Consider the following 112,074-nt stretch of genomic DNA (forward strand, 5'->3'; position numbering starts at 1 on the left):
GGCTGTCGCATAACCCCGACATCGGCGGCAACGCCGACGAGACCTGGCGCTTCGCCCTGCAGTGGCTGGGCCCGCCCAACCGCGACCAGGTGTCGCTGTTCGAGCAATACCTGCAGGCCCACCCCCAGGACGACGAGATTCGCGCGCTGATGGCCAAGGGCATCGCCCAGGGCCGCAGCGGCAGTGGCTGGCAGCGCGACCCGCACGTGGCTCGCGGCCTCAAGGCGTTGGACGCCGACGACATGGCCAGCGCCGAAGCGGAATTCCAGGCGCGCCTGAAAGAAAAGCCCACTGACTTCGACGCCCTGGGCGGCATGGGCATCGTGCGCCAGCACCAGAAACGCCTGGGCGAGGCGGAAAGCTACCTGGTGCAGGCCAGCCGCGCGCCGGGCGGCCGCCAGTGGCAGGCCGCGCTGGAAGACGTGCGCTACTGGCTGCTGCTGGACCAGGGCAGCGCCGCGCAGAAAGCCGGGCGCTACAACCAGGCCAGCGAGTTCATCGAGCAGGCCATCGCCAAGAAGCCCGGCGAACCGGCCGGCTCTACCGCGCGGGCCGGGTTGCTGATGCAGGCCGGGCAACTGGACGCCGCCGAGCTGGGCTACCGCCAGGTGCTGGCGCGCAGCCCCGACTACCCCGACGCGCTCAACGGCCTGATCGGCGTGCTGGCGCGCGAAGGCAAGTCCGACGAGGCCCTGCGCCTGATCGACGGCCTGACGCCGGCACAGCAGGCACGCCTGTCGCCCACCATCCACCTGCGCGCCCTGCGTGCCACGCAACAGGCCAGACTGGCCGAGCGCCGTGGCGACTGGGCCGGCGCGCAGAAGGCCTACCAGGCTGCCCTCGCCGACGACCCGCGTGACCCATGGGCGCGCTTTGCCCTGGCGCGGGTGTACCTGCGCAACGGCCAGGTGCAGGTGGCACGCGACCTGATCGATGAGCTGCTCAAACAGCAACCCGACCAGGCCGACGCGCTCTACACCAGCACCCTGCTGTCCGCCGAACTGGGCGAATGGAGCAAGGCCCAGGCCACCCTGGCGCGCATTCCGGCGGCCAGGCGCAACGCCGACATGAACGAGATGGACATCGATGTGCGCCTGCACGTGCAGACCGAGATGGCCGTGGACATCGCCCGCCGTGGCCAGCGCCAGGACGCCTGGGCGCTGCTGGCACGCAGCGAGCCGCTGACCCGCGGCAAACCCGAGCGCCTGGCGGTGCTGGCCAGCGCCTACGCCGAGGCTGGCAACCCGGACCAGGCAGTGAGCCTGATGGCCGCGCTGATGGACCGCTCCACCGCCACCCCGGACCTGCAATTGCTGCACGCCGGCGTGCTGCTCAAGGCAGACCACGACCGCGAGGCCAGCGACATTCTGCGCCAGCTGCAAGGCACGCCCATGAGCGACGCCACCAGCAAACGCTACGACGACCTGGCCTACCTGTACCGGGTCAAGCAGGCCGACGAGCTGCGTGAGAAGAACGACCTGGTGGCGGCCTACGACATGCTCGCCCCGGCGCTCAAGCAGCGCCCCCACGACAGCCTGGCGGTGTCGTCGCTGGCCCGCATGTACGCCGCCAGCGGCAATATCGACAAGGCCCGCCAGCTTTACCAGCCGTTGATCGACGCCGACCCGCACAACGCCAAGCTGCAACTGGGCCTGGCCGACGTGGCCCTGCAAGGTCACGAGTTTGGCCTGGCGGAAAGCTCGGCGAAAAAGGCCCTGGACATGGAACCCGGCGTGCCGTCGACCCTCACCGCTGCGGCACGCGTGTACCGTGGCATCGGCCAGAGCGGCGAAGCGGCGCGGCTGCTGCGCAAGGCCGTGGACATCGAGAACAGCCAGCGCGTGACCACCTACGCCAGCGCTGCCCCGGCCGCCGCCACTACCGCCAGCGCCTCGGCCAACCCTTTCGTCGGCCTGGCCGGCCAACGTCGGCAGGCCACCGCGCTGGCCAGCACCAGCTTGATCCCGCCGCCAGTAGACGGCGCCGACAGCAGCGCGGGCAGCGACAGGGTACCGGCAGCGGTCGGCCGCAAGACGGCTGCGTTGCCAGCGAACCAAGGCGCTGGCAACCCGTTCGACAACGTCTACGCGCGGGAAAGCGACGATGCCCCGCGCACTGACCTGAGCCCGGCCCAACTCGCCTTGAACGACATCCTGCGCGAGCGCTCGCCCACCGTGACCCAGGGCGTGACCGTGCGCAGCAACAATGGCGAGAAGGGCCTGAGCAAGCTCACCGACGTCGAAACGCCGTTGCAGGCGACTATGCCGGTGGGCGACGGCACCGACACTGTGGCCGTGCGGGTTACCCCGGTAGCCCTCAGCGCCGGCACCCCCGGCAGCAACGCAGTGGCGCGCTTCGGCGCCAGCGGCACCGACAGCGTCGGCTCGCAGAAAGCCAACGGCGTGGGCGTTGCCGTGGCCTACAACAACAAGGACCAGGGCATCAAGGCCGATGCCGGCGTCAGCCCCCTGGGCTTCATCTACAGCACGCCGGTGGGCGGGGTCAGCGTCAACCGGCCGTTCGCCAGCGACAGCGACTACCGCTACGGCGTCAGCGTGTCGCGGCGCATGGTCACCGACAGCGTCACCTCGTTCGCCGGCTCGCGGGATTCACGCACGGGCGACAAATGGGGCGGCGTGACCGCCAACGGCGTGCGCGCCGAGCTCAGCCACGACGACCAGCACGTGGGCGTGTACGGCTACGGTTCGGCCTACAAGCTGCTGGGCAACAACGTCGACTCCAACAACCGCTTCGAGCTGGGCAGCGGCGTGTACTGGTACCTGCGCAACGCGCCGGACAGCACCCTCACCGTGGGCCTCAGCGGTTCGGCGCTGACCTACTCCAACAACCAGGACTTCTACACCTACGGCAACGGCGGCTACTTCAGCCCGCAGCAGTTCCTGGCCCTGGGCGTGCCGGTCAGCTGGGCGCAGCGCGGCGAACGCTTCACCTACCGCATCAAGGGTTCGGTGGGTGTGCAGCACATCGGCCAGGACAGCGCCGACGTGTTCCCCGGCCACAGCAAGCTGCAATCGCGGGCCACCGCCGCCAACCTGACGGGCTACGACAGCCAGAGCAGCACCGGCATCGGCTACAGCCTCAGCGCCGCCGGCGAGTACCGCCTGACGTCGAACTTCGTGCTGGGCGGCTCGCTGGCCGCCGACAACGCCAGTGACTACCGCGAGATCACCGCCGGGCTGTACCTGCGCTACAGCCTCGAAGACCTGAGCGGCCCCATGGAGCTGCCGGTCAGCCCCTTCGCATCCCCCTATTCGAATTGATTGAACGAGGTATTTGACATGGCTGCTTCTGTTTTGGCTGGTTTGACCCTGCTGGTGATTGGTGAAAGCCACATGAGCTTCCCCGACTCGCTGATGAACCCGCTGTACGACAACCTCACCCAGCAAGGTGCCCAGGTGCACGCCATCGGCGCGTGCGGCGCCAACCCGGCCGACTGGGTCACGCCCAAGCTCAAGCTGGACTGCGGCGCCACCCGCGAGCCAGGCGAAAAAATCAAGGTGATGAGCCGTGGCACCATGGACACCCAGCCCATCAAGGACGTGATCGCCAAGGACAAGCCTGACCTGGTGGTGCTGATCATGGGCGACACCATGGCCTCGTATAAAACCACGCCGTTCCCCAAAGTCTGGGCCTACCAGAGCGTGACCGCGCTGACCAGGCAGATCGCCGACAGCGGCGCCAAGTGCGTGTGGGTAGGGCCGGCCTGGGGCAAGGCCAACGGCAGCAACATCTACGAAAACACTTACGGCAAGAACCAGGTGCGCACCCAACTGGTGGCTGGCACCCTGGCCAACATGGTCGCGCCATGCACCTACATTGACTCCACCAAGTTCTCCAAGCCCGGTGAGTGGATTACCTCCGACGGCCAGCACTTCACCATTGCCGGCTACAAGTCCTGGGCGGCCGCCATCGGCAAGTCGATCAGCGAGCTGCCGGCCAGCGCCGTGGGGGCGAAATGATCAAGCACCTGCCCCTGCTCGTCGGCGGCCTGGCGCTGAGCGCCAGCGCCTTCAGCGGCGAAATCGCCCTGTACCCCACCGGCCCCGCCCAGGACTCGGCCTACCTGCGCTTCGTCAACGTCTCGGCCAGCCCCCTGGAACTGGCGCCCGAAGGCTCGAAGGCAACCTTGAAGCTTGAGGCCGGCAAGGTGGTCACCGACTTCATCGCCGTGCCCGGCGGCAAGGCGGTCAACGGCACCCTGAGCCGTGACGGCCATCGCGTGCCGCTGGCGGTGACCGTGGCCCCGGGCGACTTCGCCACGGTGTTCGCGCTGCCGGCGGCCGGCGGCGGCATCCAACAGCAGGTCGTGACCGAAGCGTTCGACCTGCCCAACCAGCTCAAGGCCTCGCTGGCGTTCTTCAACGCCGACGGCAGTTGCACCGATGCCCGCGTCAACGTCGCCGGCAAGGACCTCGACCTGTTCCAGAAGGCCCCGGCCGGCAACCCGCGCCGCCAGGAGCTGAACCCACGCGCGCAATTGGCGGTGCAGCTGGTGTGCGCCGGCGCCAACGTCGGCCCGGCCGTGGAGCTGGGTGCGCTGGAAGCCAACAAGCGCTACAGCCTGTTGCTGGTGCCGTCGCCGGCCGGCCCTCACCTGGTGGCCGCCACCGACAGCGTCGCCAACTAAAGGGAACCCCGCGCCACCATGGTCTTCGCCTCGCTAGAGTTCCTGACGCTGTTCCTGCCAGCTTTCCTGCTGGTGTATACCCTGGCGAGGCCGGCGTGGCGCAACGTCATCCTGTTGGTTGGCAGCTGGTTGTTCTACGGCTGGCTGAGCCCGCTGTTCCTGTTGCTGCACATGGCCCTGACCGTGCTGGCGTGGGTGGGCGGCCTGCTGGTGGACCGTTCGCGCGACGGTAGCCGCGGCCGCGTGCGGCTGCTGGTCAGCCTGATCGTGGTGAATACCGCCGTGCTGTGCTGGTACAAGTACGCAAACATTCTGGCCGGCACCTGGAACCAGCTCATCACCTATTACGGCGCCATGCCCATGGCCTGGCAACGGGTGGCGCTGCCAGCGGGGCTGTCGTTCATCGTGCTGCAGGCCATCTCCTACCTGGTGGACGTGCACCGCCACGTGGTGCCGGTGGAGCGCAGCTTCGTCAACTACGCTACCTACATCTCGATGTTCGGCCACTCCATTGCCGGGCCCATCATTCGCTATGACTGGGTGCGCCGCGAGCTGAACCAGCGGTACTTCAACTGGCCGAACTTCGCCCTGGGCGCGCGGCGCTTCATGATTGGCCTGAGCATGAAAGTGCTGGTGGCCGACACCCTGTCGCCGCTGGTGGACGTGGCGTTTCACCTGCACCAGCCGTCGCTGGTGGACGCCTGGACCGGCTGCCTGGCCTACTCGCTGCAGCTGTTCTTCGACTTCGCCGGCTACAGCGCCATGGCCATCGGCCTGGGCCTGATGCTGGGCTTCCACTTCCCGGAAAACTTCAACCGGCCGTACCTGGCCAGCAGCATCCAGGATTTCTGGCGGCGCTGGCACCTGTCGCTGTCGAGCTGGCTGCGCGACTACCTGTACATTGCCCTGGGCGGCAACCGCAAAGGGGCGTGGAAGACCTACCGCAACCTGTTCCTGACCATGGCCATCGCTGGCCTGTGGCACGGCGGCGACAGCTGGAACTACCTGCTGTGGGGCTCGGCCCACGGCGTGGCGCTGTGCGTCGACCGCGCATGGTCGCGATCCAGCCTGCCGCGCATCCCCGCCTGGGCGGCGCACACCGGCACACTGCTGTTCGTGTGCCTGGCCTGGACGCTGTTCCGCGCCCCGGACTTCGCCACCGCGCTGGACATGTACGCCGGCCAGTTCGGCCTGCACGGCGTGGCCCTGGGCGAAGCGCTGGCCGTGACCCTGCGCCCGGTGCACGGGCTGGCGGCGCTGCTGGGCGTGGTATGCATCCTGGCGCCGCTGCTGCAGGGCCGCTGTGAACGTCGACTGGCAGGCAACGCGATGTTCGCGCTGGCTGCCGCCCTTTGGCCCGTGTGCGGGTTCGTGCTGTCGTTCTGCTTGATCGCCAGCCGCGAAGCCGTGCCCTTCCTGTACTTCCAATTCTGATGACCCAGCCCACGCACTCCCCGTCCACCGCCCCCACGCCGCCCACCGCCGTGGCGTTGCGCGCCAGCCCGCTGGCGGGTGTCGTCCTGGTGCTGTTCTTTGCCGTGGCGGCGGCATCGTGCGCCTGGTTGCTGGTTACCGGCTCGGTGCGCTTGCTGCCTGACAGCGTGACTGCCGACCAGTTGCTGCATGGCGACATTACCCACCGTTTCGCCAAGACCCTGGCCGATGCCCCCGTGCCCCGCACGGCGGCCAGCCTGGAGCGCGCCGGCAGCTGGCTGCTGCTGGGCGACCTGGGGCCACGGGTGCGCCAAGGCTGCCCGGGCTGGCTGTTCCTTGCCGATGAGCTGCGCCTGAACCCGGCCGCCGCGGCCAACGCCCAGACCAAGGCAGCTGCGGTGATCGGCCTGCAACAGGCACTGGCGCGTCGCGGCATCAAGCTGGTGGTGGCCGTGGTGCCGGATAAAAGCCGCATTGCCGCCGAGCAGCTCTGTGGCCTGGTTCGCCCGGCGTCGCTGGCGCCGCGTATCGTCGATTGGCTGGGGTTGTTGAACGCTGCGGGCGTGGCCACGGTGAACCTGACGCCGACGCTGGCGCCACTGGGCAACAGCGCTTTCCTACGCACCGACACCCACTGGAGCGAGGCCGGCGCCCGCGCTGCCGCCGAGCGTGTGGCGCAGGCGGTACGCAGCCTGCCCTTCCAGCCTACCCCGGCCCAGGCGTTCGACCTGCAGCAACACGCCAGCGCCTTGCGCCCGGGCGACCTGGTGCACCTGGCCGGTATCGACGGCCTGCCGCTGGCCTTGCAGCCCACGCCCGAAAGCATCGCCGCCACCCAGGCCAAGGCCGCCGCGCCCGCCCAGGCCGATGGCGACAGCGTCGACGACCTGTTCGGCGACGACAACCTGCCCAACACCGCGTTGATCGGCACCTCGTTCTCGCGTAATTCCAACTTCCTCGGTTTCCTCCAGCACGCGCTGAGCACCCCGGTGGGCAGCTTCGCCAAGGACGGCGGCGAGTTCTCCGGCGCCGCCAAGGCCTACTTCGAGAGCCCGGCCTTCACCCAGACCCCGCCGGCGCTGGTCATTTGGGAAATACCCGAGCGCGACCTGCAGACCGCGTACGACGGCGGCGTAAGCCTGCCCTGACGCGGCCTGGCGGCCGCTGCCAGGTTGTGGAACATCGCGTGCAGGCGCGGGTCTATACTGGGGTTGCTTCCCCCGTATGGCCGACCGGGCAGGACACGTGAAATCACCGAAACTCATCACTGCATTGTTCTGTCTGTTGCTAGGCCCCCTCGGCACCGCGGCCGGCGCCGAACCGTACAGGGTGGTCACCGAAGAGTGGGCCCCCTACAACTACCTGGAAAACAACCAGCTCACCGGCATGACCACGGACATCGTCCGGGCCATCATGGCGCTGACCGGGGATGACTTCCAGGTACAGCTGCTGCCCAGCATGCGCAGCACCCATGCCCTGCAGAAGCGCCCCAGGACCATCATGTTTTCGCTGTTCCGCACTGCCGAACGCGACCCGTTGTACAAATGGGTGGGGCCCATCGTCGAAGAGTCGATCTACCCCTACCAACTGGCCAGCGCGCCCCAGCAGCTCGATTCCCGCGAGCAACTGCTGCGCGCCCCGCAGATCACCACCCGGCAGGCCGGGCTGGTGCCCGAACAGCTGGAGGCGCAAGGCTTCGGCAACCTCGACAAGAGCGCCACCAGCAACCTGCAGCTGTACCGCATGCTGCTGGCCGGGCGTACGGCCATCATCATCGGCGACACCGCGTCGGGGGTGGCGTATTACAGCAACGTGTTGCACATCGCCCCCGGCACTTTGCGCAAGATACCCGTGGAGCTGTACCGGTCATCACTGTACATCGCCTTCAGCCGCGACTCGGACGACAAACTCGTGGCCGCCTGGAGCCGCGCCCTGGAGCAGTTGCGCCACTCCGGCGAGCTTGCGCAGATCCAGCGCCGCTACACCCCCACCCTCGAACGCTGACGCAGCAGGTCCGTAGCAGCAACTGTCTTGTGGGAGCTGGCGTGCCCGCGAGCCTTTATGGCCCCAACAGCTCGCTGGCAAGCCAGCTCCCACTGGATCTAGCGGCCACAGGCCGCGTCCAAGGTGCCGCGCTATTCTCGGCACACCGCAGCGAACACGGACGCCGCCTGCGGCAGCTGCTACGGGGATGCGCGCAACCCGCTGATCGCGTCGCTTGCATCGTGGTTTCTGTAGCCGCAACTGCCTTGGCGGAGATTCTGCGGCCGTCCCCTGTAGCAGCGGCCACAGGCCGCGTCCGAACGCACCGCCTATCCCCAGGTATTCCGCGTTGTGACCGGACGCAGCCTGCGGCAGCTGCTACGGAAGTCGAGGCGGCGCTGTGTATACAACTTCTGTGCACTGTGTTTGGGCGGGGGTGCACTTATGGGTGGCATTTTAGGGGGGGCTGGAACCCTGCAGCCCGCAAACTAGAGCCATCAGCAGCTTTGGCACACATTCTGCCTACAACCTCGTATACAAAAAATCAAAACGAGGGAGACAAGCCATGTCTGACACACGCCCCGCTCATTACAGCCCAAAGCTCTACAACCATGACCTGGGCCCCACGCAGCAAACCTGGAGCTGGTACAACATCTTCGCGTTCTGGATGAGTGACGTGCACAGCGTCGGCGGCTATGTGTTCGCCGCCAGCCTGTTCGCCCTCGGGCTGGCCAGCTGGCAGGTGTTGATCGCGCTGCTGGCGGGCATTTGCATTGTGCAGGTGATCGCCAACCTGGTGGCGCGGCCCAGCCAGCAAGCTGCAGTGCCTTACCCGGTCATTTGCCGCCTGGCCTTCGGGGTGTTCGGCGCCAACATTCCCGCCGTGATCCGCGGGCTGATCGCCGTGGCCTGGTACGGGGTGCAGACGTACCTGGCGTCCAGCGCGCTGGTCATCGTGGTGCTGCGGTTTTTCCCCGAGCTTGCCGCCTACCAGCAAGTGACCTTCGCCGGCCTGTCGTACCTGGGCTGGTTCGGCTTCCTGACCCTGTGGGTGGTGCAGGCTTTCGTGTTCTGGACCGGCATGGAATCCATCCGCCGCTTCATCGACTGGGCCGGCCCCGCCGTCTACGCGGTAATGTTTGCCCTGGCGGGCTGGATCGTCTGGCGCGCGGGCTGGAGCAACATCAGCTTCACCCTCGCCGAAAAACACCTGGCCGGCTGGGAAGCGGTGGGCCAGGTGATCATGGCCACGGCCCTGGTGGTCTCGTATTTCTCCGGCCCGACATTGAATTTCGGTGATTTCAGCCGCTACTGCCGCAGCATGGCCGACGTGCGACGCGGCAACTTCTGGGGCCTGCCGATCAACTTCCTGGCCTTCTCGCTGGTGACCGTGGTGATTGTCTCGGGCACCCTGCCCATCTTCGGCGAAATGATCCATGACCCCATCGCCACCGTGGCGCGCATCGACAACACCACCGCCGTGCTGCTGGGTGCCTTTACCTTCGTCACCGCCACGGTGGGCATCAACATCGTCGCCAACTTCGTCTCGCCGGCCTTCGACTTCGCCAACGTCTCGCCCAGCCGCATCAGCTGGCGCATGGGCGGCATGATCGCCGCGGTGCTGTCGGTGTTCATCACCCCCTGGAACCTGTTCAACAACCCCCAGGTCATCCACTACACCCTGGACGTGCTGGCCGCCTGCATCGGCCCGCTGTTCGGCATCCTGCTGGTGGACTACTACCTGATCAAGCGCCAGCAGATCGACGTCGACGCGCTGTTCAACGACGGCCCCAGTGGCCGCTACTGGTACAGCAACGGCGTCAATTGGGTAGCGGTGAAAGCCCTGGCGCTGGCGGCAGGCGCGGGCCTGTGCATTACCTTCGTGCCGTGGCTGCAGCCGATGGCCAACTTCGCCTGGTTCACCGGCTGCGCGCTGGGCGGCGGGTTGTTCTACGTGCTGAGCCTGGCGGCCCGCCGCACGCTGGCCGGCGCTGCCCAGCCCGCGCCGCTGTAAGGCACACCCGGCTCAGCGAAAATCGCGGCTGCGAATGTCCAGTCCCGCCAGCATTGGGGTGAGGTCGGTGAGTTTGCCGGCGATCAGGTGGCGCACGCCGCTTTCGGACTCCAGCCGCCCATGCACCTGCAGCAGCCGCGCGCTCACCAGCGGCTTGCGCTGGCGCTCGGCCAGGTCGTTCCAGACCACCACGTTGATCATGCCGAACTCGTCTTCCAGGGTGACGAAGATCACCCCACTGGCGGTCTGCGGACGCTGGCGACCGGTGACCAGGCCGGCGACGCTGATGTGCCGGCCGTGGTCGATGCCGGCCAGCTCCCGCGAGCTGCGGCAACGCAGGCGCTGCAAGCCGGGGCGCAGCAGGGTCAGGGGGTGCGGGCCCAGAGTGGTGCCGACGGTGGCGTAGTCGGCCACCAGGTTTTCGCCAACGCTGGGCACCGGCAACGCCACCGGCGTGTCGCGGCGGCTGGGCAAGTCGGCGAACAGCGGCAGTTGCGCCTCGACGCTGGCCACTTCCCAGCGCGCGCGGAAGCGGTCACCCGCCAGCCCCTGCAAGGCGTCGGCGTCGGCCAGCAGCGCGCGGGCGCGGTTGTCGAGGCCGGCGCGCAGGCATAGGTCGCTGACGTCGGCGAAGGGCTGCCGGGCGCGCACCTGTTCAATGCGCAGGGCGTCTTCCTGGCGAAAGCCGCGAATCATCCGCAGGCCCAGGCGAATGGCCGGCTGCCCTGCCCCGCACGGCTCCAGGGTGCAGTCCCAGTCGCTGTGGCGCACGTCCACCGCGCGGGTCTGCAGTTGGTGCCGGCGGGCGTCCTGCAGCAGCTGGTCGGGGCTGTAGAAGCCCATGGGCCAGCTGTTGATCAGCGCGCAGGTGAAGGCCGCCGGTTCATGGCACTTGAGCCAGCAGCTGGCGTAGGTCAGCAGCGCGAAGCTGGCCGCGTGGGACTCGGGGAAACCGTAGCTGCCAAAGCCCTTGATCTGCTCGAAGATCTTCTGCGCGAACTCCAGGCTGTAGCCGTTGCGCAGCATGCCTTCGGTGAGGCGCAGCTGGTGCGGCTCCAGGCCGCCGTGGCGCTTCCAGGCGGCCATGGAACGGCGCAGCTGGTCGGCCTCGCCGGGGCTGTAGTCGGCGGCGACGATGGCCAGTTCCATCACCTGTTCCTGGAACAGCGGCACGCCCAGTGTGCGTTCGAACACCTTCTTCAGCGCCTCGGAGGGGTACACCACCGGCTCCTCCTTGTTGCGCCGGCGCAGGTAGGGGTGAACCATGTCGCCCTGGATGGGCCCCGGGCGCACGATGGCCACCTGGATGACCAGGTCGTAGAACTTCGTCGGCCGCAGCCGCGGCAGCATGGCCATTTGCGCACGCGATTCGATCTGGAACACGCCCACGGTGTCGGCGCGGCTGATCATTTCATAGGTGCGCACGCACTCCGCCGGAATGCTCGCCAGGGTCAGCTCGCGGCCCTTGTAGCGGCGCAGCAGGTCGAAGCTGCGGCGCAAGGCGCTGAGCATGCCCAGGGCCAGCACGTCGACCTTCAGCAGGCCCACCGCGTCGAGGTCGTCCTTGTCCCACTGGATGATGGTGCGCTCGGCCATGGCCGCGTTTTCCACCGGCACCAGGGTGTCCAGCGGGTGCTCGCTGATGACGAAGCCGCCGGGGTGCTGGGACAGGTGCCGGGGGAAGCCCATCAGTTCGGCGGTGAGCGTCAGCACCCGGCGCAGCACCGGGCTGTCGACGTCGAAACCGGCCTCGCCCAGGCGCCCCACCGGCGGCACGCGGTCGCTGTAGCGGCCCACGCAGTCGGCCAGGCTGTTGACCTGGTCCGGGGGCAGGCCCAGGGCCTTGGCCACGTCGCGTATGGCGCCGGCGCCACGGTAGCTGCTGGCCACGGCGGTGAGCGCGGCGCGGCGGCGGCCGTAACGGTTGAACACGTATTGCAGCACTTCTTCGCGGCGGTCGTGCTCGAAGTCGACGTCGATGTCGGGCGGCTCGTTGCGCTCCTTGGAAATGAAGCGTTCGAACAGCATGTTCATGCGCCCCGGGTCCAGCTCGGTGATGCCCAGGGCGAAACACACGGCGGAGTTGGCTGCCGAACCGCGGCCCTGGCACAAAATACCCTGGCCACGGGCGAAGCGGACGATGTCGTGCACGGTGAGGAAATAGCTTTCGTAGCCCAGCTCGCTGATCAGCGCCAGTTCCTTGTCGATCTGCGCCTGCGCCGCTGGCGTGGCGCCCTGGGGCCAGCGCCAGTGCATGCCCTGCTCGGTGAGCGTGCGCAGCCACTGGCTGGCCGTGTGGCCCTCGGGCACCAGCTCGCGGGGGTACTGGTATTGCAGCTGGTCGAGGCTGAAGGTGCAGCGCCGGGCAATATAGACCGTCTCGTCCAGAAGCGCCTGGGGGTAGAGTTCGGCCAGCATTGGCAGGGGCCGAAGGTGCCGCTCGCCGTTGGCGAACAGGTGGTGCCCGGCGTCGGCCACGGTGGTGTGGTGGCGGATGGCGGTCATGGTGTCCTGCAGCGCCCGGCGCCCACGGGCGTGCATGTGCACGTCGCCGCTGGCCACGGCGCGCAGGCCCAGTTGCGCGGCCAGGGCCTGCAGCTGCGCCAGGCGCGCGTGGTCGTCGGCGCCCCGGTGCAGTTGCACCGCCAGCCACAGCTGCTGGCTGCCGAACACCCCGCGCAGCCAGTGGCCGGGGGCCAGGTCGTGGGTGTTGTCGGGCACCCACAGGGCCACCAGGCCGTGCAGCGGCACCTGGGCGAAGTCCTCGCGCAGCACCTGGTACTGGCCCTTGGCGGCCCGGCGCCGGGCCAGGGTAATCAGCTGGCAGAGGCTCTGGTAGCCGGCCAGGTTCTCTACCAGCAGCACCACCTTGGGGCCGTCATGGATGCGCATCTCGCTGCCGACGATCAGCGGCAACTCGCAGGCCTTGGCGGCCTGCCAGGCGCGGACGATGCCGGCCAGGGTGCATTCGTCGGTGATCGCCAGGGCCTGGTAGCCATGGCGCCTGGCGCGCTCGAACAGTTCCTGGGCGCTGGAGGCGCCACGCTGGAAGCTGAAGTTGGACAGGCAGTGCAGCTCGGCGTAGCCGTTCATGCGAACCAGCCCTGCAGCCACAGCCGCCCCTGCTCGCCGACTGTTTCATAGGCCCAGGCGCGCTGGCCGCTGGTGGTTTCCACCAGGTAATAGTCGCGGCGGATGTCACCGCCGTCCCACCAGCCCGACTCGATGCGCTCGGGGCCGGCCAGCACGCGCAGGTCGCAGTCGGTCCAGGCCTGGGGCTCGGCCAGCAGCCAGCCGGGGCGCGGCGCCGAGCCAGGCGCCAGCAGCGCCTTGGGCACGCTGGCCGCCAGCCAGGCGCGCTCGGGGCGGTGGTCGGCGCGAGCGGCGATGCCGCTGATGGCGTCGTCGCCCAGGCGCGCACGCAGGCGTTCGCGCAGCTGCTCCCAGGGCTGGGACTGCTGCGGGCGCTGGTCGAACAATGTCTGGTGGGTGGGCACGAAGCGCGGCAGGTCGCGTGCCACCAGGCGCACGTTGCGCACCGGGCGCTTGACCTGCACCGGTTCCAGGCGCCCGCGGGCCAACTCGAAAAGCATGCCGGCGTCGCGCTCGGCGCCCAGCAGGCCCACCGGCACCAAGGTGTCCTCGCCTTCGGCATGTTCCAGGTGCAGGGTGAAACGCTGCACGCCGCTGTCGCGCCCGCCCAGGTAGGCGGCCAGGTCGTTGATCAGCCGGCGCAGGGGGAACAGCAGGGCCTGGTGCGACTCGACGTCGAAGTTCAGCTCGATGCGCTGCTCGAAGAAGTCCGGCGGCAGGTAGAACGACAGGGCCAGGGGGCGCAGGCCGCCGAGGGTGTCCAGGTGCTGCAGGTCGCTGGCGGCAAAGCGCCGGGCCACGGTGTCGCGCGGCAGCGCCTGCACCTGGCCCAGCTGGCGCAGGCCCATGCGCGCAAACGCGGTGGCGGTTTCCCGTGGCAGGCCCACGCGCTCGATGGACAGCGGCGCCAGGGCCGCCGGCAGCTGCGCAGGCGCCAGCACCGCCAGGCCGTCATGGGCGTTGGCGAGCATGCGTGCGGCCGCCGGGTTGGGCGCCAGGGTGATGCGGTGGCTGAAGCCCAGGCCTTGCAGTTCGGCGCGCAGCCGCGCTTCGAACTGCGGCCAGGGGCCGAACAGGCCCAGGCTCGATTGCACCTCCAGCAGCAGCGCGCGGGGGTAATGCAGGCTGACCTGGGAGCTGAAGCGGTAGGCCCAGGCCGCCAGGAATTGCTGGCATTGCTCGATGTCGGCCGGGTCGTGCTCCTGGGTGGCGAAGTCGCGCGTCAGGGCATGGGCGGCGGTCAGGGTTTGCCCGGGGCGCAGGCCCAGGGCCCGGGCAGCCGGGTTGACGGCCTGCAGCACGCGGCGCTGGGTGGGGCCGCTGATCAGCGCCAGCGGCGCGTCGGGGTCTTCGCGGCGACGGCGGGCGCTGTCCAGCGCCAGTTGCGGGAAAAGAATGCAGGCCCAGAGCATGGCAACCTCAGGCGCTCTCGCTGAAGGCCAGCGGCGCGGCCGGGGCCAGCCCGCCGCGGCACTTGAGCACGCGCACCTGGGCTGGGCGCAGGTCGATGGCCAGGCGCAGGGCCGCCGGCGACGGGTTGTGCGCGGCCTGTTGCGGGCGGCAGGCGAACGCCAGGGTCTGGCCGGTTTCGGCGGCCACCTGCAGGCGCCGCAGGGCACGGTCATCGGCGCTCTGCGGCCAGCACAGCACCGCCGCGCAACTGCCCGAGCGCAGGCACTGTTCGGCAGCCCACAGGGCTTCGGTGCCCTGGGCGTCGACCAGCGCCAGCTGGCGCAGGTCGACGCCTGCCGCTTCCCACGCTGCCGGGTACGGAATGAACGGCGGCGCCACCAGCACCACGCGCTCGCCGGCCTGGGTCAGGCGTGCCAGGGTGGGCCACAGCAGGCGCAGCTCGCCACTGCCGGCGCAGGGAATGAGGATTTCGCTGAGCGCCGACGGCGGCCAGCCGCCAGTGGGCAACGCACGGTCGAGCCAACCATGGCCAGTAGGCTGGGCGGCCACGGGCTGGGCCTGGGCACGGCCCTTCCACACCCGTCGCTCGTCGAGCAGGCCTTCAAGGCTGACCACCGCGCCCATCAGCGGCGTACCAGGCCGCAGAAGATGCCTTCGATCACCAGCTCCTGCTCGGCGTCCACCACGATGGGCTCGTAGTCGGGGTTGCGCGGCATCAGGCGCACGCTGTCGCTCTTGAGCTCCAGGCGCTTGATGGTGACCTCGCCGTCCAGGCGCGCCACCACGATCTGGCCGTTGCGCGCGTCGTGCTGGCGCTTCACGCCCACCAGGTCGCCGTCGAGGATGCCGTCGCCGATCATCGAGTCACCGGCCACCTGCAGCAGGAAGTCCGGCGTGCGGGCGAACATGCGCGCGTCGAACACCATGTGGTCGTGCACGCCCACGTCGGGGTCGATGGGCCGCCCCGCCGCCACCCGGCCCAGCACCGGTATTTCCAGCAGCTCGGGCCGGCGCTGGCTGCGCGCCAGGCGAATGCCCCGCGCCTGGTTGGGCGTGACTTCGATGAAACCGGCCTCGGTCAAGGCGACGATATGCTTGCGCGCCACGCTGCGCGAAGCAAACCCGAAGGCCTCGCTGATTTCCGCCAGGCTCGGCGGCTGGCCGTGATCGGCAATGCGATCGCGGATAAAGGTGAGGATGGCGCTGCGTTTGGGAGATAGAGTAGTCATGGAGTACATTTGTACTCTATGCGCAGGATGGCTGCAAGCGTGGGCCGGCGAATGGTGGGGGGGGGACGACGCCTATCCATCAGGCCAACGCACAAAGGCTGGCAACGCCTATCCATCAGGCCAACCACAAAGGCTGGCAACGCCTATCCATCAGGCCAACCACAAAGGCTGGCAACGCCTATCCATCAGGCCATGGCACGGTGCAACAGATGTAGCACCGGCCGTCAGGCCGGGTCGCGCCGCGCGGGCGGCGCTCGATTTCGGAAACGCTGCAAGGCTCCAGACATGCACCTGCAAGCCACACTGAAGATCTTCAGTGAACGTTCGGGCCAGCGCAGCCTAGCGGCAGCGGCTACGCGGGTTGCGGGTTGCGGGTTACGGGTTACGGGTTACGGGTTACGGGTTACGGGTTACGGGTTGCAGGTTGCAGGTTGCAGGTTGCGAGTTGGATTCGATGAGTTCGTCGGGAGATTGCGTCACGGCGTGCAAGTGCATGTCGGGAGAGGTGTGGCGCTCTTGAGATCGAGCGCCGTCCGCACGGCGCGACCCGGCCTCACGGCCGGTGCTACATTTGTTGCACCGTGCCATGGCCTGATGGAGAGGCGTTGACAGCCTTTGTGCCATGGCCTTATGGATTCGCGTTGCCAGCCTTTGTGCCATGGCCTGATGGATTGGGGTTGCCAGCCTTGGTGGTATGGCACAACACCGTAGCCCTCATTCCTAACCCCCCACGCACACCCTGTTCCGCCCTTCCCGCTTCGCCCGGTACATCGCCTGGTCCGCGCGCTGGTACAGCTCGTCCGGGTCGCAGCCGGGGATACCCAGGGCCACGCCGACGCTGACGGTCAGCGGCGTGCCGTCGGGGTCGACGGCAATGCTCAGGTCCTGGACCGCGGTGCGGACCTCGTCGCCGATGCGCCCGGCGAAGTCGCGATCGACGTCGGCGAACAGCAGCACGAACTCCTCGCCGCCCAGGCGTGCGGCCAGGTCCAGCGGCCGGCGCGGGAAGCGCCCCAGGCGGGTGGCGATTGCCTGCAGCGCGCGGTCGCCGGCCGGGTGGCCGTGCAGGTCGTTGTAGCGTTTGAAGTGGTCGACATCCACCAGCATCAGCGCGCACAGGTGCGCCTCGCGGGTAGCCTGGGCCAGGGCGCGGCGGCCGAGCATCTCGAAGGCGCGGCGGTTGTAGAGGCCGGTCAGGGCATCGGTGCTGGCCATGGCGTGCAGCGAGCCGCGCAGCAGGAACAGCGTGCGAAACGAGCGTTCGTGGTAGTAGCGCAACGCCAATAGCGCCACCAGCGACGACACCTGGAACGGCATGAACGCGGCGAACTGCTGGTCCAGCAACTCACCCGCCACCCAGGGCGTCAGGCTCCAGCTGGCCAGGGCAATCAGCAGCGCCATGGCAATGGCCACATGCACGCTGAGCCCTACCGGAAACAGCACGGTGATGAACAGCAGAATCACTGCATCCAGCAGCAACGGCAGCTGGAATTCGCTGTGGTAGCGGGCGTAGAGCAGCATCATGGTGATGGAACTGACACAGGTGACGCCCAGCACCGCCACCACCCAGCGCTGCCCCGCCGCCACCTGTGACTGCTGGCGCACCTTGCGGTAGCCCACGCAGGCGAACAGCACCGTGAACAGCCGCGCGCCAATGGCGAAGAATGACGCGGGAGGGAAATGCGCCTTGTAGCCGTACCACACGTCCAGGGCCAGGAAGCCCAGCAGCGCCACCATCAGCAACAGCGCCGAGCCATTGCGGGTGCGCTGGAAACCCTGGTAGTTGAGTTCGCGGTATTCCTGTTCAAGCGCCGGCTCGAACCGCAACCAGGGAAACCCCCGCAGCCGTTGCCGGGTGTAGACGTTGTCGTTGTTGTCGACTAACTGGGTCAAGCTTTCAAACCGGTTCACACGTACCTCGATGGAGATCCCTCACCGACAGATAGCAAGAAGCCATCACTCTTGCAAGCACTTAGCTAACTGTAGCCGCTGCCGCCAGGCTGCGCTGGCCGGTGTGAACCCTGAAGATCTTCAGTCCAGCGCAGCCTGGCGGCAGCGGCTACACCGCAGGATCAGGCAAAAGCGCAGGAGTTTTGGCGCTACGCAGGCCGCCCGCGCGGGGCTAGGCTGTGACAACCCCCTGAAGGAGCCTTGCCATGAGCCATAAAACCTTTCTGATTACCGGCGTCAGTTCCGGCTTCGGCCGTGCGTTCGCCCAGGCTGCGCTGGCGGCCGGGCATACCGTGATCGGCACCTTGCGCCGTGCCGACGCGGTAGCCGATTTCGAGCGCCTGCATGCCCACAACGCCCACGGTGTAGTGCTGGACGTGAGCGACTTCGCCGCCATCGAGCCTACTGTCAGCGGCCTGCTGGCCCGCCACGGCGCCATCGACGTGCTGGTCAACAACGCCGGCTACGGCCACGAAGGCACGCTGGAGGAGTCGCCGCTGAGCGAGCTGCAACGCCAGTTCGACGTCAACGTGTACGGTGCGGTGGCGATGATCAAGGCGGTGTTGCCGGGCATGCGCGAGCGGCGCAGCGGGCACATCATCAACGTCACCTCCATGGGCGGCATGATGACCCTGCCGGGCATCTCCTATTACCACGGCAGCAAGTTCGCCCTGGAAGGCATTTCCGAATCGCTGGCGCAGGAGGTTGAGCCGCTGGGCGTGAAGGTGACGGCCGTGGCGCCGGGCTCGTTCCGCACCGACTGGGCAGGCCGTTCAATGGTGCGCACGCACCGCAGCATCAAAGACTACGACACCCTGTTCGACCCTATTCGCCAGACCCGCGAGGCGCGCAGCGGCCACCAGCCGGGCGACCCGGACAAGGCCGCGCAGGCGCTGCTGGCCCTGGTGAACGCCGACAAGCCGCCCCGCCACCTGCTGCTGGGCGCGGACGCGCTGCAACTGGTGCGCGCCAAGCTCAAGGCGTTGCAGGCAGAAATTGACGAGTGGGAAAGCCTGTCGGCCAGCACCGGTTATTGAGGCAACTGCTGGAAGGCCTTGACCGCCTGCGCCACCACCGGCAGGCGGTCGCGTTCGGCCAGCCAGGCCAGCACCAGGCGTTCTTCGCTGGCAAGACCACTGACGCGGCGCTGGCGCAGCCCTTCCAGCGCCTGGTCGCCCGGCCACACCGGCAGCAGCGCCACCCCTGCCCCGGCCTTGGCCAAGGCCAGGGCTGCGGAAATATCGGAGCATTCGAAGGCCACCTCGGGCCGCAGTTTTGCTTCGCTGAACGCCTGTTGCACGCGCTCGTAGAAGCCGTGGCCCTGGCGCCGGCGCACCACGATCAGCGGCACCGTGGCAAGGTCGGCCAAGGTGCAGGCGTCGGTGTCCGGCAGCACCCCAGGCGTGGCTTCCACGGCGGCCAGGGTCAGCGCCTGCAAGGGTTCGGTGTGCAACAGCGGGTTGGTCACTGGCCACTGGCTGAGGGCAAAGTCCAGTTGGCGGGTTTGTAGCATGTCTTCCAGCGCCGCCGGTTCGGCGTGGTAAATCGAGAACAGCACCCCCGGCAGTTGCACCCGCAACTGGCCCACCACCCGCGCCAGGAAGGCGGCGCCCGAGGTCACCGTGCCGATGCTGACCTTGCCGCTGACGCCCTGGGCCAGGCCACGCATTTCGCCATCGATTTCATCCGCCAGGTTCAGCAGCTCGCAGGCCCGCCGGTACAGGTGCTGCCCGGCTTCGGTCACCAGCAACCCACGCCCCTGGCGCTCGAACAGTTGCAGGCCGTAGTCGGCCTCAAGGGCCTTGAGGTGTTGGCTGAGCGGCGGCTGGGCGATGTGCAGCGCCTCGGAGGCGGCGGCAATGGATTTACGCTCGACGATGGTCTTGAAATACAGCAGGTGGCGTAAATTCATGCAGGGCTCGGCGCAGGGGAAATGCGCCAAGGATAGCGGAAGCGCTGGCTTAGTTGGAGCAGCCTTTGCCCATCACGCGGTACACCAAGGAGTGGCGTTGGCCCTGGCTGTCTTCGTAGGTCATGGTCACGGGAACCACGGCACACACATCGGGAATGTCACCGGCATCGATGACCTTGGCGATGTCCAGTGGCTGGCCATAGCGGTAGGTTTGCGCGGGGTCGGCGTGGGCAGCCGTGGCGGCGAGGCCCAGGGTCAATGCGGCGAGGGTCAGCAGCTTGTTCATGATTGTTCTCCAAGTGTTTTTTCCTTGGAGACAGAGTAAGCAGCGAGCCGGGCTGCGAATATGACCGAAAAAGTCATGACCCATACACAAACCCCGTAGCAGCAACTTTGCTGTGTGGGAGCTGGCTTGCCAGCGAGCTTTTCGGGCCTCAACAGCTCGCTGGCAAGCCAGCTCCCACAGGACAGTTGTTGCTACGGGATGGTGGGTTACTTCGGCAGCGCGTACGCCATCACGTAGTCACCCTGTTTGGTGCCCAGCGAACCATGGCCGCCGGCGACCACCAGCACGTACTGGCGGCCGTCCTTGCCGGTGTAGGTCATGGGCGTGGTCTGGGCGCCGGCAGGCAGGCGCGCTTCCCACAGCTGCTTGCCGTTGCGCACGTCATAGGCGCGCAGGTACTGGTCCAGGGTGGCGCTCAGGAACGCCACGCCGCCCTTGGTCATGAAGGTGCCGCCCAGCGCGGGCACGCCCATGGTCAGTGGCAGCGGCACTGGCGAGTTGTCACGCACGGTGCCGTTCTTGTGTTTCCAGATCACTTGGTGGGTGGTCATGTCCACTGCCGCCACGTAACCCCAGGCGGGTGCCTGGCACGGCAGGTCCATGGGTGACAGGAAAGCGTTCATGATCACGCCATACGGCGCGCCCTTGTTGGCCTGGATGCCTTCGGTCTCGCTCTTGCGGGCCGGGCCACCTTCAACGTCCGACGCCGGTACCAGCTTGTCGACGAAGGCCATGTAGTTGGGGTTGACGAACATGATCTGGCGCTCGGGGTCCACCGACACACCGCCCCAGTCGAACACGCCGAAGTTGCCCGGGTACACCAGCGAGCCCTGCAGCGACGGCGGCGTGAACGGGCCGTCGTAGCGCAGTTTCTTGAAGTCGATGCGGCACAGCATCTGGTCGAACGGCGTCACGCCCCACATGTCGCGCTCGGTCATCACCGGCGGCATGAAGTTGAGCTGCGACTTGGGCTGGGTAGGCGCGGTGTGGTCACCCGGCACGGCGCCGCCCGGTACCGGCAGTTCGTCGATGGGCACGATGGGCTGGCCGTTGGTGCGGTCCAGCACGTAGACGCTGCCCTGCTTGGTGGACGCGATTACCGCAGGCTTGAGGCCGTCGGCGGTCTTGATGTCCATCAGGCTAGGCTGGCCGCCCACGTCCATGTCCCACAGGTCGTGGTGGGTGAACTGGTAAGTCCAGCGCACGTGGCCGGTGGCGATGTCCAGCGCGGTGACGCCGGCGCTGTATTTCTCTGCGGCCGCGCTGCGGTTGCCGCCCCACTGGTCAGGCATCTGGTTGCCCATGGGCAGGTACATCAGGCCCAGCTTCTCATCGACGCTGATCAGCGACCACATGTTTGGCGAGTTGCGCGTGTAGGTCTTGCCCGGGGCGATGGGCGTGGTGTCGTCGGGGTTGCCACTGTCCCAGTTCCACACCAGGTGGCCGTCGTGCACGTCGTAGGCACGCACTACGCCCGAGGGCTCGTCGGTGGAGACGTTGTCGGTAACGTGGCCGCCGATCACCACCAGGTCCTTGGTGACCGCAGGTGGCGAGGTGGAGTAGTAACCACCGGCGGTGAAGCTGCCGATGTTGGCGCGCAGGTCGACCTGGCCTTTGTCGCCAAAGCCTTCGCAGACCTTGCCGGTGTCGGCGTTCAGGGCGATCAGGCGGGTGTCGGCGGTGGGCAGGAACAGCCGGCGCGGGCAGGCGTTCGGCGCGGCGGCCGGGCTTTGCTCGCTGGCGGCGTAGGCGGCGTCATCGTGGTACGACACGCCACGGCAGGTCATGTGCGCCCAGCCCTTGAAGTTGGCGGCGTTCTGGGTGCTGATCTGCGGGTCGTAGCGCCAGATTTCCTTGCCGGTGTCCGGGTCCAGGGCAATGACCTTGCTGTGCGGCGTGCACACGTAGAGCATGCCGTTGACCTTCAGCGGGGTGTTCTCCGCAGTGGTTTCGCCCGGGTCGTTCGGGCCGGGGATGTCACCGGTGCGGTAGCTCCAGGCCGGCTGCAGCTTGTCGACGTTGGCCGGGGTGATCTGCGCCAAGGGCGAATAGCGGTCGCCGAAGGCGGTGCGGCCATAGGCCTGCCAGTCGCCGTCAGGCATGGCCGGAGCGGCGCTGGTGGTGCCGGCGGTTTCGCGGTTCAGTTCGCCCTTGATCTCGCCAGGGTTGGTGAACTGGCTGGCCACGGCGGCAGCGCCGGCCAGCACCACGGCCACGGTCAACGTGCCGTTGCCCAGCGCATACGGCACACCTTGCAGCAACGGGCGACGGAACCAGGGCAGCAACAGCACCAGGCCCAGCACGAACCACAGGGCCAGGCGCGGCACCAGTTGCCACCAGTCCAGGCCCACTTCCCACAGCGACCAGACGGTGCTGGCGAACAGTACCAACGCATACAACGGCAGCGCCGCACGGCGCCCGGCCAGCAGCAACACGCCGGTGAGCGCGATGCCGACGCCGCTCAACAGGTAATACAACGACCCACCCAGGCTGGCCAGCTTGACGCCGCCCGCCAGCAGGGCCAGGCCCATCAGCAGCATCACCACGCCGAGCAGGCTCGGCAGCAGGCGCTGCGTAGTGGAAGCACGTGCAGTGCTCATAATGCGTTTTCTCCAGAATGATGATGGCCCGCGACCACGCCCACGGGGGCGCCGCGACGACCTGATATTTTTATCGGAACGGTGTCAGCGCAGGGGCTGACCGAGAGATGACGCAAGGGGTGCAGCGGTATCAACGCTCATACGATGTCATACATTGGTGCGACATTGCATCGCACCAAAGTCTAATAAATTACCGGCAAGGCTTCTGGAATGGGGGTTATGGACGGTCGAGCGAGGTCACTGTCACTTCTAACAGGTTCGGTGTTGGGTCGAAAGGTAGACAGTTATGGCTCTACTCTCAGAGGCATAACTCCATGAACACTTCGACCTTAAACACACGCGGCAACGCCACGCTTGACCCGTCGTTTGCTGGCGGCATTGTTGATTTGCAGAGCTTGATGCCGGCTGATATAGAAATTACGGGTGCCGGCCCTTGCCTGGTATTGAAGGACCGCGGAATTCTTATCGCCGCGTCGATGAACGCAGCCAATCCCGACGCAGGGACCACGTTACTGATAAAGCTAACGCCCAATGGTGAGTTGGACATCTCATTCGGCGACGGCAAGGGGTACGTGATTGAACAGCATGCCCCTCCTCAAGCCCAGCTAATTCACTCGATGCAGCAGCTCGAAGATGACAAGATTGTGGTTGCGACAGTATTTTTCAATGACAAGACTGGCGAGGGAATCCCTTCGCTAGCCAGGTATTTCGCAGATGGCCGCGTGGATACTTCATTCAACGGTGGACGGTTGTTGATCACAGAGCTGCCAAGTTTCGACGCGGCAGGCACGTCGACACCAGAGGTTGCCCCATCGCCGAACGTTACTGCCCGGGGCGCCGAAACGGGGGGCACGCGTATTACCGTCCAAGAGACCGTCAACGGCGCCATTCTGGTTGCCTTTCGCCACGAGGACTATAAGCCCCCTTACATCGACCGCGACTATCTGATTCAGATTACCGCAGACGGCGCACTGGATCGTGAGTTCCAGCAGACCGGCTATACCCGAGTTACCTATGCACCTGATGTCTACATGCAGATAAATGGCTGCAAACAACTTGGGGATGGGAAAATCCTGGTCGCCGGCACAGTGAACAGTCGCGGTGCTTTGGCCAGGCTAACGGCTTACGGTGCCCTCGACACTACCTTCAACACCACGGGTTTCAAATTGGTCGAGGACGGTGCCACATCCGAGCTGACTGGGCTGTTCGTAACGGCGGGCGAGAAAATCAGGGTGTTTGGCAGGCGCCGACTGAGTGGTAAGCAGCGCCGAGACCAATTCGTGAGGGGGTACAACGCCGACGCCACTGACGATACGCAGTTTGAAACCACCTACCGTCTTTACGACGGTGATTTTGACGCCGGAGCTGGCGCCATTGACTCAACCCCGACCGATAACTACCTCTGGTGCTTATCCAGCGTCATTCGTTTCTCCGGAGGTAGCTTCACCGCACAAAGCCTGGTTTCACGCCTGCTGCCAAACGGCCAGCCCGACAGCACTTTTGGCGAGGATGGCTATTGGTTGATTCCAGATTCCTATATGGATCGGGGGCTTGCCGTGCAGAACGATCTGAAATGTATCGTGGTCACTCAGCAGCGGGACGGCAGCGATTCTCGTTTCAATGTGTACCGCTACCTGGTGTGATAAACACGAAATAGGCAACACCTGAAACCCGTAGCAGCAACTGTCTTGAAATGGCGTCGCCTGCATCGCGACTAAAGTCGGCTCCTACCCCGTTCGTGGTAGGAGCCGGCCTTGGCCGCGATGCAGGCGACGCGATTTATGCGGTATACGCATTCGCGTAGGAGCTGCCAAAGGCGGCGTCTGCCGTCAACCGCGCCCCAACGCCCACACCCGCGCGATATCGCGCGCGCGGTCGCGCAGCAGCGCGGCGGCGTGGCGGCAGGCGTGGTCCAGGGTCATGGGGCCGCTGGTGACGGCGAAGGCGGCGGTGACGCCGCAGGCGTACAGCTGCTCGTAGCCTTCGCCCAGGGTGCCGGCGATCACCAGCACCGGCACCTGGTGCGCCGCCGCAACGCGGGCGACGCCGAAGGGGGTCTTGCCGCGCAGGGTCTGGGCATCGAAGCGCCCTTCCCCGGTGATCACCAGGTCAGCGCCAATCACCGCCTGCTCAAGGCCGGTCAATTCGGCCACCACTTCCACGCCCGGGCGGAAGGTGGCGCCCAGGAACGCCTTGGCGGCAAAGCCCATGCCGCCGGCCGCACCCGCGCCAGGGGACTCACGCAGGTCGTGCCCGAGCGCTGCGGCGCTGTAGTCGGCAAAGTGGCCCAGCGCCGCGTCCAATTGCAGTACCTGCGCGGGGCTGGCGCCCTTCTGCGGGCCGAAGATGTGTGAAGCACCGTGGGGCCCGCACAACGGGTTGTCGACGTCGGCCGCCACCTCGAAGCGCACCTGGGCCAGGCGCGGGTCGAGACCGTGCAACGACAGCCGCGCCAACTGCGCCAGGGCCAGGCCGCCCTTGGCCAGCGGTTGTTCAGCCTCGCCGAACAGCTGCAGGCCCAGGGCGCGCAGCATGCCGGTGCCGGCGTCGTTGGTGGCGCTGCCGCCGATGGCCAGAATTACCCGCCGGGCACCAGCGTCCAGCGCCGCGCCAATCAGCTGGCCGGTGCCGTAGGTGCTGCTGGTGCAGGCGTCGCGCTGGTCGACCGGCACCAACTGCAGGCCGCTGGCCTCGGCCATTTCGATGATGGCCGTGGCGCTGTCGGCCAGCCAGCCCCAACGGGCCTGCACCGGGCTGCCCAGCGGGCCTTCCACGGTGAGGCTGCGCAACTCGCCGGCGCAGGCTGCCAAAATCGCCTCCATGGTGCCCTCGCCGCCATCAGCCATGGGGCACTGCACCAGTTCGGCCTGGGGCAAGGCCTGGGCCAGGCCTTCGGCGATGGCGGCGGCGACGCCAGCGGCGCTGAGGCTGTCCTTGAACGAGTCGGGGGCGATGACGATTTTCATGGGGGCTACTCCGGTTTTCTTGTAAGGCCCATGCTGCCAGTTGCCCGACGCGTCTGCGCCGGGCCTTTGCACAAGCGCAGGCGACCGTTGTTGTTCAAATGGACAAATCGCCGGGCAACAGCTGCACCCCCAGGTACAGGGTGAGCATGCCTTCCAGGCGGTTGGGGTCGATGCCGCTCAGCTCGGCGATGCGTTCCATGCGGTAGCGCAGGCTGTTGCGATGGATGCCCAGGGCGTCAGCGCAGGCCTGGCTCTGGCCGTCGTGTTCGCACCAGGCGCGCAGGGTCGCCAACAGTTGGCCGCTGGCGTCCTTGGCGATGACCTTGTGCAGCGGCCCCAGCCATTCGTCCAGGCTGTCGTCACTGCGGTGGCGCCACAGCATCGCCGGCAGGCGGTAGCGCGCCAGCGGCAGGCTGCGGCGCTGGGGCACGATGTCACGGCCGTAAGCCAGCAGGTCGCGCACCCAACGGTAGCCACGCCGCAGGCCGGCCAGGTCGTCGGCCGGCTCGCCCAGCGCCAGGCGCTGCACCGGCCAGCCCTGGGCTTCAAGCTTGTCCAGCAGCCGCGCCTCATCTAGGCTGACGCTGGCCGGGCGGCACCACAGCAGCGAGCCGGCCGCGGGGCTCACGCACCAGCTGTCCGGGTAGCGGCTCAGCAGCCAGGCCGCCAGCGCCTCGGTGCTTTGCGCCGCCTTGAGTTCGAACAGGCAGGGGGTGCGCGGCAGCTGCGGCTTGAGGCCCATCTGCCGGGCCTCGTCCAGCAGCCGCGGCGACTCACCGCTGCCGCCCAGCAGCAAGGCCAGCAGATCGTCGCAACGCTGGCGGCGCCAATGCTGCTCCACCTGCAGGCGGCGCTGGCCCAGCAGCATTTCGGCGGTCATGCGCACCAGTTCGCCGTAGGTGCGCAACTGCGCCGGGTCGCCGGTCAGGCCCAGCACGCCGATCAGCCGGCCGTCCAGCAGCAGCGGCAGGTTCACCCCCGGCTGCACGCCCTTCAAGCACTGCGCTGCCTGGGCGTCCAGTTCCACCACGCGGCCGTTGGCCAACACCAGTTGGGCGCCTTCGTGGCGGGTATTGATGCGCTCCGGCTCGCCACTGCCCAGAATCAGGCCCTGGCTGTCCATGACGTTGACGTTGCACGGCAGAATGGCCATGGCGCGGTCGACAATGTCTTGCGCCAGGTCATGATCGAGTTCGAACATAGCGGGAATAGTCCTGTTCACATCTGTAGAGTCGCACAGCCTGGGCGGCGCGTTGCTGTGCAAACGCACAAAGACACTGCCACGCGCCTCGCCGACACTCAAGGGTGGCTCACGATAGCCGCAAATAACATAAAAACAGAGAGAAACCCCATGTCTACAACCACCGCCCTTGACCACGGCACCCCAGGCGTCAGGGACGCTGTGTACCGGCGCATCACCCTGCGGCTGATCCCCTTCATCTTCATCTGCTACCTGTTCAACTACCTGGACCGGGTGAACGTCGGCTTCGCCAAGCTGCAGATGCTCGATGCCCTGAAGTTCAGCGAAACCATCTACGGCCTTGGCGCCGGGATCTTTTTCATCGGCTACGTATTGTGCGGCCTGCCGAGCAACCTGGCGCTCACCCGCTTCGGCCCGCGGCGCTGGATCGCGCTGATGATGCTGGCCTGGGGCGGCCTGTCGACCTGCCTGCTGTTCGTCACCACGCCGATGGAATTCTACGTGCTGCGGCTGTTCACCGGTGCTGCCGAGGCCGGGTTCTTCCCGGGTATCGTGCTGTACCTTTCGCAGTGGTTCCCCGATGCGCGCCGGGGGCGGATCATGGCGCTGTTCATGTCCGCCATCCCGGCGTCGGGCCTGCTGGGCAGCCCGTTCTCGGGCTGGATTCTCAACCACTTCGCCGTCGGCCAGCACGGCCTGGCTGCCTGGCAGTGGATGTTCCTGATCCAGGGCATCCCGACCATGGTGCTGGGCGTCATGGCCTACTTCCTGCTCAGCGACAGCTTCGCCAAGGCCACCTGGCTCACGCCGCAACAGCGCGCGGTGGTGGAAGCCGACCTCGCCGAAGACGCACGCAGCAAGCCGGCGCAACAGCGTGAATCGCTGGGCGCAGTGTTCGCCACACCGTTGATCTGGGTGCTGGGCTTCATCTACTTCTGCATCCAGAGCGGCGTCTACGCCATCAACTTCTGGCTGCCGTCGATCATCAAGAACCTGGGCTTCAGCGACGCCCTGGTGATTGGCTGGCTGAGCGCCATTCCGTACCTGCTGGCGGGCATTTTCATGCTGCTGGTGGGCCGCTCGGCCGACCTGCGCAACGAGCGCCGCTGGCATTTGGTGGTACCGATGCTGATGGGGGCCATCGGCCTGGTCATCGCCGTGAACTTCGCCGCCACCCCGGCCATCGCCATCGTCGGCCTGAGCATCGCCACCATGGGCGCCCTCACCGGCCTGCCGATGTTCTGGCCGCTGCCCACCGCCTTCCTCAGCGCCGGCGTGGCCGCCGGGGGCCTGGCGATCATCAACTCCGTGGGCCAGATGGCTGGCTTCCTCAGCCCCTACATCGTCGGTTTCATCAAGGACCAGACCGGTTCGACCGATGCCGCGCTGTATGCGCTGGCGGGGTTGATCGTGGTGGGTAGCGTGGTGGCGTGGAAGGTGGCGGGCAAGCGCTGAGACGAACCCGTTCCTGACACCATCACGCTGGGCGGCGTTCGACCTCACGGGCGCCGCTGCTGTTCGTAGCGCAACAATGATCAAGATTGACGATTTACAGAATAAGTATTAAATTAAAACGTCAACAAGGCAGGATCATCTCCATGAAGCTTGCGAGCCCGCTGCAGCAAATCACCGAAGAACTGGAGAGCACGGCGGCAGCCTTCTCCGGTGCGACGGGCATATCCGTTCGCCTCCTGAAACTGGTCAAGAATGTGCTCGACCAATGGGCCGAGAACAAGACGCTAGACGACGTCGGCTCACTCACCGATAACGAACTGCTGTGCCGCTTCGCCGTCAGTGGTGCCATTACCGGCGCACAGGAATCGCGCGAAGCACGCAAGCTCGCTAGAAGAGCTGCCGCTAAAATCGAGTTCCTTGATGGCTTGGAACAGCACGGCGGCATTTTGAAGACCCAGGCGGTGGCGAAGCTTCTCCAGGTCAGCAGGCAGACGGTGAACAACCATGTGCAGAAAGGGAAACTGCTGGTCATTCAGGAGGGCAACGACTACTGCTACCCCGCATTTCAATTCACCGAGGCAGGGAAACTGCCTTGCCTTGAAGAAGTGCTGGCAGCCTTGGGCGACAAAAGTGCCGAGAGCATCTGCACGTTTTTCCTGAATCCCATTGCCGTGGGTGATGGTAAGCAGGGGCTACCTTACACCCTGCTGAAACAAGGGGCGTCCGAGTCGGTTGTTCGAGACATCTTGCGCGAGGCTCGTTTGTTCATGAGCGGCACGCCGAGTTGATGAGCCCTGCGGCTAAGGATGCTTTGGTCAAATGACTCGGTATCCCAGTATTTCGGTGAGCATTTCCTCCACGTCCATCACTGAATCCGAACCTTCGTCCCTTGACTCAAACTCCGCACAGTTGGTCATCTTCAAGGTTTTCACCACCGCTGCGCCCTCCGGCATAAGCCACAATGCATAGCACGCCCCCTGGGGGTGGTGGCGCGATTCATAGGCTATTCCGTCATAGCGGCCCCGGTTCAAGCGACATAAAACGCGAACTATTTCCTGCGTGAGTGCGTAATCAGGCCCGGTCACTTCATCCACGGTCCGCCCCAACTTCGAAAGACACGCCTTGAGATCCAGCAATCGCGTATTTCTTGTCGTTGCCACCAGGCACATAAGGCTATAGTGTCGGCGGCAATTTCCAAGAGGCACAGCTTGCCTTCGCAATCGAGTCTGACGAGGATTTCTTCGATAGTTTCATTGCTCATGGGCAGGACAGGATTCGAGAGGTGGCAAGAGGGTAAGCGCGCCGGTCAGGCATCACAAGACACCGGAGGCCTTACCCTGGCAAATCAGAAATGTCCTACATCTGGATCGTTGGAAGACGTCGTTGTAGCAGCGGCCGCAAGGCCGCGTCAGGGCCCCCACACAGGTTTCAGGTGCGCACCCTGCCCCCTTGCAGTACCTTTGCCCCCACACCATCGCAAAGGGATGCCACCGATGATTTACCGCGCACTGGGCCACAGTGGCCTGAAAGTCTCCGCCCTGACCCTGGGCACCATGATGTTCGGCGAGCAGACGGCCACCGAGGACGCCCTGCATATCATCGACAAGGCCTGGGGCCAGGGCATCAACTTCATCGACAGCGCCGACGTCTACAACAGCGGCCGCAGCGAAGAAATCGTCGGCGAGGCAATTGCCCGCAACCGTCATGACTGGGTGTTGGCCACCAAGGTCGGCTTCGGCCCGGCCGATGGCGTGCCTAACCGCAGCGGCCTGAGCCGCAAGCATATCTTCAACGGCGTGGAAGCCAGCCTGACCCGCCTGGGCACCGACTACATCGACCTCTACTACCTGCACCGCGATGACCTGAATACGCCGCTGGAGGTGACCGTCAGCGCCATCGGCGACCTGTTGCGCCAGGGCAAGATCCGCCACTGGGGCGTGTCCAATTTCCGTGGCTGGCGCCTGGCCGAGATCGTCAACGTGGCCCAGCGCCTGGGCGTGGACAAACCGGTGGCCAGCCAGCCGCTGTACAACATCGTCAACCGCCAGGTGGAAACCGAGCAGCTCACCGCCGCAGCCTACCATGGCCTGGGCGTGGTGCCCTTCAGCCCGCTGGCCCGTGGCGTGCTCAGCGGCAAGTACGCCCCAGGCAAGGCGCCCGAGGCCGGCAGCCGCGCCGCGCGCCAGGACAAGCGCATCCTGGAGACCGAATGGCGCGACGAGTCGCTGCACATTGCCCGCAAGATTCAGGAATATACGGCCGCCAAGGGCGTGGGGATTGTCGAGTTTGCGATTGCCTGGGTGCTGAACAACCAGCTGGTCAGCTCGGCCATCGTCGGGCCGCGCACCGAGGCGCAATGGGATACCTACAGCGGCGCGCTGGAGGTGAAGATCACGGCGGAAGATGAAGCGTTCATCGACAGCCTGGTAACGCCGGGGCATCCGTCGACGCCGGGTTACAACGACCCCGGCCATTTCGTCACCGGCCGGGTCACCGCGTAACCCCGTAGCAGCGGCCGCCCGGCCGCGTCCGGCGCCAGCGCGAAGTTGGCCCCGGACGCGGCCTGGTGGCCGCTGCTACGGGTCTACATCAGGCCTTGACGATCCAGCCCGCTGGCGCTTCAACGTCGCCGTGCTGGATGCCGGTCAGCTCGTTGTAGAGCTTCACGGTCACCGGGCCCACGCTTTCCAGGCTGTGGAACACGTGCAGCTTGTCGTTGTACTGGATGCCGCCGATGGGCGAGATGACCGCGGCGGTACCGCAGGCGCCGGCTTCCTTGAACTGGCCCAACTGGTCGACGAACACGTCGCCTTCCACCACTTTCAGGCCCAGGCGGGTTTCCGCCAGTTCCATCAGCGACAGGCGGGTGATGCCTGGCAGTACCGACGGCGACTTGGGCGTGACGAACTCGTTGTTCTCGGTGATGGCGAAGAAGTTGGCCGAACCGACTTCCTCGATTTTCGAGTGGGTCAGCGGGTCCAGGTAGATGCAGTCGGCGAAGTTATGCTTCTTGGCATCGGCACCCGGCAGCAGGCTGGCAGCGTAGTTGCCACCCACCTTGGCGGCGCCGGTGCCTTGTGGGGCGGCGCGGTCGTAGGTGGAGATGGAGAAGTTGTGCGGCTTCAGTCCGCCCTTGAAGTAGGCACCCACCGGCACGGCGAATACCGAGAAGATGAACTCGGGTGCGGTGCGCACGCCGATGTTGTCACCCACGCCGATGACGAACGGGCGCAGGTACAGGGCGCCGCCCGAACCGTACGGCGGGATGAACTTCTCGTTGGCACGAACGACCTGCTTGCAGGCCTCGATGAACATGTCGGTTGGCACGTGCGGCATCAGCAGGCGCGAGCAGCTGCGCTGCATGCGGGCGGCGTTCTGGTCCGGGCGGAACAGGTTGATCGAGCCGTCCTTGCAGCGGTAGGCCTTGAGGCCCTCGAAGCACTGCTGGCCGTAATGAATGGCGGTCGAACCTTCGGCAATGTGCAGGACGTTGTCTTCGGTCAGGGTGCCTTCCTGCCAGGCGCCGTCGCGCCAGGTGGCCAGGAAGCGCAGATCAGTCTTGATGTAGTCGAAACCCAGGGTGTCCCAGTTTATGCCAGCGCCGCTCATGATGCCCTCTACAGATGATCGCAAGGATTCAATTCGTTGATCAGGCGACAAAGATACGGCGCCAGATGGCCTGCGGCAAGCGCGTCTTGGCGCCTTTGCCGCCTAGGAGGCCGAAGGTGCGGCAAGGCGCCGCAGGATCGGCTCGAATTCCGCGGTGGGCTGGCGTGGCAGCGGGTCGGGTTCGCCCTTGTCGATGGCCTGCCAGTAGCGCCACGGCACCTTGGCGCTGCCCAGTTCGTAGTCCATGCCGTCCCAGCTGTCTTCGCGGAAGCTGTAGAACGCCCAGTGCACCTGCTGGCGGTCCAGCACCGTCAACACGTCCTCCAGGTACTGGCGGCAACCGGGCAGCTGGCGCATGCAGCCGAATTCGCCCACCACCAGGCGCTGGCGCGGCACCCCTGCCCGCTCGGCCCAGGCCAGCGGCCGTTGCAGGTAGCTGGCGACGCGCTGGGCGTTCCAGGTCAGTGACTGGCCGGCAAAGGGCGCCGGGCCGGGATAGGCATAGGGCGTGGCGCGCTTGATGTTCGGCGCGCTGGTGGCCTCGTAGGGCTCGTACATGTGCACGCTGTACAGCAGGCGCGTGTCGCTCAGGGCCTTGGGCCAGTATTCGAAACTGTCGGCGGCGGCGTACCAGCCGGCGTCGAGCATGATGGGGGTGTGCGGGTCCACCTCGCGCACGGCGGTCACCAGTTGTTCATAGAACGCTGGCAGGTCGCGTGCGGTGCCTTGGGCCTTGGCGTACCAGGCGTGCATCGCGGCGGCACCGGCGTGCTCCAGCAGGCCGCCGCGCTTTTCCGGGGCCGGCTCGTTGATCAGGTTGTAGCCAGCCACCGCCGGGTGGTCCTTGAGGGCCGCGGCCAGGTCGCGCCAGTAGGCGGCGCTTTGCGCCCACCAGGCCTTGTCCTGCCACAGGCGGTCATCGAAACGGTCGCCGTTGTTCTGCGACCAGCGCATGCCGGGCAGGGACAGCGGTGTGATCACCACCTTGAGGCCCGCCGCGTGGGCGCGGTCGAGACTGGAGATGAGGGTGCGCAGGTCATTTTCGACCAGCCCGTCGTAATGGTCGGCGCTGCCCAGCAGGAAGTCGCGCCCGCCGGTCTGCCATTTGTCCCAGGACAGCCGCACCCAGCCGGCGCCATAGCCGCCCAGGGCCTGGTAATACTCGGCAGTGGGTGGCAGGCGGTTGAAGCTGTTGCCGCCGTGACGGGGGGCAGTGTCCCAGAATTCGATCAAGTCAGCGGCACTGGCCGGCAACGATAGGCCGGCCAGCAACCCGGCTACCAAGGGGAACATTCTCACAAGCGCTTACCTTTGTTCTTATAGGCGAAGAACCGTAAGCCTACGTGAACCTTCCCCTTGGGGCAGGCACCGAAGTGTGACCTGAATTGTCAGGAGCAGTAGGAGGCGCGCTGATCCTCGATCAGGGTCAACGCCGCCGCCCATGCCATGTTGATGATCTGCTCGACGCCGTCGCTTTCGAATTGTTTCGCCGTGTGTGCACACACCTCCGGCGCCGGGTAAACCAGCTTGCTGCCGCCCGCCAACGCCTGCACCTGGGCCTGGCAGGCGCGCTCCAGGAAATGAATTTCGTGGAACGCTTCGGCGACGCTGCCGCCACCGGCCAGCAGGCCATGGTTGCGCAAAATCATCGCGCGGTGCGGGCCCAGGTCGGCAATCAGCCGCTCGCGCTCGTCCAGGGACAAGGCGATGCCTTCGTAGGTGTGGTACGCCAGCTTGCCGTAGAACTTCAACGCGTGCTGGCTGATGGGCAGCAGGCCCTGCTCCTGGGCCGACACGGCGATGCCGGCGGCGGTGTGGGTGTGAATCACGCAGGCCAGGTCCGGGCGTGCCATGTGGATGGCCGAGTGGATGACGAAGCCTGCAGCGTTCACAGGCACCTGCGCACAGGCCGGGTCCACGGCCTTGCCGTGCTGGTCGATGAGCACCAGGTCGCTGGCGCGCATGCGGTCGAACAGCACGCCGTAGCGGTTGATCAGGAAATGATGCTCGGGGCCTGGCACGCGCAGGGTCAGGTGCGTGTCGATCAGGTCGGTCATGCGAAAATGGGCGATCATGCGGTACAGCGCGGCAAGCTCACAGCGAGCATGCCATTCGGTGTCGCTGACGGTGAGGGGCTGAGCCATGGGAGTCCTCCTGGGGCGGTGGCACTTTCCATAGTAATGCCGTTTGCAGGGGGTGCCAGGAGGATTGATGGCGCTGTTGATGCCTTATACATGCCCGTAGCAGCTGCCGCAGGCTGCGTCCGGCGGGGTGCCTGGCGCACCGGGTTGGGCCGGGACGCGGCCTGCGGCCGCTGCTACGGGGGAATTAGCGTGGGTTGCGGGGGATGGCCAGGCCCAGGTTTTCGCGCAGGGTGGTGCCGGGGTATTCGCGCCGGTACACACCGCGTTCCTGCAGCAGCGGCACCACCTCCTGGGTAAAGCGGCGGAACTGCCCCGGGTGGCCAATGTAGATGTTGAAGCCGTCCACCGCCCGCGCCTCGAACCATTCGGCCATCTTCGCCGCCACGGTTTCGGCGGTGCCCACGAAGGCGCCGGGGCGCAGTTGGCGCGAGGCCTGCACGGCCTGGCGCAGGGTGAGGTTGGCGGCCACGGCGTTGTCGGTGATGCGCTTGGCCACGGTGAAGAAGCTGCTGCGGGCAAACTCCAGGGCCTGGGCCGGGAATGGCGCGTCGAGGTCGTAATGGCTGAAGTCATGCCAGCCGAATGAACGGCCGAACTCCAGCAGCGCCTGCTCGAAGCTGTGATCGCTGTCATGGTAATGACGCTCCAGCGCCCGCGCCTGCTCGTCGGTGTCGCCCACGAACACCTCGGCACCCGGCAGCACCAGCACCTGTTCCGGGTCGCGGCCCTGGCGCACGGCGCGTTCCTTTATCTCGCGGTAGAACGCCTGGCCTTGTTCCAGGCTGGGTGCGTGGGTGAACACCACGTCGGCAATGGCCGCGCCCAGCTCCCTGCCCTGCTCCGAGTCGCCGGCCTGGAAAATCACCGGCTGGCCCTGGGGCGAACGCTGCAGGTTGAGCGGCCCCACCACGGAAAAATGCTCGCCCTTGTGGTTCAGCGCGTGCAGCTTGGCCGGGTCGAAATAGCGGCCGGTGCTGCGGTCACGCACAAAGGCGTCGTCTTCCCAACTTTGCCACAGGCCCTGCACTACCTGCACGTGTTCCTTGGCGCGGCCGTAGCGGGTGTCGTAATCGTAGTGCTCGTCGCGGCCATAGTTGCCGGCAGTGCCGGCGTCGCCGCTGGTGACCACGTTCCAGCCGGCGCGGCCCTTGCTGATCAAGTCCAGCGAGGCCAGGCGCCGGGCCACGTTGAACGGCTCGTTGTACGAGGTGGTCAGGGTGCCCACCAGGCCAATATGGCGGGTGGTCACGGCCAGCGCCGACAGCAGCGTCAGCGGCTCCAGGCGGTTGAGGTAATGGGGTGGCGAGCCGGGGGTGATGAACTGGCTGTCGACGATGAAAATCAGGTCGAACAGCGCGGCTTCCGCCTGGCGGGCGATGTCGATGTACCAGTCGATGTTGACGCTGGCGTCGGCCGGCAGTTCGGGGTCCAGCCACAGGTTGTGGCGGCCGGGGCCGCCAACGCCCATGGTCAGGGCGCCGAGTTTCAGGGTGCGGGTGCTCATGGCGACGATCCTTGCAGGGTTATGGCGCGGCCTGGGCCGTGGCGGGTTGCTGCACGGCAGCGTTGAAGGAGGTGTCGAACAGGCTGGCGGCCGGGTAGGACTTGATCAGCCCCAGGCCGCTGAAGAAGTCGATGGTCTGCTGGGCGGCGGCGATGTTCTGCGCGGTCACCGGGCCGACGTCGGTCTTGGCGCGGCTGAACCAGGCACGGGCAATGTCCTTGTCGGCGCGGGTGCGCTCGGCCCAGGCGTCGGCGTAGGCCTCGTTGTGGGCCGGGTCGCTGACGCTCCATTCACGGGCCTTTTTCAGGCGTTGCAGGAAGTCGTTGATGGCGGCACGTTTTTCCTCGCGTGAATGCTCGTTGGCGACCACGAAACTCTGGGCCGGAATCAGCCCCTGGGCGGTGGCGATCACGCGGCCACCGGCACGCTCCTGCTGGGTGACGTAGGGTTCCCAGGTGGCGATGACGTCGACGCTGCCGCCGTCCAGCGCGTGGGAGGCGTCGAGGGCGCTGAGGTAACGGATGTCCACGGCATCGCGCGGCACGCCGGCCTTGTCCAAGGCGCTGAACAGCAGTTGCTGGCTCCACGAGCCCTTCCAGATGGCCACGCGCTTGCCGCGGATGTCGGCGATGGTCTTGATGGGCGAATTCTTGCCGACCACGATGGCGACGCCGTCGAGGCTCTGCTGGGTTACTGCAATCACCTTGATGGGCGCGCCCAGGGCGCCGAGGAACAGCGGCGGCGCGTCGCCCAGCAGGCCCAGGTCCAGGCTGCCGGCGTTCAACGCTTCGGCCACCGGCGAACCGGCGGTGAACTGCTTCCACTCCAGGGTATAGGGCAGGTCGTTGAGCACGCCGGCAGCGTCCATCACGGCGCGGGTGTTGTAGCTCTGGTCACCCACGGTCAGGGTCAGGGCCGAGGCGCCCAGGCTGATGGACGCGGCCAGCGCGGCGGCGGCCAGTTTGACTAATGTGCGCAAGGCAATCTCCTGGGAAGCGGTTATATGTAAATGGCCTGTAGAAACCAATGCTTATAAGCTAACTACCCGCACGTCATTTGTGAAATTCATTTTAGACATAACCTAATATGATTATTTTGCATCTAATGCTAGCCATTCATGCGGGTGCTCTACACTGAAGGGGTTGTTCCCTGCTCATTCACTGCCGCGCGATGGGCCGGCACAGGAGGAAGGAAATGGCCGTCAAAGCAATCCCCGATGGACAACACAGCATCACCGCCTACCTCGCCCTGGATGGCGCGGCCAAGGCCATCGAGTTCTACCAGAAGGCCTTCGGCGCCACCGAGGTGTTCCGCCTGGAGGCGCCCGGCGGGCAAGTGGGCCATGCCGAACTGCGCATCGGCGATTGCGCGCTGATGCTCGCCGACACCTGCGACCAGGGCCCGCTGGGGCCCATTGCCGGTGAGCACAAGGCGCCGGTGGGCCTGCACCTGTACGTGCAGGACGCCGACGCGGTGTTCGCCCAGGCCTTGGCTGCGGGCGCCACCCAGGTGTATGAAGTGAAGGATCAGTTCTATGGCGACCGCTCAGGTACACTGCGCGATCCGTTCGGCAATGTCTGGTTCGTGGCCACCCACAAGGAAGACCTGACGCCCGAGCAAATCCATCAACGTGCAGCGGCCATGTTTGGCCAGGGACCTGCCTGACCCGTTATGCGAATCATTGAAAAAAACGGCGCACTGGTGCGCACCCTCACACCCGCCGAGCAGGTATTGGTAGAAGGTTTCGTGCAGGGCAGCCTCGACGGGCACCGCCTGTTGCAGGCCAACCAGTGGCTGATGAAGGTGCGCGGCCAGGGCCAATGGCTGGCTTGCGACTGCCGCCAGGACGCGATGCCGGTGATGAACGTGACTCTCAACAGCAGCACCGGCACGCTGTTCCTGAAGAACAACCCGGGCACCCCGGAGCATCACCTCGAGTGTCCCTTCATCAAGGATGACCGCGAGCCGGGCAGCAGCGCCGAGCGCGACGAGCCGCCGGCCGCCTGGCTGGCGCCGGACGTGCCGCTGCGGCTGATCGGCGAGTTCCGCCCGGCCGGCGGCGCCGAGGGCCCAGGCGCTGCCAGCGGCGCCAGCACGCGCAAGGAGCAGCACCGCCTGCTGTCGCTGCTGGTGACGCTGATCGAGGCCTCGGGCCTCAATGTCTACGCCACCCATTTGAAGAAGGACCTGACCCAGCAGTTCGCCGACCTGCGCGGGGTGGCCGCGCGCTACCCGCTGGTGGAGCGGGTACCGGCCAGCAACTACCTGGAAACGCGCATCGACATGAAGCACATGATGATGCTCAAGGCGCGCCTCAAGGACTCCTCGGCGTTCGGTAGCCAACGCCGCTACGGGCTGCTGCTGGACTGCGTCAACGAGGTGCGCACGCGCAAAGTGTTCAACGGCCGCAGCGACAACGGCTTCGACTTCCAGGGCCACCACTGGCTATGGGGCGGTGAACGCACCAGCGGGCCGTTGCTGGCCTTGGCGCTGTACTCGCCCACCACGGCCGGCAGCCACTATTACGAGATGGTCCACGTGGCCACCGTGCCGGTGCTGTCGCGGGCGCACCTGTTCCCGGTGCTGCGCGAGGAAGAGCGCGAACCGTTGAAGCTGCTGGTGGGGTTGATTGACTGGATGGCCGGCAAGGGGGTGCAGGTGATCATGCGCCGGCCGGTGATTGGCGGCGACGTGATGGATGAATTGGTGCTGACTTCGGACCTGGACCGGGTGCTGTCGGTGTCGCTGATGAAACAGCCGCTGGGCCCGGAGCCCAGCAGCGAGACCTTCAAGCGCCTGGCCGACTTCAAGAGCCTGGACACCTTCCGCAAGTACGTGGCCGGTTTTTTCATGCGCGACCGCCCGTAGCAGCAACTGTCTTGTGGGAGCTGGCTTGCCAGCGAGCTTTCATGGCCCCAACAACTCGCTGGCAAGCCAGCTCCCACAGGATGTCGCTGCTACAGGGCGGCTTCGGGGGTGCGCACGCCCAGGTGCAGTTGCGCCAGCAGGTCTGCCAGCAACGCCGGCACCTCGGCCACCTGCGCCACCGCGCCGAACAGGTAGAAGTCCGGGCGCACCAGCATCGCCGTTACCCCGTTGTCCTGCATGAAACGGTGGTACTTGCCGCTGTGGTCGACGTAACCGCCCTGCCCTTGCGGCGCCAGGCGAATCACCCGCAGGCCGATGGCCGCCAGGGCGTCGCGCTGTTCACGACTGATCAGCGCCAGCGGGTCGCGGTCGCCAATCACCACCAGGTGGAAACCGCGGCCGAACAGCTCGTCGTAGCGCGCCACCACGCCGTCCACCTCGATGCTGCCATGCACCCCCAGGCTGCCGGCCAGGCCCAGCGGGCTGCCGTCGGCGGCCGTGTGGATGAGGCCACCGGTGAGGCCCGGGAACGGCGCCAGCGGCGGCACTTCACCGGCCAGGAAGGCGCGGTCACGCTCGGCGGCAGCTTCAGGGTCGGACACGCACACCACCTTGCCCATGGCCACCGAGGCGTCGATCACCGCGCGGATCTGCGGTTTGCGCTCGGGGGTGTAGCTGTCCAGCAACCGCTCGTCACAGGCCCCGCGCAGCACCAGGTCGAGGCGCCACGACAGGTTCCAGGCATCGCGGATGCCCGAGCACATGCCCTGCCCCATGAACGGCGGCATCAGGTGCGCGGCATCGCCGGCCAGCAGCACCCGGCCATTGCGCCAGCGCTCGGCGATGCGCGAGCGGAACTGGTACACCGCATGGCGTACCAGGGTCGCGGTGCCTGGGTTTACCCAAGGTGCCAGCAGCTCCCAGACCTTGGCGGTATCCTGCAGGTCTTCAAGGCTTTCGTGGGGCAGGCGCATGAACTCCCAGCGCCGGTAGCCCGGCCCGCCTGGCACCATGGTGGTCGGCCGCGCGGGGTTGCACCACTGGCCAATGTCCGGCACGTCCAGGGTGACGCCGGGGTTGGGCTGCAGGTCCACCACCAGCCAGTCTTCCTCGAAGCCCAGGTCATGCCAGGCAATGCCCTGCTCGCGGCGCACGAAACTGTTGGCGCCGTCGGCACCGATCACGTAGCGGGCCCGCACCTGGCAGGTTTCCTCGGGGTGTTCGGCACGCGCCGAGCGCTGCATCGACAGCTCGCAACCGCCGTCGAACTGGCGCAGCCCTACCGCTTCCCAGCCCTGGTGCACCTGCACATTCGGCAGGGCCTTGGCGCGGCCGTCGAGCACCGCTTCCAGCGCGGGCTGGTTGAACAGGTAACCGAACGGCCCGTCGCTGATGGACTCGGCCGACCAGTCAATCTCCACCAGGGTCTGCCAGTCGGCGTTGAACCACTGGTAGCAGGCCGACGGCTGGGAAATGGGCAGCAGGTCCTGCTCCAGCCCCATCAGGCGGAAGATGCGGCGGATTTCGTGGTCATGGAACACCGCGCGCGGCAGTGGGTACAGCGAGGTCCAGCGGTCGTACACGGCCACGCTGTAACCCAGGTTGCCCAGCACAATCGCCAGGGTCTGGCCCACCGGGCCGTAGCCGACAATGGCCACATCAACAGTCTTGGTCATTGCGCAGCTCCTGCTTCAGTATTGAAGATGAAGTGTTCGGGCACGTCGGGCCCCCACAGGTACAGGGAGTTTTCCGGGTGGAAGTCGCCGGTCGGCCAGGTCACGCCTTCGGCGATGAAGTCCATGTCGGCGGAGTACTCGCAGAACGAGCCCCACGGGTCGCGCACGTAGTGGAAGTAGTTCGAACCCAGGGCGTGGCGGCCGGTGCCCCAGCCGTCGTGGTAGCCGGCGCTGGCCATTTGCGTGGCGCCGACGCCCACCTGGTCGATGCTGCCCACTTCCCAGGCGGCATGGTGCCAGCCCTTGGCGCTGCTCTTGGCGAACGCCACCAGGTGGTGGTCGCAGCCGTGGGTGGCATGCATGAACGCGATGATGTCCTGGGACTTGTCCGACAGCCGCAGGCCCAGGGCCTGTTCATAGAAGTCGATGGACGCCAGCACGTCGGGTGAAAACAGCAGCACGTGGGACAGCCGCGCCGGGGTGATGCGCGGCAGCTGGTCGCGGGTGCCCACGCCACGCACGCGCCCGTAGGCACTGGTGTGCGGGGCCGTGGCCTTGCAGTTGGGCATGGTCTTGTCGCCGACCTTGATCTGCAACAGGTTGCCGTGCGGGTCGCGGAACCAGCACCCCACGCCATCGCCGTCCTCGAAGGTGGCACCGGCGGCCTCGACCTGGCGGCGCAAGGCCAGGTAGTCGTGCTCGTGGCAGTTGAAGCTCAGCCAGGCCAGGGACTTGGCCGCGCCCGGCAGGATGCGTGCCCAGGTGCGGCCATCGCCGGCGCGCAGCAGCAACTGGCCGTCGCTGGCCTGCACGTCAAGGCCGAAGCTTTCAAAAAAATGCTGTGCCTGGGGTAAGGACGGCACATACAGCGCGTAGTGATCGATCGAATGCACGCCACGGGTTTCGCGGGTCATGATCGCCTCCGTTTATTGTTGTTTTTCGTGGCGCGGCCCTGGGTGTGGGCCGCGCCCCTGTAGCTGGGCCGGGGCCTGGGTTCAGGCCTCGTCGACCACCGGGTTGACCAGGCTGCCGATGCCCTCGATGGACACTTCCACCACGTCACCCGCCTTCAGGTACACCTTGGGGTTCATGCCGAAACCGACGCCTGCCGGGGTGCCGCTGACGATCACGTCGCCGGCGCCCAGGGTCACGGCCTGGCTGAGGGTGGAGATTATGGTAGCCACGTCGAACAGCATGTCACTGGTGTTCACCGACTGCACCACCTTGCCGTTGACCTTGGTCTGCAGCAGCAGGCCCTTGCCGCCTTCGGGCAGCTCGTCGGCGGTCACCAGGTCCGGGCCGAAGGCGCCGGTGTCATCGAAGTTCTTGCCAACGGTCCACTGCGGCGACTTGAACTGGTACTCGCGCACCGAGCCTTCGTTGAACAGCGCGTAGCCGGCCACGTGCTTGAGCGCGTCGGCCTTGGCGATGTGGCGGCCGCCGCTTTTCAGCACCACGGCCATCTCACCTTCGTAGTCCAGGGTGTCGGACACCTTCGGCCGGACCAGCGGCTGGTTGTGGCCGATCAGGCTGGAATTGAAGCGCGGGAACAGGGTCGGGTAATCGGGCTGGGCGTACGGCGATTCCTTGGTGTGGTCCGCGTAGTTGAGGCCCACGCAGACGATCTTGCCGGGTTCGCGCAGCAGCGGCAGGTAGTCGTGCTCGCCCACCGCAACCACCGGGCCGGTTGCCTCGGCGCCGTAGGTGGAAAGGTCCACGCCGCGCTTGAGCAGGGCCTCCAGGGGCTCATGGCCCAGCACCCGCACGCCGGCTTCGGTGCGCACACCCAGGGTGGCCTGGCCTTGATACATGAAATGAACATAGCGCATGGAAAAACACCTCTTGTTGTGGGTCGGCGGCCCGACCTTCGGGCGCCTGCCGATGGGGCCAAGGTAGGCCTGAAAAAATATACGGTCAACGATAATTTATATTTTTTAAGACCAAAGTCGACCAAATGCATGTCCGTATGCCCAACAGATATACATTCGCGCGCAGGAATATATATTTTATGGGTGATGGGGTATGCTGTCGGCTCAGGCGACCCACACAGGAACCGGCCCACCGTGAACCTTCCCCTCCCCTGGCCCCCGGCGGCTGAAAGCGGCGACAAGCGCACCATGGCCTCGCAGCTGGAAGTGCGCGTGCGCCAGGACATCATCAACGGCCGGCTGGCGCCTGGCAGCAAGCTGCGGCTCAAGGAACTGGCCGAGTCGTACGATGCCGGGGTCATCCCGCTGCGCGAGGCGCTGTCGCGGCTGGCGGCCATCGGTTTCATCACCGTGGAAGACCAGAAGGGTTTTCGCGTGGGGCAGATCTCCGCCGAAGAAATCCGCGATATCACCAACGCACGCCTGCACATCGAGACCAAGGCGCTGGCCGAGTCGATTCTGCAGGGCGACGTGGAATGGGAAACCCAGCTGATCGCCGCCCACCACCGCCTTGACCGGCTGGAACTGGTGACAGGGCCCGAGCGCGCCATGCGCCCGGAATGGGAAGAGGCGCACAACGCCTTTCACAGCGCGCTGATTGCCGGGTCCCGCTCGGCGTGGCTGCAGCGCTTCGCCACCACCCTGCGCGACCAGACCGCACGCTACCGCATGCTGGCGGTGCACTACCCTGACGCGGCCAAACGCGACATCCCCGGCGAGCACCGGCAGTTGCTGCACGCCTGCTTGAGCAAGGATGTGGGCCGCGCCTGCGAACTGCTGCGCGCGCACTACGAGGCGACCACCCAGAGCGTGCTGGACCACGAGCGCCTGGCGCGCCGCTAGCCCACACCAACCCTCGTAGCAGCGGCCGCAGGCCGCGTCCGCAGGCGCCGCGTTTTTCAGGCACACCGCGCCGGGGCGGGACGCCGCCTGCGGCAGCTGCTACGGGGCGCAGTGGATGGGTTGGTTGGCGTGGTCATGCCATGCCGTGTCGTAGCCTTGGGCGTGGCCGGCTGCCACGTGCACCACTTCCACACAGCGGCCTGGCAGGGCCTGCAGGTAATGGGCCGCTACGGCTGGCGGCACCACGGTATCCTGGTCGCCCACGAAGTGCCGTTGGGCAATGCCCTGCAGGCGCTGGCGGTACATCAAGGGCGTGACCGCATTCGGCAGCGGGCTCAGGTGTTGCAGCGTCGCCCAATAGGCCGGGTCGAGGTTGCCGGCCAGGGTCTGCACCTGCACCACGTCATCACGCATGCCGGCCAGCACCAAGGCCACCGCGGCGCCGCCGGAATGACCGATCAATTCAAACGACCGCACGTTGTAGCGCTGTTTAAGACGGTCCAGGGCAGCGTTCATCAGCTGCATCTGCGCCTGGTCGAAACGCTGGTCGGTCCACAACGCCGCCACGCAGCCCGGCGCCTGCACGTATTGGCAAGGCCGCGCCAGGTAGGCACTGGGCTGCGAATCGGCCAGCGCCAACGGCACCATCAACGAGGCCGCCGGCGTGGGGTCGGTACTGGGTTGGCTGCGCGTGGCCCAGGCATGGCCGTCGCCTTCGATGTACACGCGCAACCGGGAATAGGACCGCGCCGGCGGCAACAATGCCGCCAGCGGGTAGGGGCGAGTCGCCAGGGTGCCCGGCACCAGCGCCGAACCGGCGCTGGCCTGGTCGAGATCAACCCGGCCAACACAACCGGCCAGGACCAGCACGCACAGCGACATCGCCCATTTCATTTACATCATCTTCCTTGTGGCATCAGAAGTCATAACGGGCCTTGAACAGCACGGTATTGGCATCGAAGCCGGTTTTGCTCTGGTAGTTGTAGCTGGCGCCCACGGTGACGGCGTTGATCTGGTAGTTCAGGCCAACGCTGCCCTCGTAGCTGTCACGCACCGGCGAAGCACCGCTGACCACGAACGAGGAACCGCCCAGCTCGAAGCTGGAAGTCTGGTTCACACGGTCGCCGATCAGGTCATGGTAGGCCATCAGGGTTACCTCGGGCTTGAGGTTGCCACCGGCCAGCGGCAGGTCGCCGATCAACCGCGCACCGGCGCCCAGTTCGCCGATCTCGAAGCGCTGGGCACTGTTGTGCAGCGCTGCCGAGGAGCCGTGCTCGTCGAAGCCGTCGATCTGCACGTTGGAGTAACGCGCGGCCACCCGTGGTTCGAACTGCATGTGCTGGTTGAGGGTGAAGGTGTAGCCGGCCAGGGCATTGAGGCTCAGCACGTCGCTATCGTAGCTGCCCTTGGCCTGGGTGCCGGCGATGTAGCGCTTGCTGTCGTTGTCGTTATGGCCGTAGCTGACCGAACCGTCGGCGAACCATTGATCCAGGTCCCAGCTGCCGTACAGCGTCAGCGCGTTGCCCTGCACGTCGGTCTTGTTGCCGTCGTCGGAACCGACGTTGGTGTTCAGGTAGGAGTAAGCCAGGCCCACGGTGGTGTTGCCGTTCAGCTTGCCGTCGGCGCCCACGGCGATGCCGCTGGCGTTGGCCGAATAGCCGCTGACGCCGTCGCGGCTGTCCTGGTTCATGTTGCTGTTGAGGGCCTGTACCCACACGCCGGTGTCGCTCAGCACATCACCGGACGACAGCCCCGAGCGCAGCCCCGACACGCGGCTGAACACCGCGCTATTGGCCAGCGCCTGGCCGCTGACGGCGGCATCCACACCGCCACGGTTGACCTGCGGCGCCAGGCTCTTGGCCAGCTTCGCCAACTGGGCTTCGTCCGCGGTGTTGGCGAACGCCTGGAACACCTTGTCGTCGCTGCCCAACTGGCCCAGCACGCTGTTCTTGAACGGGTTCAACACCCCGCCCACCTGCTGGTTGCCCGGCTGGGTACCCAGGTCCTGGCTGACCTGGTCGTCGCTTTTCAGGGTGACCAGCGCACTGACGGTCTGGCCGTCGACGTTGTAGCTGGCGACGTTGAGCAGCGCCGAGCTGCTGGCCACGCTCAGGCCGCTGTTGTTGATGGCGTTGGCCTTGATCAACTGGTACTGGGTGCCAGCTGCCGTGGCGGTGAAGTCGCTTGGGGTGGCGCTGACAGTCACCTTGGAACCCTGGGCGAAGTTGGCGTTGCCGTTGACGGTCAGGTAGGCCGTGGTCGGCACTACGCTGTCGCTCAGCTGCAGGTCTACACCCGCGCCGCTCGCCACGCTCAGGTCACCGTTGACGGTGGTGCCCTGCTGCTTGAAGTTCAGCGAACCGCCATTGACCGCGACGTTGCTGACGATGGTGCCGCCCAGGTAATCGGCCTGGCCGTTGACGCTGATGCCGGTGAGGTTCTGCAGGTCGCCGGCGATGGCGCCGCCGGTCCAGTTCAGGCTGGCCTGGCCACCGCCGTCGATAGCGGTGGCGCCTCTGATCAGGCCGCCTTGCTGGTTGATGACCAGGGCCGGGGTGGCGCTGCTGATGCTGATGGCGGTGTCGTCGGCCTGGACGGTGCCGGTGTTGATGATGCCGCTGGCGCCGAACGTTGTCCCGTCGACCCAGATGCCGGTGCTGTCGGCACCGGTGACAATAACCTGGCCGCTGTTCTTCAGGCTGTCGATCACCACGTTGTCGTAGAGGGCAAAGCCCTTGCTGTCGCCGCCTTCGACCTGGATCAGGCCAGTGTTCTGGATATGCAGGGGGTTGGTGACGGTTTCCAGGTCGATGCCCGTGGATTCCACCCCCGTCACATGGATAGTGCCGCTGTTGAGCAGCGTGCCACCGACGGTGGTCATGCGCGCCCAATCCCAGTCCAGGATCATGCCTGTTTCGTACTGGCCCTGTATGTCAATCGTGCCCTTGTTGACCAGGTCGCCGGTAATGGTTGCGCCGTGCACGTACATGCCTTCGGCTTCATCGACGTTCTGGATGCGGATGACGCCGCTGTTGATCAGCGAGCCCTGGATAGTGGCATGGCCGATCTCGAAGGCTTCCATGCCGGTACCTGCGGTGGCCGTCAGCGTGCCGCTGTTGATGACATCACCGGTGATGGTGCTGGCGGGGTAGTTCGCCGTCAGCTGCGGGCCGGAGTCCACGCCCAGGCCAGTCAGCTCGCCGCCCTTGTCGAAGGTGTAGTTCGCCTGGTTCACCAGTGAGCCTTGCAGGGTGAGGCCGGAAACCTTCTCCCCGAAGGTCTCGGTGGCGCTGGCCTGGGTGCGTTGCCCCGTCAGCGTCAAGCCGTCGCTGACGGTGCCGGAAATCACCGTGGCCCCCTGGCTTACATCATAAGTCTGCGCCAGCGCCTGGCTGGCGGCAGCGGCGCTGATGAGCAACGCCAACCCGGTTTTCTTGAAGAGGTGAGTCATGGAGCTTCCCTAGAACAGTCATTTCCTTCACCGCCTCCTCATGAGGCAGTGACCGTTGAGCCTGGGGGCTAACGTCAGTCGCCAAGGAAACTTGAGTCGCTTTCGGGACAATTAATGGCACAGGGCCATTCCTGAAGAGATTGTCATGAATTCGGCATATCGGCAGGCGCCGTGACCCACATCATGGCGGGGAAAATGTCACCCGCGACTTTCGCCCACTAGTTCCCCCGACATAATGTTCGGTTATACTGGGCGGCGCTTTCCTTGTCTTGAACTCTGCTTTTCCTACATTAATGTGGCCAGGTCTCTGGTATTCGGTCCCACTTAAACGATCTGCTATGAAATTTATCATCCTCGCTCTATTCGTTTGCTCCATCGCCTTCGTGCACTTTCGCGGGCGCGTGCGGCACAAGTTCACCCGCCAACTGAGCGACCATTCCAGTTTCCTGGCGCCGGTCAATGCGTTCCTTTACCTGTTCTCCAAGTTGCCCGCCCGACCGTACCTGGACACCCGCGACTTCCCCGACCTTGCGCCATTGCAACAACACTGGGAAGAGATCCGCGAGGAAGGCGTGCGGCTGATGGAAATGGGTGAAATCAAGCGCTCCGCTGGCCATGATGACGTGGGTTTCAACTCGTTCTTCAAGACCGGCTGGAAGCGCTTCTACCTGAAGTGGTACGGCGAGAGCCACCCTTCGGCCAGCGAACTGTGCCCGCGCACCACCGAACTGCTGGCCGGCATCGGCTCGGTCAAGGCCGCCATGTTCGCCGCCCTGCCCCCGGGCTCGCGCCTGGTGCGCCACCGCGACCCTTACGCCGGTTCGTACCGCTACCACCTGGGCCTGTCGACGCCCAACGACCCGGGCTGCTACATCAACGTGGATGGCGAAAACTACTACTGGCGCGACGGCGAGCCGGTGATGTTCGACGAAACCTACATCCATTACGCCGAAAACACGACCGACCAGAACCGCATCATCCTGTTCTGCGACATCGAGCGGCCGCTGAAATACCGCTGGGCCACGGCGTTCAACCGCTGGTTCAGCTTCAACGTGATGGCCGCAGCGGCGGCGCCCAACAGCGAAGGTGACAAGACCGGTGGCATCAACCGCCTGTTCAGCCGCATCTACAAGGTGCGCGAGCGTGGCAAGGCGCTGAAAAAACGCAACCGCACCCGCTACTATGCCGAGAAATGGGCGGTAGTCGCCTTGCTGGTGCTGGCGTTCATCTATATCTGAAGGCCCACGGCGCCCTTTGCAATAAAGGGCGCCGCGCAACTACTTGCAATTCACGTAACAGTCTTTTCCAACTTCAGGCCTGCACCACAGTTGGCCCTTCGTGTACTGTGCACCTCGACCTGATTTACCCCGCTTGTTCCGCTTAGTTGCACTTCCCTCATAATTAAAAGCCTGCTGCGCCGTGGCGGTGTGAGTGTGCCTGCCCCACTGTTTCATGGCCACCTCATGGAGAGTCTGATGAAACCGTCGCTACTCGGCCGATATGCGCTGTTTGCCTTTTGCCTGATATTTTCCATTGCCTGCATACCGTGGCTGAGTGCCGGTGGATGGCTGCTTGCCGCATTCGCCGTGGCCACGGTGCTGAGCCTTGTGGGCATCAATGACCTGCTGCAAAGCCACCACGCCGTGCGCCGCAACTACCCCATTCTGGGCAACGTTCGTTACCTGGTGGAAACAATCCGCCCGGAAATCCGCCAGTACCTGCTGGAAGGCGATGATGAGCGCCTGCCCTTCTCCCGTAGCCAGCGTTCGCTGGTCTACGCCCGCTCGAAAAACCAGGTGTCGGAGAAAGCTTTCGGCACCCTGACCGACGTTTACCAGCCCGGCTTCGAATTCATCAGCCACTCCATGCTGCCCAGCGACGCCTGCGACCCGCAACAGTTTCGCGTGGTAGTCGGCGGCCCGGCCTGCCTGCAGCCGTACAGCGCCTCGGTGTTCAATATTTCCGCCATGAGCTTTGGCGCCCTGAGCGCAAACGCCATTCGCGCGCTGAACAAGGGCGCGCGCCTGGGCAACTTCGCCCACGACACCGGCGAAGGCAGCATCAGCCCCTACCACCGCGAATTCGAAGGCGACCTGATCTGGGAAATCGGCAGCGGCTACTTCGGCTGCCGCACCCTGAACGGCCGTTTCGACCCGGTGCGCTTCGCCGACCAGGCGCGCCAGCCCCAGGTGAAAATGATCGAGATCAAGCTCAGCCAAGGCGCCAAGCCAGGCCACGGCGGCATCCTGCCCCAACACAAGGTGACGGCCGAAATCGCCGAGACCCGCGGTGTGGGCATGGACGGTGACTGCGTGTCGCCGTCGCGCCACAGCGAATTCAGCACGCCGACCGAGCTACTGACATTCATCGCCACGCTGCGCAAACTGTCAGGCGGCAAGCCGGTGGGTTTCAAATTCTGCCTGGGCCACCCGTGGGAATTCATGGCCATCGTCAAGGCCATGCTCAAGACCGGCATCCAGCCCGACTTCATCGTCATCGACGGCAAGGAAGGCGGCACGGGCGCAGCGCCGCGCGAGTTCACCGACAACATCGGCATGCCCTTGCGCGAAGGCCTGCTGTTCGTGCACAACACCCTGGTGGGCGCCGGCCTGCGGCAAAGCATCAAGCTGGGTGCCAGCGGCAAGATCGTCAGCGCCTTCGATATCGCCAGCGTGCTGGCCATCGGTGCCGACTGGGTGAACGCCGCGCGGGGCTTCATGTTCGCCATTGGCTGCATCCAGTCGCAGAGCTGCCACACCAACAAATGCCCCACCGGCGTCGCCACCCAGGACCCGCTGCGACAGCGCGCGCTGCATGTGCCGGACAAGGCCGAGCGGGTGCACAACTTCCACCGCAACACCCTGGCGGCGCTGGGCGAAATGCTCAGCGCGGCGGGGCTCAGCCACCCGGCGCAGTTGCAGGCCAAGCACCTGGTGCGCAGGACGACCACTACCGAGGTGCGGTTGTTTTCGCAGATTCATGTGTTTTTGGCGCCGGGGGAGTTGCTGGGGGACAGTATCAGCGCGGAGTTTTATGCGCGGATGTGGCGCATGGCCAATCCGGAAAGCTTTGCGCCGGTTGTGGTTGAGGTGCCGGGCAAGGCAGAGGCGTTGCATGTCCAGGCACTGGAAGAAGCCTGACGGCGCCCCCCGTGCCACGCGCGACGGCGGTTGATCTGCCTGTGACGCGCTCTTGATCTGGCCTGTGACCTGGCTGTTGATCTGGCTTGTGATCTGCTGTTGATCTGGCTGTTGATCTGCTTGTGATCTGGCTCTTGATCTTGATTGTATGCCCCGTAAAGCGCCCGGGCCGACTGGAGGCGTCGATCAACGGGCTGCCCGAAGGGCCGAGGCCGCAGGCCGAAGAGACGGTAGCCCGCCCGCTTTGTTAGCGGGTGCCGTCTGCCCGTTGAGCGGCGCCGGAAGGAGGGGACCCGTAGCGCAGCGTAGGGCCCAAGCAGGGGCAAGCGTTTTTTGCTTACTTTTTTTGGCGTCTGAAAAAAAGTGAGTCGGCGTAAGGCCGAAACGGTCGGTGGGATCACCGCGAAAATGGATATATCCAAAGACGTCAGAAGCGAGATTCGAAGGCCATGGACATATCCATTACCGAAGTTTATGCAAAATCACCTTTTCGGCCTTACGCCGAGTCACTTTTTGGCAAACGCCCGGTGTGCCGGCCCAGCCAAAAAGTAACCAAAAAAGGTTTGCCCCTGCTTGGTCCCTACGCTTCGCTGCGGGTCCCCTCCCTCCGGCGTCGTCCAAGCGGCCGACGGCCCGGAATAGAAGCGCCTCCGGTTCCGTCTTCCCCGGCTACGCCGTGGACCGCTTGGCCAACGCCTCCAGTCGGCCCTGGCGCTTTATGGGGCACACAATCAAGATCAAAGGCCGCACGGGATCAAGGTCAAGATCAACAGCAGTACGCGGTGTTATGGCTGTTGCAGTATTTAAACCAGCGCAGCTGCCTGCGCGCCACGGCCCCGCCGGGCCACCATCCCCAGGCTAAACGCCACCAACCCGAGAAACGCCGCAGTACTAAGCACCACCCCCGCCGCCAACGCCGGATCCCGGCCAAAGCCCACCGCATAGGTACACAACGCCCCCACCGCCATCTGCCCAAACCCATACAACCCCGCCGCCGACCCCACCAGGTGCGCATCCACCCCCAGCGCCCGGCTCATGGCCGCGGGGCTGGCCAGGCCGGCGCCCACGGCGAACAGGCTCACCAGCCCGACAATCCAGGCCACCGACACCGCGCCGCTGGCCACCACCAACAACAGCGCCACGGCACTGCCCAGGCTCAACCAGGCCCCCACCATCAACAAGCGGTCCGCCGACACACTGCGGATCAACCGACGGGTCAAGGCGTTGCCCAACGACATGCCGACAATCAGCATGCCCAGGTAGATGCCCACCTCGCTCAAGGGGCGGTGCAGTTCAGTGCCGATAATGAACGGTGCAGCAGCGATGAAAGCGTAGATAGCCGTGGTCATGCACGCGCCGCCGATGGCGAAGCCCAGGAACACCTTCGAGCGCAGCAGTTGCGCGTAGTCACGCGCAAGCGCCCGGGCGCTGACCTGGCCGGTGGGCGAACCGGTTTCGGGCAGCAGCCGCCAGGTGCACAGCAACGTCACCGCGCCCAGGCTGGCCAGCACCACGAAAATCGCCCGCCAGCCCAGGTGTTCGCTGATCAACGAGCCAATCAGCGGGGCGAAGCCGGGGCCCACCATCATCATCAGGTTCAGCAGCGCCAGGTCGCGCACCGCGTCATCCAGCTTCGCGCCGTCACGCACGATGGCCCGGCCCAGGGCCAGCCCCGCGCAGCCGCCCAAGGCCTGCACCAGCCGCGCGAACACCAGGGTGTGGACGTCGCCGGCGAACACCGCGCAGAAACCGGCCACGGTGTACAGGCCCAGGCCCACCAGCAGCAACGGCCGGCGGCCGAGGCCATCGGACAACGGCCCATAGGCCAACTGCCCGAACGCCAGGCCCAGAATGTAGATACTGATGGTGCGCTGCATCGCCGCGCTGTCCACCCCCAACGCCGTGGCGGCGGCGGGTAGCGCCGGGACGAACATGTGCATGGCCAGCGTGCCGCTGATGGTGATCAGCACCAACAGCCACAAGGGCGCACGGGGAGGAAGCGGCGAAGCGGGCGTGGACATATAGATAGCAGCCTAACTAGTAGGCTGCCAACTATAGAGAACCGCCCTCCTCCTTGTCTACGTGCGGCTTGCCGCCGCTGTCGCGCAGCAGGTCGTAGAGGACGGTAGCGGGGCCCAGTATCGCAATCACAACCAGCGCGATCAGGCCGATAGTCGAATGGTTCATGGTCATTCCCTGCCAGGCTGCGTCAATAGGGCAAGAATCCTCCCAAGCACCCTGCCCTGGCAACCGCTTTTACCGAGTCTTTACGACGGGCCCGATGCCATTCAGCGCAGGTTCAGTCACCCTGGTTGCAGGCTTCGGCCATGCGGCGGTAGTTGAGCACGTGCTCCTGGTTGTGCGAGTCCAGGTAGGTCATGTGCGCGCCTACCACCTGGCAGGTCAGGGAGTTGTCGGCGTTGTCGGCCACTACTTTCTGAATGTCCAGGTGCTGGCCATAGTGGTAGCTGTCCTGCACCGGCGCGGTGGCGGCCTGGGCGGCGACGGCGCCGAAGCTGGTGGCGGCGAACACGGCGATGGCGCTGATGGTTTTGATGTTCATGTTCATGGTGAAGCCCTCAATCATTCAATTCGCTATAAGGTGGCCACTGCTGTTGGGTGGCCGTGGTGCTATTGAATGCCTTGGGGGTATCTGCAATGTGTCACGCAAGGCCCCGAAAACAGGGGTTTTGCACCACTGTGTGTCTGGCGTGGCGGCAGATACACTGGAATACAAAGCCGGACGGGCAAAGGCCGTTGCGCTGGGTAAAATGCCGGCAACCGGCCAATGAGGAGTTGTCATGGAGCATGTGGACCACATTCTGATCGTCGACGACGATCGCGAGATCCGTGAACTGGTGGGCAACTACCTGCAGAAGAACGGCCTGCGCACCAGCGTCGCCGGTGACGGCCGGCAGATGCGCGGGGTGCTGGACGACACGCCGGTGGACCTTATCGTGCTGGACATCATGATGCCCGGCGACGACGGCCTGCTGCTGTGCCGGGAGTTGCGCGCCGGCAAGCACAAGGCCATCCCGGTGCTGATGCTGACCGCCCGCAACGACGAGACCGACCGCATCATCGGCCTGGAAATGGGCGCCGACGACTACCTGACCAAGCCCTTTGCCGCCCGCGAACTGCTGGCACGCATCAACGCCGTGCTGCGCCGCACGCGCATGCTGCCGCCCAACCTGCAGGTCACCGAAGCCGGCCGGTTGCTGGCTTTCGGCCAGTGGCGGCTGGACACCAGCGCCCGTCACCTGCTTGACGCCGAGGACACCCTGGTGGCCCTGAGCGGTGCTGAATACCGGTTGCTGCGCGTGTTTCTCGACCACCCGCAGCGGGTGCTCAACCGTGACCAGCTGCTGAACCTGACCCAGGGCCGCGACGCCGACCTGTTTGACCGCTCCATCGACCTGCTGGTGAGCCGTCTGCGCCAGCGCCTGCTGGATGACGCCCGCGAGCCGGCGTATATCAAGACCGTGCGCAGCGAGGGCTACGTGTTCTCCATGCCGGTGCAGGTGCTCGGGGCGCCGGCATGAGGACCTGGTTCCCGTGGCCGCGCACCCTGGCGTCGCGGCTGTCGCTGATTTTCCTCGCTGGGTTGGTGCTGGCCTATGGGCTGTCGTTCGGCGCGCAGTACTGGGAGCGCTACCTGAGCTCCGAGTCGATGATGCACAAGACCATGGAGCGCGATGTGGCCACCGGCGTGGCGATTCTCGACCACTTGCCCGCCGAGCAGCGCAGCCAGTGGCTACCGCGCCTGGAGCGCCAGGTGTACCGTTTCGAGCTGGGCGACGGCAACGGTGGCCGGGCGCTGCCAATTGACCAATTGCCCCACGCCGGCCAGGCCATTCTCACCGGGCTGGGCAACAGCCACGGGCTCAATTTCACCCATACCGTGGACCCGCGCGAAACCTTCCAGGCCCACCTGCGGCTGAACGACGGCACGCCGGTGACCATCGACGTGCACCCCTCCTCCATGCCCATTCCGCAGTGGCTGCCGATCATGCTGCTGATCCAGCTGGCGGTGGTGTGGGCCTGCACCTGGCTGGCGGTGCGCATGGCCACCCGGCCGTTGACCCGCCTGGCCAGCGCCGCCGAGGCCCTGGACCCCAACAGCAGCGGCCAGCGCCTGGATGAAAGCGGCCCCATGGAAGTAACCCACGCGGCCTCGGCGTTCAACGCCATGCAGGATCGCATCGCCGCCTACCTCAAGGAACGCATGCAACTGCTGGGCGCCATCAGCCATGACCTGCAGACCCCGCTGACGCGGATGAAACTGCGCGCAGAATTCATGGACGACAGCGTGGAAAAGGACAAGCTGTGGCATGACCTCAGCGAGATGGAGCACCTGGTGCGCGAAGGCATCGCCTACGCCCGCACCATCCACGGCGCCACCGAGGCCAGCTGCCGCATCGACGTGGATGCGTTCCTGCAAAGCCTGGTGTTCGACTACCAGGACGTCAACCAGCCGGTGACCCTGGCGGGCAACAGCGTGGCACAGATCGACACCCGGCCCCAGGCGTTGCGGCGCATCCTGTCGAACCTGGTGGACAACGCCTTGAAGTTCGCCGGCGACGTCAGCCTGGGCAGCGTGCGCGCCGCCGACGGCAGCGTGACCATCGACGTGCTGGACAACGGCCCCGGCATTGCCGAGGAGCAATTGCAGGAGGTGTTCAAGCCCTTCTACCGCCTGGAGAACTCGCGTAACCGCGACACCGGCGGCACCGGCCTTGGCCTGGCCATCGCCCAGCAATTGACCCTGGCCATCGGCGGCACCCTGACCCTGAGCAACCGCGCCAGCGGCGGCTTGTGCGCGCAGTTGCATTTGCCGGCGTAGGTGCCGGGACGCAGCCTGCGGCAGCTGCTACGAGGTGAATTCCCGTAGCAGTGGCCGCAGGCCGCGTCCCGAACACCGCGTAGGTCAATCGCTCAACTGCGCCGCCAGCGCCTTGACCTTGGCCAGGTCACCACCTGCCACCTTCGCCACGCCCGTGCCGTAGGCCGGATCGGCCTTGTACAGGTACGACAGCATGATGTCCTTGCTCTCAGCATCGGTGCCGGCCAGCGACTCACCGAAGCTTTGAATCAGGTCGTGCTGCTCCTGGGCGCTGTAGGAGCGGTACAACTCGCCCGTCTGCTTGAAGTTCTGCTCACGCTGGATCTTCGCCTGCTGGGTGCTACCGCTCAGGGTGGTCTGGCTGTAGCGCGCAGTGGGGTCTGCCGGGCGTGGGTTCAGGCGGCTGGGCTCATAATTCACGCCGCTGACCGTGCGCCCACTGTTCATGGCACCGTCCTGGTTGCCATTGTTGACGGCATTGCGCGGCTGGTTCACCGGCAGGCTCATGCCATTGGCGCCCAGGCGGTGCATCTGGGTATCGGCGTAGGAGAACAACCGGCCTTGCAGCAGGCGGTCCTCGGACGGCTCGATGCCCGGCACCAGGTTCGACGGGGCCATGGCCACCTGCTCGGTTTCCTGGAAGAAATTGTCGACGTTGCGGTTCAAGGTCATCTGGCCGATTTTCTGCTCGGGCACGTCCGGCCAGATCTTGGTGGCGTCCAGCGGGTCGAAGTCGAACTTCGCCAGGTCCTGCGGCTTGAGCACCTGGATGTACAGGTCCCACTTCGGGAAATCGCCCTGCTTGATGGCGCTGACCAGGTCGTGGGTCATGTGCGCGTAGTCCTTGGCCTGCACCTGCGCCACCTGCGCCGGGTTGAGGTTCTTGATGCCCTGCAGGCTCTTCCAGTGGAACTTCACGTAGTGCACGTCGCCCTTGGCGTTGACCATCTTGTAGGCGTGCACACTGTTGCCGTCCATGAAGCGGTAGCCGGCCGGCGTGCCTTCGTTGGAGTACAGCAGGGTCAGGGTGCGGGTGGCCTCGGGCACATGGGAGAAGAAGTCGAAGCGGCGCGAGTCGTCATCCAGGTTGGTGCGCGGGTCGGGCTTGAAGGCGTGCACCATGTCCGGGAACTTGATGGCGTCGCGGATGAAGAAGGTCGGGAAGTTGTTGCCCACCAGGTCCCAATTGCCGTCGGCGGTGTAGAACTTGGTGGCAAACCCGCGCGGGTCGCGCAGGGTTTCGGGCGAGTGGTTGCCGTGCACCACCGACGAGAACCTGACGAACACGGGCGTGTGCTCGCCCTGGCGGAACACCGTGGCCTTGCTCAGTTCGCTGATATTGCTGGTGGCGACGAACTCACCATGCACCCCGGTGCCTCGGGCATGCACCACGCGCTCGGGAATGCGCTCACGGTCAAAGCGCTGCAGTTTTTGCAGCAGCTGCACGTCCTGCAGCAGGGTCGGGCCGTTGGCGCCGGCGGTCTGCGAATTCTGGTTGTCGCCCACCGGGGCGCCGTTGTCGCGGGTCAGGGTATTGGCGAACGCCGGGCAACAGGCCAGCATGGCCCACGCCGTCATGCTTAGCGCATGACCGGATAAGGTCTTGATTTTCATGGTTAATCCCTCATGGATCTTATGATGTGAAGCGCCAGTAGAGCCTAGAGAGGGAGTAACCGGATGCGTAAATTGTAAGAGCCTATGGGGCTCATTGAGAAAAATTTCCCGGCCCTTTAGCTACTGCCACCAGGCTGCGCTGGCCCTCGTTTTCACTGGAGATGCCCAGCGTACCCGGGGGTCAGCGCAGCCTGGCGGCAGCAGCTACGACCGGTTGGTCTATTTACCGGCGGTGTACGTCGCCGAGTACTTTTGCAACAGTTTAAGGGTCACGCCGTTGGTCCAGCCGAAGCCGTCCTGCAGCTCGTATTCGCCCCCGCCGCCGCCCTGCCCCAACCCCGACAGGTCGTATTTTTCCACCAGTTTGGACTGCACGCTGTACAGGTCTTGCACCTGGTGCAGGAAGCGCGTGCCGATCTGCGCGGCCAGGCCGGTTTCCTGATAAGGGCTCAGGCCCTGCACCGCCACCCATTGCAGCGGCGCCCAGCCATTGGGCTCATCCCACTGCTGGCCGTTGCTGACCTGGGTAGTGGCGATGCCGCCGGGGCGCAGCAGGCCGGTGCGCACCGCAGCGGCGGTGGCCTTGGCGTGGGCGTCGGAGGCAAGGCCGGTGTACAGCGGGAACAGCGCCGCCGCGGTCAGGGCCGGGCGCGGCTGCTGGGCGCGCCAGTCGTAGTCCACGTAGTAGCCGCCGGCGCTGTTCCACAGGTGCGCCTCGATCGCCACCTGGCGCTGCTGCGCGCGCTGCTCGAAGCTTTGCGTGCAGGCGCTGTCTGCCGTGGTCTGGCAGGCCTTGGCGATGGTTTTTTCCAGGTGGTACATCAGGCTGTTGAGGTCCACCGGCACAATCGAGGTGGTGCGGATGGTCGCCAGGCTCTTGCCGTCGCCCAACCAGCGCGAGCTGAAGTCCCAGCCGCTTTCGGCGCCGGCGCGCAGGTCACGCCACACTTGCTGCTTGGGCTGGCCGGCGGCCTGCTCGGCGGTCTTGACGTCCTGCAGCCACGATTCCTGGCGTGGCGTGGCGCTGGCGTCCCAGTAGCGGTTGAACAGGCTGCCGTCGGGCAGCTTCACCACATGCTCGATGGCCTGGCCGGGCTTGAGGGTCTGCGCGCCCTGCATCCAGTAGGCGTATTCCTTCTGCAACTGCGGCAGGTAGCGGCCGTAGGCCTGGTCGCCCTCGATGCGCGCTTCCAGGTCCACCATGTAGGCGAAGAACGGGGGCTGCGAGCGGCTCAGGTAATAGGTGCGGTTGCCGTTGGGAATGTGGCCGTAGGTGTCGATCATGTAGGCAAAATTGTCGACCATCTGCCGCACCTGGGCCTTGTCACCGCTTTGCTCCAGGCCCAGCATGGTAAAATACGAGTCCCAGTAATACATCTCGCGGAAGCGCCCGCCGGGCACCACGTAAGGCTGCGGCAACGGCAACAGGCTGCTGTATTGCGGCACTTCGCTGTAGCTGCGGCTGAGCACCGGCCACAGTTTGTCGATGTGTTCCTTGATCGGTGCGCCGGGTTTCGGCGCAGGGCTTTCGGCTTCACCGGACTCGATGAAATTGGCGCTGACGAAGGTTTTCAGGTCAAACCCTGCGCGCTCGCGCTGGGCCAGGTAGTCGGCGCGGATGCGCGCCGGGTCACGCTTGGGCAGGGCATCGACGAAGTGTTTCTGGTCGCTGAACACCTGGTCGCGTTGCACCGCTTCGAACAGCTCGGGGTACGCCTGGTCAGGCGGCAGCGCCTGGCGGGCGGCGGCGTCACCCGCGCCCCACATGGCCGTGGGTTGGGTGGAGCAGGCAGCCACCAGCAAGGCGGCGCAGGTCAGGCTGGTAAAGTGCAGAGGCCGCATGGGCAGACTCCTTGTCGGGTCGTTGGCAACATGCAAGTGACCGCTCGGCGCGCGCGCAGGTTCAGTCGGATTCGGCCGCCACGGCTGCAGTTTCATCCGGCAGATGGCGCTCGCCAAGGAACAGCAGCACCACGGCGGCCGACACCAGGGTAATGGCCATCAGCACCCAGGTCACCTCGGTAAAAGCGCTGGCCACTGCCTGCACCAGCGCCGCGCGGGGCAACTGGGGCAACGCCTGCGCGGCCTGGTTCAGGTCGCCGGCGCCTAGGTATTGTGCGGCGCGGGTCAGCGCTTGCTCACCGCCCTGCGGCAATTGCCGGGCAATCAAGCTGCTGTTGACCGCCGTCACTACCGCCAGTGCAATACCCTCGCCCGCCACCCGTGTGGTGCTGAAAATACCCGTGGCCATGCCAGCGCGTTCCTTGGGCACCACGCTCACCGACAAGCCGTCCATCAGCCCCCAGGGCAAACCGGTGCCAATCCCGATCACCAGCATCGGCGCCACCCAGGCACCGGCCCCCTGCCCTGGCGCGATACGCCCCAGCCACCACAGGCCCGCGGCGGCAATGGCCAGCCCCAGGGCGCAGATCACCCCGGCGGAGGCAAAGCGGGTCAACCACGCCGCCACGCCGGGCACCACCAGCATCGGCGCGCACAGGGCCAGCATGGCCAGGCCGGCGTCGAGTTCGCTGCGGCCCTCGATGCCGACGAAACGCAGGGGCAGCGCCACCAGCAGCACCACGAAGCAGTAACAAGTGGCGATGGGCAACAGCTGCACGCCCAGGAAGCGCGGGTAGCGGAACAGCGTCAGGTCCAGCATGGGCCGCGTGGCGCGGCGTTGCCCGGCGACGAACGCCGCCAGCAACAGCACCGCGGCAACCAGCTTGGCCCACACCTGCGTACTCGCCCAACCACTGGCCGGCACCTGCATGATGGCCCAGGTCAGCAACCCCAGCGCGGCGCTGAACAACAGCGTGGCCAGGCCGTCCAGGTGGCCGGCGGCCGGGTCACGGGACTCGCGCAGGTGGCGACGGCCCAGCACCAAGGCCACGCTGCCAATCAGCGCGGCGGTGAAGAACACCGAGCGCCAGCCCCACTGGCTGATCAACCAGCCCGACAGCATCGGCCCCAACGCCAGGCCCACGCCAAAGCTGGTGCCCAGCGCGCTGTAGGCGCGGGTGCGCGCCGGGCCGTCGAACAGGTCCGCCAGCGCTGCCGAGCCACCCGCCAGCGCCGCGGCCGCCGCCACGCCCTGCAGGCCGCGCAGCACGTCCAGCACCACCACGCTGGGCGCCGCGCCCAGGGCCAGCGACACCAGCACGTACAGCGCCACGCCGCCCACGAACAGGCGGCGCCGGCCATAGGTATCGGCCAGGGTGCCAGCGGCCAGCAACAGGCTGCCGAAGGTCAGCATGAAAGCGTTGGTAATCCACGCCAGGGCCAGCGGGCTGCCGCCCAGGTCGTGGCCGATGGCCGGGGTGGCGATGGCCCCGGCGGAGAAACTCAGCGGCAAGATCATCCCGGCCAGGCACACGGCCAGCAGGCCGTAACGCGCAGTCGAGGGGTGAGGAGCAGTCATGGGAAACATCCTGTAGCCATTAGCGAAGGCCCGAGGATAGGATGGCGGGGATCCTGGGAAAAACAGGCCAGCCGTCCCGTCTAACCGGACAAAATGTCCGCAAAGGGTGCTTATGGAAAGCCTCAGCGGCTTGACCGCTTTCGTCCGCGCCGCCGAGCTGCGCAGCTTCGTCGCCGCCGCCCAGCGCCTGGGAATTTCCGCCTCGGCGGTGGGTAAAAGCATTGCTCGGCTGGAAGACAGCCTCGGCGTGCGCCTGCTCAACCGCAGCACCCGGCACATCAGCCTCACCGAGGCCGGCGAGCTGTTCTATGCCCGCTGCAGCCGGGTGGTGGCGGAACTGGAAGAGGCGCAGGCCGAATTGTCCCGCCAACGCGAAGTGCCGCGTGGCCGCCTGCGCATCAGCCTGCCCGCGCTGGGGTATCGGATGCTGCTGCCGATCCTGCCGGAATTCACCCGCCGCTACCCCGAGATCGAGCTGGACCTGGACTTCAGCGACCGCATGGTCGACGTGATCGCCGACGGCATGGACGCCGTGATCCGCAGTGGCGACGTCCTCGACTCGCGCCTCAAGGCCCGCACCCTGGGCACCTTCCGCTTGGTACTGGTGGGTGCGCCCGGCTACTTCGCCACGCGCGGTATCCCCGGCACGCCGGAGGCACTGAGCGCGCACGCCTGCCTGTTTTACCGCTTCCACAGCAACGGCCAGTTGCAGCCCTGGACCTTCGAGGGCCGCGCAGGCCTGCCGCCGCTGAACCTGCCAGGCACGCTGACCTTCAATAACATCGAAGCGCTGATCGGCGCGGCAGTGGCTGGCCTGGGCGTGGCCTACCTGCCGGACTTCGCCGTGGGGCAGTACCTGCGCGAAGGCACGCTGGTGAGCATCCTCGATGAGCGCCTGCAGGCGGGCGGAACGTTTTCGCTGCTGTGGCCGGGCAGCCGGCAGCCATTGCCCAAGCTGCGCGCCTTCATCGATTTCCTTGCCGAGCACCTGGTACTGGGCCCGTAGCAGCAACTGTCTTGAATGGTGTCGTCTGCATCGCGACTAAAGTCGGCTCCTACCCCGCTCGTGGTAGGAGCCGGCCTTGGCCGCGATGCAGGCGACGCGATCTAAGCTGTAATACGCATTCGCGTAGCAGCTGCCGAAGGCTGCGTCCGGCGGCGGGCCTGCTGAAACGCGTTGGCCGGACGCAGCCTGCGGCAGCTGCTACGGGGCATCAGTGCGGTTCTTGCGCCACCCGGCAGCCCTTGCGGTTGCGAATCTCTTCGTCGGTAGGCCGCACCGGGTCAAACCGGAAGGTGCGGTCGGAATAAATCTCCAGCCAGCCCCAGTCACAGGTGCTTTCATCCTGGCCGGGCGCGGGCGGCCGTGCCCACCAGGGTTCACGGCTGATCAGGGTGCGAGGAGCAGGTTTCATGGTTCATTCCTCGTGCAGATGCTTACCTGCAAGCATAGACCCCGCGCACCACGGCGAAATTCGCCCTGAAACCGGTTACAAAAAGTCGGACCAGTGGGCTTCAGTCTGCTTCAGCCGTGCCGATAGCTTCCTAACGAACCCCTGAATGCGTTTCGCGTTCACGTTCGCACTGCCAAGCAAGGTGCTCTATGAAGTTGACCCTAGGTAAAAAGCTGGCCCTGTCGGCCAGCGTCGCGCTGCTGCTGGTTGGCTGCAGCCTGACCGCGCTGCACTACGTGGAAAGCCGCGACAACATTGAAACCGGCATCGCCCAACAGGTGAGCAACACCGGCAAGGTGTTCGCCGCCAACGTCAATTACTGGCTGACCAGCAAGCAGATGGCCATGGCCTCGGTGGTGGCCGGCGCCAGCGATGACACGCTGCTGGCGCAGCTGCAGCAGGCCAAGGTTTCCGGCGGCTTCGACAACGTGTTCCTGGCCCGCCCCGACGGCAGCCAGATCAACGCCAACGGCGCCACTCTGCCACCTGACAACAATGACCCGCGCAGGTGGAAGTGGTACCAGCAGGCCCTGCTGGCGCCGAACGAGGTGTACTTCTCGACGCCGTCGGTGGCCGCCGCCACGCAAAGCTACGTGCTGTCGCTGGGCAAGGTGCTGGCGCGCAACGGCAGCACCCTGGGGGTGCTGGGCGCCGACGTCAGCATGAGCGAGATTCTGGGCCAGCTGAAACAGATCAAACTGCCGGGCAATGGCTCGGCGTTCTTCGTTGACCACGACGGCATCATCCTCGGTCACAACGATAAAAACGCCCTCGACAAGCCGGTGGACAGCCTCTACCCAGCGCTCAACAGCGGCACCTTGCAATCGCTGGCCGCCAGCGATGGCGCCAAATTCCTCCTCGACGACAAGGGCCAGCGCCTGTACGTGATGCCCATCGAACACCAGCATGAAAAACTGGTGCTGGTGCTGGATAACGACGTGCTGCTGGCGCCGCTGCACCGCAGCCTGTGGGTGGCCCTGGGCACCCTGGTGGTGATCCTGGTGCTGTCGTTGCTGGTGGTCAACGCCCTGTGCGTCTGGCTGCTGCGCCCGCTGGGCGCCATGTCCCGTGGCCTGCAGGTGATCGCGAGCGGCGACGGCGACCTGACCCAGCGCATCGCCCAACAGTCCGATGACGAGGTGGGCGACCTGGGCCGGCATTTCAACCAGTTCGTCGGCAGCCTGCACACCCTGATCGGCCATGTGCGCCACCAGGCCGTGGAAATCGGCCAGGAGTCCACCAGCGTGCTCAACCGCAGCAGCGACGCGGCCCAGAGCCTGGAGCGCCTGCAGCAGGAGCTGAGCCTGGTGGCCACCGCCGTCACCGAGATGGCTTCCGCTACCCAGGAAATCGCCGGCAACGCCGAGCGCACCGCCGTGTCGGCGCAGCAGTCGTCGGTCAGCAGCCTGAAAGGCCTGGAACTGGTGCGCAAGACCCAAGGATCGATCGTCGACCTGTCCAGCGAAATCAGCGCCGCCACCCAGGTGGTCAACGAGTTGAGCGAGTACTCGCAGTCCATCACCAGTGTGCTCACCAGCATCCAGAGCGTGGCCGAGCAGACCAACCTGCTGGCGCTGAACGCCGCCATCGAAGCCGCTCGTGCCGGCGAGCATGGCCGTGGCTTCGCGGTGGTGGCCGACGAGGTGCGCATGCTGTCCCAGCGCACCCAGGAGTCGACCAAGTCGATCCAGGCCACGGTCAGCAACATCCAGCGCATCACCCACGATGCCGTGGAACGCATGGCCAACAGCACCGGCCTGGCCGAACGCAGCGTCGCCGATGCCCAGCAGGCCTATGCCTCGCTTGAGGAGATCACCGCAGCGGCCAGCGAAATCTCCGGCATGTCCCAGCAGATCGCCTCTGCCGCCGAGGAGCAGTCTTCGGTGACCGAGGAAATCACCCGCAACGTGGTGACCATCAAGACGCTGGGCGAGGACCTTGTGGAAGGCTCGCTGGACGCCGAGAAACAGTCGCGCTCGCTGCAGGAACATGCCAGCGACCTGAACGGCAAGGTGGCGCGGTTTATTCTCTGACCGCGGCGCGCCTGGGGACGCGGCCTGCGGCCGCTGCTACATGAGCGGCCGGAATGGCCGCGTCATGGGCCCGGCGAACAAACATCAACCGGCATCACCCAGGGTTATTGATGGTCCTTGTCCCACGCCTTCTGGGCATCACGCACAGTTTTTGCCTGTTTGAAAAATGCATTGGCGGCGCTGTCATCGGTTGTGGTGGACACCCCCTGGACGGCGTAGGCGCCGCACGCCAACAACGAAATCTTGCGGGCTGACTTGTCGATTGTCAGCGTTTGCAGCACGCTCGGGTCAGCCACGGCAAGGGAGTAGTTTTTGGCCCAGGCCAATTTTTCGGTGGCAGGCAGCGGTGTATCGGCCTGGCCCGCCAGGTCCTCCCACCATGCCACTTGCAGTACTACGGAGTGGCAGGCTGACACGGCGAACACCGCGGGTTTGTCATTGAGCTGCGCTGGTAACCTGAACGCCGCCGGCAAATGCCCGCGGTCGGTCACGGCGTTGTACAAGGGCGGGAAATCACCCGCTCCGCCACCCGGGTTTGCCGGGTCAACGGTCCGGTAGAACCAGCCCTTGTTGGTGAAGGGCTCATCTCCACGAGGGAATTGCCGCCAGCAGTTCGAGGCCACGGGCAGGCTGCGCTTCAGCTCCACCGGCAAGAGCATGGATTGCTGGGTGTCTGCAGGCAGCTGCAGGCTCGCAGCCACGTCTTTCGAAGGCAGGTCCGAATCATCCGAACAAACGAGGCTCTTGCTGGCTCGCAACCTCGTTTTCAATTGATTCAAGCGAGTCATGCCTTGATCGGGTAGGGGCCGCAGGTCGACGTCGAGGTTCCAAGCCGGCGTGACGAGGTTATAGGTCTTCTGGACATGATTAATAACTTCCGAGACCAATGTAACAGTAATAGCCCCTGGCACACCGGCCAAGGCGAACCCAGTCGCCGCTTCACCGCCCACTCGGCTAATGCCTTCAGTGGTGGGGTTTTTATAATTGACACTGACCGACGTCAATAACAAGGGGTCAGCATCACTGTAGGCCGTCTGCAAGCTGATGCCACCTATGGGCCGCATTACATATAAATCCGGAGGGCTGGGTTGCGGCACGACGACAGGTGCTGTTCCCCACAAGCAACTTTTCCAGGACGGTTCCGAATTGGCTTTGCCGGCTGGCGCCGGGCAAACAATCTTAAACGTCCCCGCCACTGTTTCATCGGTTTTTTTAGCCGCGGGTGCCGGAAACAGTATGGAAGAGCGGCGCAGCGCAAACACGTATTCGCCGGCAGCCGGGTCTACGGCAGAAGTGGTCTTGGGGGCATGTTCGTCGTCGCCTGGCGGCTCGCGAAGTGGCCGGTAGCTGATGTCTGGTGAGCTGCAGGCGGCGCTCAACGAAAAACAGGTCAACATCAACACCGAGCGAACACTGCTCATGGCAAGCCCTCTGATTAAAGAAGAGATAAACAGCAACTAACCCTTCATTATCAATAGCTGCACCGTTGCGAATTCTCCACTACCAACTCAAACTTGAAGACATTCCCGATCAGCGGACTCACTATTAAAAAACGACAAACACAACCCCCTCAACCAACAATAAATTTTCACTGAAACATCAATATCGACTCTTTCTCCAACACCCAATAAAACGCCCTGACCAACAGGGCGCGTTAATAAACCACGGCAGTCAGATCACTTCAGCCATCGGCCTTCCACCGGGTAATTAGGGTCGGTAAAGCCGTGGGTCGAGGCATGCCCCGGCACCACCAGGCTGTCCACCAGCTTCTCGTCGTCCGGCCCCAGTTCAAGCGCCAGTGCCTGCATATAACTATCCCAATGCGCCTCGGTCCGCGGCCCGGCAATGGCGGCGCTGACCAGTTGATTCTTCAGCACCCAGGCAATCGCGAACGCCACCGAGGTAGTGCCCCGCGCCGCCGCGTGCTCGGCGATGGCCTGGGCCACGCGCAACGACTCCGGGCGCCATTCAGTCTGCTGGATACGCTTGTCGCCCCGGCCCGCGCGGGAGTCGGCGGCAGGCGGCGTATCCACCCCGTACTTGCCGCTCAACACACCACGGGCCAGCGGGCTGTACGGCACCACGCCGATGCCGTAGTTGCCGGCCACCGGCAGCTGCTCGACCTCGGCGCCGCGGGTGACGATGTTGTACACCGGCTGGCTCACGGTAGGCCGCTGGATACCCAGCGAATCGGCAATGCGCACCATCTCGGCGATGCGCCAGGCGTGGAAGTTGGACACCCCGTAGTAGCGGACCTTGCCTTGGCGAATCAGGTCGTCCACCGCGCGCAGGCCCTCTTCCATCGGCGCATCGGTGAGGGTGCGGTGGAAGTACAGGATATCGATGAAGTCAGTGCCCATGCGCTTCAGCGCGCCTTCCACGTTCTGCATGATCCACTTGCGCGACTGGCCCTGCTCGTTGGGCCCGGCGGTGGCGGACGACGGGTAGCCGAACTTGGTGGCCAGCACCCAGCGGTCGCGCTGGTCGGCGATGGCCCGGCCGATGATTTCCTCGGAGCGGCCAGCGTGATACGCGTCGGCGGTGTCGATGAAGTTGATGCCGCCGGCAGCGGCCTTGTCGATGATGCGCCGTGAAGTGGGTTCGTCGGTTTCGCCGCCGAACATCATGGCGCCCAGGCACAGGGGCGAGACTTTCAGGGCGCTGCGGCCCAGGTAGCGGTAATTCATGAAGGGACTTCCTCAAGCGGTGAAGCGATGTGCCACGGAGGCCGTGACGCGTTTGATAGCATGCTAACCAAACAGCTGGTCATGATTAAGGTGGGACAACGGGATGCAGTCATGAGCAGCCTTCATGAGTTGCCGGGGGCCGGCTGACGGCTGGCGAACACGCCGTTGACCACAGGTACTGCCGTGAACACGTTCGGCCACCCGGCGTAGAACGCCAACTGCGTGAGCATCTCCGCGGCCTGCGGCTGGGTCAGGCCGTTGTCCATGGCACGGTTCAGGTGCGCAGCCAGTTGCCCCATCTGGCCGTTGGCAATCAGCGCGCTGACGGTGACCAGGCTGCGGTCCCGGGGCGCGAGGCCAGGCCGCAACCACAGGTCATGGAACAGCGCCGAACTTGTGTATTGCACAAGGCCGGGCGACACCGGCCCTGCCAGCTTGTCGACATAGGCCGAGCGCACCTGTTCGGACGCCTGGTCCAGCGCCAGCAGCGGCGGCGACACCGGCGGCAGTTGCGCGACGGTGATCGCGCGGCTGGCAAACACCTGCCGGGCGACCGGAATCGCCGCCGTGGCGGTGCCCCACCCGCTGTAGAACGCCAAGTGATTGATGGTCTCAGACAGCTCGGCGGGCGTTACGCCGTTATCCAGCGCCAGGTTCAATTGGAAGGCCAGCTCCGCCGGCTGGTTGCGCGCAATCACCACCGCCACGGTGACCAGGCTGCGGTCGCGGGGCGACAGGCCGGGGCGCCGCCACACCTCGCCCAGCAGCAGCGCCTGGGTGTTGTGCGCGAGCGCCGGCGATACGGCGCGTACATCGTCCAGGCTGGGGCCTTGGGGGTTGTGGTGAACGGCACAGGCCGCCAGCAGCAACGAAAGGGTGGTGACGGCCACCTTCAAGCGCTTCATCGCGAGGCCTCGTATTGCGCGTCCGTCACCGGTTCCAGCCACTCCACGCTCTTGCCGCCCTGGGCCTCCTGGACCGCGATGTGGGTCATGCCGGTAGTCGCCGTGGCGCCGTGCCAATGCTTCACGCCGGGCGGCGTCCAGATCACGTCGCCGGGCTTGATCACCTGTTTCAGCCCGCCCTCCTGTTGAATCCAGCCAGTGCCGGCGGTTACCACCAGGGTCTGCCCCATTGGGTGGGTGTGCCAGGCCGAGCGAGCACCCGGCTGGAACGTCACCGCCCCCGCCGACACCGTGGAAGGCGCGCGCGCCGCAAACAGCGGGTCGATGCGCGCGTTGCCGACGAAATTGCCCGGCGCGCCCATGATCGCAGGCTGCTCGCCGTTCCTGACGATGCTCATGCGCTGCTCGTCGGAGTTTTCAGCGGCCAGGGCCGCCGTGCAGGTCATCATCGTGGTCAGTAACGTCAGTGCTCTCATGATGTACTCCTGCGGTATCAGTGGCGGCTGGCGAACACATCCTTGAACACCGGCATGGCCGAAAATACATTCGGCCAGCCGGCATGGAACGCCAGTTGGGTCAGCAGCTCGCCCGCCTGGGCCTGGGTCAGGCCGTTGTCCATGGCGCGGTTGAGGTGGTAGGTCACCTGGGCCACCTGCCCGGCGCACACCAGCGCCGCCACCGTCACCAGGCTGCGGTCGCGCGGCGCCAGGGCCGGGCGCAGCCACAGGTCGAGGAACAGGCAGTCGGTGGTGTACTTGACCACGCCTGGGGCTACCTCGCCGAAGTTGGCGTTGACGGCAGTGGCGCGCTGGCGCTCGGCGGCTTCGTCAAGCGGCAGCGGCTTGCAGGCCACCGGTGGCAGCTCGGCCGCGGCCACGCCGTACCGGGCGAACAGCGCCTTGGCCGGCAGGACAGCCGCCATGGCGTTGCCCCAGCCTGAGTAGAACGCCAGGTGGGTGATGACCTCGGATATCTCCGCAGGCTTCACGCCATGCTGCAAGGCCTGTTCAAGCGCCGGCTGCAGTTGCACTGCATGGTTGCGGGCGATGGCGGCGGCCAGGGTGACCAGGCTGCGGTCGCGCGGGTTCAGGTCGGGGTTGCTCCACAGGGTGCCCTGCACCAGGGTCGAGGTGAAATGGCGCAGCGCAGGTGACACGCTTTCGAGGTCGTCCAGCGATGGCTGGCAATCGGTATGCTGCTGGTTCATGTTCGCTACCTCTCAATCAACGCATGATGAAGCCGCCGTCCACCGAGATGGACTGGCCGGTGACGTAACTGGCGCGGCGGCTGCTGAGCCACAGCACCGCGTCGGCGATCTCTTCGGGGCGGCCGTGGCGGGCCATGGGGATGCTCTTGACCATGCCTTCCAGGGCTTCGCCCTGCCCGCTCGCCACCATCTGGTCGGCCATGGGCGTCCAGATCAGGCCTGGGCACACGGCGTTCACGCGAATGTTGCGCGCCGCGTATTCCAGCGCCGCGCTCTTGGTCAGGCCGAGCACGCCGTGCTTGGCCGCGTGGTAGTTGGCGCGCTCGGCACCGCCCACCAGGCCGCCCAGGGAAGAGCAGTTGACGATGCTGCCACTGCCCTGCGCGCGCATGTGCTGCAGCTGGAACTTCATGCAGGCCCACACGCCGCGCAGATTCACCGACATCACCCGGTCGTAGTCCTCGACGCTGGCGTCGGCGGTTTCGGCGAGCAGGTTCTGGATGCCGGCGTTGTTGAACGCGGCGTCCAGGCGGCCCAGTTCGGCCACGGTCTGTTTGACCATCGCCTCTACCTGGGCGATGTCCGCTACGTCGCACTGGATGGCGATGGCCTTGAGGCCTGCGGCGTTGAGCTGCTCGGCCTCGGCGCGCGCGGCCTCGCCGTTCATGTCCACCAGGGCCACGGCGGCGCCTGCCGCGGCGAACGCCTTGGCGGTGGCCAGGCCTATGCCGGAAGCGGCGCCGGTGACCAGGGCCACCTGGTTTTCAAATTCGAGAATCATGGAAGTTGCCTTTGTTGGAGTGTGATCAATGTGGCGCGGCGGCATCCCGCCAGCTGGCGAGGGATGCCGTAAATGCGGCTCACACTACGCAACAGGAAAAGACCTGAGTACCGGGGGGAAATGGGATGATCTGATGAGTGTTACTCATCAATGTGCCATTGGGGCGTTGCGCAGAGTGCTGGGCGCATCTTCGCGTAGCCGCTGCCGCCAGGCTGAAGGATGCGCGGCGCGTTTGGCTTACGGTGTTGGCAATATGGGTGGCGGCTGTACGCGGGTTAGCAGACCAGGACCAAGGCACCCGGCGCACGCGAAGCTGCGGGCCCGATAACAGTAACGGTCTTGTGGACGTGGGCTCTGCCCACGAAAAAGGTGCCGCGTTGCATCAGCTTCAATCGCTACCTGCGCGGCGCCTTGGACGCGGCCTTGCGGCCGCTGCTACAGGGGTTGTAGCAGCAACTGTCTTGAAACCGCGTTGCCTGCGTCGCGACTAAAGGCGGCTCCTACACCGTTCGTGGTAGGAGCCGGCCTTGGCCGCGATGCAGACGACGCGATCAGCGAATTGCGCGCGCCCTGTAGCAGCTGCCGAAGGCGGCGTCCGGGCACACCGCGGTGGGCCTGGAAAAGCGCGGCGCCCTGAACGCGGCCTGCCGCCCCGCCGCTGCTACAGAAACCGCGTTGCCTGCATCGCTCACACCGCGCCCAACGGCTGCAACTCGCGAATCAATTCGATCAACAGCCGCAGCCCCACTGGCAACTGCCGTCGGCTGGAATAATACAGATGAAAGCCCGGCGCAACGCTGGCCCAGTCATCCAGCACCCGCACCAGTTCCCCGGCCTGCACCCACGGCGCCACCACCGGTTCGGGCACGTACATGAGCCCCGCACCATGCCGGGCCAGGGCGACGCCCACGCGCGTCTCGTCGATGGTAACGGCGCCGGGTACCGCCACCGCCAACTGCTCGCTGCCGCGTTCGAATTCCCATTCGTACATGCGGTCGTTGCCCAGGCGGATGCGCAAACAGCGGTGCGCCGCCAGGTCCGCCGGGTGCAGCGGCACGCCGAAACGCCGCAAGTAGTTGGGCGAGCCCACCACCACCCAGCGAATGTCCGGCGACAGCCGCTGGGCGATCATGTCCTCGGGCACCGTGCCGCCGTAGCGGATGCCGGCGTCGTGGCCACCGCCGATCACGTCAACCATGCGGTTGGTCACGGTCAGGTCGACCTCCACCTGCGGGTAACGGTCGTTGAACACCGGCAGTACCGGGCCCAACAGCAGGTCGGCGCCATCGCTGAGGACATTCAGGCGAATGCGCCCCGCCGGCTCGTCACGAAAGCGGTTGAGCGTCTCCATGGCCTGGCCGATGGTTTCTATGGGGCCGTCGATCATGCCGTGCAATTCCTCACCGGCCGCAGTCAGGGTCACGCTGCGCGTGGTGCGGTTCAGCAGGCGCACGCCCAACCGCGCCTCCAGGCCTTTCATCGCATGGCTGAGCGCCGAGGCACTGATACCCACCTCCAGGCCCGCGCGGCTGAAGCTCTGGTGGCGGGCAATGGCCAGGAAATAGACGAAATCGGCCAGGTTGGCGCGGCTAATGTGCATGAAGGGCTCCTGGCCTGGGTGAAGGAATGCATCGGCGAGTTTACCGAGGTGGCCATCAGCGGATTACTGAGCGTAGCTCAACGAACCTTTGAGCCACGCTCATTTCCGGGACCCACGCCAGGGGCTGTGAAGCGGCCTCGTGCCGCTGCTACGTGTAGTTAACGCCGATGTGGGTAGGACCAAGGCGGACAACGATGTAAGAGCCATCTGAAACTGTCGTTTCCACGGTTTTTACACTTGCCCCACTACTCCCGGGGCAATAACGTCCGCCTGATTCTGGCAGGCGGATGGGTATCCGCCTCTGCAAAAAGAGGATACTGTATGTACAATCGTAACGACAGTTCTACTCATGGAATTTGAGTGGGACGAAGAAAAGAACCAAGTCAACCTGCAAAAACACGGTATAGATTTCAACGATGTCGCGGAATTATTCAGCCATCCACTTTTGACGATGCGTGACGACCGTTTCGGCTACCTGGAGGAGCGCTGGATCAGCATGGGGGCGCTACGAACATTTATCAGCGTGGTGGTTCATACCGAGCGACGCCAAGGGATCATTCGAATCATTTCGGCACGCCGGGCCACCCGGCAAGAGGCAAAACGCTATGTCCAAAGCATCAAAAACTGATTGGCAGCGGCTCGCAGCCCAAACCGATGAGCAAATCGACACATCAGACATCCCGGAGCTGGACGATGCTTTTTTCAAAAATGCAGAGCTGCGCGTACCGCCCAAACAAGCCGTCACAATACGTCTCGACGTCGATGTGCTCGAGTGGTTCAAGGATCAGGGCAGTGGTTACCAGACCCGCATCAATCAGCTGCTGCGGCGGTATATGGAGGCGCACAAGCGCTGACCCAAAATTCCCGTAACCACAACTGTCTTCGCGCAGATTGCTGCGGTTACGCGAAAATTTGCGCTGCTGATAATCGGCCCACAACAACTGCCTGGCGGCGATCGACCGGGAAACTTCCGTGGACGGCAACCCTGACCGCGCGGTGTCCAGGGTTGCACACGCCACCACCTGCCGGTGCTGCGTCTCCCATCGCTACTGGATAGGCGAGCTGCGGGTGCTTTCTGGGGGATTGGCTTGGGTAAGCTGGGCCAGGAAATCCAGTGCGGCGTTCGCGTCGCCCTCGGCAGCCTTGCGGAACAGTTGTTCGCCGTCTTCCTGGAAGGACTCCGGGCGCGTGGTCTGCATGCCGAAGTAGGAGGACAACAGCAGTTGCTCCATGCTTCTGCCGTACACATGCTCTTCCAGCTGCCGGACGGTGGCGGTACCGCCGGGCGCCGTGTCTGTGATGAACACGTTCTACTTCTGGCTTGCCTACGACCCGCTCAACTATGCCGCGTCCTGCAAGGTGTGCAACACCACGTTCAAACTCAACTATTTCCCCGTCGCAGGCCCGCGTGGCGCGGTCAATACAACGACAGTCGAGCTCTCGGCGGAAGCGCCGTACCTGTGCTATCCCATCGGCACCGAGACCGAAGACCCGGAAACACTGATCACGTTCATTGCCACCGTTGCAGTTCCAGCCCAGGCCGATGGCCCCGGACGCTTGCGCGGGCAGATCATCATCGACTTCTTCGGGCTCAATGATCGCGAACAACTGCACCGCGACCGCGCGCGCATGCTGGCCGTGTTCGGCCCCGCCCTACTGGCGCAGGCCCAAGGCACCGCCAGCGCCTCGGACCTGCAGCTCATTGCCAAAATGACCGAACCCAACCTGCCGCATTGCAGCTGCTTGCGCGCCTACAAGCTGCTATGGGCACACGATGCCGCGCTTGCCCGACGGGTCTTCGAACAGTGCCGGCAATACATGTTGAGTGAAGCCGGCACAGCGCCTCCTTACGACCACGATACCGCCGTGAGCATTGACTGAACCGGGGACCCTACCCCGCTACCCGATAACGCTCGGCCGGCTGCGCCTGGCGCAAGTCACCCAGCAGCAACCGCCGCGCGCCATCCAGTGCATCCCAGCGCTCGGCTACGTGCAGCGGCGGAATGCTGACCAGTTCGCGGCGGTCGTAGCCCACCAGTGCGGCGTCCACCAGGTCCTCGACTTCCATCACCTCGGGCAAGGTAGTGATGTCGATGCCCGAATGCTGCCAGATTTCGGTGCGGGTAGCGGCGGGCAGCACCGCCTGCACATACACGCCCTTGGGCCCCAGCTCCAGGTGCAGGCCCTGGGACAGGAACAGCACGAAGGCCTTGGTGGCGCCGTAGACGGTCATGTTCAGTTCCGGGGCCAGCCCCACCACCGAGCCGATGTTGACGATGCTGCCCTCGCCCGCCTGCGCCAGGCGCGGGGCGATGGCGGCTGCCAGGCGGGTGACCGCTGTCACGTTGAGGGCCAGCAGGCTGTCGATGGCGGCGGCGGATTGCTGGGTGAAACCACCCGACTGCCCGGCGCCGGCGTTGTTGATCAGCACGCCAATGGTGGCGTCTTCAGCCAGACGTTGTTCCACGCGCGCCAGGTCTTGGGCCTGGGTCAGGTCGGCCTGCACCACCTCAATGTTCACGCCGCTTTCGTCACGCAAGTGGGCCGCCAGGGCATCCAGGCGCTCCTTGTTGCGGGCCACCAGGACCAGGTCGTGGCCGCGGCTGGCGAAACGTTGTGCGTAGGTGGCGCCGATTCCGCTGGACGCACCGGTAATCAAAACAGCTGGAAGCTTGCTCATGAGGTCCTGCTCCTGGGATGGACATGCTGGGTTAGCGTTGAATTTATGATGATGACTGAAATCTAAACCGTCAAGTGTTTTAATGTCAACCAACATCAATGTATACTGACGGGCAGTCACCCCCCCATTTGTGCAGGCACGAACATGAAGGTCACCAAGGCCCAGGCGCAGGCCAACCGCGCGCACATCGTCGCAACCGCCGCCACCCTGTTCCGCGAACGCGGCTACGACGGCGTCAGCGTGGCTGATCTGATGGGCGCTGCAGGCTTTACCCATGGCGGCTTCTACAAGCATTTCCGCTCCAAGGCCGACCTGATGACCGAGGCCGCGGCCTGCGGTTTTGCCCAGGCCGAGGCGCGCACCGGCACGGCCGAGCGCGCGGCGTTGATCAAACAGTATCTGTCGCGCGAGCACCGTGACGGGCCCGGCGATGGCTGCACCATTGCCGCGCTGTCGGCCGATGCGTCGCGCCAGCCGGCGGAGGTGAAGGCGGTGTTTGGGCAAGCGATCGAGCGCTCGCTGGAGAAGGCGGAAGATGATGCTGCGCGGGCCAGGCGCATCAATGAGATGGCGCATCTGGTGGGCGCCCTTCTGCTGTCCAGGGCGTGCCCGGACGATTCGGCGCTGGCGGACGAGATTCTGCAGGCGTGCTGCGCGCAGGCGTTGGCGGGGGTGGCTTCGTAGTGCCTGGACGCGGCCTGCGGCCGCTGCTACAGGGGGCAAAAAACGGCGTTGTATTCAGACATTCCCTGTAGCAGCGGCCGCAGGCCGCGTCCGGGACGTTACTGGCCGCCCACGCGGTACACGCTGATCAGCACCTCATGCTCGCTGATGCCATCAATGGTGCCGGTAAAGATGTAGTCGTTCAGCCACGCATGAGCACCCGGCGAAGTCTTGAACGACGGCACGGTGCGGCAGTAGAAGTCGCTTTCCTGCATGTCCTTGATCGCAAGGCCCTTGGCCTTCTTCGCCAGCCCCGACTCGTTGAGGCGCCAGATGCCGGCGTTGTTGATGATGATCACCTGGCCGTCGTCGGTCTTCAGCCGGTACAGGGCGTTGATGTGGGTAACGCCGTCGTCGCGGGTTACCGACATGTCGGCGCCGCCGGGCACCACGGTGCCCTTCATGCCCTTGCCGGTGAAGGTGCCGCCGATGATCGGGTAGTTGATGCGCGCGCCATCCGCGCCCTTGCCCATGTCTTCCTGCGGGCCCAGCTGGACGTCGATCTGCATCACCAGCTCGTGGGTCAGGCGGTCGGGGATGCGCTCCTTGAGTTCAGCGGCCATGGCTGGCGCAGCCAGGACAGCCGCGAAGGCGATACCGGTCAGGGTCTTGAAAGTGCTAAGCATGGTGTTTCCTCAGTTCAAAGGGTCGGGACGGCAAGGTTGTTTGAGCAGCGCGCCACAGGCCGGCCTGGCCGCTGGCACCGCTACCCCAGGGAGTTCGCCCAGCACCAGGCGCGACGGGTGCGCGGCGTCGTGCAGCACGCTGTTGCGGCTGGGAATGGAGAAGTAATCGAAGCCATAGCCGCCGGTGCCGGACGGCGTGTCCACCCACAGGCGCAGGCGCGAGCCCTTGCGGAACGGGTGCGAGAACGGCGGTATTTCCACCCGGCCCAGGGCGGGCACGTTGGGCAGCATCGGCTGGATGCCGTCCGGGTCGTCCAGCAACCAGGGGCGCAGCGCGGTGGAACGCGCCTCATCCAGCTTGCGCAGCGACATGCGCAGCCAGCCGCGCTGCACGAACACCTCCTGGCCGTCGGGGCGCACCTCGGTGACGGTCACCTGCAGGTCGGTGTCCGGCGCCAGGAAGGTGGTCAACCACAGGTCGGCGCTGGCGGTGCCGTAGGTCAGCAGGTCACGCTGCAGTGGCGCACTGGTGTAGGCCAGGCTGCCCTGCTTCCACACCGGGTGCTGCGCGCCCCAGGCGTTGTCGTTGAGGTAGGTGTTCACCTCCGGGCCGGGGATGGGGTAGTTGTAGCTGTCGGGCGCGCCGCCGCCCTGCCCGTTCTCCACCAGGCTGCCGTGCTCGCCCAGGGCGAAGGTCACCGGCTGCACCGCCAGGGGGAAATGACCGCGCTCGATGGTCCAGCCTGGCCGCGCGGTTTCATTGGGTTCATGGCGGCCGCCGTCGCGCTTGTCGGCCACGGTTTCCTGCCACACTTCCACCCGGGGGCTGTGCTCGAAGCCGTTGGCCTTGCCTTTGACGAAGTGGTCGAGGAAGGCGATCAGCTTCTGCCGAAAACGCTCGGACTCATACAGGTTGTGGCCGCCGCTGGACTCCACCAGCCACAGCTGTTTGGGGTCCAGGCGCTCCTGGTAATAACCTTCGCGGGCCAGCACCGCCTCGTCCTGCCAGCTGTGCATGGACAGCACCGGCACCTTGATGCGCCCGGCCTGCTCGCGCGGGCTGCGCTGGTTGGCCCAGGCGTCGCGCAGCGGGTGGCGCAGCAGGTTGTACATCAGCGAGGTACTGACCACCCTGGCCTGGTTCTGGGTGACCTGGGCCAGGCAGCGCTCATCGTTTTCCGCCCTGGCGCTGGCCTTCACGGCGTCCCAGCGCATGTCCACGAACCAATGCCACGAGGTAGTGAACGCCTGGTTCGGCACCCCGCCCGGCGCCCAGCTGTCGCTGCGCGCATCGCCAATCACCATGCCGGGGGCGATGGCCTTCAGGTGCGGTGGCTGGGCTGCGGCCGTCATCAACTGCGACATGCCCGACCACGACCAGCCGAACATGCCGATATCGCCATTCGACCAGGGTTGCGCGGCGGCGAACTCCACCGCGTCGCGGCCGTCCAGGCCATAGGCCGGGCCCAGGAAGTCGAAGGTGCCCTGGCTGCAACCGGTGCCACGGGCCTGCACGCCCATCACCGCGTAGCCCTGCTCCACCAATTGCTTGTCGGTGGCCACCGAGAAGGTTTCGTTGTCTTGCAGGTACGCCGGGCCGCCGATGCTGCCCGAGTCATAGCCGCTGTAGCGCACCACCACCGGGAAGCGCCCTTCGCCCTTGGGCAGCAGCACCGAATAGCGCAACTGGGTGCCGTCGGCGGCGGCCAGGTAGCCGGTCACGCGCTTGCCCCAGAACGGTTGCCAGCTGCGCGCCGGCCCCTCCTGGGCGCCGGGTTCGGCGGCCTGCACGGCCACGCTTGCCAGCAGCGACAGGGCCAGCGCACAGGTGATGTGATTGAATTTTTTCGCGAACATTGAAGGCCTCGACCTGCACAATGAAAAACGGCTTAGAAAGATTTGGTCACGGACGCCACTACCGTGGCGGAACAATCGCCGGCGCTGCCGAACGCCGAATAACATTCGGCCCTGGACAGGTCGGTATCGATGTAGGCCGCCTTCCACAGCAGGCCCAGGAACGGCTTGCTCAATGACACGCCCCAGTCGCGGTAGGTGCTGCGGAACGAGCCGTCGCCGGCCTGGTACGCCTGGTCATCGTGGGTGTCGGTGTAGCCGTAGCGCAGGTTGAGCAGGGTCTGGTAAGGCAGCGGCACGTTGTACTCGACCCAGGTGATGAAGCGGTCGTTGTCGCGCGGCTTGATCACCACGCCATAGGGCGCCAGCTGCGCGGCCAGGGCCTGGCGTGCCGGCGGGTTCTGCAGGTTGCTGGAATACTTGAAGCCCAGCGTGGCGCCGTAGACGCCGAACGTGCCGATCCATTCGTTGAAGTTCACCCAGCTGTCCTTGGGGTAGTCGTAGGCCACGTAGGCCAGGGAAAAGCGCGTGTTCTGGCTCAGGGGCCGGGCAATGCCGGCGTAGTAGTCGAACTCCCGGCGCGTGGCCGTGCCGAAATCGACGTTGGTGGTGAACACCCCGGCGAACAGCCCGCTGGGCTTGTGCACCAGGGTGGCCGCGGTCAACAGCGCCGGGTTGCCCTGGGTCAGCGAGAAGCCGCCCACCCGGTAGTCACTGGCGGCGGTGGCGTCGACGTTGAGCATCACCTCCGGTGTCAGGTCAAAGGCCTGGCTTGGCAACGTGACGCTCGCACTGGCGAGCCCCACGGCCACGAATACCCACTTGTTCATGTACTTCTGCTCCGTTGTTTTGTTTGAAATGGCAGAAAAGTTCAAGCGACAGCTGTTTTGTTTTTGGTGTGTGAATGTTGCGGGTGCAGCGGTTCCCGGGCCGTGCTCAGGAAGCCGGCCTTGCTGGTTAGCGGGTGAACGCGGTCAGACGTCCGAGCGGATGCGGTTCCAAAAGCGCGTGATCAGGCGCTGCACCTTCAACGACGGCGGCTCTATCTGGAACAGCAGCCCGCGGTCCTTGTCCGGCACGAACAGGTTTTCCTCGGCGCGCAACGCCGGGTCTATCAGCGGCGTGCTGGCCGGGTTGGGGTTGGGGTAGCCGATCTCGTTGCTGACGCGGGCGATCACCGCCGGCTGCAGCAGAAAGTCCATGAAGGCATGGGCTTGCACCAGGTTCTTTGCGCCCTTGGGAATGACCATGTCGTCGGACCACATCAGCGTGCCCTGCCGTGGCAAGGCCAGGCCGATGTCATTGCCGTTGTGCGCCGCCTTGGCCATGTTGCGCGCCGCCAGCATGCCGCCCGACCAGCCCAGCGCCACGCAGATATCGCCGTTGGCGAGGTCTTGCGGGTACTTGGCCGAGTTGAAGTAGCGCACGTACGGGCGTATCGACTGCAACAGCGCGGTGGCCTTGTCGTAGTCCGCAGGGTTTGTGCTGCTGGGGTTCAGGCCCAGGTAATGGAGGGCGATGGGGAACACCTCGCTGGGGCTGTCGAGGATGGCCACCCCGCACTGGCTGAGCTTGGCGATGTTCTCAGGCTTGAACAGCAGGTCGTAGTCGCGCATGTCCACGCCCTTGCCCAGCACCGCCTCGACCTTGGCCTTGTTGTAGCCCAGCAGCGTGCTGCCCCACAGGTACGGCACGGCAAAGCGGTTGCCCGGGTCCAGGCCTTCGCGCTGGTGCATCAGCACCGGGTCCAGCTGCTGCCAGTTCGGCAGTTGCTGGCGGGCCAGCGGCAACACCGCCCCCGAGTTGATCAGCGTCGGCAGCTGGCTGCTGCTGGGGAACGCCACGTCGTAGCCGGAGTTGCCGGTCAGCAGCCGCGCTTCCAGGGTTTGCGGGCTGTCGAAGATGTCGTAGATCACCTCGATGCCGGTGCGCTGCTTGAAGTCTTCAAGCACGTCCTTGGGCAGGTACTCGATCCAGTTGTAGATGTGCAACTGGCCGCCGATGGGTTCGGCCCGGGCGCCCAGCCCCGCCACCGCGCACAACAGCCCGGCCAGGCTTGCGGATAACAAGCGTTTCATCGAAAGACTCCAGCAAAGGTCAGGGTTGAAGCGCGGTTGCCAGCGCCCGGATCAGGCGCAGGGTGTCGACGTCCAGCACGCTCTCGGCCACCGGCAGCGAGGACTGCTTGACGATGACCACCTGGCGGCTGAAATCCACGTAAAGGTACTGGCCATGGATGCCCACCGCCAGCAGCGCCTCGCCGGGGTACACGTACCACTGGCTGCGGTAGGTGGCACCGGGGCTCCACTGCGCGAACGCCGGGTTGGCGGCGTACACCGCCGGGTCGCCGCCGGCCAGCACGTTGTCGATCACCTGCCGCGGCAGCAGGCCCTGGCCGCCGGCCAGCAGCATGGCGCCGAAGCGGGCCATGTCGCGCAGGGTGGCGTTGAAGCCGGCGCCGGCGACGTTGCGGCCCCAGGGGTCGGCGATGAAAAAACCGTCGCGGTCACAGCCCAGGCCCTGCCACACCGTGCTCAACTGTTGCGCGCAGCTGACGCCGCTGGCGCGCTCCATCACCCAGGCCAGGGCCTCGGTGGTGGCGGTGACGTAGTGGAAGAAGCCACCGTGCTCGCCCTTCTTGCGGGTGGCGGGCAGGTATTCGTACAGCGATTGGTAAGCTGCCTGCACGTCGGCGGGCGGCAGCGTCAGGCCGCAGGCGTAGCCGAACTGCGAGCTGCCCGAGCGCGGGTCGTCGTAGACCTCTTCGTAATCGATGGCCACCGCCATGTCCAGCAGCTGCCGCACCGTGGCGTCGCCGAAGGCGCTGCCCGCCAGCTCCGGCACGTAGGCCGCCGCCAGCTTGTGCTCGTCGAGCACACCCTGGCGCACCAGGTCCTGGGCCAGCAGGCCGATCAGCGACTTGGTCACCGAGAACATGATGTGCCGCTTCATCGGCGCGTGGCCGTTGAAGTATTGCTCCTGCACCACCGCGCCCGCCTTCATCACCAGCCAGCCGTCGGTGCAACTGGCCTGCAGGTGTTCCTGCAACCCAACGCTCGCCCCGGAGGCGCTTTGGAACTGGAACGCTTCAAGCTGCGGCTCGCCTTGCGGCAGTGGCTGCGCCGGCGCCTGCCCCCGGGTGACGCTGATGCTGGGGCGAATACGGCCCAGGTTCAAGAACGCCCAGCGGTTATACGGCGGCTGCATGAAGTTGCGCCAGGTAACGCGCGCCGCTGGCTGCGGCGGGAAGCCCTGCATCAACGCCGGGTGCGGCTCGGCGTCGGTGGCAGCGTAGGCGCTGCGCAAGGCCTGGTGAAAATCGGTGGTCATGAACGCTTCCCTCTGTCGTGATGGGAATAGTTTTATTGCGATAAAACGTTTTAGTCAAATAAAATGTTTGCCTCGACTAATCCTTCGATTAGAATCAAGCACTTAAACCTTCGGGGGGCGGGAGACGGCATGAGCGGATTGCGTGAAAGGCAGAAACAGCAGCGCCGGGAGGCCATCCTGGAAGCGGCGCTGGCCTTGTTCGACGACCAGGGTTTCGCCGCCACCACGGTCGAGCAGATAGCCGACCGCACCGGGGTATCGATACCCACGGTGTTCAATTACTTCGGCAGCAAGCAGGACATTCTGCTGGCAGTGGTGGAACAGGCCGACCTGCGCGCCGTCACCGATGCGCAGCTGTCGATGCCGGCGTTCGAGAACGCCGTGGACGCCATGTGCCACCTGGAAGCGCTGATCGTGCAACACGAATTGCAGGTGCTGCCGCCCAGCATCTGGCGCGAGCTGCTGCCACTGGGGCTGGTGGGGCCCAAGCCTGCGACCGTGCTGCCGCTGAACGCGCGGCTGGTGGAAGAGATAGCGCGGCTGCTGCGCGACCTGCAGGCGCGCCAGTTGTTGAGCCAGGCCATCGACGTGGATTTCGTGGCGTACTTCCTCAACGACTACAGCTCGATGCAGTTCATGCGGCTGGTGCAGGAAGACCCACCGAACCTTGCCGCGCACCAGGCGCGAGTGCGGCAGATGACACAGATGCTGTTCGACGGCTTGGCACCACGGTGATGGAGGCCCACCCGTAGCAGCTGCCGAAGGCTGCGGCCTGGCCAATTTGGTTCAGCAGGCCCGCCGCCGGACGCAGCCTTCGGCAGCTGCTACATCATCGTGGTTTCAGGCAAACGTTCAGGTCAACCTGGCCCGCTGTAGGAGCGGCCTGTGGCCGCGAAGGCCTTACCGCGCAGGGCCTGAAATACTGCAGCGTCTGCTTCGCGGGCACAGCCCGCTCCTACAGGTGCCCAACAGACAGTTGCTGCTTCAGGAACGCCCGCCACCACTGCGCCTTCGCCGGGCGGCTGCGGGTCAGCACCGCGGGCATGTCCTTCAACTGCACCCACGCCTCATCCTGCCAATACAACACCTTCACCTCGCCTGCCTGCGTGCACATGGCCGACGTTGCCGGCAGCGCGCCGCTTTCGCTCACCAGCAGATGCCTGGCCCATTGGCCGTCGGCCTTGTTGTTGAGTTTTGGGTGGCAGCTGCGTGCAGGTTGACGAACCGGCCAAGACCGGCAGGCCCGAAGGCCTCCCACACGCAGCTGCCATAACACTTATCTCAGGCGTCGATGCCTGAAACAAGCGGTATGGTGCTGCAGGTTTCTTGGTGCAGGTCGTCAAACCTGGTCTTCGATGGTTCGAAGATGGTGCGCAGGGTACGGCTGCACCCAGGCAGTGGCAATCAAAGGAGTGTTAAGGGTTGTGTCGCCCCCCCGTAACAACGACTGTCTTGTGGGAGCTGGCTTGCCAGCGAGCTTTTATGGCCCCAACAGCTCGCTGGCAAGCCAGCTCCCACAAGCTGTAGCAGCCGCCTAAGGCTGCGCCAGCGGTGGGGCTGTTTGCCATTTTTGGCGCAGGAAGGTGACGCTTTCGTGCATGGCCTGCACCGGGTCGGCGCCTTCGGGCAGGCTGCATTCGCTGCTCAGCAGGCCCTGGTAGCCACCCGCCTGCAGGTGGCGGAAGAAGCTGTCGTAGTCGTACTGGCCGGTACCGGGGTTGCGGCGACCGGTGTCGGCCAAGTGCACGTGGCTCAGCCAGCCGGGGTAGGCGCCGACCTCGGCCAGGGGCTCGCGCTCCTGGTCCATGTGGTAGAAGTCGGCCAGGCCGCGTACTTCGTTGCGGTTCACGCGCCGCGCCAGTTGCACGCCCTCACCCACGCTGTTGATGAGGTTCGATTCGCTGCGGTTCAGCGGCTCTATCACCAGCGTGGTGGGGCCGCCTTGCAGCAGGTCGGCGCACCAGCCCAGGGTGTGGGCGAACTGGTCTTCGGCCTGGGCGCGGCTCCAGCCGGGCGGGATGTCGCGGGTCCAGCCGCTGCCCAGCACCACGATGCGCGTGCCGGCCAGCGCCAGCAGCTGCACTACACGCTCGAAGTAGCGGCGGTTGCGCGGCTCGTCGCGCTGCGGGCCGACTATCCTGAAGTCGCGCGGGAACAGGTAGCTGGAGGCCAGCGCCGGCAGGGGCAGGTCGCGGATGCGCTGTTTGGCCGCGGCAAACGCGGCGTCATCTTCAAGGTTCAACGGCACCAGTTGCACCTCGATGTAGTCCAGGCCGGCGGCGGCCATGTCGAGGGCTTTGTCGAGGGTGCCACACCATCCGAATTTCATCTGTGCGTCCTTTGTAGCGGGCCAATGTCGTGTGCGGCGAATGGTGAAACCCGCCTGGCGGGCGGTCAAATCGCCGCCTGCCAATCAGCCCACTGCACGCTGCCCACAGGCGCGCCCACACAGCGCTAAAAATCGTCATTAACCATACAAATCAATGCGTTGCATTTATTCCATTGTGGACTTTGTGTTAATTCCACCCCCTGCGCCAATTCCCCGCAAGTGCGCTGCGTTATGATGACCACCCTCACCCGCCGACAAGGACCTTCACGGTGCTCAACGACGTCCCCCTGCGCGACCTGCAGCTGTTCTGCCTGGTGGTGCGCCACGCCAGTTTCCTCGGTGCCGCCCAGGCCAGCGGCGTTACCCAGGCGTCGGTGAGCAAGCGCATCAAGCAGCTGGAGACGGCGCTGGGGGTGAAACTGCTGCACCGCACCACCCGCAAGGTGAAAATCTCGGAAGCCGGCACCACCGTGTACCAGTACGCCCAGGCGCTGCTGGAGCAGGCGCGCGCACTGGAAGAACAACTGGCCGGCGCGCGGGCCGAACCCACGGGGGCGCTGCGGGTCAGTTCCAGCCAGCGCCTGGGCCGGCGGCATATCGCACCGATCATTAGCGCGCTGCAGCAGGCCCACCCGGGCCTGCGGGTGTGGCTGGAACTGATGGACCGGCGGGTGGACCTGATCGAGGAAGGCTTCGACATCGACATTCGCGTAGGCGAGGTGGAAGAACCGGGGCTGATCCCCCATCACATCGCCAGCACCCCGCGCATCCTGTGCGCCAGCCCCGCGTACCTGGAACGGCACGGCCGGCCGCGCACGCCTACAGACCTCGCCAACCATGACTGCATGGTGTTCCGCGACCGCGACGAGCCGTTCGGCACGTGGAAGCTCAAGGGGCCCGACCGCTGGGAAACGGTCAACGTGACGGGCAGCCTGGCGTCCAATGACAGCGAGGTGGCGTTGCGCTGGTGCCTGGCCGGGCACGGCATCGTGATGATGGCGGACTGGAATGTGCAGCAGCAACTGGGCGACGGCCGCCTGGTGCGGGTGCTGTCGAAATGGAGCCAGCCGGCGGATGTGTGGGCGGTAACCGTGGCCCGCACCGACCAGTCGGCCAAGGTGCGGGTGTGTATTGATTACGTGCGCCGTGAGTTGCGTGAGGGGCCGTATGCGTTGAACCAGGCGCAGCCGTGATGGCCAGCACGCGGCCTTGCGGCCGCTGCTACGGGGCTTTCCTTTACACCACGTAATCCACCTGGTGCCGCGCAATGCGGCAATCGCCCAGCACGCGCTTCACCCGCAGGTGCTCGGGGTGGCTGGCGTACGCTGCCAGGGCCTGGGCCGAGGCGAACTCGCTGTACAGCACCACGTCGCAGGCGTAGTCGATACGGCTGAAGTCCACCCCTACTTCTATTTTCAACAGCCCCGGAATCAACCCCGCCAGCCCTTCGAACTGCTCCTTGACCAACTGGCACGCCTGGCGGTTGCGCTCCGGGGTGTCCCCCGCCAGGTTCCACATCACGATATGCTTGACGGTCTTGTCGTCCATGGCCTCAGCCCTTGTTCTTCTGGTAAACGTCCACGAACACGGCGGCCAGCAGCACCGCCCCCTTGATCATCTGCTGGTAATCGATACCGATGCCCATGATCGACATGCCGTTGTTCAGCACGCCCATGATGAACGCGCCAATCACCACGCCCACCACCTTGCCCACGCCGCCGGAGGCCGAGGCGCCGCCGATGAACACCGCGGCAATCACGTCCAGTTCAAAGCCGGTGCCGCCGCGCGGGGTGGCGCTGTTCAGGCGCGCGACGAAAATCAGCCCCGCCACCGCCGCCAGCACGCCCATGTTGACGAAGGCGAAGAAGGTCACGCGCGCGGTGTTGATGCCCGACAGCCGCGCGGCCTTGAGGTTGCCGCCCACCGCGTACACCCAGCGGCCGATCACCGTGCGGTTCATGATGAAGGTGTACAGGCCAATCAGCACGCTCATGATCACCAGCACCGTGGGGATGCCACGGTAGGTGGACAGCAGGTAGCAGAAGTACACGATCAGCGCAGTGACCACGCCGTTTTTCAGGGCAAACACCAGCATCGGCGCCACGTTGCCGCCACTTTTCAAGGTGCGCAGGCGGCTGCGGTATTCGATCACCCAGAACGCCACGGCCACGGCAATGCCCAGCAGCAGCGAGGTGACGCGCAAGTGTTCATGGCTGAACAGTTCCGGCACGAAGCCCGAGCTGATGGCCGAGAACGCCGGCGGGAACGGGCCAATGGACTGCCCCTGGGAGATGGCGATGGTGGCGCCACGGAAAATCAGCATGCCCGCCAGGGTGACGATGAACGACGGCATGCCCCACACCGCCACCCAATAGCCCTGGGCTGCGCCGATCAAGGCACCGGCCAGCAGGCAGATCAGGGTGACGGTGAAGAAATCCAGGCGGTACTGCACCATCAGCACTGCGGCGATGGAGCCGACCACGCCCACCACCGAACCGACCGACAGGTCGATATGGCCGCAGACGATGACCATCAGCATGCCCAGCGCCATCACCACGATGTAGCTGTTCTGCAGCAGCAGGTTGGTGAGGTTCAGCGGTTGCATCAGCGCACCGCCGGTGGCCACCTGGAAGAACACCATGATGACAATCAGCGACACCAGCAGGCCATATTCGCGCGCGCCGCGCTTGAACGAGGTCAGGGGGCCGGGTTTGGAAGAGAGAGGCAGGCTGGCTTCGCTCATTGGATCACCTCGTTTTTCATGATTGCGTGCATGATTTTTTCCTGCGAGGCGTCGGCGGCGAGGAACTCGCCCACGAAACGCCCTTCGTTCATCACATAGATACGGTCACAGGTGCCCAACAGCTCTGGCATCTCCGAAGAGATCATCACCACCGCGCGCCCCTCGCTGACCACCTGGTTGACCACCCCGTAGATCTCGTACTTGGCGCCCACGTCGATGCCGCGGGTGGGCTCGTCGAGGATCAGCACCTTGGGGTCGGAGAACAGCCACTTGCCCAGCACCACCTTCTGCTGGTTGCCGCCCGAGAGCTTTTCCACCGATTGGGTCACGTCCGGGCTGCGAATGCGCAACCGCGCGCGAAAGCCGTCGGCCACCGCCGTTTCGCCCAGTTCGTTCATCACCCAGCGCCGCGACACGGCGGCCAGGTTGGCCATGGAGGTGTTGTGGGTGATGCTGTCGCCCAGCACCAGGCCGGCGCCCTTGCGGTCTTCGGTGGCATAGGCCAGGCCCTGGTCGATGGCCTTGCGCACGGTGCCCAGGTCCACTTCGCGGCCCTCCAGGCGCGCCGTGCCACGTATGTTGACGCCGTAGGAACGGCCGAACACGCTCATGGCGAACTCGGTGCGGCCGGCGCCCATCAAGCCGGCGATGCCCACCACTTCGCCGCGGCGCACGTGGAAGTTGATGTTGCGCACGCGGTCGCGCTCGGGCCGCTGGGGGTCGCCCACCGACCAGTCGCGCACCTCGAACAGCGTCTCGCCAAGGGCCGGCACGCGCGTGGGGTAGCGGTCGGACAGCTCGCGGCCGACCATGCTGCGCACCACCCTGCCCTCGTCGATGCCATCGGCGCGGCAGTCGATGACGTCAACAGTGCTGCCATCGCGGATCACCGTGATCTCATCGGCCACGCGGCCTATCTCGTTGAGCTTGTGCGAGATGATGATCGAGGTGATGCCGCGCCCCTTCAGCTCCAGCATCAGCCGCAGCAGGGTGTCGCTGTCTTTCTCGTTGAGGCTGGCGGTGGGCTCGTCGAGGATCAGCAGGCGCACGTCCTTGGCCAGTGCCTTGGCAATTTCCACCATCTGTTGCTGGCCGATGCCCAGGTTGCCCACCAGGGTCTGCGGCCGTGCGTTCAGGCCCACCCGCGCCAGCAGGTCGCGGGCCTTGAGGTGCGCCGCGTCCCAGTCGATCACACCGTGGTGGGCGATTTCGTTGCCCAGGAACAGGTTTTCGGTGATCGACAGCATCGGCACCAGCGCCAGCTCCTGGTGGATGATGCAGATGCCCAGCGCCTCGCTGTCACGCAGGCGCTGGAAGGTGCGCGGTGCACCGTCGAAAATGATTTCACCGTCGAAGCTGCCGTGCGGGTAGACGCCACTGAGGATCTTCATCAGCGTCGACTTGCCGGCACCGTTCTCGCCACAGATGGCGTGGATCTCGCCCGCGCCCACCTTGAGGTTGACACCGCTCAGCGCCTTCACCGCGCCGAAGCTTTTGCGGATGTCGCGCATCTGCAGAATCATTGCAGCTGCGCCTGGGTGTAGAACTTGGTGTCGTCCACCAGCACTCTCTGCCAGTTGCCGCCGTCCACCAGTTGCGGGGTCAGCAGCTGGGTGGGCACTACCATGGAGCCGTTGTCGTAGGAGGTGGTGTCGTTGACGCTGACCGCCTTGCCGCTGAGTTCGGCGTCCATCATCTGCGCTGCAGCCCCGGCCAGCGCGCGGGTGTCCTTGAAGACAGTGGAGGTCTGGTCGCCGCGGATGATCGACTTGACGCTGCCCACTTCGGCGTCCTGGCCGGTGACGATCGGCATGGCCGCCTTGCCGCTGCCGTAGCCCACGCCGCGCAGCGAGGACACCACGCCGTTGGCGATCTGGTCGTTCATGGCCAGCACGGCGTCCAGGTGCGCGGTGCTGTAGAAGGCGCTAAGCAGGTTGTCCATGCGCGCCTGGGCCAGGGCCCCGTCCCAGTTCGGCGTGGCCACTTTGTCGATGGCCTGCTGGCCGCTGCGAATCACCAGTTTGCCGCTGTCGATGTACGGTTTGAGCTGCGACATCACCCCGGCGTACACCACGTGGGCATTGTTGTCGTCGGTGGAGCCGGCGAAAATTTCCAGGTTGAACGGGCCCTTGCCTTCCTTCAGGTGCAGCGCATCGACGATGGACTGGCCCTGCAGCACGCCGGTGCGGTAGTTGTCGAAGGTAACGTAGTAGTCGAAGTCCTTGGAATTGCGGATCAGCCGGTCATAGCTGATGACCTTGATGCCCTTCTCTTTCGCCTGCTTGAGCACATCGGCCATGGTGGTGCCGTCGATGGGCGCGACGATCAGGCCCTTGATGCCCTTGACCATCATGTTTTCGATTTGCGACAGCTGCGTGGGCGCCTCGTACTGGGCGTATTGCAGGTCGGTGTCGTAGCCCAGCTGCTTCAGCGAGTCGACGATGTTGGCACCATCCGACACCCAGCGCGCCTCGGTTTTCGACGGCATGGCGATGCCGATGGTGCCCTTGGTGTTGCTTTCCTGTTTGTTGCAGGCGGCCAGTGCCACCCCCAGTATCACGACAGCAGCGGCCTTGATGAATGTATGCATGGCGTCCTCGACTTTGTTGTTGTGGTTTTCTCGGGCATGCAGAGCCCCAGTCGGCTCGAAATCAATCGAGCCGAACGGGCACTTCGCGTACCGGGACTGCGGGTGGTGTTACAGCGCCAGGGCGACTTCCTGGCCGTTGGCATCAGCGGACTCGAACAGGGCTTCGAGGATCACGTTGATGTCATGGGCCTGGGTGGCCGGCACGTTGGATGGCGCGCCGGTGTACACCGAGTGCATGAAGGCCGCGGCTTCGCGGTCGAAATACACCGGGTTGCCGATCTCGGCGATTTCCGGCGAATAGACGGTCTTGCGCACCGCCCAGATCTCCGGGAAGCTGTTTTCGTTCCAGTGGGTCCAGCCCTGCTGGTGGCCGTTCTTGCCGTCGTGGTACAGCTTGTACGAGGCAGGCATGGGCGTGGAATGCATCACGCCGTGGGTGCCGTAGGCGGTGATGTCCCAGCTTTCGGTCCAGGGCATCGGGTCCCAGGACATGAAGTCGATGGTCACCAGCTTGTCGTCATAGTTGAGCACCGCGCCCACGGCATCTTCGCGGGCCGAATCGCTCATCTGCCCGGCGAACTTGGTGATGCGCGCGTTCACCGATTTCGGCTTGCCGAAGTGCAGCAGAATGCGGTCGATGGTGTGGCAGCCGATCACGTAGAACGCGCCGCCACGGTCGCCCGGCTGCTTCATGTGGTTGGTGTCGGCCTCGTCGTGGGAGCAGCCGGCGTGGGCGCGCACCTGCAGCACCTTGCCGATCTCGCCGCTCTGCAGCACCTGCTGCATCTTTTCCACCGACGGCGCGTAGCGCCAGCAGTAGCCCACCTGGAACAGGCCGCCGGTGCGCTCTACCGCTTCGACGATGCGCAGGGTGTCCTGGGTGCCGCGGCCGGCGGGTTTTTCGCACAGCACCGCCTTGCCGGCTTCCAGGGCCTCGATGGCCCAGTCGGCCATCAGGTAGCTCTTGGGGTGCACCAGCACGATGTGCACATTGGGGTCGGCGAGGATTTCTTCCTTGTTGCGCGGCTGCACGTCCAGGGCGTCGCAGAACGGCTGCAGCAGCGGCGTGTCGTCGTAGGCACCGTGGAACTGCACGTTGGCCAGGCGCTTGAACGCCTTGACGCGGCCCGAGGTGTGCGGGTGGGTGATGCCCAGGCAGGCCACGCCGATAGCGGTGCCGCGCTCACGTTGGTAAGTCATGGTTGTTCTCCTGTTATCCGCGGCTTAAAGCTTGACCGTGCGGCCGCTGGCCACCGATTCCACGCAAGCGTCGGCCAGCTTCAGGGCTTTCAGGCCATCCTGCACGGTGGTAGGCAGCGGCTTCTTGTGCACCAGGGCGTCGATGTAGGCTTCCAGTTCCGACTTGTAGGCCTGCTGGTAACGTTCCAGGAAGAAGTTCAGCAGCGGCTCGCGGGCGTCGGTGACGTCCTGGCTCCAGCGGCGGATGGTAGTGGGCCGCAGGTTGTCCATTTGCAGCATGCCCTTGGCGCCGAACACCTCGATGCGCTGGTCGTAGCCGTACACCGCGTTGCGGCAGTTGTTGATGTGGCACTGCTTGCCCGAGGCGGTTTGCATCTGCACCATGGCGGTGTCGTAGTCGTCGTACTTTTCCATCATGGCCGGGTCGATCAGGCGGCTGCCGATGGCGTTGATTTCCACCGGTTCCTCGCCCAGCAGCCAGCGGCCGATGTCCAGGTCGTGAATGGTCATGTCGCGGAAGATGCCACCCGAATGCTGTATGTAGTCTTCCGGTGCCAGGCCCGGGTCGCGGCTGGTGATGACCACCTGGCGCACTTCGCCGATGTCGCCGGCGTCGATGGCAGCGCGCATTTCGGCGAAGGTGCTCTCGAAGCGGCGGTTGAAGGCCAGCATCACGCGGCCGTTCAGGCGCTCCACTTCTTCCACCGCTGCCAGGCTCTTGGCCATGTCCAGGTCGATGGGTTTTTCGCACAGCACCGCCTTGCCCTGGCGCACGGCGCGCAGCATCAGGTTGATGTGGGTGTGGGTGGGCGTGCCGATGACGATGGCGTCGACGTCGGCGCGGTCGATGGCCGCCTCGCAATCGGTCATGGCTTCGGCGCCCAGCTCATCGGCCAGGCGCGAGGCGGCCTCGGCGAAGGGGTCGGCCACCACCACCAGTCTGGCCAGTTTGCTCGCGGCCACGTTGGCTGCGTGGATCTTGCCGATACGGCCTGCGCCCAATACTGCGATACCTACCATGTTGTTTCTCCTGAAAACGCTGTTGTTTGTATGTGTGGGAGCTGGCTTGCCAGCGAGCTGTTGAACGGCTGAAAAGCTCGCTGGCAAGCCAGCTCCCACATTTTTTTCAGAACTTGATGTTTTCAAACTGCGCCATGGTGGTGTCGAAGGCCCGCTTGGCCGCAACTTCCAAAGGCAGCTTGCGCAGCTCGGCGCTGATCAACTCCACGCCCCATGGGCCGCGGTAGCCAACGTTGACCACTTGCTGGATGAATTCGGGCACGTCCAGCTGGCCTTCGCCGCACAGCTTGCGGTGGTGGGTGGAGTCGTTGAAGAACGACTCGACCACCGCATGGTTGGCGTCGTCCAGCTCGATGGACTTGATCAGCTCCAGCGGGATCTTGCTGATTTCGTCAAAGCTCATGCCGCCACGGGCCACGTGCCAGGTGTCCACCAGCAGGCCGCCGTTGGGGCGCACGCCTTCGGTGACGGCGATGGCGCGGTCGATGGTGTTGACGCTGGAGAACGGCAGGAACTCGATCACCACGTTGGTGCCGTAGGGGGCGGCGGCATCACAGAGGATGGCAAAGGCATCACGCATGCGTGCCACGTCAGGTGGGCCTTCCTCGAACAGCCCGCCGGCCACTTTCAGGCTGCGCGCGCCCAGCTCGCCGGCAATTTCCAGCAGCTCGTCGCGAACCACGTGGGAGGCTGCCAGCACGTCACCTTCCAGGTGCCAGTCGGTCAGGAACTCGACTTCCACGTGCTTGATGCCGTTGTCCTTGAGGATATTGCGCACGGTGGCAATGCCCAGCTTGGCGACGTTGTGCACCAAGTCCGCGTGCACCAGGCCCATGCCGCGCCAGCCGGCCTTGGCCGCCGCCTCGGCACGCGCCTGCAGGGAAAACGGGCTGATCTCGCTGGGCGCGCCGGGGTAGGTATCACCGGCCAGGGTCCAGTAGGCTGCAAGCAGTTCAACATTTTTGTCGGGCATGTCGATCACTTTTGATTGTCGTTGAAGATCGGGTCGAGGTATCAGGCCGTAGTCAGGACGAAGTCCCAGTTCACAGCCAGGTAAGGCACTTGCAGGTCATAGCGTTGAGCGGTGGCCGCGTCGCTCTGCGTGGTGAATTGGGCGATCAGCTCTTTCTTCACGCCAAACACGGTGTCCTCGTGCAGGTACGGGCAGTCGGGGGTGAAGATGTGGGTAATGACCTGGTCGTAGCCGGGCGCGGTGACGATGAAGTGCAGGTGCGCGGCGCGGTTGGGGTGGCGCCCCAGCTGGCCCAGCAGCTTGCCCACCGGGCCGTCGGCCGGAATCGGGTAATGCCGTGGCTTCACCGTGCGGAAGGCGTAGTAGCCGTCGGCGTCGGTGGTGAACAGGCCGCGCAGGTTGTACTCGGGCTGCACGCCCTTCTGCTGCACGTCGTAGAAACCGTCGTCGTTGGTCTGCCAGATGTCCAGGGTGGCGCCGACCACCGGGTTGCCCGCGGTGTCCAGCACCCGGCCGCTGACCAGGGTGGGCTCGCCCTTGCCGTCCAGGCAGATGTTGGCGCCGTTCTCGTAGCGCGGCGCGTCGGCCACGTAGAACGGCCCGAGGATGGTGTTGGGGGTGGCGCCACTGGGGCGGCGGTGGTTGATGGCGTCCACCAGCATGGTCACGCCCAGCACATCAGACAGCAGAATGTATTCCTGGCGCCAATCGGTGCACATGTGGCCGGTGGTGGTGAGGAATTCGATGGCCTTGAACCACTCTTCGTGGGTGGGCTCGATTTCCTTGATGGCCGCGTGCAGGTGGCGGGTGATGACTGACATGACCTCGCGCAGGCGCGGGTCGGCTTCGGCGGTGATGCGCGCGTTGACGATCTCGGCCGAACGCTCTTCCTCGAAGAGCCCGCCTACGGGCGTGTCGGTGTTCAGGTGAGCAGTCATGGCTTGATGTCCTTGATCATTATTGTGGAAGGCCGGTGGTCGGTGTCAGCAGGCATTGGCATTGGCGTTGGCACTGGCGCGGCGCCAGGTGCGGCCGCCCAGGCGCTGCTGCATGAATTGCTCGATCTGCTCCAGGGTCATGCCCTTGGTCTCTGGCAGCCACAGGGTGCAGAACACGATGGAGCCGATGTTGATGACGGCGAACAGGAAGAAAGTCATGCCGCCCATCACGCTGAGCATCAGCGGGAAGGCGAAGGCGACGACGGCGTTGAACAGCCAGAAGATGCCGACGCTGATGCCGTTCATCAAACCGCGCACGTGGGTGGGGAACAGTTCGGACATCAGCAGCCAGTACACCGGGCCGATGCACATCTGCATGAAGAACAGGAACATCAGCACGCCGCCCAGCGCCAGGTAGCTTTGCAGCAGCGAGTGGGGCATGAAGTTCATCACCACGCCGAGGAAGATCTGCGCCAGCACCACCACGGTCAGGCCCATCAGCAGGATCGTGCGCCGGCCCATGCGGTTGATCAACCACATGCCGATCAGCGTCGCCACCACCGCCACCACGCCGTTGCCGATGGTGGCGATCAGTGCGGCGTGGGTGCCCATGCCGGTTTCCTTGAGGATCATGGGGGTGTAGTACATGAAGGCGTTGACGCCGGTGAACTGGATAATGAAGCCCAGGGCAATGCCGATGCCCAGCAGCTTGAGCAGCCACGGTTCGGCCAGTTTGCCGAGCGTGCCGCCGTGGCGCCGTTCCACTTCGCACTGGGCGATGATTTCCTTGAGCTCGCGGTCCACTTCACGGCGGGTGTCACGGATGCCCAGCAACGTGGCCTTGGCTTCGTCGATGCGGCCCTTGCTGACCAACCAGCGCGGTGAGGAAGGCACGAAATGCATGCCCACGTACAGCAGCGCCGCCGGAATCAGCGCGATGGCCAGCATGTAGCGCCACACCGACGGGCTTTCGAACAGGTGCACAAGGCCGGCGCTGGCGATGTAGGCCAGGCATTGGCCGGAGACGATCATCAGTTCACTCTGGCACACCAGCCGGCCGCGATGCTTGGGCGCGGCCAGCTCGGCGATCAGCACCGGCACCGCCGACGAGGCGCCGCCCACGGCAATGCCCAGCACGAAGCGGGTGGCGACCATGCTCCACAGGGTGGGCGACAGCGCAGTGCCCAGGGCGCCCAGGGCAAACAGCACGGCCAGGGCCTTGAGCACGCCCAGGCGGCCATAACGGTCGGAGAGTTGGCCGGCGAACAGTGCGCCGAAAGCGCCGCCGAAGATCAGTGCCGAGGCCACCAGGCCTTCGGACATGGGCGTAAGGCCCAGGCCGCCCTGGGCGGGTTCCAGGGCCATGAATGGCAATGCGCCGGAGATGACCCCGGTGTCGTAACCGAACCCCAACGAGCCCATGGTGGTGATGGCGGCAATGCGCCAGAGGATTTTCGCGGACGCGCCAACGGCGGCGGTTTGGTTACTGGACATGAGGTCAACCTTTATTGAATTTATGTGTACGCTCAGTGGGGGTCGAGACTACCGGGGTTGAAGTGGAAGAAAAATGCCGCAACGGCAAATGTGTTTTCCGCTGGGTGGAAGACTGGTCAGCAGTTCGGGCGGGCGCCGTCCTTTCCCAGGAACACCGCGGCGTGGCCGGACGCCGCCTCACGGCAGCTGCTACGCGGCACCTTGCCCACGCCCCGTAGCAGCGGCCACAGGCCGCGTCCAATTTCCAGGAACACCGCAGCGCAACCGGACGCCGCCTCACGGCAGCTGCTACGCGGCACCTTGCCCACGCCCCGTAGCAGCGGCCACAGGCCGCGTCCAGATACGCCGCTTATCCCCAGGAACACCGCGGCGCAATCGGACGCCGCCTCACGGCAGCTGCTACGCGGCACCTTGCCCACGCCCCGTAGCAGCGGCCACAGGCCGCGTCCAGATACGCCGCTTATCCCCAGGAACACCGCGGCGCAACCGGACGCCGCCTCACGGCAGCTGCTACGCGGCACCTTGCCCACGCCCCGTAGCAGCGGCCACAGGCCGCGTCCAGATACGCCGCTTATCCCCAGGAACACCGCGGCGTGGCCGGACGCCGCCTCACGGCAGCTGCTACGCGGCACCTTGGCCACGCCCTGTAGCAGCGGCCACAGGCCGCGTCCAAATACGCCACGTATTCCCAGGAACACCGCAGCGCGGCCAGACGCCGCCTCACGGCAGCTGCTACGCGATGCGTCGCTTACGCAGGTCAACGGGTCCAATAACGCTCGTGTTCATGTTTATTGAAATCGGCCAGCAGGAATTCAATGAACACGCGCAACTTCGCCGGCATGTAGCGCCGGCTCTGGAATGCCATGTTGATGGTCAGCCGTGGCAAATCCCAATCGTCCAGCACCGGTATCAGCCGCCCCGCCACAAGGTCGGCGTTGATGATGTACTTGGGCTGCACCAGGATGCCGCCGCCGGCCAGGGCGGCAGCGCGCACTATCTGGCCGTCGTTGGTTTCCAGGATCGGCTCGGCCTTGAACGCCGCCTCTTCCTTGCCTCGGGTGAAGCGCATGGTGCGCGGCTGGTTGGCGTGGCTGTAGATCAGCAGGTCATGGTTGGCCAGGTCGTCGATCGACCTGGGCGTGCCCTTGCGCTGCAGGTAGCCGGGGGACGCCGCCAGCACCCGGCGGGTCTCGGCCAGGCGGCGAATGGTGATGTTGGAGTCCGGCTCGTATTCCTTGGTGCGGATGGCCAGGTCGATCTCGCTGTCGATGATGTCGAAGTAGCGGTTCTCGCCCAGCAGCTTCACGGTGATGTGCGGGTACAGCTTGCGGAACGCCGGAATCAGCGGCGCGATGTGCAGCATGCAGAAGGAAATCGACGAGGTGATGGTCAGCGTGCCCACGGGCTGCACCAGCGATTCACTCAGCGAGGCCTCGGCTTCCTTCAACTCGCCCAGCAGGCTTTTGCAGCTGGTATAGAACTGATGGCCGGAATTGGTCAGGGCCAGGCGCCGGGTATTGCGGTCGATCAGCCGCGTGTTCAGGCGCTGCTCCAGCGCCACCAGGTGGCGGCTGGCGGCGGCGTTCGAAAGGCCCAGAATCTCTGCCGCCTTGCTCAGGGTGCCCACTTCGGCGGTCAGTACAAACAGCTCAAGTTCGGTCAGGCGGTCCACTGTGTACGTCCTTTTTATTTTTTCACAGGTGAAATAAAGAATTCCGCGAGCGGCCTTTTCTTACATCCTGCGGAACTATAACGTGCGGCGCTACAGGCTGAGAAGCGTGCTGCCCCGCAGGAGTGACGATGCGCGATTTGGACGAAACCACCATTACCCAGGCAGTGCTGGCCTATAACCGCGGCACCGGCGATGCGCGCCTGTGCGAGCTGATGACCAGCCTGGTGCAGCACCTGCACGCCTTCGCCCGGGACATCAAGCTGACCGAAGCCGAATGGCGCCAGGGTATCGAGTTTCTTGGCCAGGTGGGCCAGGTGGCGCCGGCCAGCGAGGAATTCGCGCTGCTGTCCAACGTGCTGGGGCTGTCGACCCTGGTATTGGCGCAGAACGAGCGCAAGCCGGCGGCCTGCACCCAGGCCACCGCCTTCTACGTACCCCCCGGCCCGAATGCCGTGCTGCATGACCTGGGCGCCGACATCAACCCGCACCTGGGCGGCCCCAAGGGCTACGTGCAGGGCGTGGTACGCGACGACAAGGGCGCCGCGGTGCCCTACGCCGAACTGCACCTGCGCGTGGCCGGGGTGGAGGCGCTGCTGCAGGCCGACGACCAGGGCCGCTACCATTTCAGCACCTCGTTGCCCGGCAGCCAGCAAGTGCGCCACGACGGCCCGGTGAACCAGCTGCTGAGCGTGCTCAACCGCCACGCCTGGCGCCCCGCGCACCTGGCGTTTTCGGTGAGCGCCAGCGGCTACCAGCCGCTGACCACCCATGTGTACCGTGAAGGCGACCCGTACCTGGACTCGGACGCGCTGTTTGCCGTGCGCCCGTCGCTGATCACCCAGTGGCAATGCCAGCCGGCAGGCGCCACGCCCGATGGCGGCCACAGCGACGAGGTGTTCTACACCCTGGCGTTCGACTTTGTCCTGGCGAAACACGCCTGAACCCTGCCCCTGGAGGCCCCCTTGCACGACGATCACGCTGCCATTGCCGCGCTGGAACACCAGCGCTACCAGGCCATGCGCCTGGGCGACCTGAACACCTTCGCACGGCTTGCCCACCCGGACCTGGTCTACGTGCATTCCAATGGCGTCAAGGACACCCTGGCCGCCTATCTGGAAAAGTGCCGCCAGGGCCTGTACCTGTACCACCGCATCGACCACCAGGTGCACGAGGTGCGCCGCCTGGGCGACACCGCCCTGGCGTTCGGCGAGATGACGGCCGACATCACCTCCCACGGTGTGGCCAAGACCCTGCACAACCGCACGCTGAGCGTCTGGCTCAACAGCGGCGGGCAATGGGCGCTGGTCGCCTACCAGCCCACCGCCGTCGTCCAGCGCCCCGTCACTTCTCAAGGAGACCTGCCCCATGTCCACGCCCCCATTCGTCTATAACGGCCAGCCATCACGCGTCATCTTCGGCCAGGGTTCGCTGCAACAGCTGGAAGCGGAGATCGACCGCCTGGGCGCCAAACGCGCGCTGGTACTGTGCACCCCCGAACAGCGCGCCCAGGCCGAGCACATTGCGCAATTGCTGGGTGAGCGCGCCGCCGACATTTTCGACAAGGCGGTGATGCACGTGCCCATCGAGACCGCGCGCGAAGCCCGCGAGGTAGCCCGGCGCCTGGGCGCAGACTGCGCCGTGGCCATTGGCGGCGGCTCCACCACCGGCCTGGGCAAGGCCATCGCCATGGATTCCGGCTTGCCGATTCTGGCCATTCCCACCACCTACGCAGGCTCGGAGATGACCCCGGTGTTCGGCCTCACCGAAAACGGCCTGAAACGCACCGGCAAAGACCCGCGCGTGCTGCCGAAAACCGTGATCTACGACCCAGAATTGACCGTCAGCCTGCCGGTGGAAATGTCCATCACCAGCGGCATGAACGCCATCGCCCACGCCGCCGAAGGGCTGTACGCCCAGGACGGCAACCCGGTGATGTCGCTGATGGCCGAGGAAGGCATCCGCGCCCTGGCCGCAGGCCTGAAAAGCATCCACCGCGACCCCGCCGACCTGGCTGCCCGTGGCGACTGCCTGTACGGCGCCTGGCTGTGCGGCACGGTGCTGGGCAACGTCGGCATGGCCCTGCACCACAAGCTGTGCCACACGCTGGGCGGCAGCTTCAACCTGCCCCACGCGCAAACCCACACCATCGTGTTGCCCCACGCCATCGCCTACAACCAGTCGGCGGCGCCGGCGCTGTCACGCATCAGCCGGGCGCTGGGCGTGGACAGCAGCCCTGCGCAGGCACTGTTCGACCTGTCCAGCTCGCTGGGCGCGCCCACCCGCCTCAAGGACCTGGGCCTGACCGAGGCCGACCTTGACCGCGCCGCCGATATCGCCCTCTCCAACCCCTACTGGAACCCGCGCGCCATCGAGGCCACGGCCATTCGGCAACTGCTGCAGGACGCCTACGAAGGCGTGCGCCCGCAGTAATCAATAAGGCAGGTTGAACGGGGTGACGATCTGCACCTGCGAAGGTGCGATCGGCCCTGTTTTCCATACCCGGTGGTACTGCAGAATGTGCAGGAACACGTTGCGTGCATCCACCTGCAGGTTGTGGTCGATGATGGCGGCCATTTTTCGTTCTTCCAGCAACTGGCGGTTCTCCTCGTCCAGGTCGTGGCCGATGAACACCTCCAGCGGCCGCCCGCATTCGGCGAAGGCATCGACGATGGCGCGGTTGCCGCCGCCCACGCTGTACACCGCGCGCAACCCGGGGTGCTGTGCCAGCGCCGCCACTACCCGCTCGCGGGTACGCTCATACACGCCATAACCACCACTGATATCGACCACCGTCACGTCTTCGGCGTGGGCGCGCAACCACATGCGCAGGCCCATCTCACGCTCCTCTTCGCCCCTGAACAACGCGCTGCCGATGACCACCGCCACCTCCTGCGCCCGGGGTGCCAGCCAGCTTGACAGCAGGTAGGCGGCCGTCTGCCCGGCGGTGCGGTTGTCCATGCCCACGTAGCCGATGCGCTCGCTGTGCGGCAGGTCGGTGACCAGGGTCACCACCGGGATGCCGGCGGCGCTCAGCTGCTTCACCGCCTGGTTCACCGCCGGCTCGTCGGCGGCCTTCAACACCACGCCCTGGCTGCCGGTGTGCAGGCAGCGCAGCAGTTGGTCGTGCATGGCCTGCGGCTCGATTTCCTCGAACAGGTGAAAGCGCGGGGCGATGCGGAACGGCGCCAGGCTGCCCAGCTGCTGGGTGATGGCTGCCTGCACGGCGGCGCTGAAGCGCTTGGGCGTGTGCATGATCACGTCGACATGGAAGGTGCGGCCCACGGCCAGGCCGTTCTGCTCCTGGGCCTCCAGTTCGCCAAGGGCCTGCTCGATGCGCCGCTGGGTCTGGTAATGCACGCTGCCGCGCTGGTGCAGCACACGGTCGACGGTGGCCTTGCTGACCCCCGCCTGGGTCGAGATCTGCTTGATGGAAAAGTGCCTGGCGCGTTCGAGAAGGGTCATGGGCGTGAGGTTTTTCTGAGGTCTTTTTGGGGTTGGAAGAGGTCAGCGCAATGCTAGTCTCAGTTTCGCCAGGCGTCGAGCCAGGGCACCACAACAACAAAAAACCAGGAGAAACCCCATGGCAGAAGCTGACCTCAACCGCCCCTTCCACGGCCAGTATTTCGTCGTCACCGGCAGCACCCAGGGCCTGGGCGCGGCCGTGGCGCATACGCTGGCTCAGCGTGGCGCGGCCGGGCTGATCATCTGCGGCCGCCGCCAGGCCGAGGGCCAGGCGCAGGTGCAGGCATTGGCCAGGCTCGATTGCCAGGCGCATTTCGTCCAGGCCGACCTCGAAAGCGTTGAAGACTGCCGGGCCATTATCCAGGCCGCACGCACCCACTTCGGCACCCTGCACGGGTTGGTCAACTGCGCGGGCATGTCCGACCGCGGCACCATCCTCGACACCTCGCCCGAGCTGTTCGACCGGCTGTTCGCGGTGAACGTGCGCGCGCCGTTCTTTCTGATGCAGGAAGCCATCAAGCTGATGATCGGCCAGGGCGTGGCCGGCGCCATCGTCAACATCCAGAGCATTGTCGGCCACGGCGGCCCGGCGTACCTGTGCCCCTATTCCACCTCCAAGGGCGCACTGGCGGTGTTGACCAAGAACGTGGCCTTCAGCGCCCTGCGCAACCGCATCCGCGTCAACGGCCTGAACATCGGCTGGATGGACACGCCCCACGAAGACGAGATCCAGCGCCGCTACCACGGCGCCCAGGACGGCTGGCTGGAACAGGCCGAACAAGGGCTGCCGTTTGGCCGCCTGCTCAAGCCCGAAGAAGTGGCGCGCAGCGTGGCCTACCTGCTGTCCGCCGAGTCGGGAATGATGACCGGCACCGTGCTCGACCTTGAGCAAGGCGTGGTCGGCTGCGGCGACGACACCGCGCCGCGCCCCAGCGGCCCATTGACCTTGCCGGAGGGCGCCTGATGAACAGCCCGGGGTTTTTCGTGCGCAGCGACGCCGTGCAACTGCAGGACTTCAGCCGCCTGTGCGAGCAACAGGCGCTGCCCCAGCACTACCCGCTGTGCGCCGAGGTGCAGGCCAATGTGCCCATCTACCAGGCGCAAACCCTGCGCGACGCCGAACGCGGCGCGGTGCTCCACGAGCTGCACCAGTTGTTCAGCCAGGGCCCGGGGGTGATGGTGGTGCGCCAGGCCTACACCGACCTCGCAGTGGTGGACCGCCACAGCGAGGTGTTCGACGCCATCTTCGCCCAGGAAGCGGCCCAGGGCGTGGCAGCCGACCACTTCGCCAAGGCGGGCAGCAACGGGCGCATCTGGAACGCCTTGCAGAAGGCCGCGCTGCAGTCGCCGGCCTCGTTCGTCGAGTACTACGCCAACCCGCTGCTGGGGCTGATTGCCGAGGCCTGGCTGGGCCCGGACTTTCAGGTCACCGCCCAGGTCAACGTGGTGCACCCCGGCGGCCAGGCGCAGCAGCCGCACCGCGACTACCACCTGGGCTTCCAGGTGCCGGAAGTGGTGGAGCGGTTCCCGCTGCCGCTGCACGTGCTGTCCCAGTACCTGACCCTGCAGGGCGCCATTGCCCATTCGGACATGCCGCTGGAAACCGGGCCGACCCTGCTGCTGCCGTTTTCCCAGCATTACCCGCTGGGCTACCTGGCCTGGCGCCGCCCGGAGTTCATCGAGTACTTCCAGGCGCATGCGGTGCAGCTGCCGCTGAACAAGGGCGACCTGCTGTTCTTCAACCCGGCGCTGTTCCATGCAGCCGGTACCAACCGCACTGCCGACCGCCAGCGCATGGCCAACCTGCTGCAGATTTCCTCGGCGTTCGGCAAGCCCATGGAGGCCCTGGACCGTGAGCGCATGATGCTGGCGCTGTACCCCTGCCTGCTGCAGCAGGTGCGCGACCAGGTGCTGAGCGCCGAGCAGGTGGCGGCCGTGGTGGCCTGCACGGCGGACGGCTATTCGTTCCCCACCAACCTCGACACCGACCCGCCGCTTCGTGGCCTGGCCCCGCAAACCGGGCAACAGCTGATGCTGGCGGCGTTGGCGGAAGGCTGCAGCGTGGCCACCTTCACCGAACGCGTGCAGCAGTTGCGTGACAAACGCCGGGCCTGAACCGGCTGGCCAGATCATTCCAACAATAACCACACAGTGGATCTACCCCATGAAAAAACAAATGCTCGCCGTGCTGTTCAGCGCCCTGCTGTCCCCCCTGGCCATGGCCGATGTGCGCATCGGCATCAGCATCGCCCAGGTCGACGATGTATTCCTGGCGCAGATGCGCGACTACATGGCCGCCCACGGCAAACAGCTGCAGGGCGTGACCCTGCAGTTCGAAGACGCCCAGGGCGACGTGGTGCGCCAACTCAACCAGGTGCTCAGCTTCACCGCCCAGGGCATGGACGCCATCATCGTCAACCCGGTGGACACCGCCGCCACCGCCAAGATCACCGAAGACGCGCAAAAGGCCCACATCCCGCTGGTGTACGTCAACCGTCGCCCGGAAACCCCGCAGCTACCGGCGGGCGTGGGCTACGTGGGCTCGGACGAAGTGAAGGCCGGGGAAATGCAGATGCGCTACCTGGCCGACAAAATGGGCGGCAAGGGCAACCTGGCGATCATGCTCGGGCTGCTGTCCAACGACGCCACCCACAACCGCACCCGCGGGGTGAAAAGCGTGCTCAAGGACTACCCCAACATTCATGTGGTGGAAGAACAGACCGCCGACTGGCAGCGCAGCAAGGCCATGGACCTGATGAACAACTGGATCGTCTCGGGCAAGCAGATCGACGCCGTGGCCGCCAACGCCGACGAGATGGCCATCGGCGCCGCCATGGCCATCCGCCAGGCCGGCCTGCAGCCAGGCAAGGACATCCTGGTGGGCGGCAGCGACGGCGGCCCGGCGGGCCTTGAAGCCATCAAGAAGGACGACCTGAGCGTGACCGTTTACCAGGACAACAAGGGCCAGGCCTACGGTTCCATCGACCTGGCGCTGAAAATGGTGCGCAAGGAACCCTACCAGCCAGAGCTGACCATCCCTTACCAGCTGATTACCAAGGCCAACTACCAGGAGTTCGTCAACCCATGACCGGGCGGCGTTCGTAACGCAGGTAGCCGTGCGCACCGACACCCTGGCAAGCGAACCCGGCCTGTTCGTACAGCAACCTTGCCGGGTTGTCGGCGCGCACACTCAGGCTCATGCGGGCAAACCCCTGCGCTGCCGCGCCTTGCAGGCAGGCGTCCAGCAGCGCCCTGCCAACACCGCTGCGGCGCAGGGCCGGGCTGACATTCAACGTACACAGCTCAGCGCCGTCTTCCTGGGGCATCCACAGCGCATAACCGGCGAACTGTTCGTCGACCGTGGCCACCGTCAGCCGCTCGAAATGCTCGACCCAGCGCGTCAGGTGCCGTTCCAGCTGGGCCCGCCAGGCATCCTCGTGCGCAGGCTCCCAACGCCTGATGTAATCCTGCTCCCCTCGGTAAACGGCGGGAAGGTCGGTAACGCGGGCAGGTCTCAAGGTAAGCGCCATCCTGGTGCCTTTGCATGCATGAAGGTGCCCAAGTCTACCCCAGCCCCGTAGCAGCTGCCGAAGGCTGCGTCCGGCGGCTATCCTGCGTTGCCCCGGACGCGGCCTGCGGCCGCTGCTACGGGGGCGGTGGGTGCGATTGCTGTAGCCGCTGCCGCTAGGCTGCGCTGGTCCTGGCGTGCACTGAAGATTTTCAGGGTGGAGAAGGGCCAGCGCAGCCTTCGGCAGCGGCTACACCGAGCCCACCCAGACAGTTGCTGCTACATTGGTGCGACGTGCCATGGCCTGCGCATTGCGCCCTCAAGGAGAACCCCCACGCCCATGATCATTTCGGCTGCCACCGACTACCGCGCCGCGGCGCAAGCCAAACTGCCGCCTTTCCTGTTCCATTACCTCGACGGCGGCGCGTACGCCGAGCACACCTTGCGGCGCAACGTCGATGACTTGGCCGACATTGCCCTGCGCCAACGGGTGCTGCGCAACATGGCCGAGCTGAGCCTGGAAACCCAGCTGTTCGGCGAGACCCTGAGCCTGCCGGCGGCGCTGGCACCTATCGGCCTGTGCGGCATGTTCGCCCGGCGCGGCGAGGTGCAAGCAGCGAAGGCGGCAGATGCCAAGGGCATTCCGTTCACGCTGTCGACGGTGTCGGTGTGCCCCATCGAGGAAGTGGCGCCGGCCATCAAGCGGCCCATGTGGTTCCAGCTGTACGTGCTCAAGGACCGCGGTTTCATGAAGAACGCCCTGGAGCGTGCCCGGGCTGCGGGCGTCACCACCCTGGTGTTCACCGTCGACATGCCGGTGCCCGGCGCCCGCTACCGCGATGCGCACTCGGGCATGAGCGGCCCCAACGCGCCACTGCGGCGCATGCTGCAGGCGCTCACCCACCCGGCCTGGGCCTGGGACGTGGGCTTGCTGGGCCGGCCCCACGACCTGGGCAATATCTCCACCTACCGCGGCCACCCTACCGGCTTGGCCGACTACATCGGCTGGTTGGGCAGCAACTTCGACCCGTCGATTTCCTGGAAGGACCTGGAGTGGATTCGCGATTACTGGCAGGGCCCGATGGTGATCAAGGGCATCCTCGACCCCCAGGACGCCCGCGACGCGGTGACCTTCGGCGCCGACGGCATCGTGGTGTCGAACCACGGCGGGCGTCAGTTGGACGGCGTGCTGTCCAGCGCCCGGGCGCTGCCGGCCATTGCCGATGCGGTGAAAGGCGAGCTGGCGATACTGGCGGACTCGGGGGTGCGCAACGGGCTGGACATCGTACGGATGATTGCCCTGGGGGCCGATACGGTGCTACTGGGCCGCGCGTTTATCTACGCACTGGCCGTCGCCGGCGGTGCAGGCGTGAGTAACCTGCTGGACCTGATCGAAAAGGAAATGCGCGTGGCGATGGTGCTGACGGGGGCGAAGTCGATCAAGGAAATCACCCGCGAGTCGTTGGCAGCCACCGCCTTCGCGTAGCAGCGGCTGCCTTTGTGGGAGCTGGGGTGCCCCCGAGGTTTTGGGGGCACAACCACACCCTGGGCAGCCCCCAGCCACCCGGCGGGCGGGGGGGGGGGGGTGGCTGTGCTGTCTGTCTTGGCCGCCCCCCCCCCCCCCCCCCCCCCCCCCCCCCCCACGACGGACGCAGCCTTCGGCAGCTGCTACAGGGGGTGTTTCAACAGGGCCAGCATGCGTTCGACGTCGGCGCGCTGCTCTTTGCCGCCGGGTACGAACGCGCAGTACGGATGCCCCAGCTGCAACGACGCCGTGGACAAGGCAATCAGCCGCCCCGCCTCCAGGTCCGGTGCGGCCAGCGCCTGCTGGCCCAGCGCAATGCCCATGCCCAGCCGCGCCAGGGTCACCGACAGGCTGGACAGCCCCGACCGGCGCCCCAACGCCGGGTCGGGCGAATGCTGCACCTGCCGCGCCGCGAACCAGTCACTCCAGGTGGGGTGCGAGGCGTAGTTGGCGCCCCACTGGGTGTGGATGAACAGGCTCTGGTGAATCTGCCCCAGGTCGAACTGCGGGTTGCCGTGGCGGTACCACAGCTCCGGGGTGCACACTGGCACCACCTGGTCATGGAACAAGGGTATCGCCCTGCACGCCGGGTAGTGGTAGTCGCCATAGCTGACGCGGATGTCCACGTCATGGCGCGCCAGGTCGACCGGGTCGTCCTCCACGCGCACGTCCACCGACAGCTGCGGGTACACCTCCAGCAACCGCGCCAGGCGCGGGGCCAACCAACCCTCGGCGAGGGAAAACGGCACGCTGACAATCAAACGCGTGCGCACCTCGCCCTCCAGTGTGCGCAAGGTCATGCTGGCGATTTCGCCCAGGGCCCGGGCGGTCTGCGGGTACACCGCAAGGCCGGCATCGGTCAACGCCAGACGGTTGCCGCTGCGGGTGAACAGCTTCTTGCCGAAGTAATCCTCCAGGTGGCGGATCTGCAGGCTCACGGCTGCCGCCGACACCCCCAGCTCGCTGCCGGCCAGCACGAAGCTGCCCAGCCGGGCAGCCACTTCAAAGGTTCGCAGAGCATTGAGCGGTGGCAGGCGCATGGGGCTTTCCCTCTAGTTTTTCTGAGGGAAGCCTAACAATTTCTGCCGTTGTTGCTAAGTTTTTCTCGGGTTACGGTGGCTCCATCGTCAAACGCGAGGTCCATCATGAGCAACATCATTGATCTTCAGCGCTACCCCCTGCACCAGCCCGGCAGTGACGCCTGGAACGCGCTGGTCAGCGACTCCCGCGCGCAGTTGCAGCAGCACGGCATGTTCAGCCTGGAAGGCTTCATTCGCAGCGACGCGGTGCGCGACGCCGCGCAGCAGATCCAGCCGGTGATGGACCGCGAATCCCACACCCACAGCCGCACCCACAACATCTACTTCAAGCCCGCCATCGAGGGCCTGCCCGCCGACCACCCTGCCCTGCGCCGGGTGGAAACCGTCAGCCATACCCTGTGCGCCGACCAGCTGCGCGACAGCCTGGTCAGCGAAGTGTACGAGTACGCACCACTGGTAGCTTTCCTGGCGGCAGTGATGGGCAAGCCCAGCCTGTACCTGATGGCCGACCCGCTGGCCCGGGTCAACGTGATGAGCTACCGCCACGGCGAAACCCTCAACTGGCATTTCGACCGCTCCGAATTCACCACCACGCTGATGCTGCAATCGCCCGCCGAAGGCGGCGAGTTCCAGTACCGCACCGACCTGCGCAGCGCCGACGACCCCAACTACGCCGGCGTCGCCGAGCTGCTGGAAGGCCGCGACCCGCAGGTGCAGACCCTGGCCCTGCAGGCCGGCACCCTCAACGTGTTCCGCGGCAAGCACACCGCGCACCGCGTGACCCCGGTGCGCGGCGACCGCGAGCGCATGGTGGCGGTGTTTTCCTATTACGAAACCCCCGGCGTGCTGTTCAGCCCCGAAGAGCAACTGGGCTTCTACGGGCGCACCGCCTGAGCCCCCCTGCAGCACCACAATAACAACAGCGTCAGCACCTTTTGCCCCTGCCGAACCACTCGAAATTCTGGGGAAACACATGAACGCGATTATCCGCAACACCCGTACCCTCATGACCTGCTGCGTGCTCGGCAGCGCCTTGCTAACCACCGCCATGGCCAACGCCAAGGAATGGACCCAGGTACGCGTCGCCACCGAGGGCGCCTACGAGCCCTGGAACACCACCCTGCCCAGTGGCGAAATCGCCGGCTTCGAACCCGAGCTGCTGAGCAACCTCTGCGCCCGCGTGCAGCTGGACTGCAAGCTGCAGGCCCAGGACTGGGACGGCATGATCGCCGGCCTCAACACCGGCAAGTTCGACATGCTGATGGACGCCATCGTCATCACCCCGGAACGCCAGGCCATTGTCGACTTCTCCCGCCCCTACGCCGCCACCCAGGGCGTGTTCGTCAGCGCTACGCCGGCGCTGATCGCCAGCGCCCCCAGCGACACGGTGGTGAAGCTGGACGGTGATGCCGCCCACGACCGGCCGACCATCGAGGCGCTGAAAGCGCTGGTGAAAGGCAAGACCATCGGCATCCAGTCGGGCACCGCCTACACCGACTTCATCGAGAAGAACTTCGCCGACGTCGCCACCGTGCGCGTCTACAAGAAGTCGGGCGAACACATGATGGACCTCAACGCCGGGCGCATCGACCTGGCCTTCGACGACGTGACCTTCTTCGCCTCGGCGCTGCAGAACCCCGACAACCAGGCCGTGCACATGGTTGGCCCGAAAATCGGTGGCGCCATCTGGGGCCCCGGTGAGGCACTGGCCTTCCGCAAGAGCGACGGCGACCTCAAGGCGCGGCTGGATGCGGCGCTGACCGAGGCCCTGGCCGACGGCACGGTGCAGAAACTCTCGCAGAAATGGTTCAAGGCCGACGTCGCACCCTGAACCCGGTTCATGGCAATTTCTTAATAATTGCCCCGGAACGCCCGCGGCGCTGCGCACTCAGACTCAGGAACCTACTTGAATCCAGGAGTGCGCAGCATGCCCACCGCAGCCGATTACATGGTCAACACCCTCAAGCAAGCCGGCGTCCAACGCGTCTACGGCGTGGTGGGCGATTCGCTCAACGGCTTCACCGACGCCTTGCGGCGCCTGGGCGGGCTGGACTGGGTGCACATGCGCAACGAGGAAGCCGGCGCGTTCGCCGCCGGCGCCGAGGCGCACCTGACCGGTGAACTGGCGGTGTGCGCAGGCAGCTGCGGCCCGGGCAACCTGCACCTGATCAACGGCCTGTTCGACTGCCACCGCAGCGGCGTGCCGGTGCTGGCCATTGCCGCGCATATCCCCAGCAGCGAAATCGGCATCGACTACTTCCAGGCCACCCACCCCGAAAGCCTGTTCAAGGATTGCAGCCATTACGTGGAGCTGGTGTCGCGCCCCGAGCAACTCCCGCAAATCATGGAACGCGCCATGCGCGTGGCCGTCAGCCGCCGTGGCGTGGCGGTGGTGGTGATACCCGGTGACGTGGCCCTGGCCGCGCTCAACGCGCCGGTGAGCCCGTGGCTGGCACCCCAGCCTGCGGTGGTGGTGCCGCAGGCAGCGGAAATCGACCAACTGGTCCAATTGCTGCAATCGGGCCAGCGCATCACCCTGCTGTGCGGCGCCGGGTGCGCCGGTGCCCACGCCGAAGTGGTGGCCCTGGCGCGGCAGTTGAAGGCGCCCATCGTTCATGCCCTGCGCGGCAAGGAGCACCTGGAATACGACAACCCCTATGACGTGGGCATGACCGGGCTGGTCGGCTTCGCCTCGGGCTTCAAGGCCATGAAGGCCTGCGACACCTTGCTGATACTGGGCAGCAACTTCCCCTACCGGCAATTCTTCCCCGAACACGCACGCATCGCCCAGATCGACCTGCAGCCCGAAGCACTGGGCAACCGCTGCCCGCTGGCCCTGGGCATGCTCGGCGACATCAAGCAGACCCTGCGGCAACTGCTGCCGCGCCTGCCCGAACGCACCGACAGCACTCACCTGGACCAGGCCCTGGCCGACTACGCCAAGGCGCGCAAGGACCTCGACAGCCTGGCCGAAAGCGGCCCCGGCAGCAGCACCATCCACCCGCAGTACCTCAGCCGCCTGGTCAGCGAAATGGCCACCGACGACGCCATCTTCACCTGCGACGTGGGCACCCCCACCGCCTGGGCCGCGCGGTACCTGAAAATGAACGGCAAGCGCCGCCTGGTCGGCTCGTTCAACCACGGTTCAATGGCCAACGCCATGCTGCAGGCCATCGGCGCCCAGGCCACCTACCCCAGGCGGCAGGTGGTATCGATGTCCGGCGACGGCGGCTTCAGCATGATGATGGGTGACTTCCTTACCCTCAGCCAGGCCAACCTGCCGGTGAAGGTGATAGTGCTGAACAACGGCACCCTGGGCTTCGTCGAAATGGAGATGAAGGCCAGCGGCCTGCCGGACGTGGGCTGCGCGCTGAAGAACCCGAACTTTGCTGCCTTTGCCGAAAGCATGGGCATCAAGGGCATCCGCGTGGAACGCCCCCAGGACCTGGAAGCCGCCCTGGCCTGCGCCTTCGCCCATGACGGGCCGGTGCTGGTGGATGTAGTCAGCGAGCGCCAGGAGCTGATCATCCCGCCCGAAATCACCGCCGCCAACGTCAAGGGTTTCGGCCTGTTCATGCTGCGCGCGGTGCTGGATGGGCGGGCAAAAGAGTTGGTGAACCTGGCGAAAACCAACTGGTTGCGCTGAAGAAATACGTCGTTAAATCGGGCCAGCGCAGCCTTCGGCAGCGGCTACAAGGCTGCACTGGCCGCCCCTCTTTGCACGCAAGTGCCTGTTTTCATGACCATTCGGTTGAATTTCGACACCACAATAGTATTATCCGCGGCCCCAACACTGGCTGATTCACCATGACCTTCCTCTGCACCGTCGCTCCGGCGTACTTCCATTCCTCCAAGCATAAATAAGACCGAGAGCCTTTTCATGACCGGCACTGCCACTGCCAAACCAGAGCTGAACTCCCTTGCCTCCGGCAACGTCCAGCGCCTGAGTTTTTTCGTTTTCTCGCTGTTTTTCATTTTCGGCAGCATCACCAGTCTCAATGACGTGCTGATCCCGAAACTCAAAAGCCTGTTCAGCCTGACCTACGCCCAGGCCATGCTGGTGCAGTCGTCGTTCTTCCTGGCCTACGTGATTGCCTCGATTCCGGCCGGCCTGCTGCTGGCGCGGGTGGGTTACATGCGCGCCGCGGTCATCGGCCTGCTGACCATGGCCGCCGGTTGCCTGATGTTCATTCCTGCTGCCCTGGTGGGTGTGTTCGGCGCCTTCCTGGGCGCGCTGTTCGTGCTGGCCATCGGCGTGACCATCGTGCAGGTGGTGGCCAACCCGCTGATCAACCTGCTGGGCCCTACCGACACCGCCAGCAGCCGCGTCACCTTCGCCCACGCCTTCAACTCGCTGGGCACCACCGTGGCCCCCTACCTGGGCGCCATCCTGATCCTCGGCACGCTGAACGCCGTCGACCCGGCCAGCCTGTCGCCACAGGCGCTGATCGCCTTCCTGGCCGAAGAGGCCCAGGTCATCAGCCACACCTACCTGGGCATCGCCTTGGCGCTGGTGGCCGTGGCGTTGATCGTCTGGCAGCAGCGCAAGCAATTGCCACCCACCATCAACCCGGAAGCCAGCAACCCGCTGGCGGCCCTGAGCCTGCTCAAGCGCCCGCGCTTCGCCCTGGGCGCGGCCAGCCTGTTCTTCTATGTGGGTGCGGAAGTGGCCATCGGCAGCCTGCTGACCAACTTCCTGATGCAGGACAACACGTTCGGCTTCGACGCAGAGCTTGCCGGCAAGCACGTGGCCTACTACTGGGGTGGCGCGATGGTCGGCCGCTTCATTGGTGCCGCGCTGCTGCGCCGGTTCGCCCCGGGCAAGGTGCTGGCGTGCGCCGCCGCTTGCTCCATCAGCCTGATCCTGCTGGCGGCCAACAGCCACGGCGCCGTGGCCGGCTGGTCGATCCTGGCCGTGGGCCTATTCAACTCGGTGATGTTCCCGACCCTGTTCGCCCTCGCCTGCGCCGGCCTGGGTGCACGTTCCGCCGAAGGTTCGGGGCTGATCTGCTGCGCCATCGTCGGCGGCGCCATCGTGCCGCCGCTGACCGGCCTGGTGGCCGACTTCAGCACCCTGTCGTTCTCCCTGGCGGTGCCTGCGGTGTGCTACGCCGCCATCGCCGGCTACGGCTGGTACACCCGCAAACCTGTCTGATGTAACCTCCACGCCGCTGCTACCCCCGTAGCAGCGGCCGCCGGCCGCGTCTTCAGCGGCGCGCTGAACCTGACACACCGCGTGGAGCGGACGCAGCCTGCGGCAGCTGCTACGCAATCCTTACAGCGGCCGCCTGCCGCGTCCTGGCCTCCCCGACCCTGATCGTTGCGCCCCACGTAACTGTGCTTTGAGCGATCCCCCGTTAATTTCCAGTGCCGGTCGTCGTACCCTGCCGCGGCAAGCTTTTCCTGCCCCGAACCACTGGCGTTTCCCGCATGACTTTAGCGTACCTGGATTCCTACCGGCTCATGACTCAAGCGCGTGGCACGCTTGAACGCGAGCTGAGGCAACGTCTGGCCCCGTTGGGGCTGACAATCTCGCAGTTCAACCTGCTCGACCAGCTGGTGAAACACAAGACCAGCGTGTCGATGCACCTGAGCCAGCAGCTGGGCATTTCGCTGTCTGGCGTGACCACCCTCGTCGACCAGCTGGAGCGCAAGCGCTGGCTTGAGCGGGTGCACCACCAGCCCGACCGGCGCCGGATAAAACTCAGCCCCACGCCCGCCGGCAGCGAGGTCCACGCTCGCGCATCGGCCGTGCTGGCGCAACTGCCCGGCGAGGCTGAGCGCGCTGTGCCAGGGGCTTATTTCGAAGCGTTGAATGCGCTGCTGCGGGCGTTCTGAACAGGGCCCGAGCATCAGGGCTGGGCGGGCCATCAATCTAGCCCCCGTTGGCCGTAACCTGGCGGTAGCGGCTACAGACGCCCGTTTTGCTGACGTAGGACCCCGCGTAGGACGCTTCTGATTCTACGCCGCCAGCTTGTGAGGGCGTGATTACCACCGTAGGCTTTCCCCATCACCCGCCCCCCACCTTCAGAGCCAGGGCTGCGCCGGGAAGAGGATGAATCAACATGAATGGAAGCTTCGATTGCAAACCGCACTTCAACGCACCAGAAGCCACTGCGCTCAAGCGCAGTGATTCCAACCGGGGCAAAGGCCGCCACGGTTCCAACCCTGCGGGAGCAAATGGCATGGAAAAGCGCATCGAAAGACTGGAGCACACCTTGCCCGAGATTCGCGACAAGCTTACCCGCGTGGAGGGCAAGACTGACTCGATCGAAAAACACGGTGCCACGAAGGCCGACCTTGCGGGCATGGAATCAACGCTGATCAAATGGCTGGTGGCCACGGCCTTCACCCTGACCGCGCTGGCCAGCGCCATGACCTTCGGCATCGCGCGAATGCTCAACGCCTGAACCTGGGCCAGGCCCGCCCGGCGGGGTTCACCGGGCGCCCCGCAATTTTCTGTTACTCTTCTGCGGTTTACACGCTCACCGCACAAAGAGAACCGAGAATGCAGCAAGCCAAGCTGAACCGTTGGTACGCCGGGGTGCTTACCCTGCTACTGCTTTGTACCACCTTGCCAGCCTTCGCGCAGTCCAGTGCTGCCCAGCCCCAGAACGCCGCCGCGCTGCCGACGTTGGCTGACGGCGCCACCCTTGATGCCCTCAACGATCAGCTCGACCTGATTCGCCAACGGGTGTCGGGCAGCAACAACGACGACCAGCTGTCCACGCTGCGCCAGGCGGCGCTGCAGGTGCAGAAGCAGGCCGACGACCTCAACACCCAGCGTTCCGTCAGCATCGAGCACCTGGACGACCAGCTCAAGGTCATCGGCCCGCTGGTGGCAGATGAGGCGCCCACCCTCACCGCCCAGCGCCAGGCCCTGACCGGCAAGCGCAACGCGCTGGTGGACGACGAAAAGCAGCTGACCGCCCTGAGCCAATCGGCGCGTGACCTGGCCACGCAGATCGTCAACCTGCGCCGCGGCCTGTTCAACTCGCAGATCAGCGCCCGCTCGGCCAGCCCGCTCAGCCCGACCTTCTGGTCTAATCTGATTCGCCCCACCGACGACGACGTACGTCGCCTGGGCAGCCTCGCCCAGGACATCGGCAGCGGCAGTGAAGCCGTGCTGGCAGCCGGTGCGCGCTGGTTCTTCCTCGGCGCGCTGGTTGTTGCCGTACTGATCTGGACCAGTGGCCGCCGCCTGCTGGAGCGCCTGCTGGCCTGGGCCATGACCCGCTTCCTGCCCGAGGGCCGCCTGCGCCGCAGCGCCCTGGCGCTGACCGTGGGCCTGACCACCGTGCTGACCATCGGCGTTTCGGCGTCGGTGCTGCGTTGGGGCATCACCAGCAAAGCCGACCTCAGCGCCAACGTGGTCAACCTGCTGGACCAGATGATGACCCTGGCGATTTTCTGCGCCTTCATCGTCGGCCTGGGCCGCGCCATGCTGATGCTGCGCCGGCCTTCCTGGCGCCTGCCGAACATCGCCGATGAAATTGCCTCGGCACTGGGCCCGTTCCCGAAAATGCTGGCCCTGGCGCTGATGCTGATCGGCACCCAGGAACGCGTCAACAGCGTCATCGCCAGCAGCCTGGCGCTGACCGTGGCGGTCAACGGCCTGACCGCCCTGGTGGTCTCGCTGATCGCCTTCTGGGCGCTGGTGCGCTACCACCGCACCCACCACCGCTTCGACCTGGAGCGGCCTACCGGCTTCCCGGCGTTGATCCCGCTGCTGATTGGCGCCTGGGTCGGCGTGATCCTGCTGGCGTTGGTCACCGGCTACCTGACCCTGGCCTACTTCCTTACCGTGAAGATGCTGTGGATCAGCGTGGTGGCCACCAGCGCCTACCTGCTGATCGCGTTCTTCGGCGACCTGTGCGAAACCCTGCTGTCGCCCAAGGAACCCGGCGGCCTGGCCCTGGCCTCGGCGCTGGGCCTGTCGCAGCGCCACCAGGCCCAGGTCAGCACCCTGCTGGCGGGCGTGGGCCGCACCCTGCTGCTGTTCACCGGCATGCTGCTGGCGTTCATGCCATCGGGGTCGAGCCCGGCGGAAATCCTCGACAGCTTCACCCTGCTGGACCTGGGCGACAAGCCCCTGGGCGGCCTGAAAGTCCTGCCCGGCGACATTCTGCTGGCCCTGGGCCTGCTGGTCGGTGGCCTGCTGGGCATCCGTATCCTCAAGGCCTGGCTGACCGAACGCCTGCTGCCGGAAACCACCATGGACGCCGGCATGCGCGCCTCGCTGGTGACGCTGGTGGGCTACATCGGCTACGTGCTGCTGGCGATCATGGTGATGTCTACCCTGAGCATCAGCCTCACCAACCTCACCTGGGTGGTCAGTGCGCTGTCGGTAGGTATCGGTTTCGGCCTGCAGGCGATTGTGCAGAACTTCATCTCCGGCCTGATCCTGCTGACCGAGCGCCCGGTGAAGGTAGGCGACTGGGTGAGCCTGGCGGGCGTTGAAGGCGACATTCGCCG

At 65.6% G+C, this 112,074-nt stretch carries 99 protein-coding genes (2 of these 99 running past the window's edge); 41 read left to right on the top strand and 58 right to left on the bottom strand.

Features of this window, described 5'->3' with window-relative positions:
• From AC0SZ7_RS12375 to AC0SZ7_RS12405, 7 genes are all read left to right on the top strand, one after another.
• On the top strand, positions 1-3,281 hold the 3' portion of the coding sequence (locus tag AC0SZ7_RS12375) for a cellulose synthase subunit BcsC-related outer membrane protein (RefSeq protein WP_475504672.1). 661 nt of this gene lie to the left of the window's left edge; 3,281 of the gene's 3,942 nt are visible here — the last part of the coding sequence; the start codon falls outside the window, past its left edge; the stop codon is at positions 3,279-3,281.
• A gap of 18 nt (positions 3,282-3,299) precedes the next feature.
• Positions 3,300-3,980, top strand: coding sequence for an SGNH/GDSL hydrolase family protein (locus AC0SZ7_RS12380; RefSeq protein WP_475504673.1), 681 nt, complete (start codon positions 3,300-3,302; stop codon positions 3,978-3,980).
• Positions 3,977-4,648, top strand: coding sequence for a cell division protein FtsQ (locus AC0SZ7_RS12385; RefSeq protein ID WP_475504674.1), 672 nt, complete (start codon positions 3,977-3,979; stop codon positions 4,646-4,648). Before AC0SZ7_RS12380 ends, AC0SZ7_RS12385 begins: the two co-directional genes overlap by 4 nt.
• An 18-nt stretch (positions 4,649-4,666) precedes the next feature.
• Complete coding sequence (locus tag AC0SZ7_RS12390) at positions 4,667-6,082, top strand: MBOAT family O-acyltransferase (RefSeq protein WP_475504675.1); 1,416 nt, start codon at positions 4,667-4,669, stop codon at positions 6,080-6,082.
• Entirely contained in the window at positions 6,082-7,230 is a 1,149-nt protein-coding gene (locus AC0SZ7_RS12395; protein ID WP_475504676.1) for an alginate O-acetyltransferase AlgX-related protein, read from the top strand. The genes AC0SZ7_RS12390 and AC0SZ7_RS12395 overlap by 1 nt, the downstream gene beginning before the upstream one ends.
• 76 nt (positions 7,231-7,306) lie before the next feature.
• Positions 7,307-8,086, top strand: coding sequence for a substrate-binding periplasmic protein (locus AC0SZ7_RS12400; RefSeq protein ID WP_475504677.1), 780 nt, complete (start codon positions 7,307-7,309; stop codon positions 8,084-8,086).
• A 544-nt stretch (positions 8,087-8,630) separates the two neighbouring features.
• Entirely contained in the window at positions 8,631-10,079 is a 1,449-nt protein-coding gene (locus AC0SZ7_RS12405; protein ID WP_475504678.1) for an NCS1 family nucleobase:cation symporter-1, read from the top strand.
• Between the two features lie 12 nt (positions 10,080-10,091).
• Here the strand turns inward: AC0SZ7_RS12405 and AC0SZ7_RS12410 are convergent, their stop codons facing one another.
• The 5 genes from AC0SZ7_RS12410 to AC0SZ7_RS12430 all read right to left on the bottom strand — a co-directional run bounded on the left by AC0SZ7_RS12410 (position 10,092) and on the right by AC0SZ7_RS12430 (position 17,707).
• Positions 10,092-13,193: an error-prone DNA polymerase gene (locus tag AC0SZ7_RS12410; RefSeq protein ID WP_475504679.1), complete on the bottom strand. Its 3,102-nt coding sequence runs from the start codon at positions 13,191-13,193 to the stop codon at positions 10,092-10,094.
• Positions 13,169-14,584 carry a Y-family DNA polymerase gene (locus AC0SZ7_RS12415; protein ID WP_475504680.1) on the bottom strand — a complete coding sequence of 472 codons (1,416 nt, stop codon included), beginning with the start codon at positions 14,582-14,584 and terminating at the stop codon, positions 13,169-13,171. The genes AC0SZ7_RS12410 and AC0SZ7_RS12415 overlap by 25 nt, the downstream gene beginning before the upstream one ends.
• Positions 14,585-14,591: 7 nt before the next feature.
• Positions 14,592-15,209, bottom strand: a complete 618-nt coding sequence (imuA, locus tag AC0SZ7_RS12420) for a translesion DNA synthesis-associated protein ImuA (protein WP_473002353.1) — start codon at positions 15,207-15,209, stop codon at positions 14,592-14,594.
• Positions 15,209-15,823: a transcriptional repressor LexA gene (gene lexA, locus AC0SZ7_RS12425; RefSeq protein WP_475504681.1), complete on the bottom strand. Its 615-nt coding sequence runs from the start codon at positions 15,821-15,823 to the stop codon at positions 15,209-15,211. Before lexA ends, imuA begins: the two co-directional genes overlap by 1 nt.
• Positions 15,824-16,534: 711 nt before the next feature.
• On the bottom strand, positions 16,535-17,707 hold the full coding sequence (locus AC0SZ7_RS12430; protein WP_475504682.1) for a GGDEF domain-containing protein: 1,173 nt from the start codon (positions 17,705-17,707) through the stop codon (positions 16,535-16,537).
• A 263-nt stretch (positions 17,708-17,970) separates the two neighbouring features.
• Here AC0SZ7_RS12430 and AC0SZ7_RS12435 point away from each other — a divergent pair, with 263 nt between their 5' ends.
• The gene (locus AC0SZ7_RS12435) at positions 17,971-18,801 is read left to right on the top strand and encodes an oxidoreductase (RefSeq protein ID WP_475504683.1); all 831 of its coding nucleotides are present in this window, start codon (positions 17,971-17,973) and stop codon (positions 18,799-18,801) included.
• Here the strand turns inward: AC0SZ7_RS12435 and AC0SZ7_RS12440 are convergent.
• From AC0SZ7_RS12440 to AC0SZ7_RS12450, 3 genes are all read right to left on the bottom strand, one after another.
• Positions 18,795-19,676 (bottom strand): LysR family transcriptional regulator, encoded by an 882-nt coding sequence (locus AC0SZ7_RS12440; protein ID WP_475504684.1) that lies wholly within the window; start codon positions 19,674-19,676, stop codon positions 18,795-18,797. The two genes, AC0SZ7_RS12435 and AC0SZ7_RS12440, sit on opposite strands and share 7 nt — an antisense overlap.
• A 49-nt stretch (positions 19,677-19,725) precedes the next feature.
• A complete protein-coding gene (locus AC0SZ7_RS12445; protein WP_475504685.1) occupies positions 19,726-19,962 on the bottom strand; it encodes a DUF2790 domain-containing protein in 237 nt (78 codons plus the stop codon).
• A 206-nt stretch (positions 19,963-20,168) separates the two neighbouring features.
• On the bottom strand, positions 20,169-22,562 hold the full coding sequence (locus AC0SZ7_RS12450) for a glucose/quinate/shikimate family membrane-bound PQQ-dependent dehydrogenase (protein ID WP_475504686.1): 2,394 nt from the start codon (positions 22,560-22,562) through the stop codon (positions 20,169-20,171).
• Between the two features lie 314 nt (positions 22,563-22,876).
• Between AC0SZ7_RS12450 and AC0SZ7_RS12455 the strand changes: the two genes are divergently transcribed.
• On the top strand, positions 22,877-24,205 hold the full coding sequence (locus AC0SZ7_RS12455) for a delta-60 repeat domain-containing protein (protein WP_475504687.1): 1,329 nt from the start codon (positions 22,877-22,879) through the stop codon (positions 24,203-24,205).
• 186 nt (positions 24,206-24,391) lie between these two features.
• Here AC0SZ7_RS12455 and AC0SZ7_RS12460 read toward each other — a convergent pair whose 3' ends face one another.
• Positions 24,392-25,528: a glycerate kinase gene (locus tag AC0SZ7_RS12460; protein ID WP_475504688.1), complete on the bottom strand. Its 1,137-nt coding sequence runs from the start codon at positions 25,526-25,528 to the stop codon at positions 24,392-24,394.
• A 94-nt stretch (positions 25,529-25,622) separates the two neighbouring features.
• Positions 25,623-26,729 (bottom strand): sugar diacid recognition domain-containing protein, encoded by a 1,107-nt coding sequence (locus tag AC0SZ7_RS12465; RefSeq protein WP_475504689.1) that lies wholly within the window; start codon positions 26,727-26,729, stop codon positions 25,623-25,625.
• 150 nt (positions 26,730-26,879) lie between these two features.
• Between AC0SZ7_RS12465 and AC0SZ7_RS12470 the strand changes: the two genes are divergently transcribed.
• A complete protein-coding gene (locus AC0SZ7_RS12470; RefSeq protein ID WP_475504690.1) occupies positions 26,880-28,184 on the top strand; it encodes an MFS transporter in 1,305 nt (434 codons plus the stop codon).
• Between the two features lie 143 nt (positions 28,185-28,327).
• Positions 28,328-28,972, top strand: a complete 645-nt coding sequence (locus AC0SZ7_RS12475) for a helix-turn-helix domain-containing protein (protein ID WP_475504691.1) — start codon at positions 28,328-28,330, stop codon at positions 28,970-28,972.
• Positions 28,973-28,999: 27 nt separating this feature from the next.
• Here the strand turns inward: AC0SZ7_RS12475 and AC0SZ7_RS12480 are convergent, their stop codons facing one another.
• Positions 29,000-29,353 (bottom strand): RES family NAD+ phosphorylase, encoded by a 354-nt coding sequence (locus AC0SZ7_RS12480; RefSeq protein WP_475504692.1) that lies wholly within the window; start codon positions 29,351-29,353, stop codon positions 29,000-29,002.
• Positions 29,354-29,677: 324 nt separating this feature from the next.
• Between AC0SZ7_RS12480 and AC0SZ7_RS12485 the strand changes: the two genes are divergently transcribed.
• On the top strand, positions 29,678-30,685 hold the full coding sequence (locus AC0SZ7_RS12485; RefSeq protein ID WP_475504693.1) for an aldo/keto reductase: 1,008 nt from the start codon (positions 29,678-29,680) through the stop codon (positions 30,683-30,685).
• A gap of 88 nt (positions 30,686-30,773) precedes the next feature.
• Here AC0SZ7_RS12485 and AC0SZ7_RS12490 read toward each other — a convergent pair whose 3' ends face one another.
• The 5 genes from AC0SZ7_RS12490 to AC0SZ7_RS12510 all read right to left on the bottom strand — a co-directional run bounded on the left by AC0SZ7_RS12490 (position 30,774) and on the right by AC0SZ7_RS12510 (position 36,420).
• Complete coding sequence (locus AC0SZ7_RS12490) at positions 30,774-31,793, bottom strand: branched-chain amino acid aminotransferase (protein WP_475504694.1); 1,020 nt, start codon at positions 31,791-31,793, stop codon at positions 30,774-30,776.
• A 102-nt stretch (positions 31,794-31,895) separates the two neighbouring features.
• The gene (locus AC0SZ7_RS12495) at positions 31,896-33,086 is read right to left on the bottom strand and encodes a glycoside hydrolase family 5 protein (RefSeq protein ID WP_475504858.1); all 1,191 of its coding nucleotides are present in this window, start codon (positions 33,084-33,086) and stop codon (positions 31,896-31,898) included.
• A 95-nt stretch (positions 33,087-33,181) separates the two neighbouring features.
• Positions 33,182-33,937, bottom strand: coding sequence for a class II aldolase/adducin family protein (locus tag AC0SZ7_RS12500; RefSeq protein ID WP_475504695.1), 756 nt, complete (start codon positions 33,935-33,937; stop codon positions 33,182-33,184).
• Between the two features lie 184 nt (positions 33,938-34,121).
• Complete coding sequence (locus AC0SZ7_RS12505) at positions 34,122-35,441, bottom strand: LLM class flavin-dependent oxidoreductase (protein WP_475504696.1); 1,320 nt, start codon at positions 35,439-35,441, stop codon at positions 34,122-34,124.
• Positions 35,442-35,460: 19 nt separating this feature from the next.
• Positions 35,461-36,420, bottom strand: a complete 960-nt coding sequence (locus tag AC0SZ7_RS12510) for an ABC transporter substrate-binding protein (protein ID WP_475504697.1) — start codon at positions 36,418-36,420, stop codon at positions 35,461-35,463.
• Between the two features lie 215 nt (positions 36,421-36,635).
• Here AC0SZ7_RS12510 and AC0SZ7_RS12515 point away from each other — a divergent pair, with 215 nt between their 5' ends.
• Both AC0SZ7_RS12515 and AC0SZ7_RS12520 read left to right on the top strand, forming a co-directional pair.
• Positions 36,636-37,106: a VOC family protein gene (locus AC0SZ7_RS12515; protein ID WP_475504698.1), complete on the top strand. Its 471-nt coding sequence runs from the start codon at positions 36,636-36,638 to the stop codon at positions 37,104-37,106.
• A gap of 6 nt (positions 37,107-37,112) precedes the next feature.
• On the top strand, positions 37,113-38,309 hold the full coding sequence (locus tag AC0SZ7_RS12520) for a hypothetical protein (protein ID WP_475504699.1): 1,197 nt from the start codon (positions 37,113-37,115) through the stop codon (positions 38,307-38,309).
• A gap of 89 nt (positions 38,310-38,398) precedes the next feature.
• Here AC0SZ7_RS12520 and mhpA read toward each other — a convergent pair whose 3' ends face one another.
• The 3 genes from mhpA to AC0SZ7_RS12535 form a co-directional block, all read right to left on the bottom strand.
• The gene (gene mhpA / locus AC0SZ7_RS12525) at positions 38,399-39,985 is read right to left on the bottom strand and encodes a bifunctional 3-(3-hydroxy-phenyl)propionate/3-hydroxycinnamic acid hydroxylase MhpA (RefSeq protein WP_475504700.1); all 1,587 of its coding nucleotides are present in this window, start codon (positions 39,983-39,985) and stop codon (positions 38,399-38,401) included.
• A complete protein-coding gene (locus AC0SZ7_RS12530) occupies positions 39,982-40,899 on the bottom strand; it encodes a VOC family protein (RefSeq protein ID WP_475504701.1) in 918 nt (305 codons plus the stop codon). Before AC0SZ7_RS12530 ends, mhpA begins: the two co-directional genes overlap by 4 nt.
• Before the next feature lie 81 nt (positions 40,900-40,980).
• Entirely contained in the window at positions 40,981-41,814 is an 834-nt protein-coding gene (locus AC0SZ7_RS12535; RefSeq protein WP_475504702.1) for a fumarylacetoacetate hydrolase family protein, read from the bottom strand.
• 234 nt (positions 41,815-42,048) lie between these two features.
• Here AC0SZ7_RS12535 and AC0SZ7_RS12540 point away from each other — a divergent pair, with 234 nt between their 5' ends.
• Positions 42,049-42,756, top strand: coding sequence for a GntR family transcriptional regulator (locus tag AC0SZ7_RS12540; protein WP_475504703.1), 708 nt, complete (start codon positions 42,049-42,051; stop codon positions 42,754-42,756).
• Between the two features lie 99 nt (positions 42,757-42,855).
• Here the strand turns inward: AC0SZ7_RS12540 and AC0SZ7_RS12545 are convergent, their stop codons facing one another.
• Together AC0SZ7_RS12545 and AC0SZ7_RS12550 are read right to left on the bottom strand one after the other, a co-directional pair.
• Positions 42,856-43,650, bottom strand: coding sequence for an alpha/beta fold hydrolase (locus AC0SZ7_RS12545; protein WP_475504704.1), 795 nt, complete (start codon positions 43,648-43,650; stop codon positions 42,856-42,858).
• Positions 43,651-43,672: 22 nt separating this feature from the next.
• Positions 43,673-46,207, bottom strand: coding sequence for an autotransporter family protein (locus AC0SZ7_RS12550; RefSeq protein ID WP_475504705.1), 2,535 nt, complete (start codon positions 46,205-46,207; stop codon positions 43,673-43,675).
• Positions 46,208-46,545: 338 nt separating this feature from the next.
• Here AC0SZ7_RS12550 and lpxO point away from each other — a divergent pair, with 338 nt between their 5' ends.
• Together lpxO and AC0SZ7_RS12560 are read left to right on the top strand one after the other, a co-directional pair.
• Positions 46,546-47,445, top strand: a complete 900-nt coding sequence (gene lpxO, locus AC0SZ7_RS12555) for a lipid A hydroxylase LpxO (protein ID WP_475504706.1) — start codon at positions 46,546-46,548, stop codon at positions 47,443-47,445.
• Positions 47,446-47,682: 237 nt separating this feature from the next.
• Positions 47,683-49,347, top strand: coding sequence for an FMN-binding glutamate synthase family protein (locus AC0SZ7_RS12560; RefSeq protein ID WP_475504707.1), 1,665 nt, complete (start codon positions 47,683-47,685; stop codon positions 49,345-49,347).
• 803 nt (positions 49,348-50,150) lie between these two features.
• Here the strand turns inward: AC0SZ7_RS12560 and AC0SZ7_RS12565 are convergent.
• The 3 genes from AC0SZ7_RS12565 to AC0SZ7_RS12575 all read right to left on the bottom strand — a co-directional run bounded on the left by AC0SZ7_RS12565 (position 50,151) and on the right by AC0SZ7_RS12575 (position 51,916).
• A complete protein-coding gene (locus tag AC0SZ7_RS12565; RefSeq protein WP_475504708.1) occupies positions 50,151-51,368 on the bottom strand; it encodes a multidrug effflux MFS transporter in 1,218 nt (405 codons plus the stop codon).
• A gap of 31 nt (positions 51,369-51,399) precedes the next feature.
• A complete protein-coding gene (locus tag AC0SZ7_RS12570) occupies positions 51,400-51,534 on the bottom strand; it encodes a hypothetical protein (protein ID WP_475504709.1) in 135 nt (44 codons plus the stop codon).
• Positions 51,535-51,646: 112 nt separating this feature from the next.
• Entirely contained in the window at positions 51,647-51,916 is a 270-nt protein-coding gene (locus tag AC0SZ7_RS12575) for a DUF2790 domain-containing protein (RefSeq protein WP_475504710.1), read from the bottom strand.
• 232 nt (positions 51,917-52,148) lie between these two features.
• Between AC0SZ7_RS12575 and AC0SZ7_RS12580 the strand changes: the two genes are divergently transcribed.
• Together AC0SZ7_RS12580 and AC0SZ7_RS12585 are read left to right on the top strand one after the other, a co-directional pair.
• The gene (locus AC0SZ7_RS12580) at positions 52,149-52,889 is read left to right on the top strand and encodes a response regulator (protein ID WP_416424543.1); all 741 of its coding nucleotides are present in this window, start codon (positions 52,149-52,151) and stop codon (positions 52,887-52,889) included.
• Positions 52,886-54,190, top strand: a complete 1,305-nt coding sequence (locus tag AC0SZ7_RS12585; protein ID WP_475504711.1) for an ATP-binding protein — start codon at positions 52,886-52,888, stop codon at positions 54,188-54,190. The genes AC0SZ7_RS12580 and AC0SZ7_RS12585 overlap by 4 nt, the downstream gene beginning before the upstream one ends.
• A gap of 84 nt (positions 54,191-54,274) precedes the next feature.
• Here the strand turns inward: AC0SZ7_RS12585 and katB are convergent, their stop codons facing one another.
• From katB to AC0SZ7_RS12600, 3 genes are all read right to left on the bottom strand, one after another.
• Positions 54,275-55,768 (bottom strand): catalase KatB, encoded by a 1,494-nt coding sequence (katB, locus tag AC0SZ7_RS12590; protein WP_475504859.1) that lies wholly within the window; start codon positions 55,766-55,768, stop codon positions 54,275-54,277.
• 255 nt (positions 55,769-56,023) lie between these two features.
• Entirely contained in the window at positions 56,024-57,646 is a 1,623-nt protein-coding gene (treA, locus tag AC0SZ7_RS12595) for an alpha,alpha-trehalase TreA (protein WP_475504712.1), read from the bottom strand.
• Positions 57,647-57,707: 61 nt separating this feature from the next.
• Positions 57,708-59,234: an MFS transporter gene (locus tag AC0SZ7_RS12600; RefSeq protein WP_475504713.1), complete on the bottom strand. Its 1,527-nt coding sequence runs from the start codon at positions 59,232-59,234 to the stop codon at positions 57,708-57,710.
• Positions 59,235-59,337: 103 nt separating this feature from the next.
• Here AC0SZ7_RS12600 and AC0SZ7_RS12605 point away from each other — a divergent pair, with 103 nt between their 5' ends.
• Entirely contained in the window at positions 59,338-60,231 is an 894-nt protein-coding gene (locus tag AC0SZ7_RS12605; RefSeq protein ID WP_475504714.1) for a LysR family transcriptional regulator, read from the top strand.
• A gap of 208 nt (positions 60,232-60,439) precedes the next feature.
• On the opposite strand, the gene AC0SZ7_RS12610 is transcribed toward AC0SZ7_RS12605, so the two are convergent.
• Positions 60,440-60,640, bottom strand: coding sequence for a hypothetical protein (locus AC0SZ7_RS12610; RefSeq protein WP_475504715.1), 201 nt, complete (start codon positions 60,638-60,640; stop codon positions 60,440-60,442).
• A 188-nt stretch (positions 60,641-60,828) separates the two neighbouring features.
• Between AC0SZ7_RS12610 and AC0SZ7_RS12615 the strand changes: the two genes are divergently transcribed.
• Positions 60,829-62,712, top strand: a complete 1,884-nt coding sequence (locus AC0SZ7_RS12615) for a methyl-accepting chemotaxis protein (RefSeq protein ID WP_475504716.1) — start codon at positions 60,829-60,831, stop codon at positions 62,710-62,712.
• Positions 62,713-62,816: 104 nt separating this feature from the next.
• Here the strand turns inward: AC0SZ7_RS12615 and AC0SZ7_RS12620 are convergent, their stop codons facing one another.
• From AC0SZ7_RS12620 to AC0SZ7_RS12650, 7 genes are all read right to left on the bottom strand, one after another.
• On the bottom strand, positions 62,817-64,169 hold the full coding sequence (locus AC0SZ7_RS12620; protein ID WP_475504717.1) for a hypothetical protein: 1,353 nt from the start codon (positions 64,167-64,169) through the stop codon (positions 62,817-62,819).
• A gap of 219 nt (positions 64,170-64,388) precedes the next feature.
• Positions 64,389-65,399 carry an aldo/keto reductase gene (locus AC0SZ7_RS12625; protein ID WP_475504718.1) on the bottom strand — a complete coding sequence of 337 codons (1,011 nt, stop codon included), beginning with the start codon at positions 65,397-65,399 and terminating at the stop codon, positions 64,389-64,391.
• 122 nt (positions 65,400-65,521) lie between these two features.
• Positions 65,522-66,304, bottom strand: a complete 783-nt coding sequence (locus AC0SZ7_RS12630) for a carboxymuconolactone decarboxylase family protein (RefSeq protein ID WP_475504719.1) — start codon at positions 66,302-66,304, stop codon at positions 65,522-65,524.
• On the bottom strand, positions 66,301-66,780 hold the full coding sequence (locus AC0SZ7_RS12635) for a (R)-mandelonitrile lyase (protein ID WP_475504720.1): 480 nt from the start codon (positions 66,778-66,780) through the stop codon (positions 66,301-66,303). The genes AC0SZ7_RS12630 and AC0SZ7_RS12635 overlap by 4 nt, the downstream gene beginning before the upstream one ends.
• A gap of 17 nt (positions 66,781-66,797) precedes the next feature.
• Complete coding sequence (locus AC0SZ7_RS12640) at positions 66,798-67,511, bottom strand: carboxymuconolactone decarboxylase family protein (RefSeq protein WP_475504721.1); 714 nt, start codon at positions 67,509-67,511, stop codon at positions 66,798-66,800.
• 16 nt (positions 67,512-67,527) lie between these two features.
• Complete coding sequence (locus tag AC0SZ7_RS12645) at positions 67,528-68,292, bottom strand: SDR family NAD(P)-dependent oxidoreductase (RefSeq protein WP_475504722.1); 765 nt, start codon at positions 68,290-68,292, stop codon at positions 67,528-67,530.
• 688 nt (positions 68,293-68,980) lie between these two features.
• The gene (locus AC0SZ7_RS12650; RefSeq protein WP_475504723.1) at positions 68,981-69,892 is read right to left on the bottom strand and encodes a LysR family transcriptional regulator; all 912 of its coding nucleotides are present in this window, start codon (positions 69,890-69,892) and stop codon (positions 68,981-68,983) included.
• A gap of 349 nt (positions 69,893-70,241) precedes the next feature.
• On the opposite strand from AC0SZ7_RS12650, the gene AC0SZ7_RS12655 reads away from it, so the two are divergent.
• Together AC0SZ7_RS12655 and AC0SZ7_RS12660 are read left to right on the top strand one after the other, a co-directional pair.
• Complete coding sequence (locus AC0SZ7_RS12655; RefSeq protein ID WP_475504724.1) at positions 70,242-70,520, top strand: BrnT family toxin; 279 nt, start codon at positions 70,242-70,244, stop codon at positions 70,518-70,520.
• Entirely contained in the window at positions 70,498-70,746 is a 249-nt protein-coding gene (locus tag AC0SZ7_RS12660; RefSeq protein WP_475504725.1) for a BrnA antitoxin family protein, read from the top strand. Before AC0SZ7_RS12655 ends, AC0SZ7_RS12660 begins: the two co-directional genes overlap by 23 nt.
• 192 nt (positions 70,747-70,938) lie before the next feature.
• Here AC0SZ7_RS12660 and AC0SZ7_RS12665 read toward each other — a convergent pair whose 3' ends face one another.
• A complete protein-coding gene (locus AC0SZ7_RS12665) occupies positions 70,939-71,199 on the bottom strand; it encodes a hypothetical protein (RefSeq protein ID WP_475504726.1) in 261 nt (86 codons plus the stop codon).
• On the opposite strand from AC0SZ7_RS12665, the gene AC0SZ7_RS12670 reads away from it, so the two are divergent.
• On the top strand, positions 71,192-71,773 hold the full coding sequence (locus AC0SZ7_RS12670; RefSeq protein WP_475504727.1) for a hypothetical protein: 582 nt from the start codon (positions 71,192-71,194) through the stop codon (positions 71,771-71,773). The two genes, AC0SZ7_RS12665 and AC0SZ7_RS12670, sit on opposite strands and share 8 nt — an antisense overlap.
• Before the next feature lie 10 nt (positions 71,774-71,783).
• Here the strand turns inward: AC0SZ7_RS12670 and AC0SZ7_RS12675 are convergent, their stop codons facing one another.
• Entirely contained in the window at positions 71,784-72,572 is a 789-nt protein-coding gene (locus AC0SZ7_RS12675; RefSeq protein ID WP_475504728.1) for an SDR family NAD(P)-dependent oxidoreductase, read from the bottom strand.
• Positions 72,573-72,716: 144 nt separating this feature from the next.
• Between AC0SZ7_RS12675 and AC0SZ7_RS12680 the strand changes: the two genes are divergently transcribed.
• Positions 72,717-73,256 (top strand): TetR/AcrR family transcriptional regulator, encoded by a 540-nt coding sequence (locus tag AC0SZ7_RS12680; RefSeq protein WP_475504729.1) that lies wholly within the window; start codon positions 72,717-72,719, stop codon positions 73,254-73,256.
• Between the two features lie 98 nt (positions 73,257-73,354).
• Here AC0SZ7_RS12680 and AC0SZ7_RS12685 read toward each other — a convergent pair whose 3' ends face one another.
• The 5 genes from AC0SZ7_RS12685 to AC0SZ7_RS12705 form a co-directional block, all read right to left on the bottom strand.
• Positions 73,355-73,921 (bottom strand): DUF3237 domain-containing protein, encoded by a 567-nt coding sequence (locus AC0SZ7_RS12685; RefSeq protein ID WP_475504730.1) that lies wholly within the window; start codon positions 73,919-73,921, stop codon positions 73,355-73,357.
• A gap of 9 nt (positions 73,922-73,930) precedes the next feature.
• Positions 73,931-75,778, bottom strand: coding sequence for a CocE/NonD family hydrolase (locus tag AC0SZ7_RS12690; RefSeq protein ID WP_475504731.1), 1,848 nt, complete (start codon positions 75,776-75,778; stop codon positions 73,931-73,933).
• A gap of 32 nt (positions 75,779-75,810) precedes the next feature.
• Positions 75,811-76,605, bottom strand: coding sequence for a TorF family putative porin (locus AC0SZ7_RS12695; protein ID WP_475504732.1), 795 nt, complete (start codon positions 76,603-76,605; stop codon positions 75,811-75,813).
• A 144-nt stretch (positions 76,606-76,749) separates the two neighbouring features.
• Positions 76,750-77,853: a polyamine ABC transporter substrate-binding protein gene (locus tag AC0SZ7_RS12700; protein ID WP_475504733.1), complete on the bottom strand. Its 1,104-nt coding sequence runs from the start codon at positions 77,851-77,853 to the stop codon at positions 76,750-76,752.
• 19 nt (positions 77,854-77,872) lie between these two features.
• Positions 77,873-79,105, bottom strand: a complete 1,233-nt coding sequence (locus tag AC0SZ7_RS12705; protein WP_475504734.1) for a serine hydrolase domain-containing protein — start codon at positions 79,103-79,105, stop codon at positions 77,873-77,875.
• Between the two features lie 129 nt (positions 79,106-79,234).
• Between AC0SZ7_RS12705 and AC0SZ7_RS12710 the strand changes: the two genes are divergently transcribed.
• Entirely contained in the window at positions 79,235-79,840 is a 606-nt protein-coding gene (locus AC0SZ7_RS12710; protein ID WP_475504735.1) for a TetR/AcrR family transcriptional regulator, read from the top strand.
• Between the two features lie 220 nt (positions 79,841-80,060).
• Here AC0SZ7_RS12710 and AC0SZ7_RS12715 read toward each other — a convergent pair whose 3' ends face one another.
• A complete protein-coding gene (locus AC0SZ7_RS12715; RefSeq protein ID WP_475504736.1) occupies positions 80,061-80,255 on the bottom strand; it encodes a hypothetical protein in 195 nt (64 codons plus the stop codon).
• Positions 80,256-80,639: 384 nt separating this feature from the next.
• Complete coding sequence (locus tag AC0SZ7_RS12720; protein ID WP_475504737.1) at positions 80,640-81,434, bottom strand: sugar phosphate isomerase/epimerase family protein; 795 nt, start codon at positions 81,432-81,434, stop codon at positions 80,640-80,642.
• A gap of 269 nt (positions 81,435-81,703) precedes the next feature.
• Here AC0SZ7_RS12720 and AC0SZ7_RS12725 point away from each other — a divergent pair, with 269 nt between their 5' ends.
• Positions 81,704-82,627: a LysR family transcriptional regulator gene (locus AC0SZ7_RS12725; RefSeq protein ID WP_475504738.1), complete on the top strand. Its 924-nt coding sequence runs from the start codon at positions 81,704-81,706 to the stop codon at positions 82,625-82,627.
• A gap of 43 nt (positions 82,628-82,670) precedes the next feature.
• Here the strand turns inward: AC0SZ7_RS12725 and AC0SZ7_RS12730 are convergent, their stop codons facing one another.
• The 11 genes from AC0SZ7_RS12730 to AC0SZ7_RS12780 all read right to left on the bottom strand — a co-directional run bounded on the left by AC0SZ7_RS12730 (position 82,671) and on the right by AC0SZ7_RS12780 (position 94,064).
• On the bottom strand, positions 82,671-82,982 hold the full coding sequence (locus AC0SZ7_RS12730) for a Dabb family protein (RefSeq protein ID WP_475504739.1): 312 nt from the start codon (positions 82,980-82,982) through the stop codon (positions 82,671-82,673).
• A 4-nt stretch (positions 82,983-82,986) separates the two neighbouring features.
• Positions 82,987-84,177 (bottom strand): multiple monosaccharide ABC transporter permease, encoded by a 1,191-nt coding sequence (mmsB, locus tag AC0SZ7_RS12735; protein WP_475504740.1) that lies wholly within the window; start codon positions 84,175-84,177, stop codon positions 82,987-82,989.
• Positions 84,174-85,700 (bottom strand): multiple monosaccharide ABC transporter ATP-binding protein, encoded by a 1,527-nt coding sequence (mmsA, locus tag AC0SZ7_RS12740; RefSeq protein WP_475504741.1) that lies wholly within the window; start codon positions 85,698-85,700, stop codon positions 84,174-84,176. Before mmsA ends, mmsB begins: the two co-directional genes overlap by 4 nt.
• Positions 85,697-86,767 carry a multiple monosaccharide ABC transporter substrate-binding protein gene (gene chvE, locus AC0SZ7_RS12745; RefSeq protein ID WP_475504742.1) on the bottom strand — a complete coding sequence of 357 codons (1,071 nt, stop codon included), beginning with the start codon at positions 86,765-86,767 and terminating at the stop codon, positions 85,697-85,699. Before chvE ends, mmsA begins: the two co-directional genes overlap by 4 nt.
• 108 nt (positions 86,768-86,875) lie before the next feature.
• On the bottom strand, positions 86,876-87,967 hold the full coding sequence (locus AC0SZ7_RS12750) for a Gfo/Idh/MocA family protein (protein ID WP_475504743.1): 1,092 nt from the start codon (positions 87,965-87,967) through the stop codon (positions 86,876-86,878).
• Positions 87,968-87,991: 24 nt separating this feature from the next.
• Positions 87,992-88,987 carry an inositol 2-dehydrogenase gene (gene iolG / locus AC0SZ7_RS12755; protein WP_475504744.1) on the bottom strand — a complete coding sequence of 332 codons (996 nt, stop codon included), beginning with the start codon at positions 88,985-88,987 and terminating at the stop codon, positions 87,992-87,994.
• A 106-nt stretch (positions 88,988-89,093) separates the two neighbouring features.
• The gene (locus AC0SZ7_RS12760) at positions 89,094-89,960 is read right to left on the bottom strand and encodes a sugar phosphate isomerase/epimerase family protein (protein ID WP_475504745.1); all 867 of its coding nucleotides are present in this window, start codon (positions 89,958-89,960) and stop codon (positions 89,094-89,096) included.
• A 41-nt stretch (positions 89,961-90,001) separates the two neighbouring features.
• Positions 90,002-90,898 (bottom strand): intradiol ring-cleavage dioxygenase, encoded by an 897-nt coding sequence (locus AC0SZ7_RS12765; RefSeq protein WP_475504746.1) that lies wholly within the window; start codon positions 90,896-90,898, stop codon positions 90,002-90,004.
• 45 nt (positions 90,899-90,943) lie between these two features.
• Complete coding sequence (locus AC0SZ7_RS12770) at positions 90,944-92,392, bottom strand: sugar porter family MFS transporter (RefSeq protein ID WP_475504747.1); 1,449 nt, start codon at positions 92,390-92,392, stop codon at positions 90,944-90,946.
• Positions 92,393-92,508: 116 nt separating this feature from the next.
• The gene (locus AC0SZ7_RS12775) at positions 92,509-93,024 is read right to left on the bottom strand and encodes a hypothetical protein (RefSeq protein WP_475504748.1); all 516 of its coding nucleotides are present in this window, start codon (positions 93,022-93,024) and stop codon (positions 92,509-92,511) included.
• Positions 93,025-93,149: 125 nt separating this feature from the next.
• Positions 93,150-94,064 (bottom strand): LysR family transcriptional regulator, encoded by a 915-nt coding sequence (locus AC0SZ7_RS12780; protein ID WP_416424091.1) that lies wholly within the window; start codon positions 94,062-94,064, stop codon positions 93,150-93,152.
• A 128-nt stretch (positions 94,065-94,192) separates the two neighbouring features.
• On the opposite strand from AC0SZ7_RS12780, the gene AC0SZ7_RS12785 reads away from it, so the two are divergent.
• Genes AC0SZ7_RS12785 through AC0SZ7_RS12795 form a run of 3 tightly spaced genes read left to right on the top strand, consistent with a single transcriptional unit; the run spans position 94,193 to position 96,494 of the window.
• The gene (locus AC0SZ7_RS12785) at positions 94,193-95,005 is read left to right on the top strand and encodes a dioxygenase family protein (protein WP_475504749.1); all 813 of its coding nucleotides are present in this window, start codon (positions 94,193-94,195) and stop codon (positions 95,003-95,005) included.
• Positions 95,006-95,026: 21 nt separating this feature from the next.
• Positions 95,027-95,455, top strand: a complete 429-nt coding sequence (locus AC0SZ7_RS12790; RefSeq protein WP_475504750.1) for a nuclear transport factor 2 family protein — start codon at positions 95,027-95,029, stop codon at positions 95,453-95,455.
• Positions 95,430-96,494, top strand: a complete 1,065-nt coding sequence (locus tag AC0SZ7_RS12795; RefSeq protein ID WP_475504751.1) for a maleylacetate reductase — start codon at positions 95,430-95,432, stop codon at positions 96,492-96,494. The genes AC0SZ7_RS12790 and AC0SZ7_RS12795 overlap by 26 nt, the downstream gene beginning before the upstream one ends.
• On the opposite strand, the gene AC0SZ7_RS12800 is transcribed toward AC0SZ7_RS12795, so the two are convergent.
• Positions 96,495-97,526, bottom strand: coding sequence for a LacI family DNA-binding transcriptional regulator (locus AC0SZ7_RS12800; RefSeq protein ID WP_475504752.1), 1,032 nt, complete (start codon positions 97,524-97,526; stop codon positions 96,495-96,497).
• A 118-nt stretch (positions 97,527-97,644) separates the two neighbouring features.
• Here AC0SZ7_RS12800 and AC0SZ7_RS12805 point away from each other — a divergent pair, with 118 nt between their 5' ends.
• The 3 genes from AC0SZ7_RS12805 to AC0SZ7_RS12815 are packed head-to-tail and all read left to right on the top strand — an operon-like array spanning position 97,645 to position 100,614.
• A complete protein-coding gene (locus AC0SZ7_RS12805; protein ID WP_475504753.1) occupies positions 97,645-98,490 on the top strand; it encodes an SDR family oxidoreductase in 846 nt (281 codons plus the stop codon).
• Positions 98,490-99,641: a phytanoyl-CoA dioxygenase family protein gene (locus AC0SZ7_RS12810; RefSeq protein WP_475504754.1), complete on the top strand. Its 1,152-nt coding sequence runs from the start codon at positions 98,490-98,492 to the stop codon at positions 99,639-99,641. The genes AC0SZ7_RS12805 and AC0SZ7_RS12810 overlap by 1 nt, the downstream gene beginning before the upstream one ends.
• A 49-nt stretch (positions 99,642-99,690) precedes the next feature.
• Positions 99,691-100,614 (top strand): sugar ABC transporter substrate-binding protein, encoded by a 924-nt coding sequence (locus AC0SZ7_RS12815; RefSeq protein WP_475504755.1) that lies wholly within the window; start codon positions 99,691-99,693, stop codon positions 100,612-100,614.
• Here the strand turns inward: AC0SZ7_RS12815 and AC0SZ7_RS12820 are convergent.
• On the bottom strand, positions 100,604-101,044 hold the full coding sequence (locus tag AC0SZ7_RS12820; protein WP_475504756.1) for an N-acetyltransferase family protein: 441 nt from the start codon (positions 101,042-101,044) through the stop codon (positions 100,604-100,606). The genes AC0SZ7_RS12815 and AC0SZ7_RS12820 overlap by 11 nt on opposite strands.
• A 330-nt stretch (positions 101,045-101,374) precedes the next feature.
• On the opposite strand from AC0SZ7_RS12820, the gene lldD reads away from it, so the two are divergent.
• On the top strand, positions 101,375-102,520 hold the full coding sequence (gene lldD, locus AC0SZ7_RS12825) for an FMN-dependent L-lactate dehydrogenase LldD (RefSeq protein ID WP_475504757.1): 1,146 nt from the start codon (positions 101,375-101,377) through the stop codon (positions 102,518-102,520).
• A gap of 182 nt (positions 102,521-102,702) precedes the next feature.
• Here lldD and AC0SZ7_RS12830 read toward each other — a convergent pair whose 3' ends face one another.
• Complete coding sequence (locus AC0SZ7_RS12830; RefSeq protein WP_475504758.1) at positions 102,703-103,599, bottom strand: LysR substrate-binding domain-containing protein; 897 nt, start codon at positions 103,597-103,599, stop codon at positions 102,703-102,705.
• A 105-nt stretch (positions 103,600-103,704) separates the two neighbouring features.
• On the opposite strand from AC0SZ7_RS12830, the gene AC0SZ7_RS12835 reads away from it, so the two are divergent.
• From AC0SZ7_RS12835 to AC0SZ7_RS12865, 7 genes are all read left to right on the top strand, one after another.
• Positions 103,705-104,493, top strand: coding sequence for a HalD/BesD family halogenase (locus AC0SZ7_RS12835; protein ID WP_475504759.1), 789 nt, complete (start codon positions 103,705-103,707; stop codon positions 104,491-104,493).
• Between the two features lie 79 nt (positions 104,494-104,572).
• Positions 104,573-105,430, top strand: a complete 858-nt coding sequence (locus AC0SZ7_RS12840) for a transporter substrate-binding domain-containing protein (protein WP_475504760.1) — start codon at positions 104,573-104,575, stop codon at positions 105,428-105,430.
• A gap of 96 nt (positions 105,431-105,526) precedes the next feature.
• Positions 105,527-107,245: a ubiquinone-dependent pyruvate dehydrogenase gene (gene poxB, locus AC0SZ7_RS12845; protein WP_475504761.1), complete on the top strand. Its 1,719-nt coding sequence runs from the start codon at positions 105,527-105,529 to the stop codon at positions 107,243-107,245.
• 234 nt (positions 107,246-107,479) lie between these two features.
• Complete coding sequence (locus AC0SZ7_RS12850) at positions 107,480-108,754, top strand: sugar MFS transporter (protein WP_475504762.1); 1,275 nt, start codon at positions 107,480-107,482, stop codon at positions 108,752-108,754.
• A gap of 308 nt (positions 108,755-109,062) precedes the next feature.
• A complete protein-coding gene (locus AC0SZ7_RS12855) occupies positions 109,063-109,437 on the top strand; it encodes a MarR family winged helix-turn-helix transcriptional regulator (protein WP_475504763.1) in 375 nt (124 codons plus the stop codon).
• 347 nt (positions 109,438-109,784) lie between these two features.
• Complete coding sequence (locus AC0SZ7_RS12860; RefSeq protein ID WP_475504764.1) at positions 109,785-110,009, top strand: hypothetical protein; 225 nt, start codon at positions 109,785-109,787, stop codon at positions 110,007-110,009.
• A 98-nt stretch (positions 110,010-110,107) separates the two neighbouring features.
• A protein-coding gene (locus AC0SZ7_RS12865; protein WP_475504765.1) for a DUF3772 domain-containing protein crosses the window boundary here: on the top strand, positions 110,108-112,074 show its 5' portion. It continues 433 nt past the right edge of the window; the window shows 1,967 of its 2,400 coding nt (coding positions 1-1,967); its start codon is at positions 110,108-110,110; the stop codon falls past the right edge of the window.

Source organism: Pseudomonas sp. JC1203 (assembly GCF_056175065.1).

What these genes read in the sequence shown, in the direction of transcription:
- AC0SZ7_RS12585 (WP_475504711.1), top strand. Translation starts at nt 52,886, where the DNA reads ATGAGGACCTGGTTCCCGTGGCCGCGCACCCTGGCGTCGCGGCTGTCG.
- AC0SZ7_RS12535 (WP_475504702.1), bottom strand. Translation starts at nt 41,814, where the DNA reads ATGCGCTATGTTCATTTCATGTATCAAGGCCAGGCCACCCTGGGTGTG.
- iolG (WP_475504744.1), bottom strand. Translation starts at nt 88,987, where the DNA reads ATGGTAGGTATCGCAGTATTGGGCGCAGGCCGTATCGGCAAGATCCAC.
- AC0SZ7_RS12550 (WP_475504705.1), bottom strand. Translation starts at nt 46,207, where the DNA reads ATGACTCACCTCTTCAAGAAAACCGGGTTGGCGTTGCTCATCAGCGCC.
- treA (WP_475504712.1), bottom strand. Translation starts at nt 57,646, where the DNA reads ATGCGGCCTCTGCACTTTACCAGCCTGACCTGCGCCGCCTTGCTGGTG.
- AC0SZ7_RS12815 (WP_475504755.1), top strand. Translation starts at nt 99,691, where the DNA reads ATGAAAAAACAAATGCTCGCCGTGCTGTTCAGCGCCCTGCTGTCCCCC.
- AC0SZ7_RS12445 (WP_475504685.1), bottom strand. Translation starts at nt 19,962, where the DNA reads ATGAACAAGCTGCTGACCCTCGCCGCATTGACCCTGGGCCTCGCCGCC.
- AC0SZ7_RS12565 (WP_475504708.1), bottom strand. Translation starts at nt 51,368, where the DNA reads ATGTCCACGCCCGCTTCGCCGCTTCCTCCCCGTGCGCCCTTGTGGCTG.
- AC0SZ7_RS12640 (WP_475504721.1), bottom strand. Translation starts at nt 67,511, where the DNA reads ATGAACCAGCAGCATACCGATTGCCAGCCATCGCTGGACGACCTCGAA.
- AC0SZ7_RS12460 (WP_475504688.1), bottom strand. Translation starts at nt 25,528, where the DNA reads ATGAAAATCGTCATCGCCCCCGACTCGTTCAAGGACAGCCTCAGCGCC.
- AC0SZ7_RS12605 (WP_475504714.1), top strand. Translation starts at nt 59,338, where the DNA reads ATGGAAAGCCTCAGCGGCTTGACCGCTTTCGTCCGCGCCGCCGAGCTG.
- AC0SZ7_RS12415 (WP_475504680.1), bottom strand. Translation starts at nt 14,584, where the DNA reads ATGCTCTGGGCCTGCATTCTTTTCCCGCAACTGGCGCTGGACAGCGCC.
- AC0SZ7_RS12835 (WP_475504759.1), top strand. Translation starts at nt 103,705, where the DNA reads ATGAGCAACATCATTGATCTTCAGCGCTACCCCCTGCACCAGCCCGGC.
- AC0SZ7_RS12405 (WP_475504678.1), top strand. Translation starts at nt 8,631, where the DNA reads ATGTCTGACACACGCCCCGCTCATTACAGCCCAAAGCTCTACAACCAT.
- AC0SZ7_RS12545 (WP_475504704.1), bottom strand. Translation starts at nt 43,650, where the DNA reads ATGAAATGGGCGATGTCGCTGTGCGTGCTGGTCCTGGCCGGTTGTGTT.
- AC0SZ7_RS12770 (WP_475504747.1), bottom strand. Translation starts at nt 92,392, where the DNA reads ATGTCCAGTAACCAAACCGCCGCCGTTGGCGCGTCCGCGAAAATCCTC.
- lldD (WP_475504757.1), top strand. Translation starts at nt 101,375, where the DNA reads ATGATCATTTCGGCTGCCACCGACTACCGCGCCGCGGCGCAAGCCAAA.
- AC0SZ7_RS12385 (WP_475504674.1), top strand. Translation starts at nt 3,977, where the DNA reads ATGATCAAGCACCTGCCCCTGCTCGTCGGCGGCCTGGCGCTGAGCGCC.
- AC0SZ7_RS12670 (WP_475504727.1), top strand. Translation starts at nt 71,192, where the DNA reads ATGAACACGTTCTACTTCTGGCTTGCCTACGACCCGCTCAACTATGCC.
- AC0SZ7_RS12485 (WP_475504693.1), top strand. Translation starts at nt 29,678, where the DNA reads ATGATTTACCGCGCACTGGGCCACAGTGGCCTGAAAGTCTCCGCCCTG.
- AC0SZ7_RS12400 (WP_475504677.1), top strand. Translation starts at nt 7,307, where the DNA reads ATGGCCGACCGGGCAGGACACGTGAAATCACCGAAACTCATCACTGCA.
- mmsB (WP_475504740.1), bottom strand. Translation starts at nt 84,177, where the DNA reads ATGAGCGAAGCCAGCCTGCCTCTCTCTTCCAAACCCGGCCCCCTGACC.
- AC0SZ7_RS12440 (WP_475504684.1), bottom strand. Translation starts at nt 19,676, where the DNA reads ATGAATTTACGCCACCTGCTGTATTTCAAGACCATCGTCGAGCGTAAA.
- AC0SZ7_RS12800 (WP_475504752.1), bottom strand. Translation starts at nt 97,526, where the DNA reads ATGACCCTTCTCGAACGCGCCAGGCACTTTTCCATCAAGCAGATCTCG.
- AC0SZ7_RS12645 (WP_475504722.1), bottom strand. Translation starts at nt 68,292, where the DNA reads ATGATTCTCGAATTTGAAAACCAGGTGGCCCTGGTCACCGGCGCCGCT.
- AC0SZ7_RS12560 (WP_475504707.1), top strand. Translation starts at nt 47,683, where the DNA reads ATGAAACCGTCGCTACTCGGCCGATATGCGCTGTTTGCCTTTTGCCTG.
- AC0SZ7_RS12655 (WP_475504724.1), top strand. Translation starts at nt 70,242, where the DNA reads ATGGAATTTGAGTGGGACGAAGAAAAGAACCAAGTCAACCTGCAAAAA.
- AC0SZ7_RS12505 (WP_475504696.1), bottom strand. Translation starts at nt 35,441, where the DNA reads ATGAGCACCCGCACCCTGAAACTCGGCGCCCTGACCATGGGCGTTGGC.
- AC0SZ7_RS12495 (WP_475504858.1), bottom strand. Translation starts at nt 33,086, where the DNA reads ATGTTCCCCTTGGTAGCCGGGTTGCTGGCCGGCCTATCGTTGCCGGCC.
- AC0SZ7_RS12480 (WP_475504692.1), bottom strand. Translation starts at nt 29,353, where the DNA reads ATGTGCCTGGTGGCAACGACAAGAAATACGCGATTGCTGGATCTCAAG.
- AC0SZ7_RS12680 (WP_475504729.1), top strand. Translation starts at nt 72,717, where the DNA reads ATGAAGGTCACCAAGGCCCAGGCGCAGGCCAACCGCGCGCACATCGTC.
- AC0SZ7_RS12730 (WP_475504739.1), bottom strand. Translation starts at nt 82,982, where the DNA reads ATGGACGACAAGACCGTCAAGCATATCGTGATGTGGAACCTGGCGGGG.
- AC0SZ7_RS12450 (WP_475504686.1), bottom strand. Translation starts at nt 22,562, where the DNA reads ATGAGCACTGCACGTGCTTCCACTACGCAGCGCCTGCTGCCGAGCCTG.
- AC0SZ7_RS12805 (WP_475504753.1), top strand. Translation starts at nt 97,645, where the DNA reads ATGGCAGAAGCTGACCTCAACCGCCCCTTCCACGGCCAGTATTTCGTC.
- imuA (WP_473002353.1), bottom strand. Translation starts at nt 15,209, where the DNA reads ATGGGCGCGGTGGTCAGCCTTGAAGGCCTGCTCGACGAGCGACGGGTG.
- AC0SZ7_RS12475 (WP_475504691.1), top strand. Translation starts at nt 28,328, where the DNA reads ATGAAGCTTGCGAGCCCGCTGCAGCAAATCACCGAAGAACTGGAGAGC.
- AC0SZ7_RS12650 (WP_475504723.1), bottom strand. Translation starts at nt 69,892, where the DNA reads ATGCACATTAGCCGCGCCAACCTGGCCGATTTCGTCTATTTCCTGGCC.
- AC0SZ7_RS12765 (WP_475504746.1), bottom strand. Translation starts at nt 90,898, where the DNA reads ATGACTGCTCACCTGAACACCGACACGCCCGTAGGCGGGCTCTTCGAG.
- AC0SZ7_RS12700 (WP_475504733.1), bottom strand. Translation starts at nt 77,853, where the DNA reads ATGAAACGCTTGTTATCCGCAAGCCTGGCCGGGCTGTTGTGCGCGGTG.
- AC0SZ7_RS12395 (WP_475504676.1), top strand. Translation starts at nt 6,082, where the DNA reads ATGACCCAGCCCACGCACTCCCCGTCCACCGCCCCCACGCCGCCCACC.
- AC0SZ7_RS12515 (WP_475504698.1), top strand. Translation starts at nt 36,636, where the DNA reads ATGGCCGTCAAAGCAATCCCCGATGGACAACACAGCATCACCGCCTAC.
- AC0SZ7_RS12685 (WP_475504730.1), bottom strand. Translation starts at nt 73,921, where the DNA reads ATGCTTAGCACTTTCAAGACCCTGACCGGTATCGCCTTCGCGGCTGTC.
- lexA (WP_475504681.1), bottom strand. Translation starts at nt 15,823, where the DNA reads ATGTACTCCATGACTACTCTATCTCCCAAACGCAGCGCCATCCTCACC.
- AC0SZ7_RS12695 (WP_475504732.1), bottom strand. Translation starts at nt 76,605, where the DNA reads ATGAACAAGTGGGTATTCGTGGCCGTGGGGCTCGCCAGTGCGAGCGTC.
- AC0SZ7_RS12760 (WP_475504745.1), bottom strand. Translation starts at nt 89,960, where the DNA reads ATGCCCGACAAAAATGTTGAACTGCTTGCAGCCTACTGGACCCTGGCC.
- AC0SZ7_RS12840 (WP_475504760.1), top strand. Translation starts at nt 104,573, where the DNA reads ATGAACGCGATTATCCGCAACACCCGTACCCTCATGACCTGCTGCGTG.
- mmsA (WP_475504741.1), bottom strand. Translation starts at nt 85,700, where the DNA reads ATGATTCTGCAGATGCGCGACATCCGCAAAAGCTTCGGCGCGGTGAAG.
- AC0SZ7_RS12455 (WP_475504687.1), top strand. Translation starts at nt 22,877, where the DNA reads ATGAACACTTCGACCTTAAACACACGCGGCAACGCCACGCTTGACCCG.
- AC0SZ7_RS12855 (WP_475504763.1), top strand. Translation starts at nt 109,063, where the DNA reads ATGACTCAAGCGCGTGGCACGCTTGAACGCGAGCTGAGGCAACGTCTG.
- AC0SZ7_RS12580 (WP_416424543.1), top strand. Translation starts at nt 52,149, where the DNA reads ATGGAGCATGTGGACCACATTCTGATCGTCGACGACGATCGCGAGATC.
- AC0SZ7_RS12635 (WP_475504720.1), bottom strand. Translation starts at nt 66,780, where the DNA reads ATGAGAGCACTGACGTTACTGACCACGATGATGACCTGCACGGCGGCC.
- AC0SZ7_RS12600 (WP_475504713.1), bottom strand. Translation starts at nt 59,234, where the DNA reads ATGTTTCCCATGACTGCTCCTCACCCCTCGACTGCGCGTTACGGCCTG.
- AC0SZ7_RS12720 (WP_475504737.1), bottom strand. Translation starts at nt 81,434, where the DNA reads ATGAAATTCGGATGGTGTGGCACCCTCGACAAAGCCCTCGACATGGCC.
- AC0SZ7_RS12795 (WP_475504751.1), top strand. Translation starts at nt 95,430, where the DNA reads ATGTCCACGCCCCCATTCGTCTATAACGGCCAGCCATCACGCGTCATC.
- AC0SZ7_RS12490 (WP_475504694.1), bottom strand. Translation starts at nt 31,793, where the DNA reads ATGAGCGGCGCTGGCATAAACTGGGACACCCTGGGTTTCGACTACATC.
- AC0SZ7_RS12380 (WP_475504673.1), top strand. Translation starts at nt 3,300, where the DNA reads ATGGCTGCTTCTGTTTTGGCTGGTTTGACCCTGCTGGTGATTGGTGAA.
- AC0SZ7_RS12520 (WP_475504699.1), top strand. Translation starts at nt 37,113, where the DNA reads ATGCGAATCATTGAAAAAAACGGCGCACTGGTGCGCACCCTCACACCC.
- lpxO (WP_475504706.1), top strand. Translation starts at nt 46,546, where the DNA reads ATGAAATTTATCATCCTCGCTCTATTCGTTTGCTCCATCGCCTTCGTG.
- AC0SZ7_RS12810 (WP_475504754.1), top strand. Translation starts at nt 98,490, where the DNA reads ATGAACAGCCCGGGGTTTTTCGTGCGCAGCGACGCCGTGCAACTGCAG.
- chvE (WP_475504742.1), bottom strand. Translation starts at nt 86,767, where the DNA reads ATGCATACATTCATCAAGGCCGCTGCTGTCGTGATACTGGGGGTGGCA.
- poxB (WP_475504761.1), top strand. Translation starts at nt 105,527, where the DNA reads ATGCCCACCGCAGCCGATTACATGGTCAACACCCTCAAGCAAGCCGGC.
- AC0SZ7_RS12435 (WP_475504683.1), top strand. Translation starts at nt 17,971, where the DNA reads ATGAGCCATAAAACCTTTCTGATTACCGGCGTCAGTTCCGGCTTCGGC.
- AC0SZ7_RS12465 (WP_475504689.1), bottom strand. Translation starts at nt 26,729, where the DNA reads ATGTTCGAACTCGATCATGACCTGGCGCAAGACATTGTCGACCGCGCC.
- AC0SZ7_RS12660 (WP_475504725.1), top strand. Translation starts at nt 70,498, where the DNA reads ATGTCCAAAGCATCAAAAACTGATTGGCAGCGGCTCGCAGCCCAAACC.
- AC0SZ7_RS12500 (WP_475504695.1), bottom strand. Translation starts at nt 33,937, where the DNA reads ATGGCTCAGCCCCTCACCGTCAGCGACACCGAATGGCATGCTCGCTGT.
- AC0SZ7_RS12530 (WP_475504701.1), bottom strand. Translation starts at nt 40,899, where the DNA reads ATGACCCGCGAAACCCGTGGCGTGCATTCGATCGATCACTACGCGCTG.
- AC0SZ7_RS12610 (WP_475504715.1), bottom strand. Translation starts at nt 60,640, where the DNA reads ATGAAACCTGCTCCTCGCACCCTGATCAGCCGTGAACCCTGGTGGGCA.
- katB (WP_475504859.1), bottom strand. Translation starts at nt 55,768, where the DNA reads ATGACGGCGTGGGCCATGCTGGCCTGTTGCCCGGCGTTCGCCAATACC.
- AC0SZ7_RS12570 (WP_475504709.1), bottom strand. Translation starts at nt 51,534, where the DNA reads ATGAACCATTCGACTATCGGCCTGATCGCGCTGGTTGTGATTGCGATA.
- AC0SZ7_RS12860 (WP_475504764.1), top strand. Translation starts at nt 109,785, where the DNA reads ATGGAAAAGCGCATCGAAAGACTGGAGCACACCTTGCCCGAGATTCGC.
- AC0SZ7_RS12710 (WP_475504735.1), top strand. Translation starts at nt 79,235, where the DNA reads ATGAGCGGATTGCGTGAAAGGCAGAAACAGCAGCGCCGGGAGGCCATC.
- AC0SZ7_RS12705 (WP_475504734.1), bottom strand. Translation starts at nt 79,105, where the DNA reads ATGACCACCGATTTTCACCAGGCCTTGCGCAGCGCCTACGCTGCCACC.
- AC0SZ7_RS12690 (WP_475504731.1), bottom strand. Translation starts at nt 75,778, where the DNA reads ATGTTCGCGAAAAAATTCAATCACATCACCTGTGCGCTGGCCCTGTCG.
- AC0SZ7_RS12615 (WP_475504716.1), top strand. Translation starts at nt 60,829, where the DNA reads ATGAAGTTGACCCTAGGTAAAAAGCTGGCCCTGTCGGCCAGCGTCGCG.
- AC0SZ7_RS12830 (WP_475504758.1), bottom strand. Translation starts at nt 103,599, where the DNA reads ATGCGCCTGCCACCGCTCAATGCTCTGCGAACCTTTGAAGTGGCTGCC.
- AC0SZ7_RS12470 (WP_475504690.1), top strand. Translation starts at nt 26,880, where the DNA reads ATGTCTACAACCACCGCCCTTGACCACGGCACCCCAGGCGTCAGGGAC.
- AC0SZ7_RS12390 (WP_475504675.1), top strand. Translation starts at nt 4,667, where the DNA reads ATGGTCTTCGCCTCGCTAGAGTTCCTGACGCTGTTCCTGCCAGCTTTC.
- AC0SZ7_RS12575 (WP_475504710.1), bottom strand. Translation starts at nt 51,916, where the DNA reads ATGAACATGAACATCAAAACCATCAGCGCCATCGCCGTGTTCGCCGCC.
- AC0SZ7_RS12675 (WP_475504728.1), bottom strand. Translation starts at nt 72,572, where the DNA reads ATGAGCAAGCTTCCAGCTGTTTTGATTACCGGTGCGTCCAGCGGAATC.
- AC0SZ7_RS12630 (WP_475504719.1), bottom strand. Translation starts at nt 66,304, where the DNA reads ATGAAGCGCTTGAAGGTGGCCGTCACCACCCTTTCGTTGCTGCTGGCG.
- AC0SZ7_RS12750 (WP_475504743.1), bottom strand. Translation starts at nt 87,967, where the DNA reads ATGACTTACCAACGTGAGCGCGGCACCGCTATCGGCGTGGCCTGCCTG.
- AC0SZ7_RS12625 (WP_475504718.1), bottom strand. Translation starts at nt 65,399, where the DNA reads ATGAATTACCGCTACCTGGGCCGCAGCGCCCTGAAAGTCTCGCCCCTG.
- AC0SZ7_RS12850 (WP_475504762.1), top strand. Translation starts at nt 107,480, where the DNA reads ATGACCGGCACTGCCACTGCCAAACCAGAGCTGAACTCCCTTGCCTCC.
- mhpA (WP_475504700.1), bottom strand. Translation starts at nt 39,985, where the DNA reads ATGACCAAGACTGTTGATGTGGCCATTGTCGGCTACGGCCCGGTGGGC.
- AC0SZ7_RS12785 (WP_475504749.1), top strand. Translation starts at nt 94,193, where the DNA reads ATGCGCGATTTGGACGAAACCACCATTACCCAGGCAGTGCTGGCCTAT.